The organism is Actinomadura livida, from assembly GCF_014648675.1.
Taxonomy (GTDB): domain Bacteria; phylum Actinomycetota; class Actinomycetes; order Streptosporangiales; family Streptosporangiaceae; genus Spirillospora; species Spirillospora livida.
Genome location: NZ_BMRO01000007.1, coordinates 123,287 through 207,173, shown reverse-complemented (window position 1 = coordinate 207,173; position 83,887 = coordinate 123,287). Strand labels below are relative to the sequence as shown.

At 71.7% G+C, this 83,887-nt stretch carries 71 protein-coding genes and 1 pseudogene (1 of these 72 only partly in view); 39 read left to right on the top strand and 33 right to left on the bottom strand.

Features of this window, described 5'->3' with window-relative positions; all coding sequences use genetic code 11:
• Positions 1–111: 111 nt before the first annotated feature.
• A complete protein-coding gene (locus IEZ03_RS18400; protein WP_184881785.1) occupies positions 112–837 on the bottom strand; it encodes a hypothetical protein in 726 nt (241 codons plus the stop codon).
• 230 nt (positions 838–1,067) lie between these two features.
• On the opposite strand from IEZ03_RS18400, the gene IEZ03_RS18395 reads away from it, so the two are divergent.
• The 4 genes from IEZ03_RS18395 (at position 1,068) to IEZ03_RS18380 (ending at position 4,972) form a co-directional block, all read left to right on the top strand.
• Positions 1,068–2,267 (top strand): glycoside hydrolase family 6 protein, encoded by a 1,200-nt coding sequence (locus IEZ03_RS18395; RefSeq protein WP_184881783.1) that lies wholly within the window; start codon positions 1,068–1,070, stop codon positions 2,265–2,267.
• 179 nt (positions 2,268–2,446) lie between these two features.
• Positions 2,447–3,577, top strand: a complete 1,131-nt coding sequence (locus tag IEZ03_RS18390) for an ABC transporter permease (protein ID WP_184881781.1) — start codon at positions 2,447–2,449, stop codon at positions 3,575–3,577.
• An 86-nt stretch (positions 3,578–3,663) separates the two neighbouring features.
• The gene (locus IEZ03_RS18385) at positions 3,664–4,323 is read left to right on the top strand and encodes an ABC transporter ATP-binding protein (RefSeq protein ID WP_229808410.1); all 660 of its coding nucleotides are present in this window, start codon (positions 3,664–3,666) and stop codon (positions 4,321–4,323) included.
• 52 nt (positions 4,324–4,375) lie between these two features.
• A complete protein-coding gene (locus IEZ03_RS18380) occupies positions 4,376–4,972 on the top strand; it encodes a TetR/AcrR family transcriptional regulator (protein ID WP_184881777.1) in 597 nt (198 codons plus the stop codon).
• A 14-nt stretch (positions 4,973–4,986) separates the two neighbouring features.
• Here the strand turns inward: IEZ03_RS18380 and IEZ03_RS18375 are convergent, their stop codons facing one another.
• Complete coding sequence (locus IEZ03_RS18375; RefSeq protein ID WP_373293651.1) at positions 4,987–5,736, bottom strand: NADPH-dependent F420 reductase; 750 nt, start codon at positions 5,734–5,736, stop codon at positions 4,987–4,989.
• Between the two features lie 365 nt (positions 5,737–6,101).
• Here IEZ03_RS18375 and IEZ03_RS38580 point away from each other — a divergent pair, with 365 nt between their 5' ends.
• The 3 genes from IEZ03_RS38580 to IEZ03_RS18365 all read left to right on the top strand — a co-directional run bounded on the left by IEZ03_RS38580 (position 6,102) and on the right by IEZ03_RS18365 (position 8,195).
• Positions 6,102–6,227, top strand: coding sequence for a hypothetical protein (locus tag IEZ03_RS38580; RefSeq protein WP_268248545.1), 126 nt, complete (start codon positions 6,102–6,104; stop codon positions 6,225–6,227).
• A 221-nt stretch (positions 6,228–6,448) separates the two neighbouring features.
• On the top strand, positions 6,449–7,072 hold the full coding sequence (locus IEZ03_RS18370) for a DUF4232 domain-containing protein (protein ID WP_184881773.1): 624 nt from the start codon (positions 6,449–6,451) through the stop codon (positions 7,070–7,072).
• A 106-nt stretch (positions 7,073–7,178) separates the two neighbouring features.
• The gene (locus IEZ03_RS18365; protein WP_184881771.1) at positions 7,179–8,195 is read left to right on the top strand and encodes a TIGR03617 family F420-dependent LLM class oxidoreductase; all 1,017 of its coding nucleotides are present in this window, start codon (positions 7,179–7,181) and stop codon (positions 8,193–8,195) included.
• 42 nt (positions 8,196–8,237) lie between these two features.
• Here the strand turns inward: IEZ03_RS18365 and IEZ03_RS18360 are convergent, their stop codons facing one another.
• Entirely contained in the window at positions 8,238–9,575 is a 1,338-nt protein-coding gene (locus IEZ03_RS18360; protein ID WP_229808381.1) for a cytochrome P450, read from the bottom strand.
• A gap of 119 nt (positions 9,576–9,694) precedes the next feature.
• Between IEZ03_RS18360 and IEZ03_RS18355 the strand changes: the two genes are divergently transcribed.
• A complete protein-coding gene (locus IEZ03_RS18355; protein WP_184881769.1) occupies positions 9,695–10,348 on the top strand; it encodes a TetR/AcrR family transcriptional regulator in 654 nt (217 codons plus the stop codon).
• 45 nt (positions 10,349–10,393) lie between these two features.
• Here IEZ03_RS18355 and IEZ03_RS18350 read toward each other — a convergent pair whose 3' ends face one another.
• Positions 10,394–11,320 (bottom strand): FAD binding domain-containing protein, encoded by a 927-nt coding sequence (locus IEZ03_RS18350; protein WP_229808380.1) that lies wholly within the window; start codon positions 11,318–11,320, stop codon positions 10,394–10,396.
• Entirely contained in the window at positions 11,317–13,851 is a 2,535-nt protein-coding gene (locus IEZ03_RS18345) for a molybdopterin-dependent oxidoreductase (protein WP_184881767.1), read from the bottom strand. The genes IEZ03_RS18350 and IEZ03_RS18345 overlap by 4 nt, the downstream gene beginning before the upstream one ends.
• 131 nt (positions 13,852–13,982) lie before the next feature.
• Here IEZ03_RS18345 and IEZ03_RS18340 point away from each other — a divergent pair, with 131 nt between their 5' ends.
• From IEZ03_RS18340 to IEZ03_RS18330, 3 genes are read left to right on the top strand one after another with little or no spacing between them, the layout of a single operon-like run.
• Positions 13,983–14,783 carry an SAM-dependent methyltransferase gene (locus IEZ03_RS18340; protein WP_184881764.1) on the top strand — a complete coding sequence of 267 codons (801 nt, stop codon included), beginning with the start codon at positions 13,983–13,985 and terminating at the stop codon, positions 14,781–14,783.
• Positions 14,780–15,175 carry a YidH family protein gene (locus IEZ03_RS18335; protein WP_184881762.1) on the top strand — a complete coding sequence of 132 codons (396 nt, stop codon included), beginning with the start codon at positions 14,780–14,782 and terminating at the stop codon, positions 15,173–15,175. Before IEZ03_RS18340 ends, IEZ03_RS18335 begins: the two co-directional genes overlap by 4 nt.
• Positions 15,172–15,489: a DUF202 domain-containing protein gene (locus IEZ03_RS18330; protein ID WP_184881760.1), complete on the top strand. Its 318-nt coding sequence runs from the start codon at positions 15,172–15,174 to the stop codon at positions 15,487–15,489. The genes IEZ03_RS18335 and IEZ03_RS18330 overlap by 4 nt, the downstream gene beginning before the upstream one ends.
• 208 nt (positions 15,490–15,697) lie before the next feature.
• Here the strand turns inward: IEZ03_RS18330 and IEZ03_RS18325 are convergent, their stop codons facing one another.
• Positions 15,698–16,531, bottom strand: coding sequence for an SAM-dependent methyltransferase (locus IEZ03_RS18325; protein WP_184881758.1), 834 nt, complete (start codon positions 16,529–16,531; stop codon positions 15,698–15,700).
• A gap of 222 nt (positions 16,532–16,753) precedes the next feature.
• On the opposite strand from IEZ03_RS18325, the gene IEZ03_RS18320 reads away from it, so the two are divergent.
• Positions 16,754–18,271, top strand: a complete 1,518-nt coding sequence (locus tag IEZ03_RS18320; protein WP_184881756.1) for an SDR family oxidoreductase — start codon at positions 16,754–16,756, stop codon at positions 18,269–18,271.
• A gap of 10 nt (positions 18,272–18,281) precedes the next feature.
• Here the strand turns inward: IEZ03_RS18320 and IEZ03_RS18315 are convergent, their stop codons facing one another.
• From IEZ03_RS18315 to IEZ03_RS18305, 3 genes are read right to left on the bottom strand one after another with little or no spacing between them, the layout of a single operon-like run.
• Complete coding sequence (locus tag IEZ03_RS18315; RefSeq protein ID WP_184881754.1) at positions 18,282–19,385, bottom strand: cobalamin B12-binding domain-containing protein; 1,104 nt, start codon at positions 19,383–19,385, stop codon at positions 18,282–18,284.
• Positions 19,382–20,776, bottom strand: coding sequence for a PP2C family protein-serine/threonine phosphatase (locus IEZ03_RS18310; protein WP_184881751.1), 1,395 nt, complete (start codon positions 20,774–20,776; stop codon positions 19,382–19,384). The genes IEZ03_RS18315 and IEZ03_RS18310 overlap by 4 nt, the downstream gene beginning before the upstream one ends.
• A gap of 51 nt (positions 20,777–20,827) precedes the next feature.
• The gene (locus IEZ03_RS18305; protein ID WP_184881749.1) at positions 20,828–22,897 is read right to left on the bottom strand and encodes a heavy metal translocating P-type ATPase; all 2,070 of its coding nucleotides are present in this window, start codon (positions 22,895–22,897) and stop codon (positions 20,828–20,830) included.
• A 273-nt stretch (positions 22,898–23,170) separates the two neighbouring features.
• Between IEZ03_RS18305 and IEZ03_RS18300 the strand changes: the two genes are divergently transcribed.
• The 3 genes from IEZ03_RS18300 to IEZ03_RS18290 all read left to right on the top strand — a co-directional run bounded on the left by IEZ03_RS18300 (position 23,171) and on the right by IEZ03_RS18290 (position 25,256).
• Positions 23,171–23,866, top strand: coding sequence for a 3-oxoacid CoA-transferase subunit A (locus IEZ03_RS18300; protein WP_184881747.1), 696 nt, complete (start codon positions 23,171–23,173; stop codon positions 23,864–23,866).
• A complete protein-coding gene (locus IEZ03_RS18295) occupies positions 23,866–24,504 on the top strand; it encodes a 3-oxoacid CoA-transferase subunit B (RefSeq protein WP_184881745.1) in 639 nt (212 codons plus the stop codon). Before IEZ03_RS18300 ends, IEZ03_RS18295 begins: the two co-directional genes overlap by 1 nt.
• A 158-nt stretch (positions 24,505–24,662) precedes the next feature.
• Complete coding sequence (locus IEZ03_RS18290) at positions 24,663–25,256, top strand: methyltransferase domain-containing protein (RefSeq protein ID WP_229808379.1); 594 nt, start codon at positions 24,663–24,665, stop codon at positions 25,254–25,256.
• A 48-nt stretch (positions 25,257–25,304) separates the two neighbouring features.
• Here the strand turns inward: IEZ03_RS18290 and IEZ03_RS18285 are convergent, their stop codons facing one another.
• The 4 genes from IEZ03_RS18285 to IEZ03_RS18270 form a co-directional block, all read right to left on the bottom strand.
• Positions 25,305–25,961: a hypothetical protein gene (locus tag IEZ03_RS18285; protein ID WP_184881743.1), complete on the bottom strand. Its 657-nt coding sequence runs from the start codon at positions 25,959–25,961 to the stop codon at positions 25,305–25,307.
• A gap of 18 nt (positions 25,962–25,979) precedes the next feature.
• On the bottom strand, positions 25,980–28,286 hold the full coding sequence (locus IEZ03_RS18280) for a hypothetical protein (protein WP_184881742.1): 2,307 nt from the start codon (positions 28,284–28,286) through the stop codon (positions 25,980–25,982).
• Positions 28,283–28,957, bottom strand: a complete 675-nt coding sequence (locus IEZ03_RS18275; protein ID WP_184881740.1) for a toll/interleukin-1 receptor domain-containing protein — start codon at positions 28,955–28,957, stop codon at positions 28,283–28,285. The genes IEZ03_RS18280 and IEZ03_RS18275 overlap by 4 nt, the downstream gene beginning before the upstream one ends.
• Positions 28,958–29,037: 80 nt before the next feature.
• On the bottom strand, positions 29,038–30,330 hold the full coding sequence (locus tag IEZ03_RS18270; protein ID WP_184881738.1) for a helix-turn-helix domain-containing protein: 1,293 nt from the start codon (positions 30,328–30,330) through the stop codon (positions 29,038–29,040).
• 218 nt (positions 30,331–30,548) lie between these two features.
• Here IEZ03_RS18270 and IEZ03_RS18265 point away from each other — a divergent pair, with 218 nt between their 5' ends.
• The 4 genes from IEZ03_RS18265 (at position 30,549) to IEZ03_RS18250 (ending at position 38,548) form a co-directional block, all read left to right on the top strand.
• Complete coding sequence (locus tag IEZ03_RS18265; RefSeq protein ID WP_184881736.1) at positions 30,549–30,755, top strand: hypothetical protein; 207 nt, start codon at positions 30,549–30,551, stop codon at positions 30,753–30,755.
• Positions 30,756–31,163: 408 nt separating this feature from the next.
• Entirely contained in the window at positions 31,164–31,997 is an 834-nt protein-coding gene (locus tag IEZ03_RS18260) for an ATP-binding cassette domain-containing protein (protein ID WP_229808377.1), read from the top strand.
• Between the two features lie 58 nt (positions 31,998–32,055).
• The gene (locus tag IEZ03_RS18255; protein WP_184881732.1) at positions 32,056–32,904 is read left to right on the top strand and encodes an ABC transporter permease; all 849 of its coding nucleotides are present in this window, start codon (positions 32,056–32,058) and stop codon (positions 32,902–32,904) included.
• Positions 32,905–33,064: 160 nt separating this feature from the next.
• Positions 33,065–38,548, top strand: coding sequence for an ATP-binding protein (locus IEZ03_RS18250; RefSeq protein ID WP_184881730.1), 5,484 nt, complete (start codon positions 33,065–33,067; stop codon positions 38,546–38,548).
• Positions 38,549–38,575: 27 nt separating this feature from the next.
• Here IEZ03_RS18250 and IEZ03_RS18245 read toward each other — a convergent pair whose 3' ends face one another.
• From IEZ03_RS18245 to IEZ03_RS18235, 3 genes are all read right to left on the bottom strand, one after another.
• A complete protein-coding gene (locus IEZ03_RS18245) occupies positions 38,576–40,507 on the bottom strand; it encodes a DUF6807 family protein (protein WP_184881728.1) in 1,932 nt (643 codons plus the stop codon).
• The gene (locus tag IEZ03_RS18240) at positions 40,504–41,550 is read right to left on the bottom strand and encodes a mandelate racemase/muconate lactonizing enzyme family protein (RefSeq protein ID WP_184881726.1); all 1,047 of its coding nucleotides are present in this window, start codon (positions 41,548–41,550) and stop codon (positions 40,504–40,506) included. The genes IEZ03_RS18245 and IEZ03_RS18240 overlap by 4 nt, the downstream gene beginning before the upstream one ends.
• Positions 41,551–41,633: 83 nt before the next feature.
• On the bottom strand, positions 41,634–42,521 hold the full coding sequence (locus tag IEZ03_RS18235) for an NAD-dependent epimerase/dehydratase family protein (RefSeq protein WP_184881724.1): 888 nt from the start codon (positions 42,519–42,521) through the stop codon (positions 41,634–41,636).
• Between the two features lie 145 nt (positions 42,522–42,666).
• On the opposite strand from IEZ03_RS18235, the gene IEZ03_RS18230 reads away from it, so the two are divergent.
• From IEZ03_RS18230 to IEZ03_RS18200, 7 genes are all read left to right on the top strand, one after another.
• Positions 42,667–43,635, top strand: coding sequence for a LacI family DNA-binding transcriptional regulator (locus tag IEZ03_RS18230; protein ID WP_184881722.1), 969 nt, complete (start codon positions 42,667–42,669; stop codon positions 43,633–43,635).
• A complete protein-coding gene (locus IEZ03_RS18225; protein ID WP_184881720.1) occupies positions 43,632–44,657 on the top strand; it encodes an aldose epimerase family protein in 1,026 nt (341 codons plus the stop codon). The genes IEZ03_RS18230 and IEZ03_RS18225 overlap by 4 nt, the downstream gene beginning before the upstream one ends.
• Before the next feature lie 208 nt (positions 44,658–44,865).
• Positions 44,866–45,864 (top strand): carbohydrate ABC transporter permease, encoded by a 999-nt coding sequence (locus tag IEZ03_RS18220; RefSeq protein ID WP_184881718.1) that lies wholly within the window; start codon positions 44,866–44,868, stop codon positions 45,862–45,864.
• Positions 45,848–46,738: a carbohydrate ABC transporter permease gene (locus tag IEZ03_RS18215; protein ID WP_184881716.1), complete on the top strand. Its 891-nt coding sequence runs from the start codon at positions 45,848–45,850 to the stop codon at positions 46,736–46,738. Before IEZ03_RS18220 ends, IEZ03_RS18215 begins: the two co-directional genes overlap by 17 nt.
• A 41-nt stretch (positions 46,739–46,779) precedes the next feature.
• On the top strand, positions 46,780–48,039 hold the full coding sequence (locus IEZ03_RS18210) for an ABC transporter substrate-binding protein (protein WP_184881714.1): 1,260 nt from the start codon (positions 46,780–46,782) through the stop codon (positions 48,037–48,039).
• A 124-nt stretch (positions 48,040–48,163) separates the two neighbouring features.
• Positions 48,164–49,447, top strand: coding sequence for a Gfo/Idh/MocA family protein (locus tag IEZ03_RS18205; RefSeq protein WP_184881712.1), 1,284 nt, complete (start codon positions 48,164–48,166; stop codon positions 49,445–49,447).
• A 346-nt stretch (positions 49,448–49,793) separates the two neighbouring features.
• The gene (locus IEZ03_RS18200; RefSeq protein ID WP_184881710.1) at positions 49,794–51,350 is read left to right on the top strand and encodes a pectate lyase family protein; all 1,557 of its coding nucleotides are present in this window, start codon (positions 49,794–49,796) and stop codon (positions 51,348–51,350) included.
• 125 nt (positions 51,351–51,475) lie between these two features.
• Here the strand turns inward: IEZ03_RS18200 and IEZ03_RS18195 are convergent, their stop codons facing one another.
• Positions 51,476–51,814, bottom strand: coding sequence for a HEAT repeat domain-containing protein (locus IEZ03_RS18195; protein WP_184881709.1), 339 nt, complete (start codon positions 51,812–51,814; stop codon positions 51,476–51,478).
• A gap of 138 nt (positions 51,815–51,952) precedes the next feature.
• On the opposite strand from IEZ03_RS18195, the gene IEZ03_RS18190 reads away from it, so the two are divergent.
• Together IEZ03_RS18190 and fmdA are read left to right on the top strand one after the other, a co-directional pair.
• Positions 51,953–52,231 (top strand): FmdB family zinc ribbon protein, encoded by a 279-nt coding sequence (locus IEZ03_RS18190; protein ID WP_184881707.1) that lies wholly within the window; start codon positions 51,953–51,955, stop codon positions 52,229–52,231.
• Between the two features lie 49 nt (positions 52,232–52,280).
• Positions 52,281–53,528 (top strand): formamidase, encoded by a 1,248-nt coding sequence (gene fmdA, locus IEZ03_RS18185; protein ID WP_184881705.1) that lies wholly within the window; start codon positions 52,281–52,283, stop codon positions 53,526–53,528.
• 81 nt (positions 53,529–53,609) lie between these two features.
• Here the strand turns inward: fmdA and IEZ03_RS18180 are convergent, their stop codons facing one another.
• Positions 53,610–55,634 (bottom strand): CocE/NonD family hydrolase, encoded by a 2,025-nt coding sequence (locus IEZ03_RS18180; protein ID WP_184881703.1) that lies wholly within the window; start codon positions 55,632–55,634, stop codon positions 53,610–53,612.
• Positions 55,635–55,670: 36 nt separating this feature from the next.
• Complete coding sequence (locus tag IEZ03_RS18175) at positions 55,671–56,945, bottom strand: ATP-binding protein (RefSeq protein ID WP_184881701.1); 1,275 nt, start codon at positions 56,943–56,945, stop codon at positions 55,671–55,673.
• Between the two features lie 204 nt (positions 56,946–57,149).
• On the opposite strand from IEZ03_RS18175, the gene IEZ03_RS18170 reads away from it, so the two are divergent.
• Entirely contained in the window at positions 57,150–58,709 is a 1,560-nt protein-coding gene (locus tag IEZ03_RS18170) for a cellulose binding domain-containing protein (RefSeq protein ID WP_184881699.1), read from the top strand.
• 215 nt (positions 58,710–58,924) lie between these two features.
• The gene (locus IEZ03_RS18165; RefSeq protein ID WP_184881696.1) at positions 58,925–59,407 is read left to right on the top strand and encodes a DinB family protein; all 483 of its coding nucleotides are present in this window, start codon (positions 58,925–58,927) and stop codon (positions 59,405–59,407) included.
• 49 nt (positions 59,408–59,456) lie between these two features.
• On the opposite strand, the gene IEZ03_RS18160 is transcribed toward IEZ03_RS18165, so the two are convergent.
• From IEZ03_RS18160 to IEZ03_RS18150, 3 genes are all read right to left on the bottom strand, one after another.
• Positions 59,457–61,592 (bottom strand): HNH endonuclease signature motif containing protein, encoded by a 2,136-nt coding sequence (locus IEZ03_RS18160; RefSeq protein ID WP_184881694.1) that lies wholly within the window; start codon positions 61,590–61,592, stop codon positions 59,457–59,459.
• Between the two features lie 697 nt (positions 61,593–62,289).
• Positions 62,290–62,472, bottom strand: coding sequence for a DUF397 domain-containing protein (locus tag IEZ03_RS18155; protein ID WP_184881692.1), 183 nt, complete (start codon positions 62,470–62,472; stop codon positions 62,290–62,292).
• Positions 62,459–63,280, bottom strand: a complete 822-nt coding sequence (locus IEZ03_RS18150) for a helix-turn-helix domain-containing protein (RefSeq protein ID WP_184881690.1) — start codon at positions 63,278–63,280, stop codon at positions 62,459–62,461. The genes IEZ03_RS18155 and IEZ03_RS18150 overlap by 14 nt, the downstream gene beginning before the upstream one ends.
• 162 nt (positions 63,281–63,442) lie before the next feature.
• Here IEZ03_RS18150 and IEZ03_RS18145 point away from each other — a divergent pair, with 162 nt between their 5' ends.
• The 5 genes and pseudogenes from IEZ03_RS18145 to IEZ03_RS18130 all read left to right on the top strand — a co-directional run bounded on the left by IEZ03_RS18145 (position 63,443) and on the right by IEZ03_RS18130 (position 69,358).
• A complete protein-coding gene (locus tag IEZ03_RS18145) occupies positions 63,443–63,835 on the top strand; it encodes an ATP-binding protein (RefSeq protein WP_184881688.1) in 393 nt (130 codons plus the stop codon).
• Positions 63,836–63,893: 58 nt separating this feature from the next.
• Positions 63,894–65,462, top strand: coding sequence for a hypothetical protein (locus tag IEZ03_RS18140; protein ID WP_184881686.1), 1,569 nt, complete (start codon positions 63,894–63,896; stop codon positions 65,460–65,462).
• 10 nt (positions 65,463–65,472) lie between these two features.
• Positions 65,473–65,663 (top strand): annotated as a pseudogene (locus IEZ03_RS38860) (phosphorothioated DNA-binding restriction endonuclease family protein); the annotation flags it as partial.
• Between the two features lie 346 nt (positions 65,664–66,009).
• Positions 66,010–67,581 (top strand): chitinase, encoded by a 1,572-nt coding sequence (locus tag IEZ03_RS18135; protein ID WP_229808376.1) that lies wholly within the window; start codon positions 66,010–66,012, stop codon positions 67,579–67,581.
• 10 nt (positions 67,582–67,591) lie between these two features.
• Entirely contained in the window at positions 67,592–69,358 is a 1,767-nt protein-coding gene (locus IEZ03_RS18130; protein ID WP_184881682.1) for a chitinase, read from the top strand.
• An 89-nt stretch (positions 69,359–69,447) separates the two neighbouring features.
• Here IEZ03_RS18130 and IEZ03_RS18125 read toward each other — a convergent pair whose 3' ends face one another.
• From IEZ03_RS18125 to IEZ03_RS18080, 10 genes are all read right to left on the bottom strand, one after another.
• Positions 69,448–70,164, bottom strand: coding sequence for a hypothetical protein (locus tag IEZ03_RS18125; RefSeq protein ID WP_184881680.1), 717 nt, complete (start codon positions 70,162–70,164; stop codon positions 69,448–69,450).
• Positions 70,165–70,178: 14 nt separating this feature from the next.
• Positions 70,179–71,456 (bottom strand): MlaD family protein, encoded by a 1,278-nt coding sequence (locus tag IEZ03_RS18120; protein WP_184881678.1) that lies wholly within the window; start codon positions 71,454–71,456, stop codon positions 70,179–70,181.
• Complete coding sequence (locus IEZ03_RS18115; RefSeq protein WP_184881676.1) at positions 71,453–72,466, bottom strand: MlaD family protein; 1,014 nt, start codon at positions 72,464–72,466, stop codon at positions 71,453–71,455. Before IEZ03_RS18115 ends, IEZ03_RS18120 begins: the two co-directional genes overlap by 4 nt.
• A complete protein-coding gene (locus tag IEZ03_RS18110) occupies positions 72,466–73,497 on the bottom strand; it encodes an MCE family protein (RefSeq protein WP_189241216.1) in 1,032 nt (343 codons plus the stop codon). The genes IEZ03_RS18115 and IEZ03_RS18110 overlap by 1 nt, the downstream gene beginning before the upstream one ends.
• A 23-nt stretch (positions 73,498–73,520) precedes the next feature.
• Complete coding sequence (locus tag IEZ03_RS18105; RefSeq protein WP_221480597.1) at positions 73,521–74,546, bottom strand: MlaD family protein; 1,026 nt, start codon at positions 74,544–74,546, stop codon at positions 73,521–73,523.
• Positions 74,543–75,622, bottom strand: coding sequence for an MCE family protein (locus tag IEZ03_RS18100; protein WP_184881670.1), 1,080 nt, complete (start codon positions 75,620–75,622; stop codon positions 74,543–74,545). Before IEZ03_RS18100 ends, IEZ03_RS18105 begins: the two co-directional genes overlap by 4 nt.
• Position 75,623: 1 nt before the next feature.
• Positions 75,624–76,658: an MlaD family protein gene (locus tag IEZ03_RS18095; RefSeq protein ID WP_184881668.1), complete on the bottom strand. Its 1,035-nt coding sequence runs from the start codon at positions 76,656–76,658 to the stop codon at positions 75,624–75,626.
• Positions 76,655–77,521 carry an ABC transporter permease gene (locus IEZ03_RS18090; protein WP_229808375.1) on the bottom strand — a complete coding sequence of 289 codons (867 nt, stop codon included), beginning with the start codon at positions 77,519–77,521 and terminating at the stop codon, positions 76,655–76,657. Before IEZ03_RS18090 ends, IEZ03_RS18095 begins: the two co-directional genes overlap by 4 nt.
• Positions 77,521–78,306, bottom strand: coding sequence for an MlaE family ABC transporter permease (locus tag IEZ03_RS18085; protein ID WP_229808374.1), 786 nt, complete (start codon positions 78,304–78,306; stop codon positions 77,521–77,523). The genes IEZ03_RS18090 and IEZ03_RS18085 overlap by 1 nt, the downstream gene beginning before the upstream one ends.
• A gap of 495 nt (positions 78,307–78,801) precedes the next feature.
• On the bottom strand, positions 78,802–79,452 hold the full coding sequence (locus IEZ03_RS18080) for a nitroreductase family protein (protein ID WP_229808373.1): 651 nt from the start codon (positions 79,450–79,452) through the stop codon (positions 78,802–78,804).
• 130 nt (positions 79,453–79,582) lie between these two features.
• Between IEZ03_RS18080 and IEZ03_RS18075 the strand changes: the two genes are divergently transcribed.
• The 4 genes from IEZ03_RS18075 to IEZ03_RS18060 all read left to right on the top strand — a co-directional run bounded on the left by IEZ03_RS18075 (position 79,583) and on the right by IEZ03_RS18060 (position 83,627).
• On the top strand, positions 79,583–80,836 hold the full coding sequence (locus IEZ03_RS18075) for an acyltransferase family protein (protein ID WP_184881664.1): 1,254 nt from the start codon (positions 79,583–79,585) through the stop codon (positions 80,834–80,836).
• An 81-nt stretch (positions 80,837–80,917) separates the two neighbouring features.
• The gene (locus IEZ03_RS18070) at positions 80,918–81,811 is read left to right on the top strand and encodes a hypothetical protein (protein ID WP_184881662.1); all 894 of its coding nucleotides are present in this window, start codon (positions 80,918–80,920) and stop codon (positions 81,809–81,811) included.
• 425 nt (positions 81,812–82,236) lie between these two features.
• Positions 82,237–82,983: a S1 family peptidase gene (locus IEZ03_RS18065; RefSeq protein WP_184881660.1), complete on the top strand. Its 747-nt coding sequence runs from the start codon at positions 82,237–82,239 to the stop codon at positions 82,981–82,983.
• A gap of 86 nt (positions 82,984–83,069) precedes the next feature.
• The gene (locus IEZ03_RS18060; protein ID WP_184881658.1) at positions 83,070–83,627 is read left to right on the top strand and encodes a snapalysin family zinc-dependent metalloprotease; all 558 of its coding nucleotides are present in this window, start codon (positions 83,070–83,072) and stop codon (positions 83,625–83,627) included.
• A gap of 113 nt (positions 83,628–83,740) precedes the next feature.
• On the opposite strand, the gene IEZ03_RS18055 is transcribed toward IEZ03_RS18060, so the two are convergent.
• On the bottom strand, positions 83,741–83,887 hold the final stretch of the coding sequence (locus IEZ03_RS18055) for a DHA2 family efflux MFS transporter permease subunit (RefSeq protein WP_184881656.1). The gene runs 1,242 nt beyond the window's last position; only the last 147 of its 1,389 coding nucleotides appear in the window; the start codon falls outside the window, past its right edge; its stop codon occupies positions 83,741–83,743.

Sequence of the window (83,887 nt, the reverse complement as noted above, 5' to 3'; positions counted from 1 at the left end):
CGCAGTACGGGCCGCCGGGATCGGTGATCCCGGCGGCCCGCTCCCTCTCCCCCTACCGGATGGAACCCGGCGCTTCCCGGATGGATCTCCTCGCCTCGCGGGCGGAGGGGGTCAACCGCTCGTATCGACGACGAGGCGGGCCGGGGGGCGCTTGACGGTCACCGGCTTGTCGTAGGAGAGGAAGTCGAAGTAGTCGGTGCCGTCGCTCATGCGGAGGACGTACGGCGGCCCCTCCGCGGCGAGGTGGATCTGTTCTCCGGCGCCGTTGAGGGGCACCGAGGGCGTGCCGGCCGTGTTGCCCGGTTTGCCGGTGGTCCAGCCCTCGAGGCCGCCCTCCTCCATCTCCTTCAGGAGCCCTTCGAGGTCACCGAGCCCTGAGAGGGCGCCGAAGCCGCTGCCGCCCTTCTGCGTGGTCTTCATCCACATGCCGCTGAAGGTCGACACCGCCTGGTTCCCGCCGGTCTCCTTGAGGAACGCCTTGTTGCCCTTCTGGTACTCCTCCTTGCCGATCCTGATCATCTCCACCTTCTGGTCGCCGATCTGCATGGTGCCCTTGGCCCGGTCGCGGCCGGCGTAGGTGAAGTCGAGGTTGATGGTGCCGGCCTCCGCGTCCTTGACCTTGGCGCGGACCCGCACCGAGCGGGCCGCCAGCGTGGCGTCGGTGGCGCGCTTGAAGGCGTCGGTCGGCTTCAGCTTGTCGATGCCGTTGGCGGCCGAGGGAGACGCCGCGGACCCGTCCGGGTCGGCGGCGTCTTCGGGCAGGCAGGCTGCGGTCAAGGTGAGTGCGACGGCCAGCGGCACGCCGATGGCCGCTCGGACCATCCTTCTCTCGGACATTTCCGACCCCCTATGTCGGTCTTGCTGGTGGTGACACCGAGGGTCCCGGGGGGCGATGCGGACGGACTTCCGTCCCGCTGCGGCCCAATGCGCTTTGACTGCCGCCCGACTGCGGTCACGCCGCCGCGCTGGGATGTTGGGTCTTGACGGATATTCGGCGGGTGATCAGACTCCCTGCATGGGAGCGCTCCCACAGCTTCCGCGCCACCCCGAGAACCTGGGAGTACCGGATGAGACGACGCATCGGGATCCTCGCCGTCGCCGCGGCGAGCACCGTCGCGGTCCTCGCGCCGCCCGCGCAGGCATTAGGGCATGACGATCCGCTGGCCGGCAAGGCCAGGTTCTACGTCGAACCCGACACCAACGCCGGGCGGCAGGCCGACATCTGGGCGGACGCGGGGCGCGAAGACGACGCGGCGCACATGCGGGCCCTGTCCAAGGTGTCGCAGGCGGTCTGGTTCACCAGCGGCACCCCCGCGGAGGTCAGGGCGGGAGTGCGGCAGACGATGGTCAAGGCCGCCAGGCAGCGCGCCGTCCCGGTGCTGGTGGCGTACTACGTGCCGGGCCGGGACTGCTCGCAGTACTCGGCGGGCGGCGCGCCGAGCGAGGCCGCGTACCGGGCGTGGATCGACGCCTTCGCCAAGGGGATCGGCGGCGGCCGGGCCGTGGTGATCGTCGAGCCCGACGGGCTGGCGCTGCTGTCCAGTGAGCCGTGGTGCAACGAGGGCGGCGGCGGCTCCACCGGCACGCCCGAGGACATGGCTCTGGTCGACCAGCGCTTCCGGGAGATCAACTACGCGATCCGGACCCTGCAGCGGCTGCCGCGCACCGGCGTCTACGTGGACTCCGGGCACTCGGACTGGCAGCAGCTCAACGACTACGACGCCGGGTACGGCGTACCGAGCGCCCAGCTCGGCATGGCCAGCCGCCTGCTCAAGGGCGGCATCGCCAGGGCGGACGGCTTCGCGCTGAACGTCTCCAACTACCGCAGCACCGACGAGCTGGTCGCGTACGGCACCCGGCTGTCCAAGTGCCTGCGCTTCCGCCAGAAGACGGGCGCGGCGAGCTGCTCCGAGGACGACCTGGCCACCGTCCGGGACCACGAGCGCAAGCTCCCGCACTTCGTCCTGGACACCAGCCGCAACGGCCAGGGGCCGTGGACGCCTCCGGCGGACAAGTACTCCGACCCGCAGGTCTGGTGCAACCCGCCAGGCCGGGGTCTTGGCGAGCGGCCCTCGACGCGCACCGGTGAGCCTCTCGTCGACGCCTTCCTGTGGATCAAGCGCCCCGGCGAATCCGACGGCCAGTGCACCCGCGGCACGGCCGGTCCGGAGGACCCCGAATACGGTGTGGTGGATCCGGCGGCCGGCGCCTGGTGGCCCGAGTACGCCCTGGGCCTCTCCCAGCGAGCCGTGCCTCCGCTCCGCTGACCGAGCGCGGACGCAACGCACGCGGACGTGACCCCGTGCTCTGATCCTTTGCCGGATCAGAGCACGGGGTCACGTCTCGTCTCGGGCACCCGGCGCCCATGCCGGGCCCCGGGAATCTTGTCGACACCGTGTTGATATGTTGGCGACGTGATGTCGATAAAAATGCGGATGTGGGGCTGATGTTCCTCGCACTCCGCGAGCTGCGGTTCGCCAAGGTCCGGTTCGGTCTGATGGGGGCGGTCGTAGCGTTGATCGCGGTCCTCATGGTCATGCTGTCCGGGCTGTCGGTGGGGCTGGTCAGGGACGGCGTGTCCGGGCTGCAGAACCTGCCGGTCACCTCGTTCGCGTTCGAGCGGGGCGTCCAGCACGACGCCGCCTTCTCCCGCAGCGTGGTGGACGTGTCCGCCGTGGACGCGTGGCGGAGCCGGCCGGGCGTGGCGGAGGCCGCCCCCTACGGCAACGCGCTCATCAACGCCAAGAGCGACCGAGGCGTGGACATCGACCTCGCGCTGTTCGGCGTCGCGCCGGACTCGTTCCTCTCCCCCGAGGTGAGCGAGGGCTCGCGGCTGAACGGCCCGGACGGCATCGTCGTCGCCGGCACTGCGCTCGACGCGGGCCTGCGCATCGGCGACACGATCACCGTCGACCGCCTCGGGACGAAACTCCGCGTCATCGGCGCCACCGGGGGACAGGACACGTTCGGCCATGTCGACGTGGCCTACGTGCCGCTGCCCGCCTGGCAGCTGATCAAGGCCGGGGTGCGGCAGGGCGGCACGGTACCCGAGCAGGCCACCCGGGACATCACGGCCGTGGCGGTGCGGGCGGAGCCCGGCGCCTCGGTCGACCTCGCCGCCGGGGACGCCGCCGCCGGCACCGAGAGCCTCACCTTGGAGGAGTCCTACGGCGCCTCGCCGGGCTACACCGCCGAGACGTCCACGCTGCAGCTCATCCAGGGGTTCCTGTACGCCATCTCCGCCCTGGTCGTCGGGGCGTTCTTCGCCGTCTGGGCGATCCAGCGCAGGCACGAGGTCGCCGTGCTGCGCGCCATGGGCGCGTCCAGGAGCTGGCTGCTGCGCGATGCACTCACCCAGGCGTTCCTGCTCCTCGTGGCCGCCGTCGCGATCGGCGCGGGGATCGGCGTCGGGCTCGGCTCGCTCATCACCGGCGGCGGTGTGCCGTTCGCCCTCAGCGCGCCGAGCGTCACGGCCGCCGCGGCCGGCATCGTCATGCTCGGGCTCGTCGGCGCCGGTGCCGCCGTCGCCCGCATCGCGTCCATCGACCCGGCCACCGCCCTCGGAGGGAACCGATGACCAGCCAGGCCGCGCCGGCCCCCGGGCCGCGGGAAGGCGACACGAGCACGCCCGATCGCCGCACCCCCGATCACGAGGGCTTGGTGATGACCGGCGTCTGCCTCCAGCACGGCGACGGGTCCGAGACCGTGCAGGCCCTCGACGACGTCGATCTCGCGGTGCGTCCCGGAGAGCTGGCCGCCATCGTCGGCCCGTCCGGCGCGGGCAAGTCGAGCCTGCTCGCGGTCGCGGGCGGACTCGCCACTCCGGACCGGGGCACGGTCACGGTCGCCGGGATCGACATCACGGCGGTCGGCGCGCGGGCCAGGGCGAAGCTGCGGCGCGAGCACATCGGGTTCGTGTTCCAGTCCGGCAACCTGATCCCCGCGCTCACCGCCCTCGACCAGCTCCGGCTTCCGCTGCGGTTCCGGCCGCGCCGCGCCCGCTCCGGCCGCGACCCCATGAAGCTGCTGGCGGACGTGGGCATGGCGGACAAGGCCGGCCGGCACCCGCACCGGCTGTCCGGCGGGGAGCGGCAGCGGGTCGGCATCGCGCGGGCGCTGGTGACCGAGCCGAGCGTGCTGCTCGTCGACGAGCCCACCGCCGCCCTGGACCGGGCGCGCAGCCACGAGATCGTCCGCCTGCTCGCCCGCGAGGCGGGGCAGCACGGCGTGGCGGCCGTCATGGTGACCCATGACCACGACGTCCTCGAACACTGTGACACGGTGTACGAGATGGTCGACGGGCGCCTGACCGCACTCACCTGACCGTCCCGGCCGGGCGGTCGGTGGGCGGGCGGGCCGGGGGGAAGGGGGCCGCGTGCCGAAGATCCAGGCGCCGACCGTGGCGGAGCACCGGGCCGCGCAGCGGGCCGCACTGCTCGACGCCGCCCGCTCCCTGCTGGCGGAGGAGTCCGAGCGGGCGCCCAGCATGGCGGAGGTCGCCCGCCGGGCCGGGCTCGCCCGCTCCAGCGTGTACGCCTACTTCAAGTCGCGGGACGATCTCCTCGACGCCCTCATCGTCGACACGTTCCCGCGCTGGTCCGCCTACGTCCGGGCGCGGATGGGACGGGCCAAGGGCCCGGGTGACCGGATCCTGGCCTACGTCTACGCCAACCTCCGCCTCGTCGCCCGCGGGGACCACGCGCTCGTCCGCGCCCTCGCCGCCTTCGGCCGCACCGACACGCTGGCCGAATCCAGCGGGCTGCTGCACAGGGAGCTCCAGGGGCCGCTCCGCGTGGCGCTGACCGAACACGGCGCCTCCGACCCCGACCGGACGGCCGAACTCGTCCAGTCGCTCGTCTACACCCTGAGCCGCATGATCGAGGAGGGCCTGTCCGAACGCGCCGCGCGGCGGCTCGCCCGCGAACTGCTCACGCCGTACATACGATCCGCGCCGCCGCAGCCGGAGCAGTAGTGCGCGGTGGGCGGTCAGGTGGTGGGGCCGACCAGCTTCCAGCCCGAGCGCCACTGCCAGCCGTGGCCGGCGTTGAGCGAGATGTTGAGGAAGGCCATGTGCTCCAGCGCCCGCGCCGCGGCCAGGCCGCCGACGTCGATGGGACGGTAGCCGACGGCGGTGAGGAGGTCGGCGACCTTCTCCTTGGCCGCCTCGTCGTCGCCCGCGTAGAACCCGTCCAGCCGGGTGCCGTCGACGACCGGATCCGCCTGGTTTGTGGCGAACACGGTGTTGAACGCCTTGACCACCGCCGCCTGCGGAAGCGACTCCTGCAGTACCTCGGCGGCGGAGCGGTCGGTGACCGCGAGCCCGGAGTAGTCGGGCTTCAGCGGGTTGGTGGCGTCGAGGACGACGCGGCCGGAGACGCCGCCGGCGATCTCTGACGCGACGGACTCGACGGCGGCGTACGGCACGGCGAGCACGACCATGTCGGCACCCTGGGCCGCCGCGGCGTTCGTGTCGGCGGCCTGAGCCCCGGTCTTGCTCGCGACGTCCTGGGCGTTGCCGGGGTCGGCGGCGGTGATGACGACGTCGTGTCCGGTCTGCACGCAGGCACGCGCGATCGCGCCCCCGACGTTGCCGGCACCGATGATGGCGATCCGCATGAATTGCCCCCTTAGATGAACCCTCAGGTCAGGCGGTACCCGTGGTCGTCCGTTCCTCACTCCGGCGCCCTCCCGGATGGCAGGACGCGGCCGTGGCCGACTTGGGCACGTTCGTGGCATTGCGTTGACCACAGAGTGGATGGTGTGTTTTGTCGTAACTATCTGCATTGCGGCAGCCGCGGGCAGGTATGGGGGCGCGATGAGCATCCGGGTGGCGACGTTCAACGCCGAGAACCTCTTCGCGCGGTTCAGGTTCGACGCGGGCGTCGATCCGAGCACGGTCAGCAAGGACGGCTGGACGGTCGAGAAGACCGCCTTCCACCCGCTGTCGCTGGCCGACAAGGAACTCACCGGCGCCGCGGTCAAGGAACTGGACGCCGACGTGCTGTGCCTGCAGGAGGTCGAGAACGTCGACACCCTCAAGCACTTCCGGTCCCGCGTGCTGGGCGGTCCCTGGCCGCCGCCAACCCGGCCCGCCCGAGATCATGCGCAAGGGCCTGCCGCTGCGCGCCGACCGGTACCCCGGCCCGCACTTCCCCGGGGTCGGCCGCGACCACCCCAAGTCCTCCGACCACTGCCCGGTCGCCATGACCCTCACCCGGCCGAACTGACCGGGTGGTCATCACGTTCGACGGCAAGTTCCTCGACTACAGATGGTGACCCGCCGGGCGTAGCCGACGGCCCGGCCGGTCCGGGCGGGAGCGAACGCGGCAACCGGACGACCTGGAATTTCTTCCGAACCTATCCGGCATACCGGCCATCTCATCCTTCGACTGACCAAAGAGGCGAGGGGGTCCCCACCATGACGCAGAGTGCCGACCGTCGTTCTTTCGTGGCGCTTGCCGGAGCCGGGCTCGCGCTGGCACTCTCCGTCACCGGATGCAGCTTCGACTTCAGCGTGGGCGACCCCAAGCCCGCCGCCGAGGAGCCCGGGACCGCCGTGGAGCCCGAGGAGGCGGGGCCGCTGGCGGGCTCCTCCCCCGGCGGTGACGAGCCGTCCACGTCCCCGCGGGCGGGCGGCTACGAGATCCCCGTATGCCTTCCGGGGCAGCTCATCGCCGAGCTGCACGAGCAGCCGTCCGACTCCGAGGAGAAGGTGCTGGCGGTCCTGACGCTGTCCAACAGGTCGACGGCGGACTGCGTCCTGCCCGGCGGCTGGGCGCCGCTCGGGCAGGGCGGCGGGGGCGGCCCGCACTACGCGGCCGTGGAAGGCGCTCGCGAACCGCACCCGAACCCCGGCATGCGGATCACCCTGCGTCCGGGAGCGACCGCCTACGCCGGGCTGAAGTGGGGCACGAGCCCGGAATGCCCGTCCGCCGGCGGCTGGGCGGTGTCGTGGCACGGCTCCTGGCTCCCCGCCGAGGTGTCCTGGCGGGGCGGGCAGCGCGACATCTGCCCCGGCACGCTCACCCAGGGCACTCTCCAGCCCAGCCCGAACACCGTCAACTACAACTGATCTCCGACACCGGTGCGGGCCCCGACTCCGGCATGCGAGGCTCGGTCCAGCAATCCCAGCCACTTGCCGGCGGACGCGGGGCGCCGTGCGGAACGGAGATCGGCCAGTGAAACTCGATGTCCAGCTGGACGGCAGGCCGGACGAGGCGGCGCGGCGCGCCCGCGAGCTGATCGCCGCGGGGGTGGACGGCCTGTTCACCTTCGAGGGCCCGCACGACGTCTTCCTGCCGCTGATCGTCGCGGCCGGCTCACCGGACGTGCCGCCGGCCGACCTGATGACGAACGTCGCGATCGCGATCCCCCGCAGCCCGATGAACCTGGCCAACATGGCCTACGACCTGCACCTGCTGAGCAAGGGCCGGTTCCGGCTCGGGCTGGGCTCGCAGATCAAGCCGCACATCGAGAACAGGTACGGCTCGGAGTGGAGCAGGCCGGCCGCCCGGATGCGCGAGGCGGTGCTCGCGGTGAAGGCGATCCTGAACTCCTGGCAGGACGGCACCCCGCTCGACTTCCGCGGCGAGTTCACCAGGCACACCTTGATGCCCGCGACGTTCGTCCCCGGACCGAACCCCTACGGCGTCCCGCCGGTCCTGCTCGGCGCGCTGGGACCGGTGATGACCCGGACCGCGGCCGAGGTCGCCGACGGGCTCCTGGTCATGCCGTTCCACAGCCACCGGCATTTCCGCGAGCGCACGCTCCCGGCCGTGGCGGAGGGCCTGGAGCGGGCGGGTCGCGACCGGGTCGAGGTGTACCCGCAGGCGATCGTCGCGATGGGCGACACGCCCGAGGAGATCGCCGCCGCGACCTTCGGCGTGAAGGCGCTGCTGGCGTTCTACGGTTCGACCCCGGCGTACCGGCCGGTCCTGGACATCGAGGGCTGGGGGGATCTGCAGCCCGAGCTGCGGGCGCTGTCCAAGACCGGCGACGTCATGACGATGGTCGGGCTGATCGACGACACGATGGCGCGGACCCTGGCGGTCGTCGGAACGCCGGCCGAGTGCGCCGCCGAGATCAAGGCCCGGTTCGGCGACGTGGCCGAACGGGTCTGCGCCTACTTCCCCGGAACGACCCATCCGGAGAAGACGATCGCCGCCCTCGCGGACGAACTTCACCGGACGCCGTGAACGCCCCCACCCGCCACGGATGATCGCCGCCTTGGCCTCCCGTCAGGGCGCGGCCGGCGCGGACGAGGTGGCCGGAGGAGTGAACGTGCAGGGCAGCCGCTTGTAGCCGTTGATGAAACCGGACATGAGCCGGTCGGGCTCCCCCGCGGTGATGTCGGGCAGGCGGGTGAAGAGCTCCCGGAACATCACGGTGATCTCCCGTCGCGCCAGGTTGGCGCCCAGGCAGAAGTGCGGGCCGGGTCCGCCGAACCCGACGTGCGGATTCGGCGAACGAGTGATGTCGAAGCGGTCGGGGTCGCTGAACATCGACTCGTCGCGGTTGGCGGACCAGTAGAACAGCGTCACCCGCTCGCCCTTGCGGTAGGTGTGGCCGTTCATCTCGTAGTCGCGGGTGAGGTTGCGGCGCATGAAGATGACCGGGCTGCTGTAGCGGACGATCTCCTCGACGGCCCCCGCGATGCGGCCGTCGAAGTCGGCCAGCAGCAGCTCGCGCTGCTCGGGGTGCTCGGTGAACAGCTTCAGGCCGTGCGCGATCGCGTTGCGGGTCGTCTCGTTCCCGGCCACCACCAGCAGCAGGAAGAACGTGGCGAACTCGCGCGGGCTCAGCCGCTCGCCGTCGACGTTGGCGTTCACCAGCGCCGAGGTCAGGTCGTCGGTGGGCGTGGCCCTGCGCTCCCGGCCGAGCTGGGCCGCCAGGCGGTGCAGCCGCCAGCCCGCCGACGCGATCGTGCCCAGCATGCGGACCGTGTCGACCCGGCCCAGCTTCGGCGTACCGCCGCTGTACTCGACGGTGGCGCCCACGTACTCGGGGTCGCTGTAGCCGACGATGATGTTGGTCAGGTCCACCACCCGCCGGTGGTGCCGGGCGGGGATGCCCAGCATGTCGCAGATGACCTCGACCGGCAGCCGCGCCGCGGCGCGGGACACGAAATCGCCGTCGCCGGTCGCGATCAGCTCGTCCACGATCCGGGCGGCCCGGTTGGCGATGTCGTCCTCGGCCTTGGCGAGCATCCTGGGGCTGAACGCCCGCGACACGATCCGGCGGATCTTCGCGTGCCGCGGGTCGTCCATGTCGATCATCGAGTTGAAGTACTTGTCCATCCAGCGCGGCATGTCGGCCGGGCTGGTGGCGCTGGGCTCGCTGCTGAACACCTCGGGGTTGCGGCTGGCCTCCGTCACGTCCTCATGACGGACCAGCGCCCACGATCCGGGGCTCTGCGGCAGGAAGGGAAGCTTCGGAAGGGTGGAGAACACCGGTTCCGGGTGGGCGCGCAGTATCGCGAAGGCCCGCGCCCGCTCGTCCAAGGGGCGAGCCCAGAACCGCAGGTCGCTCAGGTCGATGTCCGCCAGCGTCAGCTGCGGGGGGTTCTCCGTGGCCACCGGCCCTCACGCTCCCGTCTTACCGCGACCAATCTGGTGAAGCAGCACACCAGAAGTATCTGGTGTGTACGGTCTCCAGATTTGCGGCCGAAGTCAAGGGATGCGGCACAATCGGGGCTGTGCCACCCCAGCCTCCTCGCGCCCGCCCCTACCGCGGCGTCCCCGCCGACCAGCGGCGGGCCCGCCGCCGCGCCGCGCTGCTCGCGGCCGGGCTGGAACTGCTGGGCACCCGCGGCTGGGCGGCCACGACCGTGCGGAAGGTGTGCGCCGAGGCCGGGCTCAACGACCGCTACTTCTACGAGAGCTTCCCGGACCGGGAGGCCCTGCTCCTGGCGGTCATCGACGACCAGGTCGCCCAGGGCACCGCCGTGATCCTGTCCGCCGCCCGCGAGGCCCCCCGGGATCCGCAGGCCCGCACCCGCGCCGTGGTCACCGCCGTGTTCGACTTCCTGACCACGGACCCGCGGCGCGCGCACATCCTGACCCACGCCTTCCCCCTGTCGCCCCTGCTCCAGCAGCGGCGGGTCGAGATCATCCGGACGCTGGCCGGCATCTTCGCCGCCCAGGCCCACCAGACCCTCGACCACGTCTCGCTCACCGACACCGACCTGGAGCTGACGGGGCTGACCCTCACGGCCGGCCTCTGGGAGCTGTTCACCAACTGGTTCCGCGGCGACCTCGACATCGACCGCGACCACCTCGTCGACTACACCGTCGCCCTGATCCTGACGACCACCGAGCTGGCCGCGCCCCTCCACCACCGGCTCCGCTGACCACGCGGCCGGCACGCGGACGCGGGTCGTTCAGGGCCTCGGTGGTCAGCCCGGGGACGAGCAGGCGGTGAGTGTGTCGATCAGCGTGGCGCGGAGGAGGGCCACCTTGTAGGCGTTGTTCGGCAACGGGTTGCAGCGGGCGGCCGCCAGGTCGGCAGCTGCGGTCAGGGTCTCCTCCGTGGCGGGCTTGCCGACCAGGGCGCCGGCCACCTCGGGCAGGAGGAGGGGTGTGCGGGCGATTCCGCCGGCGGCCACGGCGGCGGACGTGACCGTGTCACCGTCGAGGGTCAGCCGCGCGACGGCCTCGACCAGGGGCCATTCCGCCATCTCCCGGGCCGTGGCGCGGCGGTAGGCGGCCCGTTCGCCCGGCGTGGGCGCGGGCATGAGCACGGCCTGGAGGATCTCGCCGGGGTCCAGGAGATGGTCGCGCGTCGGGTCGGCGCCGTCCCCGTACAGCTCGGCGATCCCCAGCGGTGACCGGCCGTGGACGTCGGCCGTCGCGGCATAGGCGAGCAGGGCGACGGCGAGCGAGGAGGGGTGCGGGGCGATGCAGGGGCCCTGGTCGACGACGGCCGAGTACAGGTGGGCGCCGTCGCGGGCGGGGCAGCTGTCGCCTCCCGTCTGGTGGCACGTGAAGGCCGGATGGCGCAGGTACCAGCAGCGGTTGCGCTGCAGCAGGTTGCCGCCGACGGTGGCGACGTTGCGGATCTGCGGGGTGGCGATGGCGGCGGCCGTCGCGGCGAGCGCGGGATAGGCGGCGGCCAGGCGGTCGTCGGCGAGCACGTCGGCGATGGGAGTGAGGGCGCCGATGCGGGCGGAGCCGTCCGGCCGCCACTCGGTGCCGCGCAGGCCCGGGATGCCGAGCAGGTCGACCGGGGTGCCCGCCGCCCGGCTCATCACGTCGGTGCCGCCGGCGCGGAGCTCGCCGCCCGTGTCGCGGACGGCCTGGGCGGCGGCCTCGATGGTGGTCACGCGCCGATCCCCTCCAGCAGCAGGTCGGGCCTGATGGGCAGGTCGTGCGGGCGCCGGCCGGTGGCGTGCCGGACGGCGTTGCCGATCGACGCGGCGACCGCCATGGTGCAGACCTCGCCGAGGCCGATGCCGCGGCCGGGCACGTGGTCCCAGCCCTCGGTGTGGAAGTACACGTCGATCTCCGGGGTGTCGGCGATGCCTGGGATGCGGTAGTCCTCCAGGTTCGCGGTGAGCACGGTGCCGGTGGCCGGGTCGTCGTGCCGCTGCTCGTACAGGGCGTAGCCGATGCCCTGGATGACCCCGCCCTCGCACTGGTTGCGGGCCAGCCGGGGGGCGTAGACGTGGCCGGCGGTCACGCCGCTCCAGACGCGGGTCGGCCTGATCCGGCCGAGCAGGGTGTCCACCTCGACCTCGGTGACGACGACCGCCCCCGAGAAGCCCCGGCCGATGGCGAAGTGGTCCAGTGGGAAGGGCGTGACGTATCCGCGGCGGTCCCGGGGGCGCCTGCCGACGACGTGGAGCCCCTCGGCGTCTTCGAGGGAGCGGGCGCCGAGGGCCTTGCGGAGCCGGTCCGCCGCGTCCTGGGCCGCGGGGGCGATGGACGGGGTGGAGCAGCTGCTGGCGGAGGTCGGCCCGTAGGCGTGGTCGCTGTTGCCGAGCTCGACGCGCACCTGACCGGACCGCAGGTCGAGCGCGGACCGCACGACCTCGGCGATCACCGAGCGGCTGCCGGTCCCGATGTCCTGGGTGGCGATGCGGGCGACGACGGCGCCCTGCTCGACGGTCAGCGAGACCTTGGTGCCCGGGTCGAGGAAGTACATGTAGTTGGCGGCCGCGACGCCCACGCCGCGGCGGATGCGGCCGTCGCCGGGATCGGTGCGGTCGCGCCACATGGGCAGGGCCGCGGCCCGGTCGTACAGCGCGTGGCGCTTGGCGTTGCCGTCCCAGCGGCGGCGCAGCTCGATGGGGTCCTCGCCGCGGCGCAGCGCCATCTCGTCCACGCCCTGCTCCAGCGCCCACAGCATCGGCGGCAGGCCGGGGCCGCGGAAGGGGATGCCGGGGGCGCGGTTGGTGACGTGGTCGTAGTCGCGGATCCGGCGGGGGGCGTTGCCGTAGAAGAACCGCGAGTGCCAGGCCGCGTTGGACCCGATGGAGACGCCGGAGTCGCCGTGCGCGTCCATCGTGAAGGCGGACAGCTTCCCGTCGGCGTCGGCGAGGAGGGCCAGCTCGATGCGCACCCCGGGGCGGGTGCCGCCGTCGACGAGCTCCTCCGGCCTGCTGAGGACGACCCGGACCGGCGCGCCGTGCAGGCGGGACAGCTCCACCGCCGCGACCACGTCGGACGTGACGTTGACCTTGGAGCCGAAGCCGCCGCCCACGTGCTCGGCCACGATGTGGACCTGCTCCGGACGGAGCTTCCAGCGCTTGACCGCCTGCGCGGCGACGCGGGTCACGGCCTGCGTGGACAGGTGGAGATGCAGCTCCTCGCCTTCCCAGCGGGCCACGCAGCCGTGCGGCTCCATGCACGTGTGGGCCTGGACGCCGGTGGTGTAGGTGGCCTCCACGAGGGTCTGGGCGTCGTCGTCCCGGGCCTTCTCGATGCGCTTCCCGGCCGTGCCGCCGCGCCAGCTCATCGCGGCGGGGCCGCGCACGTTGCCGTTCCACTTCGCGGAGGCGAGCGGGCCCTCGTTGGCGCGCGGAGCCCACTCGCGGGACTCCTTGGTCGGGTAGACGGGGGTCTCGTCGTCCGGCGACAGCACGGCGGGCAGCACCGTGTACTCCACCTCGACCCGCGCCGCGGCGGCGAGCGCCTCGGCCCTGGTGGGCGCGGCGACCGCGGCCACCGGCTGGCCCACGTACCGGACGACGCGGTCCGGCGGCAGCATCTCGGCCACCGGCCCGTCGAACCGGATCCCGCCCACCTTCGCGTGCGGGTGCGGAGACCGTACGATCACGCCTTCGAGCTGCCCCTCCAGGACGACGTCCGCGGTGTACTTCGCCGCGCCCGTGATCTTGCTGAGGGCCTCCACGCGCGGCGGCGTCACCGTCCCCCCGTCGTGCCCCTCGTCGTGCTCGCCCGCGCACGCGGCGGCGACCGCCGCGTAGATGCCGGCGTACGCGCCGCAGCGGCACAGGTGCCCCGCCAGGGCCTCGGCGATCTGCTCGCGGGACGGCTCGGCCGTGCCGTGCTCGGCCCGCCAGCGGTCCACGAACGCCGCCGCCTCCACCACGAAGCCCGGCGTGCAGTAGCCGCACTGCAGCGCGTCGTGCGCGGCGAAGGCCCGCTGCACCGGATGGTCGCCGCCGAGCCCCTCGACGGTCGTGATCTCGCGGTCCGCCGCCGCGCCGGCGGGCAGCAGGCAGCTCGCCGCCGAGCGCCCGTCCACCAGCACGGTGCAGGTGCCGCACACGCCCGTCCCGCAGGCGACCTTGGTCCCGGTCAGCCCCATCCGGTCCCGCAGCACGTCCGCCACGGTCTCCTCGGGCTCGACACCGACGTCCACGAGTTTGCCGTTGAGGCCGAATTCCATGCACGCTCCCCGCGCCGGGCAGTGATCAGCGTCATCGTGGCACAGCGAGCAGGGTAAATCATCACTTTCGCACGATCCCGGGGCTAAGATCATTCCTGACGCTCAACGCCCACGGCAGACGGGAATCACCGGTGTCGCAACAGCCAGGCGTGCCGCAGGGGATCGACCCGAGCACCCCGAACGTGGCCCGCATGTACGACTACGTCCTCGGCGGCAAGGACAACTACGCCGCCGACCGCGAACTCGCGGGCCACCTCATCACCTCCATCCCCGACGGCGTCGAGGCCCTGCGCGCGAACCGCCGCTTCCTCGGCCGCGCCATCGCCTACACCGCCGAACAGGGCATCGACCAGTTCATCGACCTCGGCGCGGGCCTGCCGAACCAGGGCAACGTCCACGAGGTCGCCCAGCGCGTCCACCCGCACGCCCACGTCGTCTACGTGGACATCGACCCGATCGTCATCGCGCACGCCCGCGCCCTGCTGGCCGCCGACGACCGCACCGCCGCGCTGCAGGCCGACATGCGCGCCCCCGAGACCGTCCTGGCCTCCGACGAGGTGGCGCGGCTGATCGACTTCGACCGCCCGGTCGGCGTCATCTTCAACGCCATGCTGCACTTCGTCACCGACGAGGAGGACCCCGCGGGCATCGTCGGCGCGTTCACCGACCGCATGGCGCCCGGCAGCCACCTCGTCATCTCGCACAGCACCCTCGACGACCGCCCCGCCGACCTGGTCGAGATCATCGAGGACGCCTACGAGAAGGCCTCGGCGCCCATGGTCTTCCGCGACCACGACCGGATCCTGCGCCTGTTCAACGGCCTCACCCTCGTGGAGCCGGGCCTGGTCAAGGTCAACCGGTGGTACGCCGACGAAGCGGAGGCGGCGGCGAGCGGCGGCGCCTGGGTCTACGGCGGCGTCGCCGTCAAATGACCTCCGGGCGGGGGCGCGGTCCGGAACCGCCCGGCCGCGGCTGGACCGGCCGCCTCCTGGCCGAGGGCAGCGACCCCGACCCGCGCTTCTCGCTCGCCAACGAGCGCACGTTCCTGGCCTGGATCCGGACGGCGCTGGCGCTGATCGCGGCCGGCATCGGCCTCGCGCTCGTCGACGACCTGGTCGAGGCGCCGGTGCGGCACGTCCTGTCGATCGGCTCCGCCGCCACCGGGGCGCTGGTCGCGGTGCTGGCGTTCCACCGCTGGCTCCGCACCGAGCGGGCGCTGCGCCGCGCCGAGACGCTGCCGCCGCCCGCGCTCGCCCCGGTCATGGCGTACGGGCTGGCCGTCGCGTCGGTCGTCCTGCTGGTCGCGGTCCTCCTCGCCCGGTGAGGTCCCGACGGCTCTGGGATCCGGGCGCGCAGCCGGAGCGGACGGCGCTCGCGTGGTCCCGCACCACCCTCGCCCTGATCGCCGCGGGCCTGCTGTGCGTCCGGCTCGCCCCTACGGCGGCGGGCGCGGCGCTGGCAGCGGCCGTCGTCTGCGGCGGCGCGGCCCTGCAACTGCGGCGCAGCAGCGCGAGCTTCCGCCACCGCCGGCGCAACCTCCCGGAGGGCGCCGGCGCAGCCGACCCCACCGCCGTCCTGACCACGACCCTCCTGACACTCCTCCTCGCCGCGGTCGTCACCCTGTTCACGCTCACCTAGCGCGGCTCCCGCGCGCCGTCCGCTCCCGGTTCCGGCTCCGGGCCGTCTCCGAACTCGCCGTGGAGGCCGCGCGCGTCCCCACGCTCGGCGACGCGCTGTCCGGCATCGCCGTCACCCCCGGCAGCGCACGGCTCCTAGCCGAATACATGGTCAACGGAGTCCTGGGCGAGCCCGGCACCCCGGGTAAGGCCGCCTTCTGGTTCTCAGCTCAGAGCTTCTTGCCGACGCCGCATACGGAGTCGACGTTCTGGGGGGTGTCGTCGACTTCGGGGAGGTCCGGGCGCCACATTGAGGTGGGGACCACGCCGGGCTCCACGAGTTCCAGACCCTCGAAGTACCGGGCGATCTGGTCGGGGCTCCGCAGGTGGTACGAGCTGGCGGAGTTGGCGTTGTAGGTCTCGATGGCGTGGTTCAGCGTCGGGTTGGTGTCGGTGCCGTCGGTGAGGGCCAGGTAGCTGCCGGTCGGAAGCGCGTCCAGCAGGCGCTTCGCGATTCCCCACGGATCGTCGGAGTCGGGGAGCTGGCCCATGATGCCGAGCAGCGTGAGCCCGATCGGCTGGGAGAAGTCCAGGGTCTTGGACGCCTTCTCCAGGATCAGGTCCGGGTCGCGCACGTCGGCGTCGATGTAATCGCAGGCTCCCTCTGGCGTGCTGGTCAGGAGGGCTTGGGCGTGCACCAGGACGAGGGGGTCGTTGTCCACGTAGACGATGCGTGAATCGGGTGCCGCACGCTGGGCCACCTCGTGGGTGTTGTCGACGGTGGGCAGCCCCGTCCCGATGTCGAGGAACTGCCGGATCCCGGCCTCGCCCGCGAGGAAGCGCACGGCGCGGGCGAGGAAGTAGCGCTGCAGTCTCGCCAGCAGCGCGATGTCGGGGAACGTCTGCTGGATCATCTCGCCGACCGCGCGGTCGGCCGGATAGTGATCCTTGCCGCCCAGCAGGAATCCCCAGACGCGGGCCGAGTGCGGCCGGTCCGACTGGATCCGGTCGGCCAGCTCGTCCCGGGGGCTGTCGCCGGCGTCCCCGGCGGGGTGATCGCTCATGGCCCTCAGTTTCACACGCCCGGGCGCGCCGGGCGGTCAAGTGGGCGAACCTGCCCGATACGGCCCCGTCCGGTACAAGCCGCGCGGTAGGAGCCGCCCGGACCGGGCCGAGCCGGAACGTCGTTGCTCACCCGCAGTTCACAGGCTTGTGCGCGGGGACGGCGGGTACGAGGTGTCCGATCGGGGGGTGGTCGGCATGGTCATGATCGACGGAGTCGGCTGATGGGCGCGGGCGGGCGGTTGTGCCTGGTGACCGGCGCGAGCGGCTACATCGGCGGGCGGCTGGTCCCGGAGTTGCTGGACGCCGGCTGCCGGGTGCGGTGCATGGCACGCTCGGCGCGGCGGCTGCGCGACCATCCGTGGTCCGGGCGGGTGGAGATCGTCGAGGCCGACGCCACCGATCCCGCCGCGACGCGGCGGGCCCTGGACGGGGTGGACGTCGCCTACTACCTGATCCACGCGATCGGCGCCGCGGGCGGCTTCGCCGAGGCGGACCGGCGGGCGGCGCGCACCTTCGCGGACGCGGCCGGGGAGGCGGGGGCCGGGCGGCTCGTCTACCTCGGCGGCATGGACCCCGAGGAGGAGCTGTCCCCGCATCTGCGGTCCCGCGCCGAGGTCGGCGAGATCCTGCTCGGCAGCGGGGTCCCGACGGCGTGGCTGCGCGCCGCGGTGATCATCGGCTCGGGGTCGGCGTCGTTCGAGATGCTGCGCTACCTGACCGAGCGGCTGCCGGTGATGGTCACGCCGCAGTGGGTGCGCACGCACATCCAGCCGATCGCCATCCGGGACGTCCTGTACTACCTGGTGGCAGCCGCCGACCTGCCCCCGGACGTGAACCGCGGGTTCGACATCGGCGGGCCCGACGTCCTCACCTATGCCGAGATGATGCGGCGCTACGCGGCCGTCGCCGGGCTCAGGCGCCGGATCATCATCCCGGTGCCGGTGCTGAGCCCCCGCTTGTCGAGCCTGTGGGTGGGGGCCATCACGCCCGTTCCCGGCGCTCTCGCGCGCCCGCTGGTGGAGTCGCTGCGCAACGAGGTCGTCCGCCGGGAGCACGACATCGACGAGTACGTGCCGCCGCCCGACGCGGCGATCGGTTTCGACCTGTCCGTGGCGCTGGCGCTGCGCCGCGTCCGGGAGGCGGACGTCGCCACCCGGTGGTCGTCGGCCAGCACGCCGGGGGCGCCCAGCGACCCGCTGCCGACCGATCCGGACTGGGCGGGCGGCAGCCTCTACACCGACGAGCGCACCTGCCCCGCGAACGCGTCGCCGGAGCGGGTGTGGGAGGTCATCGAGGGGGTCGGCGGGGAGCAGGGCTGGTACTCGTTCCCCCTCGCCTGGCGGGTCCGGGGCGCCCTGGACCGGCTGGTGGGCGGGGTCGGGCTGCGCCGCGGCCGCCGGGACCCGCGCCGGCTGCGGGTCGGGGAGACCGTGGACTTCTGGCGCGTCGAGGAGATCGAGCCGGGGCGGCTCCTGCGGCTGCGGGCCGAGATGCGGCTGCCGGGACTGGCGTGGCTGGAGTTCGGGGTCCGCCGGGACGGCTCCCGGACGTTCGTCGTGCAACGGGCGCTGTTCCACCCCCGGGGCCTCGCGGGCCACGCCTACTGGTGGGCCTTCAAGCCCTTCCACGACCGGGTCTTCGGCGGGATGTGCCGGGGCATCGGCCGGGCGGCCGAGCAGGACCGCGCGGCGTCCGGGGCGCGGTCCGGCGACCGGCGGGAACGGCAGCGGACGCCCTGATCGGAGCCGGTCAGGCGGTGTCCAGCGCGGGATCGTGCAGGCTGCCCGGCGGCGGTTCCCGCACCGCGTCGCGGGCGCGTTCCAGCATGAGGGCCGCTCGCGGATGCTCGGTGAGCTGCTCGGAGAGCAGGTCCAGCGCGGGCAGGAGGCTCACCGCCGGGACGCCGCGGACGGTGAGGATGCCGGCGGTCCAGCCGATGAACTCGGTGAGCAGGTCGGGGTCGTCCAGGTACAGGGCGGTCCCGAGGAACTCGACGATGTGCGCGACGTCCTCGGCCGTGCGGCTCCGCTGCTGGTCGGTGTACTCGGCCATCGCGGGGTACCGCGAGTCCAGCTCGCCCATCACGTGCCGGATGAGCTGCGGCGCCGCCCGGGTGACGTGGGCGTACGTCCGGTCGGCCAGGTGCGGCAGGTCGTCGATGACCCGGTGCACGGGCGGCGGCTTGGGCAGCGGGCCGCGCGCCAGCCGGTCGGCCGCGGCGCGGGCGTCGGGAGCCCACGCGTCCGCGCCGAGCAGGGCGGCGTAGCGGCCGTCGTGCCCGAAGGCGGCGCCGCCGACCAGGACCGGGGTGCCGGTCGACTGGCAGGCGGTGATGGCCGCGTGCGCGGCCGGCAGCCGGGTCGCGATCGACGACGACAGCGCCACCACGGCCGGTCCGGTGAGGTGCAGGTGGGAGATCAGGTGCGGGGTCGGCACCTGCGCGCCGAGGTAGTCGACCTGCCAGCCGCGCAGCCGCAGCACCTCGGCCACCAGCCGGGCCGGCAGCGCGTGCCACTCGCCGTCGATGCAGGCCACCGCGATGCGGCCGGGATGCTCCGGGGCCTGCTCCTGCTGCCGCCGCCGGACGGCCGGATGGTGGGCGACCGCACCGAGCACGCGCTCGTTGACGGCGGTGGCGGTGTGCTCCTGGGCGACGCTGATCCGGTTCGCCGCCCATTCGCGCCCAACGCGCGCCTGGAGCGGGGCGATGACGTCCAGCAGGACCTCTTCGGGCTCCATGCCGTCGTCCAGCGCCGCCATCACGATGTCGGTGGCCGTGTACTCGTCGCCGGTGCTGACGGCCTCCCAGAGGTCGTCCGGCAGGGTGCCGGCGCGCGTCTTCGCGGCTGTCATGCGGTGATCCTTTCCCGTCCCCCGGCGGCACCGGGCCGGCTGCGCCCGGGCGCGGTGATCGCGATCACCGCCATGTCGTCGTGGCCGCCGAGCCCCACCCATTCGGCGGCGAGCATGTGCACCCGCTCCACCAGCGCCTCGGGCGGCATGCCGCCGCACCGGGCCAGCTCGGCGCGCAGCCGCTCCTCGCCGAACTCCTCGCCGCCCAGCGGCCCGCCGACGGCCTCGGTGATGCCGTCGGTGTACAGCAGGCAGGCGTCCCCGGGGTCGAGGGTCTCCTCCGCGGTCGTCGTCTCGATCTCCTCCAGCACGCCGATCAGGGAGCCGCGGGTCGCGGCGGTCTCGACCGTCCCGTCCACCCGGATGATCAGCGGGGCGGCGTGGCCCGCGCTGGTCATCCGCAACCGGACCTGCGCGCCCTGCCTGCGGGCCGAGACCAGGACCAGCGTCACGAACCTGGTCGATTCGCCGTACAGCAGCGTCCCGTTGAGCAGTTCCAGGACGCGCCGGTGGTCGTCCGCCATCGGCAGCAGCGCCCGGAAGGTGTTGCGGATCTTGCCGGTCAGCACGGCGGCCTCCAGGCCCTTGCCGCACACGTCCCCCAGTACCACCAGCGACTCGGCCTCCGGATCCGCCCTGTCCGCGGGGTACACGTCGTAGAAGTCGCCTCCGACGAGGTCGTCGTCCCCGGACGGCCGGTAGCGCGCCGCCATCTCCACCCCGTCCAGCTCGTGGGTGCCGGGCGGCAGCAGCTCGCGCATGAGCGTCGCGGTGATGGCCGCCTGCTCGGCGTACAGGCGGGCCGCCGACAGCGCCGCGCCCGCCCGCCCCGCGAACAGGCGGATGGTCAGCTCCTCCCCCGCGGAGAACGCCTCGGGGCCGGACCGGCGCAGCAGCACCAGCGCCCCGGCCGGCACCCCGTGCCCGGGAAGCGCGATCACCAGCATCGCGGCGGGCGGCTCGGGCGTGATGCCGGTCATCCAGTCGGGCGCGTCGCGCGAATCGATCCAGCGCTGCGGCACCGGCGGGAAGCCCCGCATCGCCTCGGCCAGGCCCTCGACCTCGGCCGGATCGATCAGCAGGACCCGGTGCTCGACCCGGCCGCCGGGTCCGCAGACGGCGACGGGGTGGCCGCGCCCGGAGCGCGGGACGACCACCACGGCCGCCTCGGCCAGGTGCCGGGCGGCCAGCCGCGCGGTCACGTCCATGCACCGCTCCAGGTTGAGCGATGCCAGCAGTTCGTCGGACGCGTCGGCGAGCAGCGCCGTACGCTCCCGCTCGGCCACCAGTTCGGCGGCGAGCCGGTCGCGCTCCGCGGCCAGCTCGGCGGCCCGTGCGTCACTCCCGGTGATCGGCCGCTCGCGCCCACCTTCGCGTTGTGTCGATTCCATCCCCTCCCAGCTTGCCAGCACGACGGCAGTCGAATGTTCACGCCGAGGTGTTTATGTGATGGTCTGGGGGCGCAGATCCAGGTTTCGGAGGAGCTGGGCGTTCAGCGCCACCACGATCGTGGACAGCGACATCAGGATCGCGCCGACCGACATCGGGAGCACGAATCCGGCGAAGGCCAGGACGCCCGCGGCCAGCGGAACGGAGATCAGGTTGTAGCCCGCGGCCCACCAGAGGTTCTGCTTCATCTTGCGGTAGCCGGCCCGGGACAGGTCGATGACCGACAGGACCGAGCGCGGATCGTCGCTGGCCAGGATGACCCCGGCGGAGGCGATCGCGACGTCGGTGCCCGCGCCGATGGCGATGCCGACATCGGCCTGGGCGAGGGCGGGCGCGTCGTTGACGCCGTCGCCGACCATGGCCACGTGCTTGCCCTCGTCCTGCAGCGCCTTGACGGTCGCGGACTTGTCCTCGGGACGGACGCCGGCGAAGACGCGGTCGATGCCCAGCTCGGCGCCGACCGCCTCGGCGACCGCCCGCGCGTCACCCGTGATCATGATCACCTCGATGCCCCGCCGGTGCAGCGCGTCGACGGCCTCCCGGGACTCGGGACGGATCTCGTCGGCCAGCTTCAGCGCACCGATCACCCGGCCGTCCCGCAGGACGTGCAGGATGATCGCCCCCTCGGCCCGCCACCGCTCGGCCACCTCCAGCTCTTCGGCGCCCTCCTCGGTCAGCAGGTAGGGGCCGCCGACCCGGACCCGCCGGCCGGCGACGGCGGCGGTCACGCCCAGGGCCGGGGACGAGCTGAAGTCGTCCGCCTGCGGCACGTCGAGGTGCCGCTCACCGGCGGCGCGGACGATCGCCTTGGCGAGCGGGTGCTCGCTGGGGGTCTCGGCGGCGGCGGCCGTCGCCAAAACCTCTTCCTCGGTGAGCCCGTCCGCCGGTTCGACGGCGATGACGACGGGCTCGCCCCTGGTCAGGGTGCCGGTCTTGTCGAACAGCACGGCGTCCACGGTGCGCATGCTCTCCAGGGCCAGCCGGTCCTTGACCAGGACGCCGCCGCGCGCGGCGCGCTCGGTGGCGATGGACACCACCAGCGGGATGGCCAGGCCGAGGGCGTGCGGGCAGGCGATGACCAGGACGGTGACGGTGCGGGTGACCGCGTCGTCGGCGTAGCCCAGCAGCCCCCAGACCACGACGGTGAGCACGGCCGTGCCGAGCGCGAACCAGAACAGCCACCCGGCGGCCGTGTCGGCCAGCCGCTGCGCCCGCGAGGTCGAGTTCTGCGCCTCCGCCACCAGGCGCTGGATGCCGGCCAGCGCGGTGTCCTCACCGGTGGCGGTGACCTCGACGCGCAGCCCCGAGTCGGTCGCGACCGTCCCGGCCACGACCCGCTCCCCCGGGCCGCGGCGGACGGTGCGGGACTCGCCGGTGACCATCGACTCGTCCATCCCGGCCTCACCGCTGACGATCAGCCCGTCCGCCGGGATGCTTCCGCCCGGCCGCACCAGCACCACGTCGCCGACCCGCAGGACACTGGGATGGACGGTGACGAGCTCCTCGCCCTCGAAGCGTTCGGCCTCGTCGGGCAGCAGCGCTGCCAGCGAGTCCAGGGCGGAGCCGGCCCGCGCGAGCGACCGCATCTCGAGCCAGTGCCCGAGCAGCATGATCACGATCAGCAGCGCCAGCTCCCACCAGAAGTCCAGGTGCTCGGCGAGGAGGCCCAGCCGGGCGCCCCACGACGCGACGAAGGCGACGGTGATGGCCAGCGAGATGAGCAGCATCATCCCGGGCTTGCGGGAGCGCACCTCGTCGACGGCGCCGGTCAGGAACGGGCGGCCGCCCCAGACGTACATCACCGTGCCCAGGAGCGGGGAGACCCACATCACCCAGTCCGCGTCCGGCAGCCCGTAACCCACGATCGAGGCGAAGGCGCTGGAAAAACCCACCACCGGCACGGCCAGGACGAGCATCACCCAGAACAACCGCCGGAACTGCCCCACATGGTCACCGTGGCCCTCATGCCCCCCGTGCCCACCTGCATCGTGGACGTGCTCAGGGGCCGCCGCGGGCGGGGAATCGACCGTCCCCTGCTGGCGGTCGTGGCTATGGCCGGTCATGGACGCGCCTCCCTGTCCGTTATGGTCGGCCGACTCGCACGGGCCGTGCTCCAGCCGCTGGATACCGGCATACCCCCGCAGGGTGGCACAAGCGACCCACCGGCCCCTCTCCCACCCTCGCGCACCGCGCCCTGCCCCCCAAGACGCCTTCCACCTGCCGATAGGCCGTCCGGTTCGCCATAGGATCTACCGTGACGCCGCCCACCGGTCGCGGCTCGTGCTGCCGTTCACGAAGCCCACCGCGGCGGAGAACCCCTTCTCTGGAGGAGCAGCGTGAGCAAGGCCCAGATACTCGCGTCACCGGACGAGGCGGTGCGCGTCGTCAAGGACGGCGACACCGTCCTGGTCGGCGGCTTCGGCTTCGCCGGCATGCCGTTCGACCTGATCGACGCCCTGATCCGGCACGGCGCGGGCGACCTCACCATCGTCTCCAACAACGCCGGCAACGGTGAGGTGGGCCTGGCCGCCCTGCTGAAGGCCGGCCAGGTCCGCAAGGTCGTGTGCTCCTTCCCCCGGCAGGTCGACTCCTACGTCTTCGACGACCTCTACCGCCGGGGGGAGATCGAGCTCGACGTCGTCCCGCAGGGCAACCTCGCCGAGCGGATGCGGGCGGCCGGAGCGGGCATTGGAGCGTTCTACTGCCCGACGGGCGTCGGCACGCCGCTCGCCGAGGGCAAGGAGACCCGCACGATCGACGGGCGCGACTACGTCCTCGAATACCCCATCCGGGGGGACGTCGCCCTGATCACCGCGCACACCGCCGACACGATGGGCAACCTCGTGTACCGCAAGACGGCCCGGAACTTCGGCCCGGTGATGGCCACGGCCGCCGCGACGACCGTCGTCCAGGTCTCCTCGGTCGTGGACGCCGGGCAGCTCGACCCGGAGGCCGTCGTCACCCCCGGCATCTACGTCGACCGCGTCGTCAAGGTCGAACCACGCCACTACACCGTGCAGGGAGCCCGCTGATGCCACTCGACCGTGACCAGCTCGCGGCCCGCGTCGCGCAGGACATCGCACCGGGCAGCTTCGTCAACCTCGGCATCGGCCAGCCCACCAAGGTCGCCGACCACCTCCCGGCCGAGCTCGGCGTCGTCCTGCACACCGAGAACGGCATGCTGGGCATGGGCCCCGCCGCCACCGGCGACGAGGTCGACCCCGACCTCACCAACGCCGGCAAGGTGCCCGTCACCGAAATGCCCGGAGCCGCGTACTTCCACCACGCGGACTCCTTCGCCATGATGCGCGGCGGCCACCTCGACGTGTGCGTCATGGGCGCCTTCCAGGTCTCGGCGGGCGGCGACCTCGCCAACTGGGACACCGGCGCGCCCGGCTCGATCCCCGCCGTCGGCGGCGCGATGGACCTGGCGATCGGCGCCAAGCAGGTCTACGTGATGATGACGCTCTTCGCGAGGGACGGCAGCCCGAAGCTCGTGCCCGCCTGCACGTACCCCCTAACGGGCGTCGGCTGCGTCAGCCGCGTCTACACCGACCAGGCCGTCTTCGAGATCACCCCCGACGGCGTCCGCGTCCTGGAGTCGTTCGACCTGTCCCTCGACGACCTCCGCACCCGCCTGGACATCCCGCTCCTGCCCGCCCCCTCCTGACCGGCACCCCGGCGAGCGCGTCCCCACCCCGCCCGGAGACGCGCTCGCCAACCCGCCACCGCCCTACACCCCCGCACCACTGAATCCCAGAGAGGAACCACCGGCCTCCATGCCGCCCCGGCCACGGGCCTCGCACCGCCCATGCGATGATCAAGTGGATGACGAACTACGCCCGTATGTACCGGTTCGGGGTTGCGCCGTGGGAGCGCTATGGGAAGGCGGCCGCGGAGAGCATCGCCTCGCTTCTGGACCGTGAAGAGGCCGAGCGTTCCCGCCCCCTTGGCCGGGCTCTCGACCTCGGTTGCGGCCGTGGCCAGTTCACCCCGGAACTCGCGCGCAGGGGGTGGGACGCGGTGGGTGTCGACTACGTGCCCGCCGCGATCGAGGCGGCCAGTCGCAAGGGCGGCGAAGGAGTCGCCTACGTCGTCGGAGACGTGACCGATCTGTCCTCCGACCTGGGATCGTTCGACTTCTTCTTGGACATCGGCTGTTTCCAGGGGTTCGATGCGGAGGGCCAACGGGCCGAGGGGCGCGGCGCCACCGCTCTGGCCAACCCCGGAGCGACCCTTCTGATGCTTGCGTTCGGTCCTACCCGCCTGCGCTCGCGCATCGGCGGCGTCTCCCAGGCAGAGGTAGAAGCCGCCTTCCCCGACTGGGCCCTACTTGACGTCCAGCCTGCGGAAACCGCCGGCCTGGGCTGGCCCATGAACAGGACCGCCCCCCAGTGGTACCGCCTGCGCCACCACCCCTGAGCCCGTTGTCCCCGGTGCTCGCATCAGGGCGGTCAGGTGATGCCTGGGTCAGGGTGTGCAGGAGGGGAGAACGGGCACCGGTTCGGTGTTCCAGGCGGAGTCGACCCACCCGGCGGGGAAATAGCCCCAGCCCTCGCCGGTGTACTGGTCGTCCCCCTGGGTGTAGAGCCAGGTGGTGCCTCCGCCCTCTGGCTCGGCCGTCCCCTCGGTCTGGCAGGCGAACCAGCTCTCCTGCTCGCGCAGGTATCCGCTGACCGGCGTGGACGCGTCCGGTCCCTCGTAGAGGTCCCCAGGGCGCTCGATCGCGCAGTACCACCGGTCGAAGGTGGTGCCGGTCGCGTCGGTCACGGGCTCGCCGCTGCGTGCACAGCTCGCCGCGTCGGTGCTCGGGGCGGGCGAGCCGCCGGCCTGTTCCGGCCCGGTGGGCTCGTAGGTCGGCAGCGACCGCGGCCACATCGTCTCCGGCCACTGGGAATGGGCGGTCTTCGCGCCGCCGACCAGCATGAGCACGGCGACGGCCGACACCGCCAGGCTCTTGCCCACCATCGCCGCGGTGGAGCGCAGGCCGTCGAACGGCGGTTCCGCCGGCTCTTCGGGAGGGGCTTCCGGCGCGAACGCCTCTTCGAGCCTCCTGGTGTCCTCTCCGCAGTGCGGGCACATCCGGCGGCCCAGCACGTTGTCGTTGCCGCACCAGCGACAGGTCATGATCGGTTTCCTTCCGGGTCAGCGCACACCGTGCTCGCCGTTGGCGCCGTCGGGCCGCCGGCCGTCATCGGACGGGGGAGAGTGCCGGGCCGGGTACGGGCCGGCCAGTGGGTCGCCGGGCGGCTCCGGGCGCGGGCGCGGCGGGGGGACGGGGGGCCAGAGGGCGTCGGAGCCGGGTGCGGCGTTGCGCCGCCGACGGGCCCGGGCGCGCATGATCCACTCGCCGCCGTCCGCGGCGACCGCCTCCAGGATGCTGAGCGCGCCGGTGAGGTCGGAGGTGTCGGGCATCTCGGCCGGCGTCCCGTTCCGCATCTCGCCCGCCCGCCGCAGCAGCCACTCCTCCAGGTTCTCCACCGTGATCTCGATGTACTTGCCGTCGACGAGCGACAGCCGGAACACCTGGAAGAAGACGAGCGCGGACTTGTCGGGGGCCCTCACTTCACGCCGGTGCCCGTTCCCTTGGGCGCCGGGCAGAAGGCGCTCCCGGCGGCCGTCGTCGAACCGGATTCCGTACTCGGTGGTGCGGGCGGAGGCCAGCGAGTCGTAGCGGAAGGCCATGCGCTGCTGGTCCTTCACGATCCCGGTCGGGAAGTCCAGGTGCACCCGCACTTGGCGGACGCCGGAACCGGTGAGGAGGAAGACCCACACGGCATACGCGGAGAAGCGGGACGGGCCGTTGCTGACCCTCGCACGCCGGCAGTTAGGGGCGGCCTCGGTCAGGAACGCGTGCGCGATGACGTCCCGGCTGCTCAGGCCGTACTGGTTCATCGCCAGCGTCTTCAGGTAGATCTTGTCGAAGTCCAGCCAGCGGGCCATCTCGTCGTCGGCGGGCCGGTTCGACAGCAGCATCAGGCGCCTCCGGTACGCCTGCCCCTCCCGGACGAACCGCTTCTCGTACGCCGTCCGCCAGGCGCGGTGCGTGTAGTGGCGGACGAGATGGACGTCGGCCCGCCCGACCGCGAGCAGGACGACGCCCACCAGCAGCCACCCCATCGCGATGTTGGCGATCACCGGATGGGCCCACTGCATTTGAGGCATGGCCAGGTACCACGCGGCGACGACCCCGATGACGCCGGCGGCCAGGCCCGCGATCCGCAGGAGGCGCTTAGGGTCCCTGACCTTCCCGGCGGCCCACGCGCGCTCGTCCTCCTCGGCGTGCCAGGCGATCAGCCAGTCGATCCGCGTGGGCGCGATCCCCTTGTCGCCGTAGACCTCGATGATCTCGTTGGCGAGCGTTGTCCTGGTGCGCCGCGTGGCGGCCGTCCACAGCGGCCGCTGCAACGGCGAACTCGGCGCGCGCTTCGCGTACTGGCGCTGCACCGAGCCGTGGACGTGGTCGGCGAACCGCCGGCGCTCCGGGCTCTGGCTCCGCCGGCGGGACCCGCGCGGGTCGCGCGTCGGGGTCGGCGCGTAGCGGATCGGCAGCAGCCCCGGGGCGACGTACGCGGTGAGGGTGCCGAAGACGAGGAGGAGGACGCCCGAGACGACCGCGGTCCTCCAGCTCACCGAGGCCACCAGCACGGCCGCCAGGACCAGCCCGGCGACAGCCATGACCGCGCCCCAGATCGCCATCGTCCACTGGGCCAGTTCGAGCGCCGGCCAGTGGACGGGCACGCGCAGCGGCTCGGCCGGAACGGGTTCGAAGAATTTCCAGACCCGGCCCTCCCGGTCGTCGCCTATCCGTTCCGTGCGGACGGTCTCGGCGTCGTGCGCGGCGAGCCTGTCCTGGAAGACGCCGCTCAGGATCATGTCGAGATGGCGCCGGATCTCCTCCCGGTGAACCGGGTTCAGCCGCTGGAACTCGGCGAAGAAGGCGTCGAGGCGCTCCGGGGCCAGGGTCCCCCTCTCCTCCTGCGTCTCCAGGCAGTCGATGAGTTCGGTGAGGACTCGGTGGGCGTCGTTCCACTGGTCGCCCGGCCCCCGCCGCGCGAGGTCCCGGGCCTGCCTGATCTGGTCGAACTGCTCCTTGTCCAGCAGATCGAAGGACCGGTCGCCGAGCACGGTGAGCGTCCAGTAGTAGGCGACCTCGTTCGCGAGGGACGACGGGTCGTCGGCGGAGACGAACCCGTTCGCCACGGCCTCGCGGATCAGTTCCTCGGCGGAGCGCATGCGCCCGCCCGCGATGTAGTTCTTCGCCACCGCGAACTTCTCCGCGGGCGAGGCGTCCTGCCTGACCTCGTACCTGACGTCCCCGTAGATGTTCTCGGCCACGATGCCGGCCCTGAAGTCGCGGCCCGCGGTGTTCCGGGCGCCGCTGCCGGGGGCGGCGTTGCGGGCGGCGGGCGAGGGCGGCCGCCACCACGCCGGGCGCTGGGGCTCGCTCATCGCTCGTCCTCGTCACCGGAGCCGCCGCCGCGCGGCCCATGCCCCCGGCCGGCCGCTTCTCCTGGGCCGTAGTTCACGTCACCGTGGAAGTTGTCGGCCACGATGTTGGCTATGAAGTCGCGCCCAGCCGTATTGCGGGAGCCACCGGAGCCGGGCTGGGACGGGCCCGTCCCCCGCCCGCCCTTCGAACCGTCGCCCGGCCACTCCTCCAGCCCCGGGACGAGCTTCGCGAGCTGCTCGGCGAGAAGGTCGAGATCGGAGTCCTGGGTCCGGCGGTCCAGCCGGATGTACTGGCACATGGCGAGCCGGGCGAGGTCGTCCGGCAGGTCCTCGGCGCGCAGCGGCTGCACGGCGCCGACGAGGACCGGTATCACCCGGACGTCGTAGCGGAACGCCTCCATGATCTCTTGCCGGGTCCAGTCGCCCGCCCGGTCGATCTTGCGCCGGCCGGCCGCGTCGGTCTCCAGCCAGTGCGGTCCGATGAACGCGAGCAGGACGTCGCTCTGCCGGACGGCCCTCAGCAGCGCGTGCATCCAGTCGTCACCGGGCGGGATCGACTTGCTCGCGCGGAAGAACACCCGCGGGCCGAAGCGGCTGGACAGCTCGCGTTCCACCAGCGCGGCGACGCTGTCGGTGTCCCCCGAGCGGTAGTTGACGAAGATGCTGGGCATATGGTTCTCCTTCGTTGTTTCCGTGTGCTCCGCAGGTGGGCGGATCGCGGCGGTCTCGGATGAGGTGTCGGTCCCGCGGGTCAGACCTCCGGCGAGCGGAGGGACGCGGTGAGCGCCGGGTACAGGTCGCGCACCGACGGATTGGTGTGCCAGCGCGACAGGACGCGGGCCAGCCGGCGCAGGTCGGCAGTGATCGTGGCGGACGCGACCACGTCGGTGATGGCCAGGAGCCGCTCGGTCAGCGCGCAGGCGTGCTCGACCTGGCCGGCGGACGCGTGGGCCAGGGCCTGCCGAACCCCGTAGCGCGCCCGGGAGCGCAGCGCGTCCGGGTGGATCCGGGCGACCTCGGCGTCGAGGATCTCGCCGGCCTCCTTCGGGCGGCCCAGCTCGTAGAGGCACCAGCCGGTGACCATCGAGACCGGGTCGGTGAGGTTCATCGTGCCGAGGACCGACGGCTCCGGCCGCCCGGAGCCGTGGCCGAGAAGCTCGCGCGCCCGGTCGAGGCTGCGCATGCAGGCGTCGTAGTCACCGGCCAGCGCGTGGCCCTGCGCCTCCCGCTGGGCGGCCAGGCCGCGGATGCGCGGCGGGGTGTCCTTGCGGACCTGGGCCTGGCGGGCCAGCTCGATGGTCTGCGCGGCGTCCTCGCGGTACAGGGTGACCAGCGCCCGCCGCACCAGGGCGTAGACGGCCAGGTCGTGGTCGTTCCCGGCGGCGGCCATGTCGACGGCCTTCGCCGTCCACCACAGGGCGGCGCGGGAGTTCCCCGACTCCTGCGCCATCCAGCCCGCGTACTCGGCGAACCGGGCGCCCAGCATGAGGAACTCTTCCCTGATCCCGGCCGGTGCCTGCAGCGCCAGCCCTCGCAGCACGTGTGTCTGGGCGATGGCCGCGGGCAGCACCACCCCGGGGCTCGCCGTCTGGCCCAGGTTCCGGGCCTGCTCGAACATGGTCCGGAAGACCTCCACGGCAGCCGGCTGCCGGGCGGTCGCCGCCATGCCCTGGCTGCTCAGGCCGAAGCCGATCAGCGAGGACGTCGTCAGCGTCAGCGCCTCCCGCCGGTTCACGGGATGGAACCAGTTGACCCCGTCGGGGGACATGCTCATCAGCCACACCTCGTCTTCGTCCGATGCCGTTTCCGGCGGCTCGGTGTCGGACGGCCGTCCGGCGACGAGTGAGACGAGCGCCCCCTGCGCCCCGAGCGCGGCGTCGCTCTGGCGAGCCAGTTCGGGCGAGGGTGATTTGCTCCCGTTCTCAATCTTGCTCAGATGCCCCTTGCTGTAGTGCAGGAGTTCCCCGAGTTGTGCCAGTGACAGTCCGGCCTCCATCCGCATTCGCCGGAGCTCTGCACCGAAGGTTGTCACCCGTCCCGTCATGGCGACCCCGGTTTCCCGTTGCCGACACCAAAGGGCGCGGCGAAACGCCTACCTGCGAATTCGGCGCGTCCGGCACGTTGGACACCGACCGAAGGAAAGGCGAGTGCCGGGACGTTCCGGCGCCGGCTCGCATCGGCCGAGGGAGGGCGCATATGACCCGTCGGACGGGGAGTGCGGGGGATGTCAGGCCCGGTGTCGTGCGAGGTTCCCCCCGGTGGGTGTGGATCTTCGCCATGTTCCAGTTGTGGGCGGCCGTGCCTTCGCTGGTCGAGCTTTACAGCGAGGGCGTGTGGCGACTTCTGCTCACATTGCCCGTGGCTTTCGTCGCGCTCATGGACGCCTGGCATGAGCTTCGGACACCTCCATGCATCGGTCACGGCGGCAGTATCTCGCCAAATCATGACGAAGGAGAGGGCATCGCCTGAGCCTTCGGGCGGGGTTTCCCGTTTCCCATCGAGAAAAGGTTTCCAGCGATCCGGACGTTCCACCTAATTTCCGACAGTCGCCCTGATATCACTCTCTTGATCTTTTGACAGAAAGGATCTTCAACGAGTGTGCACTTCGCCCTTGAACGACTTTCTGGAAACGTCATAAGTGGCGTCACGCGACGTCTAAAAACCAATTCGGTTCTCGACGGAGGGCCGCGCGGCCACCCGGATGCCGGCGTGTACGCCGGGGGGCGTAGTGGCGGAGTCGTCGCCAGGGGGACGACCCCGGCGGCCACCACCGGTCACGATCGGTGCATGAGTGGGATTGTGGATGGCCAGGGTGCGGTGGCCGTGCGTACTGAGGGGTTGACCAAGAGGTACGGGGAGCAGGTCGCTGTTGATTCGGTGAGTCTGACCGTGCGCAAGGGGGAGGTCTACGGCTTCCTGGGGCCGAACGGGGCCGGGAAGACGACGACGCTCCGCATGATTCTCGGGCTGATCCGGCCGAGCGGCGGGTCGGCGACCGTGCTGGGGCGGCCGGCGGGTGGCGCGGGGGTGAACCGGCAGGTCGGTGCGTTGGTCGAGGGGCCGGGGTTCTACCCGTATCTCAGCGGGCGCGACAACCTGCGCGTGCTGGCGCGCTATCGCGGTATCGGCGACGGCGACGTCGGGCGGGTGCTGGCGCGGGTCGGGCTCGCCGAGCGGGCGTCCGACGCGTTCAAGGCGTACTCCCTCGGGATGAAGCAGCGGCTCGGGGTCGCCGCGGCGCTGCTCGGTGATCCCGGGCTGCTGGTCCTCGACGAGCCCACCAACGGGCTCGATCCCGCGGGCGTCGGGGACATGCGGCGGCTGCTGACCGAGCTTGCCGCCGCGGGGCACACGGTGCTGCTGTCCAGCCACATGCTGAGCGAGGTCCAGGAGACGTGCGACCGGGTCGGGGTGATCAACCGCGGGCGGCTCGTCGTGGAGGCCACGGTCGGGGAGCTGCGGGGTTCCGGCGGCCTGCGGGTGCGGGCTGATCCCTTGAGCACGGCGCTGGACGTGAGCAGGCGGCTCGCCGGGGACGACGTGACCGTCAACGACGGGGCGCTGCTGCTGCGCGTCGACCCCGGCCGGGCGGCCGAGGTGACGCGGGCGCTGGTGGCGGCCGACGTCGACGTCCACGAGATGCGCCCGGTCGAGCGCTCGCTGGAAGAGGTCTTCTTCGAGATGACCGCGGACGAGGAGGCGGCCCGATGAGCACCCTGCCTTCGGCTGCGCCTATGACGACACAGACCGCGGACGAGGAGGTGGCACGATGACCGCGCTGACCGCGAGTACGCGTGCGGAGGTCCTGCGGCTGCGGCGATGGCCTGCCCTGTGGACGCTGGGCGGCGTGTGGCTGCTGCTGAACATCACCTTCGGTTACGTGTTCCCGTATCTCTCGTACAGAAATGGCGGCGGGTTCGCCAACGAGGGGGCCGACCCCAGGCAGTTGCTCGCCGACGTCATGCCGGAGAGCGTTCCCGTAGCGGTGGTGCAGGGGATGCCCATGTTCGGTGGGGCGATCCTGTTCGCTTTGGGCGCGTTGACCGCGGGCAGCGGCTACGGGTGGGGGACGTGGAAGACCGCGTTCACCCAGGGCCCGGGACGTTCCGCCGTGCTCGGCGGCACCCTCGCCGCTCTCGGCGGCGTCGTCGTCGCCGTCGTGCTCGGGACGTTCGCCATAGACCTCGGCATCGCCGCGTCGCTCGCCTCTGTCGAGGGCCAGGGCATCGCTCTGCCGGCCGCAGGGGACGTGGCGCGCGGGCTGGGCGGCGGTGTCCTGATCCTGGCCCTGTGGACGGCCGCCGGTCTGGCCGTCGGCACGCTCACCCGCAATCCCGCGCTCGCCGTGGCGCTGGGGCTGGTGTGGACGCTCGCGGTGGAGAACCTGCTGCGCGCCGTGTCGTCCCTGCTCGACTGGCTGGGGCCGGTCACGGACGTCCTGCCCGGGACGGCCGCGGGGTCGATCGCCTCGGCGGTCGGAGGGAACCCGGTGTCGGAGGGCGGCTCCCCCGGCGTGGTCGACAACCTCGGCGGCGGCGCGGCGGTCACCGTGGCGCTCTGCTACCTCGCGGTCCTCGTCGTCGTCACCGGAGTGCTCGCGCGCCGCGACGTCGCGTGACCGCCCGCGGCGCTGCTTTTGAAGGTTCTCCACAATTCGAGCGGCGCAGCATGAGTCGTGTCCGGCATGGCGCCGCGGCCGGGTGGACGGAAAAGTGATACCTGCCGCGACGGTCATGCCGCGGTGCGCGCAGCGTCGGTCTGGAGAAGGGCTCGGTCGGGTGTTCAGTCGTGTCGCCATCGTCAACCGTGGTGAGGCCGCCATGCGGCTCATCCACGCCGTGCGGGACATCACCGCGGAGACCGGGACGCGGATCGAGACCGTCGCCCTGCACACCGACGTCGACCGCACCGCCACGTTCGTCCGCGAGGCGGACCTGGCCTACGATCTCGGTCCGGCGTCCGCGCGTCCCTACCTCGACATGCGGGTGCTGGAGCGCGCGCTGGTGGAGACCGGGGCCAACGCCGTGTGGGTGGGCTGGGGCTTCGTCGCGGAGGACCCGGCGTTCGCCGAGCTCTGCGAGAGGCTCGGCGTCACCTTCGTGGGCCCGAGCCCGGACGCGATGCGCAAGCTCGGCGACAAGATCGGCGCGAAGCTGATCGCCGAGGAGGTCGGGGTGCCGGTCGCGCCGTGGAGCCGCGGTCCGGTCGAGACGCTCGACGCCGCCCTCGCCGCGGCGGAGAAGATCGGCTACCCGCTGATGCTCAAGGCGACCGCGGGCGGCGGCGGGCGCGGCATCCGCGTGGTCGCGAACGCGGACGAGCTCACAGACGCCTACGAGCGCACCAGCCAGGAGGCCGCGCGGGCGTTCGGCAGCGGCGTCGTCTTCCTGGAGCGCCTCGTCACCGACGCCAGGCACGTCGAGGTCCAGGTGATCGCCGACGGGCAGGGCACGGCGTGGGCGCTCGGCGTCCGCGACTGCTCGGTGCAGCGGCGCAACCAGAAGGTCATCGAGGAGTCGGCGTCGCCGGTGCTCGACGCGGCGCAGGCGGCGGAGCTGAAGGCGTCGGCGGAGCGGCTCGCCCTCGCGGTCGGCTACCGCGGCGCGGCGACCGTCGAGTTCCTCTACCACCCCGGTGACCGGCTGTTCGCGTTCCTGGAGGTCAACACCCGCCTCCAGGTCGAGCACCCGATCACGGAGGCGACCACCGGGTTCGACCTCGTCAAGGCGCAACTGCACGTGGCGGCGGGCGGCCGGCTGGAGGGCGACCCGCCGGCGGAGCGGGGGCACGCGATCGAGGCCCGGCTGAACGCCGAGGACCCCGACCGCGACTTCGCGCCGTCCCCGGGCCGCATCGCGCGGCTGGACCTGCCCGCCGGGCCGGGCATCCGGGTCGACACCGGCGTCAGCGAGGGCGACACCATCCCCGCCGACTTCGACTCGATGATCGCGAAGATCATCGCCTACGGCGGCGACCGCGCCGAGGCGCTCGGCAGGCTGCGCCGGGCGATGGCGCAGACCACCGTGATCATCGAGGGCGGCGCGACGAACAAGAGCTTCGTGCTCGACCTGCTCGACCGGCCCGAGGTGATCGACGCCAGCGCCGACACCGGCTGGATCGACCGCGTCCGCGACGAGGGCGGGCTCGTCACGCACCGGCACTCCGCCGTCGCGCTGGCCGCCGCCGCCATCGAGGCGTACGAGGAGGAGGAGCGCGCCGAGCGGCAGCGGCTGCTGTCGACGGCGTTCGGCGGACGCCCCCAGGTCCAGCACGAGAGCGGGCGCCCCCTCGACCTCAAGCTCCGCGGCGCCGCCTACCGGGTGCGGGTCGCGCGGATCGGCGCCGACCGGTTCCGCGTCGGCGTCGAGACCGGGAGCGGCGGCGACGGCGCGGTCCGCACCGCCGACGTCGAGCTGGAGCGCTTCGACCGGCACACCGGGCAGATCATCGTCAACGGCACCCGGCACCGCCTGCTCACCGGCACGCACGGCCCGGTCCACCTGGTCGAGGTCGACGGCGTGACGCACCGCGTCAGCCGCGACGAGGGCGGCGTGATCCGCTCCCCCGCGCCCGCGCTGGTCGTGGACACGCCGCTGAAGGCGGGCGCCGAGGTCGAGGCGGGCGCGCCGATCCTGGTGCTGGAGAGCATGAAGATGGAGACGGTGCTGCGGGCGCCGTTCAAGGCGCGGCTGAAGGAGTGCGCCGTGTCCGTGGGCAGCCAGGTGGAGACCGGCGCGCCGCTGCTGCGGCTGGAGCCGCTCGCCGACGACGACGCCGAGGCCGAGGACGTCTCGTCCGCCGGGGCCGTCGAGCTGGACCTGCCCGCCGCGCCCGCGGAGGTCCCGGCCAGGGTGCGGCTCACCCGCGCCCAGGAGGACCTCCGCAGCCTGCTGCTGGGCTACGACGTCGACCCGCACGACGAAGGCCGGGTGCTGGACGAGTACATGGCCGCGCGCCGCGCCGCCGTAGCGGAGGGCCACCAGCCGCTGGCCGAGGAGCTCCGGCTCATCGACGTGTTCGCCGACCTCGCCGAGCTGAGCCGCAACCGCCCCGCGGGCCGCGACGCGGCCGCCGACGGGGAGGGCCACGTCCACAGCGCGCGGGAGCACTTCCACAGCTACCTGCAGAGCCTGGACGTCGAGCGGGCCGGGCTGCCGGAGGCGTTCCAGGCCGAGCTCGCCACGGCGCTCGGGCACTACGGCGTCACCGACCTCGAACGCTCCCCCGAGCTCGAGGCCGCGGTGTTCCGCATCTTCCTCGCGCAGCAGCGCGCGGCGGCCGACGCGGCGGTCATCGCGTCGCTGCTGCGCACCTGGCTGCAGGAGCCGCCGCCGGAGGAGGCGCTGCGCGAGCCCGCCGGCCTCGCGCTGGAGCGGCTGGTCGCCGCGACGCAGGTCCGCTTCCCGGTGGTGTACGACCTTGCGGCCGGCGTGGTGTTCGCGTGGTTCGCGCAGCCGCTGCTTCGCCGCAACCGCGCCCGCGTCTACGCCGACGTCCGCCGGCACCTGCGGCACCTGGACGCGCACCCCGACTCACCGGACCGCGCCGAGCGCATCGCCGAGATGGTGCGCAGCACCGAGCCGCTGGTGCGGCTGCTCGGCCAGCGCCTCGACCGCCACGACCGGGACAACTCGGTCATGCTGGAGGTGCTGACGCGGCGGTACTACGGCAACAAGGGCCTCACGGGCGTCCGCACGACCGAGGCCGCGGGCTGCACGTTCGTGGTCGCCGAACGCGACGGCAAGCACCTCGTCTCCGCCGCGGTCGGCTTCGGCGCGCTCGGCGGCGCGCTGCGCGGGCTCGCGGAGCTGGCGGGCGGCGTGGACGCCCTCGACGCCGACATCTACCTCTCCTGGGAGAACCAGCCGGAGGGCTACGACGCGATGGCGGCGGCGCTGCACGACGTCATCAGCGCGCACCCGCTGCCGGAGAGCGTCCGCCGCGTCACCGCCACCGTCGCGGGCAGCAGCGGCGCGGTGATGCACCACCACTTCACGTTCCGCCCGTCCGCCGCGGGGATGGCCGAGGAGCGGCTGATCCGCGGCCTGCACCCGTACATCGCGCAGCGGATGAAGATGGAGCGGCTGAGCAGGTTCGACCTGACCCGGCTGCCGTCGTCGGACGAGGAGGTCCACCTCTACCGGGCGGTGGCGCGGGAGAACCCGTCCGACGACCGCCTCGTCGCGTTCTCGCAGGTGCGCGACCTGACCGAGCTGCGCGACAACGACGGCAGGCTGCTCACGCTGCCGACCGCCGAGTACACGATCGCGTCCTGCGTCGACTCGATCCGCCGGGCCCAGTCGCGGCGGTCGTCGAAGAACCGGTTCCCCACCAACCGGATCGTGATCTACGTCTGGCCGCCGAGCGGGCTCACCCGCGCCGAGCTGGAGACGCTGGCCAGGCGCGTCGTGCCGACGACCGCGGGCGCCGGGCTGGAGGAGATCCTGCTCATCGGGCGGCAGCGCGACCCGGCGACCGGCGACCTCCGCAAGATCGCGGTGCGGGTCGCCTACGACGCCGCCGGCGGCACCAGGCTGCGGGTCGGCGAGCCGACGGACGACCCGGTCGAGCCGCTCGACGGCTACCGGCAGAAGGTGCTGCGCGCGAGCAGCCGCAACACGGTGTACCCGTACGAGCTGACCCGGCTGCTCGGCGACTTCACCGAGCACGACCTGGACGACGGCGGCGCGCTGGTCCCGGTCGACCGGCCGAAGGGGCGCAACACCGCGGCGATCGTCGCGGGCGTCGTCACCACGAAGACCCGGCTGCACCCGCGCGGCGTCACCAGGGTCGTGCTGCTCGGCGACCCGACGAAGGCGCTCGGCGCGCTGTCGGAGCCGGAGTGCCGCCGCGTGATCGCCGCGCTGGACCTGGCGGAGCGGATGCGGGTGCCGCTGGAGTGGTACGCGCTGTCCGCGGGCGCCAAGATCTCCATGGAGTCCGGCACGGAGAACATGGACTGGGTCGCCGCCGCGCTCAAGCGGATCGTGGAGTTCACCCAGGACGGCGGTGAGATCAACGTCGTGGTCGCGGGCATCAACGTCGGCGCGCAGCCGTACTGGAACGCCGAGGCGACGATGCTGATGCACACCAAGGGCGTCCTCGTGATGACGCCGGACTCGGCGATGGTGCTCACCGGCAAGCAGTCCCTCGACTTCTCCGGCGGCGTGTCCGCCGAGGACAACTTCGGCATCGGCGGCTACGACCGGGTGATGGGCCCGAACGGCCAGGCGCAGTACTGGGCGCCGAACCTCGCCGCCGCGCGGGACGTGCTGATGTCGCACTACGCCCACACCTACGTCGCGCCGGACGAGGACGCACCGCGCCGGGCCACCACCACCGACCCGGTCGACCGCGACATCTCCGACTTCCCGCACGTCGTGCCGGGCAGCGACTTCGGCACGGTCGGCGAGATCTTCTCCGCCGAGGCCAACCCGGACCGCAAGAAGCCGTTCGACATCCGGACCGTGATGCGGGCGCTGTCCGACCAGGACCACCCGGTCCTGGAGCGCTGGGCCGGGATGGCCGACGCGGAGACCGCGGCCGTCCAGGACGTGCACCTCGGCGGCATCCCGGTGTGCCTGCTCGGCATCGAGTCGCGGTCCGTGCCGCGGCGCGGCTTCCCGCCGACCGACGGCCCGGACGCCTACACCGCGGGCACGCTGTTCCCGCGGTCGTCGAAGAAGGCCGCGCGAGCGATCAACGCGGCCAGCGGCAACCGGCCGCTGGTGGTGCTGGCGAACCTGTCGGGCTTCGACGGCTCGCCCGAGTCGATGCGCAAGCTCCAGCTGGAGTACGGCGCCGAGATCGGCCGCGCGATCGTGAACTTCCGCGGGCCCATTGTGTTCTGCGTGATCTCGCGCTACCACGGCGGCGCGTTCGTGGTGTTCTCCAAGGCGCTGAACCCGAACATGACCGTGCTGGCGGTGGAGGGGTCGTTCGCGTCGGTGCTCGGCGGCGCGCCCGCCGCCGCGGTGGTGTTCTCCGGCGACGTCAACGCCCGCACCGCCGCCGACCGGCGGGTGCGGGACCTGGAGGCCCGCGTCGCCGTCGCCGGGGGTCCCGAGCGGGCCGTGCTGGCCGCCGAGCTTGAGGAGCTCCGCACGGTGGTCCGCGCGGAGAAGCTCGGCGAGGTGGCCGCGGAGTTCGACCGCGTCCACGACATCCACCGCGCGGTCCAGGTCGGTTCCGTCGACGCCGTCGTCCGCGCCGCCGAACTGCGTCCCCGCGTCATCGAGGCGATCGAGGCGCGCCTGAGCTGAGCACCCGTACCGGGAGGAGCCCTAGCGTCATCGAGGCGATCGAGGCGCGCCCGGTGACGGGGCGTGGGCGCTGACCGCTTCGCGGGCCTGCCCCGGGGTGAGCCGTCCGTCGGCGACGACGACGGTGAGCGCCCGGGTCAGGCCCTCCGCGACGGTCAGCGGCTTCTCCCAGGCCAGGGCGGGGCCGACGCCGGGATACTGGGCGACGCGCACGAACCAGGGGTCGAGCCCGGCGGTCTGCACGAACACCAGGCTCCACGCGTCCGAGACCAGTGCCAGCCAGGGCGTGACGCTGCCGTGCACGGCCTCCTCCCCGGCCGCCTCGCCGGTGAAGACGGCCAGCCCGGCGGAGTCCTTGGGCGCGCGCCAGAAGAACCCGCCGTAGCCCGCGCCGGCGCGGCCCTTGCACGCCGAGCTCTGCAGGACGAGGGGCTTCCCGGTCCGGCCGGTCAGCGTGAACGCGAAGTCCAGCGCCCACGCGTCTCCGGCGGGACGCGCGGTCAGCGTCCGTTCCTCGGCGGCCAGGACGGTGCCGTCCGGGCCGACCCAGTCGAGGGCGTCGGCGTAGCCGCCCGGGATCGGCCGGAGCGTGCGGCGCCGCTGCCGCCCGTGATTGGGAAGTATCTTCGGGCCCTCGTCGCGGACGTAGGTGGAGCCGCCCCAGAAGTTCGCCCCGTCCACGTCGGCGACCGCGACACCCGCACCGAAGTGATGGACGTGGTCATCCGGCTGGGTTTCGGTGACGACGGTCCCGCCGAGGGTCCGGACGGGGTGCAGGTGGGGTCGCGGGGCATCGGTGGCCTGCAGGTCCCCGCGCTGGACGTAGGAGGCGACCTCCCGCGCGCCCACCCGCAGCGCCGTCTCCGGCCACGGTTCCCGGACCGCGCCGAGGCTGCCGGGGAAGCCCAGCTCGGAGAGGGTCGCGAGGTCCCGCGCCGCGCGGACGGCCAGGCCCTCGATGCCGGGCAGCACCAGCCGGGACGGTTCCGTCCGGACGAACCGCTTCTCGACCGGACGCGGTGGCGGGGCGAGCCGGATGGCGTCGAGCAGCCGGGTGAAGCCGCCGGTGCGCGCGAGCGGCACCAGGAGCGGCGTGCCGTCCCGGATGTGCGCGAGGAGGTTGCCGAGCAGGTCGGTCCGGCCGAAACCGGTCCGGACACCGTCGGCCTCGATCTCGTCCAGGGTGTAGAAGAGCCGGGCCGACCGGGTCTCGCCGTGGAGGTGCAGGTAGGGCTCGGTGCGCCGGGCGGAGCAGAGCGAGACGGTGATCGCGATGTCCGTCCCGTCCGCGAGGCGCAGCCGGGCGCTGGAGGTGTCGTCGGACTCGATCTCGTTGGCCCGGAACAGCTCCAGCTCGATGCCGCCGACGGAATCGACGGTGTCCGCTCCGGCCACCGCCAGGGCGGAGGCGACGGCGTGGGCGAACGGGTTGGTGAGGGCGCCGTCCATGACGTCGACCCCGTCGAGCCGCCGCCGGCCCGCCCACGGCGAGCGGGTGAAGTACGAGAACGGCCGGGTCCACGCCCCCGCGACCCCGATGGCGCGGAGCGGCTCGCCCAGCAGCTCCCGCGCGGCCGGGATCGCGTGCGAGCCGAGCGCCTGGAAGCCGACCTGGCAGCCGAGCCCGGTCTCGGCCACCGCGGCGGAGATCGCGCGGAACTCCGCGACCGACGGCGCGGGCGGCTTCTCCAGCAGCACGTGCGCCCCGGCCCGCAGCGCGGCCGCGGCCAGCGGCGCGTGGGTGTGGATCGGGGTGGCGATCACCGCCGCCTCCGCCCCGGTTTCCCGGATCAGCGCGGGAAGATCCGGCCCGCTCGGCACGTCCAGCCCGGACGGCGGCGCGATGTCGCACACCCCGGCCAGCTCGGCCCGCCCGGCCGCCGCCAGCCGCCGGACGTTCTCCAGGTGGTTGCGCCCGTAGCCGTTGACCCCGGCGACGACGACCCGCACGGGCCTCACGGCGCGGCCCACCGGGTCGGCGCGCCCGTCGCCCGCAGCTCCGCGCCGGCGATCTCCACTGGGGGCGGGCCCGCGAGCAGCCCGAGGTCGGTGAGCGTCGCGTCCTCCGGTACCTCCACCATCGCGGGATGCTGCAGGGCGAGGGCGAGCTGGCCCGACAGCTCGGTGAGCAGGTGCGGGTACACCGGAACGCCGAAGACGCGGGCGAGCTCGGCGATGCGCAGGAACGGGGTGATCCCCCCGACCCGCACCACGTTCGGCTGGACGACGTCGCACGCACCGGCGGTCAGCAGGTCGCGGAAGCCGTAGGTGGTAGCGACATTCTCCCCGACCGCGACCGGCGTGCCGATGCCGCGGCGCAGCTCGACGTGCGCGGCGAGGTCGTCGGCGGGCAGCGGCTCCTCGATCCAGAAGACGTCGAACCGCTCCAGCGCCCGCAGCGCGGTCCGGGCCCGGTGCAGGTCCCAGCGCTGGTTGGCGTCGATCATCAGCGCGGTGCCGGGGCCGACGACCTCGCGGACGGCCGCGACCCGCGCGACGTCCTCGGCGAGCGAGGGCCGCCCCACCTTGACCTTGACGGCCGGGTACCCGGCGGCGGCCCAGCGCCCGGCCTGGGCGGTCAGCTCGTCCAGCGGGTAGTGCAGGTTGATCCCGCTGCCGTAGACCGGGACGGCGTCGCGCCGCGCCCCGAGGACGTCCACCAGCGAGCGGTCACCGCATTCCAGGTCCCACAGCGCGAGATCGACCCCCGCCATCGCGATCGGGACGATCCCGGCCCGTCCCGCCTCGGCGAGATGCGCCGAGAGCCTGTCCCAGACGACGCCGGGATGCGCCGGGAGCCCGATCACCGCGTCGCGGACATCGTGCTCCAGCAGCGCCTTCACCGCGTGCAGCCCGATCTGCGGCGTCCAGGAGATCCCGGTGCCCGACCGCCCGTCGTCCAGCGTGAGCGTGACGAACAGGACGTGGTTGCACGGCACGTCCGCGCCCCACGGCCGGGCCAGCGGCACCGACCGCGCCACGACCGACAGGTCCTTGATCATCCCTGCTCCCTGATCACAAGCGCCTTTTTCGTGAGTGCCTTGATCGTGAGCGCCTTGATCACACGTGTCATGAGCGCCGCCCCTCAGACGAGCTCGGTGCGCCAGCTGCGCTTGGCGGTCCAGCCGAGCAGCCGCTCGGCCTTGGCGGAGGAGAACGCCGGGGAGGTGCCGGTGAGCGCGCCGGCGGCCTCGGCGGTCGCGGGGAAGAACCGGGGCAGCAGCTCGGCCAGCGGCTCGCGGGCCAGCGCGTCCCCGGCGCCGGCGAAGAACACCTCGCCGTTGCGCTCCAGCCGGGGCAGCTGGGCGAGCAGCGCGCCGATGAACTCGCCGGCGTCCCGGGCGTCCAGGTAGTTGAACAGCGACACGCTGCCGATCTCCGGCCGGTCCAGCCGCTCGCGCAGGGTGTGCCCGGACTGGGTCGGGGCGCCCTCCCACTCCTCGGGCGCGATGACGAAGCAGGGGCGGAACGCGGCCATCCGCGTGCCGGTTGCGGAGCGGGCGAACGTCTGCATGGTCTGCTCGGCGACCAGCTTCGACAGGCTGTAGACGTTCCAGGGCCGCGCCGGGTGCTCCTCGTCCAGCGGCAGGTACGCGGGCGTCCAGCCGCCGGGCGCGCCGTAGCCCAGCACCGTGGGGCTGCTCGCGACGACCAGCTCCGGCACGCCCAGCGCCACCGCGGCCGCGCAGACGTTGAACGCCAGCTGGGTGTTGACGCGGAACGTCGTCGCGTCCGTCCGGCCGAACGGCACCGCGATGGCGGCGAGATGGACGACCGACTCCGGCCGGAAACGGGTGATCGCCGAATGGGCCTCGCCGAGATCGGTGAGGTCGGCGGGCAGGGTCTCGGCGGCCTCCCGCGGGGTGCCCGGGGCGCTGTCCACGCCGATCACCTCGTGTCCGGCGGCCGCCAGCGTGGTGACGACGCTCCGGCCCAGCCGGCCCGCGCTTCCGGTGACGAGCACTCTGCTCACCGCATGGACTCCTTCGCGTGCTGCAACCAGTTGCAGTAACGATCGCTCCCCAAGGCCCGGCCCGTCAAGGCATCAGCGCTCCACCAGTACAAACGGTCGCAGTGATCACTCCGAACTTGCAAACGGTTGCGTTAGGGTGGACGCCATGGCAGTGACTATCCGGGACGTCGCGCACGCGTCCGGCGTGCACGTGTCGACGGTGTCGCGGACCTTCTCCGCGCCGCACATGGTGAACGCCGAGACGCGGACCCGGGTGCTGGCGGTGGCGGAGCGGCTCGGCTACCGGCCCAACCGGGCGGCCCGGTCGCTCACCACCGGCCGGACGAACAACCTCGGGCTGATCGTCGCCGATCTCGCGAACCCGTTCTTCCCCCCGCTGATCAAGGCCGCCCAGGCCGCCGCCCGCGCCCGGGACTACCACCTGTTCGTCGCCGACACCGACGAGGATCCCGCCAAGGAGCAGGAACTCGTCCTGGCGTTCTCCAAGCAGGTCGACGGCATCGTGCTGTGCAGCCCAAGGTCGTCGAACAAGGCGCTGGAGAAGCTGGTCAAGACGATCCCGTTCGTCCTGGTCAACCGGCGGCTGCGCGGGGTGACGACCGTGGTCATGGACGTCGCCCGCGGTGCCCGCACGGCGATGGAGCACCTCGCCGGGCTGGGCCACCGGCGCGTCGCCCTCGTGTCGGGGCCGTCCGGCTCGTGGACGAGCGGCGAGATCCGCAAGGCCGTCACGGACATGCCCGGCGTCGAGACGGTCGTCATCGGCCCCAACGCGCCCACCGAGGAGGGCGGCGTCACCGTCGCCGGCCAGGTCGCGGCGTCGGGCGTGACCGCCGTGCTCGCCTACAACGACCTCGTCGCCATCGGGCTCATCGAGGGCCTGGAGGAACTGGGCGTCGGCGTCCCCGGCGACATCAGCGTCATCGGCATCGACGGCAGCATCACCGGGCGCCTGTACCGGCCCAAGCTCACCACGGTCGCCATGCCCACGGCCGACGCCGGGCGCATGGCCGTCGATCTGCTCATCACGTCGATGAGCGCGGCGGCCGTCCTGGAGACCCACCTGGTGGTCCGCGAGTCCACCGCTCCCCCGAAAGGATCCCCACCCCCATGACAGGTCACGATCTCTTCGGCGCCACGCCGGAAGGCGAGCAGGTCGACCGGTACGTGCTGGACAACGGACGGCTGCGCGTCGCGGTCCTCACCCTCGGTGCGACCGTCCAGCGGCTGGAGGTGGCCGACGGCACCAACGTGGTGCTCGGTCTCGACTCGGTGGACGACTACCTGAACCGCAGCCGGTACTTCGGCGCGGTCGTCGGACGGTACGGCAACCGCATCGGCCACGCCCGGTTCACCCTCGACGGCAAGGAGTACCGGCTCGCGGCGAACGACGGCGCGCACAGCCTGCACGGCGGCGTCCGCGGCTTCGACAAGCGGGTGTGGCGGGCCGAGCCGGCGGGCCCGGCGGACCTCCTGCTGAGCCTGGTGAGCCCGGACGGCGAGGAGGGCTACCCCGGCGAGCTGACGGCGAGCGTCCGGTACCTGCTGGACGGCGACACGCTCCGGCTGGAGTACCGCGCGACGACCGACGCCCCGACCGTGGTCAACCTGACCAACCACTCCTACTTCAACCTGGCGGGCGGCGGTGACGTGCGCGGTCACATGGTGATGCTGGAGGCCGGCCACTACCTGCCGGTGGACGAGGGGAAGATCCCCACGGGCGAGCTCGCCCCGGTTGCGGGGACGCCGTTCGACTTCACCGAACCGGCCCGCGTGGACGCGCGGCTCGGCGGCCGCTACGACCACTGCTACGTCTTCACCGCCCCCTCCGATGCGCGACCCGGCGCGGGATCCGGCGTCCAGGGCGACGGGAACCCCGTCCTCCGGGGCCGGGCGACGGTCACCGATCCTGGCAGCGGCCGTTCGCTGGAGGTCGCCACCTCCGAACCGGGCGTGCAGTTCTACACCGGGCACATGCTGGACGGTGCCGCCACCCCGTTCGGCCCGTTCGCGGGCCTGTGCCTGGAGACCCAGCGGTTCCCCGACGCGCCGAACCGGCCGGCGTTCCCGTCCGCGGTGCTGCGCCCCGGGGCGACGCACGTCTCGGCCACCGAGTACCGCTTCGGCGTCTCCTGAACCGACTGCAAACGGTTGTAGTAACAGGCGGCACGGCCAGGAGTCTTATCGCGACGTTCCGTCCGCGGAAACCACGCTGACCTGCCCTAACTACGAAACCGCTCATCGCGGACAGTGAGGAATCTCACTGCAAAGGGTTGACGACATCTCCGCCAGCGCGCTAAGAAAGCGCTATCTCAACACCCTCCGACCCACCGAAGGGCGAGTGATGACGCTTAGGCCCGCCGCGGCCGGCCCGGCGACGGAGACGGCCGAGCCGCCGGTCACGTCCTCCCGCGTGGAGACGGGCGACCGCCCGCCCGGACGCCGCAAGAAGAGTTCCCGCGCCCGCGCGCAGGCGTGGACCGCCTACCTGTTCCTGGCCCCCTGGTTCCTCGGCCTGTTCGCCATCACGCTCGGCCCGATGATCGCGTCGCTGTACCTGTCGTTCACCGACTACAGCCTGCTGAGCGAGGCGCAGTGGGTCGGCCTGGACAACTACGACACGATGTTCACGGCCGACGACCGCTACCTCAACTCGCTCAAGGTCACGACCGTCTACGTGGTGGTCTCGGTCCCGCTCCAGCTCGCGTTCGCCCTAGGGCTGGCGCTGGCGCTGGACAAGGGGCTGCGCGGGCTGTCGTTCTACCGCTCGATGTTCTACCTGCCCTCGCTGCTCGGCGGCAGCGTGGCGATCTCCATCCTGTGGCGCAAGATCTTCGGGACGGACGGGATCGTCAACACCTTCCTGGGCTGGTTCGGCTACGAAGGCCAGGGCTGGGTCACCAGCCCGGACACCGCGCTGTGGACGCTGATCATCCTGCACGTCTGGACGTTCGGCGCCCCGATGGTGATCTTCCTGGCCGGGCTCCGGCAGATCCCGCAGAACCTCTACGAGGCGGCGCGGGTCGACGGGGCCGGGCGGATCCGCCAGTTCCGCTCGATCACGCTGCCGCTGCTCACGCCGATCATCTTCTTCAACGCCGTGCTCGAAGTGATCAAGTCGTTCCAGTCGTTCACCCAGTCGTTCGTCGTCAGCGGCGGCACCGGCGGACCGGTCGACTCGACCCTCTTCTACACGCTCTACCTCTACCTCAAGGGCTTCAAGAACTACGAGATGGGATACGCGGCCGCCATGGCGTGGGTGCTCCTCCTCATCATCGGGGCCCTGACCGCCGTCAACTTCCTCATGTCTCGATTCTGGGTCTTCTATGGCGACGACAAGTAAGCGGGCGACGGGCGGAGCGGCGGCGGGCGGGCGCGTGCCGATCCTGTTCCGTCCCGCCTCGCGGCTGACCAAGCACGTCCTGCTGATCGTGTTCGGGCTGTTCATGCTCTACCCGCTGCTCTGGATGCTCTCCAGCTCGGTCAAGCCGGAGGAGCTGATCTTCCGGGAGCCCGGCCTGGTCCCGTCCGAGGTGACCGCGGAGAACTACTCCGGCGGCTGGGACGCGCTCAAGCACTCCTTCGGCTACTACATGTGGAACTCGGCGGTGATCACCGGGCTGGCGGTCGTCGGCAACCTGCTCGCCTGCTCGCTGGCGGCCTACGCGTTCGCGCGGCTGGACTTCCCGTTCAAGAAGCTCTGGTTCGCGATCATGCTGGTCTCGATCATGCTGCCGCACCACGTGACGGTCGTGCCGCAGTACATCGCCTTCAACAAGATCGACTGGATCAACACGATCTGGCCGATCGTCGTGCCGAAGTTCCTGGCCACCGACGCGTTCTTCATCTTCCTGATGGTGCAGTTCATCCGCACCCTCCCCCGGGAGCTGGACGAGGCGGCCGCGATCGACGGCGCGGGGCACTTCCGCACGTTCCTCCAGGTGGTGATGCCGCTGTGCGTCCCCGCGCTCGCCACCACGGCGATCTTCACGTTCATCTGGACGTGGAACGACTTCTTCACCCAGAACCTCTACCTCACCAATTCCGACAACCTCACGGCCCCGGTCGCGCTGCGCCATTTCATGGACACGAGCGGCGATTCCTCCTGGGGGCCGATGTTCGCGATGTCGATCGTCTCGATCGGCCCCATCTTCGGCTTCTTCCTGGCCGGCCAGAAATACCTCGTCCGAGGCATCTCGACCACCGGCCTCAAGTAACGGCCCTCCACAACCCCCCTGTCCCCCCGGAGGTACAACAGATGAAGCGCATTCTGGCGGCCGCGGCCGCCACCCTCCTCGCGGTGTCGGCCACCGCGTGCGGAGGCGGCGACGACGGGTCCGGCGGCAAGACGAAGGTCGTCTTCTCCTACTGGGGCAACGACTCGCGGCAGAAGCTGACCGAGGCGGCCATCGCCGAGTTCGAGAAGAAGAACCCCGAGATCGACGTCGAGGGCGACTTCTCCGACTGGGACAGCTACTACGAGAAGCTCGCCACCAAGACCGCGGCCGGGGAGGCCCCGGACGTCATGTCGATCGAGATCCGCGGCCTGGCGGAGTTCGCGAACCGCGGCATCCTCGCCGACACGGCCGGGAAGGTCGACACCGCCGGCCTCGACCAGGAGGTCCTCAAGGCCGGGCAGGTCGACGGCACGCAGTTCGCGATCCCCACCGGCGTCAACGCCTTCCCGATGATCGTCAACGAGAAGACGCTGGAGGAGCACGGCCAGAAGCTCCCGGACGACAAGACGTGGACCTGGGACGACTACATCGCCACGGCCCAGAAGGTGACCGAGGAGAGCGGCGGCGAGATCTGGGGCACCGAGTACAACGAGAACCCCGCGTTCCTGCAGATCTTCGCCGCGCAGCGCGGTGAGCAGTTCTACGCCGGCGGCAAGGTCGCGCTGACCGAGCAGACCATCAAGGACTGGTGGGCCCTGCTGCAGAAGATCATCGACAGCAAGGCCGGGCCGGGCGCCGCCGAGATGCTGGAGACCGGCACCAAGGTCGACCAGGCGCTGCTCGCCACCAACAAGAGCGCGTTCGGGAGCTGGTGGAGCAACCAGCTCGACGCGCTGACCAAGGGCTCCGGCCAGGAGCTGAGCCTGCTGCGGATGCCGAAGTCGCCGGGCGCCACCGGCTCGGGCATGTTCCTGCAGCCGGCGATGTACTACACGATCTCGGCGAAGAGCGAGGAGGCCGCCGCGGCGCAGAGGTTCGTCGACTTCCTGGTCAACGACCCGGCCGCCGGCGCGATCCTGCTCAGCGACCGCGGCCTGCCCACCAACTCCGCGGTCGTCACCGCGATCAAGGACAAGCTGTCGCCGGCCGACCAGAAGGTCCTGGCCTTCATGGACTCGATCAAGAGCGACCTCAGCCCGATCGTCGTCCCGCCGAAGGGCGCGATGGAGATGGAGGACATCCTGAAGCGCGCCACGGACTCGGTCCTGTTCGGCAAGGCGAAGCCCGACGAGGCCGCCAAGACCTTCCTGACCGAGGCCAACAACGCGCTGTCCCCGTGACACCCCCGGCGCTCCGGTAACCCCGACGAGCCGTGCGGCCCGTGAAACGGCCGGGCCGCACGGCTCCCCCACCCCCGCCCGCCCCTGTTCCGATGGGCGCCCCTGATCCTGGAGTTCCCGCATCATGCGATACGCCTTCGTCGGGCTCGGCCACCGGGCGCAGATGTACGTCGACGCGCTGCTCGGCGAGTGGCGCGACACCGGCGAGATCGTCGCGCTCTGCGACCCCAACCGGACCCGCCTGCGCTACTACCTCGACCTGATCGGCCGGGACGTCCCGTGCTTCGCTCCCGAGGAGTTCGGGAAGATGATCGAGACCGCCGACGCCGTCGTGGTCGCCACCGTCGACTCCGCCCACGCCCGCTACGTGGTCGCGGCCCTCGACGCGGGCAAGGACGTCGTGGTGGAGAAGCCGCTGTGCACCACCGCCGAGGACTGCGCGGCCATCGCCGCGGCGGCCGAGCGGAGCACCGGCAGGCTCGTCGTCACGTTCAACTACCGCTACGCGCCGCGCAACAGCGCCGTCCGCCGGGTGATCGCGGACGGTGCGATCGGCGAGGTCACCTCGGTGCACTTCGGGTGGTCGCTCGACACCATCCACGGCGCCGACTACTTCCGCCGCTGGCACCGGGACCGGGCGAACTCCGGCGGGCTGCTGGTGCACAAGGCCAGCCACCACTTCGACCTGGTCAACTGGTGGATCGCCGACGCCGCCGCGTCCGTCTACGCCCAGACCTCGCTGCGCTTCTACGGCGCCGGGAACGCGCGGGCTCGCGGGCTCGCCGGCCGGCCCGCGCGGGCCTTCGACGCCCCGGAACTCGGTACGGACCCGTTCCTGCTGGACCTTTCCGCCGATCCCCGGCTGAAGCGCCTCTACCTGGACGCCGAGCACGAGGACGGCTACCTCCGGGACCGGGACGTGTTCGGCGAGGGCGTGACCATCGACGACAACATGTCCGTGCTCGTCCGGTACGAGGGCGGCGCGCTGCTCACCTACTCCCTCAACGCCCACGCGCCCGCCGAGGGGTACCGGGTCGTCGTCGACGGCACCGCCGGCCGGCTGGAGCTGGACGTCACCGAGCGGGCGTGGACACCGCCGCACGCGGCGATCGACCCGACCGCGTCCGGGAAGGAGCACGCCGAGGGCGCGTCGGAGCGGCTCGTCCTGCACCGGCACTGGCGGCGGCCGGAGGAGATCGCGATCGAGGGGGGCGCGGGCGCGCACGGCGGCGGCGACGCCCTGCTGCTCGACGACGTGTTCCGCGGCCCGTCGGACGACCCGCTCGCCCGCCAGGCGGGGTACCGCGCGGGCGTCGCCGGCGTGCTGGTCGGCGTGGCCGCGAACCGCTCGGCGGCGACCGGCCTCCCCGTCCCGCTCACGGACGGCGGCACCCGGCTGGCCGGCTGACCCGGCCGGGGGGCACGGAAAGGCGCCGGCGACCATTACGCCGAGCGCTTCATTCAACGCTGCCCGCCAATTAGATCGCGCAGTTACTCGTGAAATAAATGGAAAGCCGTTGACGCGATAGAGGTCACAGTCTACCTTATGTGAAAGCGCTTTCTAAAGCACGCTCCCCGCCCTGTCCGCTGCCGCACCGCCGCAGCGGAATTCGCCGCACAAGGGGCTGATCCCATGCGCCCGTGCTCCCACCTCCAGATCCGTTCACCGCCCCGCGCGCCCTCAGGAACACCATTCGGGGATGAGACCGGGCCACCGGTCGGATGATCATCAGGAATCGAAAGGAGAGGCGAGGATGAGAAGAGCAGTCGCACTGCGGCTATCCGCGGCGTCGGCGTCGCTGGCCCTCGCGGCCACGGCCGGTGTCGTCCTGTCGATGCCCCAGGTCGCGGCGGCGGCCGGTACCGTCACCGGCTACGCGACCCAGAACGGCGGGACCACCGGCGGCGCGGGCGGGCAGACGGTCCGCGCCAGTACCGGGACCGCGATCCACGCGGCCCTGTGCGGCCGGGCAAGCAGCAGCACCCCGATCACCATCGAGGTGGAGGGGACCGTCAACCACGGCAACACGAGCAAGGTCTCGGGCGGCAGCTGCAACACCGCCGACGGCGTGATCGAGCTCAAGCAGATCAGCAATGTGACGCTCATCGGGGTCGGGAGCGGAGCCGTCTTCGACCAGGTCGGCATCCACATCCGCGAGGCCAGCAACATCATCATCCAGAACGTGACCGTCCGGAACGTCAAGAAGTCCGGCTCGCCCACGTCGAACGGCGGGGACGCCATCGGCATGGAGAGCGACGTCCGCAACGTCTGGGTGGACCACGCCACGCTGGAGGCGTCCGGTGGTGAGGACGAGGGCTTCGACGGCCTCTTCGACATGAAGAACAACACCCGCTACGTGACCCTGTCCTACAGCGTCCTGCGCAACTCCGGCCGCGGTGGCCTGGTCGGCAGCAGCGAGAGCGACCTGTCGAACGGGTTCATCACGTACCACCACAACCTGTACGAGAACATCGACTCCCGCACGCCGCTGCTGCGCGGCGGCACGGCCCACATCTACAACAGCCACTTCCGGAACATCAGGGAGTCCGGCATCAACTCCAGGGCCGGGGCGCAGGCGAGGGTCGACAACAACTACTTCGAGGACTCCAAGGACGTCCTCGGCACCTTCTACACCGACCAGGCCGGGTACTGGCAGGTCAACGGCAACATCTTCGACAACGTGACCTGGTCGAGCCCGGGCGACGACAACCAGCCCGCGGGCCCGAACCCGCGGTCCAACACCAGCGTCGGCATCCCCTACTCCTACAGCCTGGACAGGGCGGACTGCGTGCCGGACGTCGTGAGCCGGACGGCGGGCGCCGGCAAGGGCCTGCGCGTGTCGGACGGCAACTGCACGCCGCAGACGCCCACGCAGACACCGACGCCGACCCCGACCGACCCCGACCCCACCCCCACGCCGACGCCGACGCCGACGGTGCCGGGCGGCACCAACCTGAGCATCGGGGCGGGCTCCGACGGCTCCAGCAAGGCCTCCGGGACGAGCTACGGCAACGTCCGCGACGGCGACATGGGCACCTACTGGTCACCGGCCGGCTCCACCGGCGCCATCTCGATCAAGTGGGGCTCCGCCACCACGCTCTCCTCGATCAACATCCGGGAGGCGTCGGGCTCGGCGGGCAACATCGGCTCGTGGCGCGTCCTCGACCACGATTCGGGCACGGTGCTGGCCTCCGGCAGCGGGGCGGGCGCCATCGCCATCCCGCGGACCACCCTGCGCAAGATCACCTTCGAGATCACCGGCTCGTCCGGCACCCCGCGGGTCGCCGAGTTCGAGACCTACGCCGGCTGAGCTCCCACCCGATCACGCGAACCTTCCGCACGACCCGCTCGCCCGGCCGCTCCGGCCCGCCCCGGACCGGCCGGGCGAGCGACCGTACGCGGGCCCGCACGCCGGGCTGACGATGCCCTCGCGCGTCAGGCGATCCAGCCGTCCTCGCGCGCCCGCTCCAGCACCTGCTCCGCCTCGCGGCTGTCGAGCATCTCCAGGCCGCGGACCGCCCAGAAATGCAGGGCCTCGTCGGGGCTCTCCAGCTGGTCGCGGAACACGCCCAGCGCCTCCGGGGCGCGGGCCTCGGCGATGAGTTCCAGCAGCAGGCAGCGCAGCTCGTCGTCCGCCTCCGCCGCGAACTCCCCGATCAGCTCGCCCGCGTAGGCGTCGGCGTGCTCGCGCAGGAAGTCGAACGCGCCCTCCCGTGCCTGGGGGTCCGTCTTCCGCATGACCTGCATGGCCTGATCGAAACGCCGCCGCGACATGGGCACCACTGTACGGCCGGACACCGACACCGGCTGAACATGCCGCCCAAATGCGTGCATTCCGGGCCTGACCTGGCCCTTTCGTTTACCGGTGCCTCCCGGCGGAATAGTCCGCGGCAGATGGATTGGAGGCTGCCCATGGCCATCTACCAGTACCGCTGCGAGCAGTGCGGGGCGTTCGACGTCTCGCGCCCGATCGGCACCGCCGCCGCCGCGGAGGTCTGCGCGGGCTGCGGCGGTGCGGCGGCCCGCGTGTTCGGTTCGCCGCACCTCGCCCGCACGTCCCGCCCGCTCGCGAGGGCGCTCCAGGCCCAGGAGGCGAGCGCGGACGAGCCGCGGGTGGTCAGGCGGGCGCCTTCCCGCGAGTCCGCGGCACCGCCCGCCGATCCCCGGCACGCGCTGCTGCCACGTCCCTGAGCCTGCCGAGGCCGTCCACACGGCCCGATGACTCTCTTCGGAGGAAGCCATGCCCGAAGTCGTGTTCCGCGTCGACCAGTCGAAGTCGATGCGCGACCAGGATGTCCCCGGCCATAACCGGTGGCATCCCGACATACCGGCGGCGGTCACCGTCCGTCCCGGGTCGGAAGTCCGCATCGAGTCCCGGGAGTGGATGGACGGCCAGGTCGTCAACGACGACTCGGCCAACGACATCCGGGACCTGAACCTCAACGTCAACCACATGCTGAGCGGCCCGATCGCGGTGGAGGGCGCCGAGCCCGGCGACCTGATCATCGTGGACATCCTCGACATCGGCCCCGTCCCGCAGGAGACCGGCCCGATCGCCGGCCAGGGCTGGGGCTACACCGGGATCTTCGCCAGGGGCAACGGCGGCGGGTTCCTCACCGACTGGTATCCCGACGCGTGCAAGGCGATCTGGGACTTCCACGGTCAGATGGCCACGTCCCGCCATATCCCCGGCGTCCGCTTCACCGGCATCACGCACCCCGGCCTGTTCGGCACCGCGCCGTCCGCCGACATGCTCGCCCGCTGGAATCGCCGCGAGCAGGCGCTCATCGACACCGCCCCGGACAAGGTGCCGCCGCTCGCCCTGCCGCCCCAGCCGGCGGAGGTGCTCGCGGGCACGCTCACCGGCTCCGACCTGGAGCGCATCGGACGCGAGGGCGCCCGCACCGTCCCACCCCGCGAGAACGGCGGGAACCAGGACATCAAGAACTTCAGCCGGGGCGCGCGGGTGTTCATGCCCGTCTACGTGCCCGGCGGGCTGCTGTCCACCGGCGACCTGCACTTCAGCCAGGGCGACGGCGAGATCACGTTCTGCGGCGCGATCGAGATGGGCGGGTTCATCGACGTCCACCTCGACCTGATCAAGGGCGGGATGGAGAAGTACGGGGTGTCCACCAACCCCGTCTTCATGCCGGGCAACGTCGAGCCCCGCTACGACGAGTTCATCTCGTTCATCGGCATCTCCGTCGACCACGAGACCGACACCAACCACTACCTCGACGCCACGCTGGCCTACCGGAACGCGGTGCTGAACGGCATCGAGTACCTGAAGAAGTTCGGGTACACGGGCGAGCAGGCGTACCTGCTGCTGTGCGCGGCGCCGATCGAGGGGCGGCTCAGCAGCGTCGTCGACATCCCGAACGCCTGCTGCTCCCTCTACCTGCCCACGGCCATCTTCGACTTCGACGTCCGGCCCACGGCGGACGGGCCCGTCCGCGTGGACCGGGGCCAGTGCGCCACGGCCGACTGACACCGCGCCGGGCCCCGCGTGCCCGCCGGCCGTGCCACGGCTCCGCAGGCAACGGGCGGCGGGCACAACGGCGGTCTCGGCTCAGAGGTGGTCCCGCGGGATGACGATCGACCAGTTCCGGGAGTGGACGCGGTTGCCGCGCTCGTAGGCGTCCAGTTGGGCATGGAGGTGGAAGTCGGTCTCGGTGGAGGTCAGCTTGGTACGGGTCTCCGTGTGGACCTCCCAGTCGTCCCGGACGAAGCCCATGCGCCACTGGACGTCTCCGAAGACGGAGGTGAAGTCGTCGCCGGTCCAGCCGTAGGTCTCGGTCACCCGGCGCGCGATCTGCATGTCGATGTCGTCGATGCGCACGACGCCGAGGTCCTTCACCACGTGGAGCGCCGAGTTGTAGGTGACCAGGTCGCGGGACACCGTCCAGCCCTCCTCGCCCGACTTGAGCAGTGTCGTCGGGACGGGCGGCGTCCCCTCCGGCTCGCCGAAGGGGCTGACCTGCGGTTCGTCGGGCGCCTTGATCGGGCGCACCGGCAGTTCGAGGTGGCAGGCACCGGTGTAGAGCGCCAGGCGGACCGGCCGCGGCGGCGGCCAGGCCAGCGGCCAGTACGACGTCGACACGGACAGGCGGATCCGGTTCCCGGGCGGGAAGGCGTGCGCCATGCCGTTCAGCGTGACCCGGACCTCGTACCGCTGCCCGGGTTCGAGGCGCCGGGGCATCTCGTGGCCCGTCCGGTGGGTGAGGTTGAGGAGCCCGTAGGTGACGCGGGTGGCGCGGCCGTCCGGGGCCACGTCCGACAGGCGGACGGCGACCATCGCCTCCGGGTTCGTCACCGCGAGCACCAGCCGCACCACCGGGGAGCCGAGGACCTCGCACCGCCGGTCGAGGATGTCGCTGTCGAAGACAAGTGACCCGCCGTCCTCCTCGCGCTGGTCGTAGGGGAGGTCGGGCGGCGCGTTGTAGGAGCACCACTTGCCGGCGAACTGGCCCACCGACAGCGGGGACTCCACGGTCAGCTCCTCGCGCGGCACCTTCTCCCCCTCCGCCGCGATGCGGGTGCGTTCCAGCGGGAACCTGCGGATGGGGATGCGGGGCGACGGCCAGGACGACTCGCCCACCCAGCGTCCCGGCCGCTTCTGGTACGCGGTGGACGGCGGCACCGTGTCCTGCATGTAGATGCGCAGGCGCGGCTCGTCCATCACGCCGTTGTCGACGCCCTTGAGCCAGTGGTCCCACCAGCGCACCAGCTCCTGCAGGAAGCCGATCGCCGGGCCGGGTTCGCCGAGGTGGGGGTACTTGTGCGACCAGGGGCCGATGAGCCCCATGGTGGGCGCGCCGAGGTTGGCGAGGACGCGGAACACGGCGTTGGAGTAGCCGTCGGCCCAGCCGCTCACCGCGAGCACGGGGCACCGGACGTCGGAGTAGTTCTCGGAGATCGAGGCGTGCTGCCAGAACTCGTCGCGGCGCTGGTGCCGGAGCCAGTTCGCGAGCCACAGCCCGCTGTGCTCCAGGCGCTCGTGCCACATCTCGCGCCACCGGTCGCCGACGACCGCCGGGTCCGGCGGGCAGGACGTGTAGGCGAACATCGTGGACGCCCACGAGAGGTTGTCGCTCAGCAGGCAGCCGCCCATGTAGTGGACGTCGTCGGCGTACCGGTCGTCGCTGAAGCACAGGGCGGCGATCGCGCCGAGGCTGGGCGGGCGGCGCGCGGCGACCTGCAGCGCGTTGAACCCGCCCCAGGAGATGCCCATCATCCCCGCGCGTCCGTTCGACCAGGGCTGGGCGGCGAGCCACGCGAGGATCTCCTCGGCGTCGCGCAGTTCGCGTTCCAGGTACTCGTCGGTGAGAACGCCCTCGGAATCACCGGTACCGCGGATATCGACCCGCACGCACGCATAACCGTGACCCGCCATGTACGGGTGATGAATGGAATCCCGTACCGCCGTTAAATCCCTTTTACGGTAAGGGATGAATTCCAGGATGGCCGGGACCGGTTCGTCGTCCGAGCCGACCGGCCGCCAGATGCGCGCGGCGAGCCGTACGCCGTCCGAGACGGGAATCCATACGTTCTCGTCCTCCCGCACCGCATAGGGCAAAGACGTCACCGTGCGCATCCTGTCCCTCCCCTGGTGGCTCGCTCCCGGCCGGGCCTACTCGTCGATCTCGATCGGCAGCCGCGCAAGGCACCGCTCGTAGCGGGCCGTCAGTTCCGCCTCGTCCGCGGCGCCGGTGAAGATCTGGCCGATCTCGTAGCTGTAGCTGTCCTGCAGCGGCAGTTCGGACAGCCGGTCGCCGGGTCGCACGGACACGTTCACCATCGTGCCGGGGATCTCCCGCTCGACCGCCGCGATCTCCTCGGCCGTGGGCACGCGCCGGACGACGCCGTCGGTGAACCGCTTGACGAACCATTTCGCGGCCACGCCGTACTCGCCGCCACCGGGCCGCGCCAGTTCCGGGTCGAGCCCCAGCGCGAGGCGGACCATGTACTGGTGGTTGGGCACGCCGTCCACGTACCGGAACAGCGGGGCGTGGGACTGGGAGTGCCGGGGGTTGACCTCCAGCAGGCCGATCGCGTCCCGCTCCCGGTTCCAGAAGTACTCGACGTTGAAGGTCGTGGAGTCGAGCCCGATGCGCTCGATCACCCGCGTGGTGGTGCCGACCATCCGCTCGACGACGTCGCCGGGCAGGCAGGACGGGTACCGGTAGCGCAGGAACGTCGGCCGGCCCGGGTAGGCGATGGAGTCGACGACGCCGTAGACGTGCACCTCCCCGTTGAAGCGGCAGCCCTCGACGGTGACCTGGGCGCCCTCCATCGACTCCTCCGCGAGGCAGGCCATGCCGCCGACCCGGGCGATCTCCGGCGGGAGGTCGAGGCGGGCCAGGACGGACTCGAACGGCCTGCCGAGGTGGCCGATCCCCGCGCGGATCGCGGCGACCGCGCGGCCGAACTCGTCGTCGTCCGCGACCAGGTACGCCAGGACCGCCGCCGCCGACTTCACCGGCTTGAGCCACATCGGGTAGCGCACGCCCGGCGGCGGCCGCGCCCGGCCCGCCCGGATGTCCACCAGCCCGAACGCGGGCAACTCGTCGATCACCTCGCGCTGCTCGATTCGGCTCCAGTACTTGTGCTCGCACTTCACGACGGATTCGAGGCTCGACGAGCGCAGGCCGTACCGGGCGCACAGCACCGGGACCACCGTGGTCACGGGGAAGTCCCAGAACCCGATGATCGCGTCGATCGGGCCGTCGAAGGCGTCGAGCTGCTCCTGCGCCCGCGCCACCACCCGGTCGAAGTCGACCGTGCCCTGCCGCAGCTCCCGGCGCGTCATCACGCCGTGGAAGCGGTAGTCCGAGCAGTGCGGAAGCGCGTGGAGCATGCGGAGATTCGGCTCGTCCAGCCCCAGCACGAACACGTTGCGCGGCATGCTTCGTCCCCCTTCGGGGTGGGTTTCCGCTGGCGGCGCGTCCAAACGGCCGGGGGGCTTGCGGAGCGGGGCATTCGCGATTACCGTTCGGGTCACTTATAGGAAACTTTCCTATTGGTTCAAGGTCGAACCGCCCACCCGCCACCCATCGCGGCACCGCTCGGGGGACCCCGCTCACCCACCCCTCCTACCCCGGGAGCGATCTTGCGAAGAACCCTTCTTCCCGGCTTCCTGCTCACCGCGCTCTGCTCGCTCGTCCTCGCCCTGCTCGTCCCCGCCCCGGCGAACGCGGCCGCGGTGACGGCGACGTTCGCCAAGTCCGCCGACTGGGGCTCGGGCTACGAGGCCGGGTACACGGTCAAGAACGACACCGGCTCGGCGATCTCCTCGTGGACGGTGGAGTTCGACCTCCCGTCCGGCTCCAGCGTCGGGACGTACTGGGAGGCGCTGCTCACGCAGTCCGCCGGGCACGCCACGTTCACCAACCGGTCCTACAACGGGAACGTCGCGCCCGGCGCGTCGGTCTCGTTCGGCTTCATCGTCAACGGCTCGGGGACGCCCCTCAACTGCACGATCAACGGCGCCCCCTGCACCGGCGGCGACCCGGGAGAGCCGGGAGCACCATCCGCGCCCGGCGCCCCCACCGTGACCGCGCGGACGGACACGTCCCTCACACTCTCGTGGTCGCCCCCGTCCGGTTCGGTCACCGGTTACCGCGTATACGAGGGATCGACGGTCCGTGCCACCACATCCGCGACAAGCACCACCGTCACCGGCCTGGCCGCCTGCTCCAACCACACCTACACAGTGAAGGCGTACAACTCGGCCGGGGAGTCCGCCGCGAGCGCCCCGGTCACCGCAACCACGACCGGCTGCACGACACCGGACGTCACCAGGCACGCCGCGCCCTACCTGTACATGGGGTGGGGCGACCCGCCGAACCCGTCCACCGTCATGAACAGCACGGGCGTCAAGTGGTTCACGATGGCGTTCATCCTGTCGGGCGGCGGCTGCACCCCCGCATGGGACGGCAACCGGCCCCTACAAGGCGGCGCCGACGCACAGGCGATCGCGCAGATCCGCGCGGCCGGCGGTGACGTCCTGCCCTCGATCGGCGGCTGGTCCGGCAACAAGCTGGGCCCGAACTGCGCCACCCCCGAAGCCCTGGCCGGCGCCTACCAGCAGGTCATCGACGCCTACGACCTCAAGGCCATCGACGTCGACATCGAGAACAGCGACGAGTTCGAGAACGAGGCCGTCCAGGACCGCATCCTCAACGCCCTCAAGATCGTCAAGCGGAACAACCCCGGAATCCAGACGATCCTGACGTTCGGCACCGGCACCGGCGGCCCGAACTACTGGGGCACCCGCCTGATCAACCGCGCCGCCGAACTCCAGGCGAACGTGGACATCTTCACGATCATGCCGTTCAACTTCGCCGGCGGCTCCGACATGTACGGCAGCACGGTCAGCGCGTCCGAGGGCTTGAAGAACGCGCTGAAGTCCGCGTTCGGCTGGTCCGACGCCACCGCCTACTCCCACATGGGCATCTCCGGCATGAACGGCCTGTCCGACCAGCGAGAGGTCACCACTCCGGCGACCTGGACGCAGATCCGCGACTGGGCCGACTCCCGCGGCCTGGCGAGGCTGGCGTTCTGGTCGGTCAACCGCGACCGCCCCTGCCCCACCGGCGGCGTGGCCCCCAACTGCAGCGGCATAGACCAGCAGAACTGGGAGTTCACCCGCATCACCGCGGGCTTCTGACCCGCCCTGCTCCGCGGCCCGCGTCCCCGCCCGGCGACGCGGGCCGCACGCATGCGCGGACCCCGCGTCGAGCGCGCCGTCCCCGTGGCGAGCTTGCTAGAACCGCAAGGTCTCGTGCCAGATCTCGGCGCCCTGGGCAAAACTGAGCGCGACCAGGCCGAAAGGCATTCACGTCCCTGCACGCTTCATGACCGTCCCGTCGAAGGAGACCAGCCATGCCCACCACCCGCCGCCGCGACGCCCCTCCGCCCAGAACCGGAAACAGCGAAGCCGAGGTTTTGCGCGGCTTCCTCGACTACCTACGGACGTCGATCGCGGCGAAAGTCGAGGACGCCCCCGAACCGCAGGTCAGGACGGCCGGGGTGGCGTCCGGTACGAACCTGCTCGGCCTGCTCGAACACCTCACGTTCGTAGAGCGCGCGACGTTCCTCGGAGACAAGGTCACCAACTGGCAGGCGACGTTCCAGGCCGCGCCCGGCGACACCGTGGCCGACGTAGTGGCCCGCTACCGCGAGGCGGTCGGGCGCGCGAACGAGGTCCTCGACGGCTGCACCGACCTCGGCGCACCAGTCCCCCGACCAGGGCGGCCCGCCCCGAGCGTCCGATGGGCCCTGACCCACATGATCGAGGAGACCGGCCGCCATGCCGGCCACGCGGACATCCTCCGCGAACTGATCGACGGCGCAACCGGCCGCTGACTCCCCATTCCGCGATACCGAACAGCGGCACACAGATTCAAACGCGCGTTCACGGGCGGTCGGGGCGGACGATGTACCAGGCGCCCGCCGGGGTCGTCCACACGAGGACCCCGGGCCATACATGATGCAGATTCCAGCCGGGACTCTGCTTCAGTCGGTGGTGCCTTCGGCAGAGCGGCGCGAGGTTGCAGCGGCAGGTGATGCCGGGACGCCAAGGCACGGTGTGGTCGAGATCGCAGCGATGAGAGGCCCGATTGCAGGTTGGGAACACGCACGTCGCGTGCCGCTCTTCGATCTCACGACGCAGACCGGCAGGTGGCCGGTAGCCAGGCCGCCCGTGCCGCTCGTCATCTCCCTGGCAGAGCGCATCCCGCTGCGGGGCGAGCCGCCGGACCACCTGCCGCACCGCAAGATCGACCGCGCCGGACAACTCAGCACTGCCGATACGTGCACGCAGATGCCCAAGCCGCCGCTCAAGCATCGCGACCACACCCGCCACACCAGGACTGAACACGTTGTCCACGGAGCGCGCACCCGCACCGGGGGTGGCCCCAAGCGACATGGCCGCTGCCGCACTCCCAGTCGCCCCGCCCACGATGTCACCCACCCGCTCAACCCGACCGTCACACTCGGCGGTTTGCGGATCGGCAGCAAGGCGATCGGCTTGCTCGGCCAGACCCCGAACCACGGACAGGAGAGGGCCACCCGCCTGGGACGACGGGTGACTAGCAACGGCGGTCGGCAAACGTGCCGCTGAAGTGCCCTCTGCATCGCCGTTTCCCGTGCCCGTTGCACCAGGGTTCAGACTGCTTGGTGAGGTGCTGTACTGGGCCGCTCCGCTGACCTCCGCAGCCTGCTGACCTCGGACCCCTGAGTGATCACGGCCCCCTGCTGCATAAACCGGCAACTCAAGGAGGCGGGCCGCAGCAAAACGTCCGACCACCGGAGCTCCGTTGCCCGCAAGGGACGCCGCCTGAATGACCCCCGCGGACGGCACCTGGGCTGGGCCCCGCCGCGCAGTCAGCTCAAGCGGATGCGACACGTCAGGGCGCCCAGGCACCGGAACGCACACTGGCACCCGTGGCGTCATGAGGTGAGCGATCTGCTCGGGCGGGTGGGGCGCGGCAGGTGGTCCAGGCGTCGGGGCGTGGGGTGACACCTGCGGCGTCATGGGATGCGTTGTCTGCTCGGGAGCGTGGGGAGCGGCCGGATGTCCAGGCATCGGGACGTCGGATGGCAGTTGGGGAGGCGTGGGGTGCGTGGTCTGCTCAGTTGGGCAGGCGGCGGAGTCCTGGGAGGCCGGGGGGTGAAGTGACGCGGAGGGGGCGGCGTCGACGGCTGCGCTGAGGACGGTGGCGATGGCTTCGGGTAGTGGGGCACCGTTGAGGAGGTTCGTGGCTATGTCGGCGCGGATCAGGTGTAGCGGGCGCGTGTCTCCGTCGGCCTTGAGGCCATGGGCGGCGGCGGTGATCTTGTTGAAGATGCCGTGGGCGTCTTCGACGGCGAGGTCACATAGAGCCAGGTCGGCGGTGCCGGACGGGGTGTCCCATAGCTCCAGTCGCCGCTGCCGTGTCGCCTCCCGCCTGCGCTCTTCCAAGATCTCCGGAGCCAGGCGCTGGGCGATGCGCCTGATTCGGCGGCGAAGCTGCCCCGTGGTCTGGGTGGACGCCTTCTCCAGCGCCGCGGCCTCTACGCGCTGGGTCACCTGGTCGGGAAGGTTCTCGGTGGCGTCGCAGATTACTCGGGCCTTGGCCATGTCGATCCGACCGGCTTCCAGAGCGTCACCAGTGCTGGCGAGCGGGCCGGTCAGACGTTCGGCGAGGTGGACGAGGGTGGCGGCGGTGTTGCCGGTAACGGTGAGCGCTGCAGCGATCTCTTCGGTGACCGCCTCGTGCGCGGACAGGGTGCGGTAGTCGGAATCGCCCGCATCGTCGGCGGCGGCGGTCCGGCGCCGGGTGAGTTCGGCTATCGCGGCCAATTCCCGTGCTTGTGCCCAGGAGGTCTGCCGACGCGCGGCGGCGGCGACCTGCAGCAGCTCGTCGTCGTCGAGGTCGGCAAGGTGCTCTTGTTCGCCGGACAGGCAGATGGCCAGTTGCGGGCCGGGCGGGAACCACTCCCGGTCTTCCCATTCACGCGCACCACCAACGATTTCGACACCGTCAAAGACATCGAGTTGCGTTGCCACCTAGGTTCACCTCCCAACGCGAATTGACCATTGACCACTCTACAAGGAGATCACGACATTAAGCGTAGACATTTTGGACACGCCACATTATTGTCACCGCGTTTCTTTCCGCCTGCGACGCCGATAAGGACGTTCCTTGCGGTAGGCGATCATCCAACGGTGGTCGCGGGCTGAGGACGGCTTTATCGGGATGGGGTGGTTCGTGCAGGTGGACGGCTGAGGTGCCTTCCGAAGGTGGACAGCGACCGTTTCCCGTTGCTGCCGACCGCTATCACGTTGGTTGCGATTGTTGGGCTTGGGTTATGTGCTCGGTGACAGGCAGGTGCGGGATACGGCCTTAGGAGCGCGCTACGCGCGCCATCAGCGACCCCGACCACCCGCCTCCTCGCCGACCGCTTTTGCCGCGCGAAGCGCGGCGCCCACAGCACCACGCGCTCAACCTGTAGATGAACACCCGAACCGAACCGACTGCCGCAACCAACGTGCCAGCAACCGTCGACAAGAGAGAACGGGCGTCGCCACCTACGGGAGGCACCTCAGCCGCCCACCCACGGTCACCGCACTAAACCGATAAAAGGCGACCTCAGCCACCCACACGGACGAGAGGAAATCGGCAAGGCGTCATTTGTCCGCCGCCAGAAGCACGCAGAGCCCCGATCCCTCACAGGGTCGGGGCTCCGGAAGCTCTTTCGGGGGGTCAGCGCTTCAGGTTGGCCACGAGCGCGGCGAACGCATCGCGGGAAACGACCAGCTTGGGTCCGTCCGGGTTCTTGGAATCACGGAGACCGATACCGGAGGCCAGGTCGGCGACTTCGACGCAGGCTCCGCCGTTTCCGGAGCTGCGAGATGACTTTCGCCATGCCGCCCTACTCAGATCCATGATGCTCCTCTTTCAGAATGCGGCGGAGTAGGTCCGCCGACTGCTTCACCGGCAAGGCCACCGATTTGACCGACTCGTAGCACAGGAGCCAATGGTCTACGTCCTCCGGGCGCTCGATGAACCGGCCGCCGGTCAGATCTTCACTGTAGGCCACGGTCGTCCCGCCCGGGAGAGTGAGGAGAATGAAGCAACACGTCTGACCCGCGTGTGCTCCAGTGTCGAAAGGGATCACCTGCAGGGAGATCTTCGGGTGGTGGGCGGCCTCCAGGAGATGGCCTATCTGGTCTTGCATGATCTTGGGCGAGCCGACCGGACGCCGGAGGACGGGTTCGTCCACCAGGACCCACAGGGTCGGCCCGGCCGTCCCGGTCAGCAGCGACTTGCGCTCCATGCGGGTCGTGACGAGGGCCTCGATCTCTTCTTCGGTGTCGCCCGGACGGCCGGCCCGGTGGAGTTCGCGCGCGTAGTCCGGCGTCTGGAGGAGGCCGGGAATGCAGAGCCCCTCGTACCAGCGGATCATGGACGTCTTCTTCTCGACCTCCAGATACTCCGCGAATCCGGTCGGGTACCGGTGGGCCTTCTTGAAGTCGAGCGTCCGCAGGAGCGCCCCTTCGGTGTCGAGTTCGCGGTCGCACGCCTCCGCGAACGCGATGGAAGCGGCGAGCTGACCGGTCTCGGCCCCAGAGATCAGCGACTCCGAGAAGTTGATCCGTTCGGCGAGCTGGGCTTGGGTCTGCCCGGCGCGTCTGCGGTAATGGCGCAGCTCACGGCCCCAGATGGCCTGCGGGCTGTAGGGGTCGACCGTCACTTGTGCCTCCTGTGTCCGGTTTCAAGGACCTTCAGGGAACTTCGGCGCCGACGCTGGAAGGTTCACACCCTTCCCATATCGTCACCGATTGCCTACACAAAGTAGTCGCCTCGGTCATGCTGTGAAGCCGAACCCGGACAACGCCCCGAAGAGGTCACATCCATGCCGACTACCGCCACCGCATCCCAGGTCCCGACACTCGTTCTCGACGCCACCGACCAGGCCCCTCGCCTCGCACGTCGCTTCCTTGCGCAGCGGTTCCGCGAGTGGGGTATCGCCGACGACTACCTGGGACGGCTGGTGGTCTGCGAGCTCGTCACCAATGCCTACCTGCACGGGGAAGCACCGATCGTCGTCCGTGTCTTCGCAGACGAGCACGACGGCGGGGTGGTCGTCGAGGTCTGGGACTCAGGTGAGGGGCAACCGGTGATCGGACGAGAGGACCACGCGGCGCTGTCTGGGCGGGGGCTCTTGTTGATGTCCGAGCTCGTCGCCGGCTGGGGCGTTCGTCCGCTGAACGAAGGCGGCAAGGTCACTTGGGCCAAGCTTCGCTGAGGGCAATCTGCGTTGCGACGGTGGCCGATTGGCACCGACCTGCGGGAACATGATCGGCATGTCGCGCTTCAAGCACCATGCCGAGCTTGCCCCCGTCCCCCGTCCCTTGGTGGACGAGGTGGTCCGCGCCCTCCTGGACTGGATGGAGGGCTTGCCGTTCACCGATGGCAAGCTCGACATCGGTGAAGACTTCGACGGCGACGCCGACGTGCGATTGACCGAGGGTGAACATCTCACCACCGGTGCCCGCTATCGAATCGAGTTGCTTGGTGGAGACGACGAGCAGCTGACTCTCGACGTAAAACTCGTGTCCTGGGACAGGGCGGGAGAATCTCGGATCGAGATAACGTCCGATCTGGAAGGGCACGTCGTGAACGCGCAGATAGAACTGCGCATGGCCGGGCAACGAGCGCATACCTTCCGCGTCGAAGGCGACTACCAGGGACCGGGGCCGGGGCTGCTTCGCAGGCTTCAGCGCGCGAAGTGGGAGGGCGAGGTGCGGTTCGAGGAATGGTGGTCCGTGCTGGGCCAGCGAACCTCGCCCATCTCCCTGCGCGTCCAGCACCCCTTGGCTTTCGCGTCCTTCCGGGGCGATCGCGGAAAGGACGTGGACGAGCGCTGGAGCGTCGAGAGCATCCTGCGGTTCCGCGGACGCTGGGTCGCGCGCCCGGTGGCCGCGCTCGGTCTTCTCATCATGCGGGGCCGCGTCCGCCGCCTTCTGCGCATGAGTTTCGAGAAAGCGGAGACCGCGTGGAACGACGCCGTGCCCGGCATGGCGGAACGCGGGTGGCAGGAGCGGGTCACCGTGCGGCATCAGGTTGAGGTCAGGTCCGTCTCACGCAAATGGGTCGAGGATTACGTGGCCGCCCTCCACCGCCACATCGGAGAACTGCGCGTCGAAAACGGACGACTCACGGATACGACCGCCGACATCCGACTCCTCGAAGGCGAGCACATCCGGCCCGGCGCGCGCTACCGCATCGCCCTCGAAGAGAACAGCGAGACACAGCACAACGAGACCAAGGAGCACAGCGAAACGCAGCGCAACGAGATCGGAAAGCACAGGCGAACCGAGTCGCTGGACATCAGCGTGACCGCCTGGGAGCCGGACGGCCCCAGCCGGATCGAGATGAACGGCCCGGAGAACGCGCAGACCGGATGGGCCGAACTCGACAGCGCGGCGAAGCCGACCCGCGTCCGGGCCGCGTTCGACGGCGCGTTCGAAGAGATCACGCGGCTCAAGGTGACGGCCGAGGGAGACCTTGAACGCTGGTGGGCAGGCGTCGACGGTTCAGGCGACGACAGCCCGGCCTTCACCGCCAAGGTCGAGCAGCCCCTCGGGGAGGGGATCTTTTCCATCGCGGGCTCGCCCGGGGAGGACGGCCGCTGGAAGTTGGACGTCTCCTTCACCGCCGAGGGACGCGGCTGGGCACGCCCGCTGATCGCCCTGGCCGGGCTGCTGTCCGGCAACGCCGTTCAGGAAACGTTCGCGTCCACGACCGACGAAGCGGCCACCGACTGGGACGACACCATCTCCAAGGCGATCGAGGCCGGCCCCGACCTGGCCGCCAAGACCACGCTTCACCGACTCCTGAACGAGCCAGCGACCACCACCAAGCCGGATTAGGGTGTCGGAGGTGGACTGGGTGGAGCGGGTTCTCGGCGTCAGACGCTACTCGCGCCATGGTGAACGCGCTCCGCACAAGCCCCTACTCCTGCTTTACGCACTGGGACGATTCCGCAACGAAGGACCCGACCCGATCGAGTTCTCGGCGGCGGAAAGGATTTCGACCGGCTGCTCCGGGAGTTCGGGCCGCCCGGGCCGACCAAATGGTCGGGCGCGACCTGTCCGGTCTGACCCTGGTCGAGCGCGCGCACATCGAGTGGCACGCGAAGCAGGTCTTCCGAGGGGCCGCACGCGCCGCCTGACTGTCGCAATCTGCCGGTCGGCAGCTGCCGATTCGGCTACTCCTGCCTAATTTCCCGGCCGGTCGCGCTGGTTCGGCGTACGAGCTGGGCTGGTTTCCCAGGCCCGTCCCAACGCGCCGCGAAGGGGGTTGATCCAGGTCATGGCCAATGGTTACCGTGCAAAGAACTTATAGGAAACCTTCCTAACGATTAGCGACTCGGGGTTTCGGGGGAACCGGCCGGCCGTCCTACCGATGGAGTCAGACGTGCGTCCCCGCTCCGTACTCACCGCCCTCACCGTCCTCCTGATCGCCCTCCTGGCACCGCTCGGCGCGAGCGCGCACGCGACGGCGGCCCCGTCCGCGACGTTCGGCAAATCCTCCGACTGGGGCTCCGGCTGGGAGGGACGGTTCACGCTCACCAACGGCTCCAGCACCACGATCAACGGATGGCGGGTCGAGTTCGACCTGCCCGCCGGGACGTCCATCGGCACCTACTGGGACAGCCTCCTCACCAAGGACGGGCAGCACCACACGTTCCAGCACCGCGAATACAACGCCACGATCCCGCCGGGCGGTTCGGTCACGTTCGGCTTTCTAGGGAACGGTCCCGGCGCCCCGGAGAACTGCACCTTCAACGGCCAGCCCTGCACAGGCGACCCGCAGGAGCCCGGCGAGCTGGGCAAACCGGGCACACCGACCATCACCGCCCGCACCGACTCGTCCCTGACCCTGTCCTGGCAGGCCGCCACCGGCACGCCCACCGGATACCGCGTCTACGAGGGCTCCGACCTGCGGACGACCGTGACCGGAACCACCGCCACCATCTCCGGCCTGACGCCCTGCTCGACGCACAGCTACACGGTCCGGGCATACGACGCCGACGGCGAGTCGCCCGCCAGCACGGCCGTGACCGGCACGACGACCGGATGCACGACCGGCCCGCTCCCCCGCCACTTCCTCACCGGCTACTGGCACGACTTCGTCAACCCCGCCGAGGAGCTGCGGCTCTCGCAGGTCCCGGACGAGTACGACCTCATCGCGGTCGCGTTCGGCGAGGCGACGACCCGTCCCGGCGAGGTCACCTTCCGGGTCGACCCCGAACTGTCGGCCGCACTGGGCGGATACACCGACGCGCAGTTCAAGGCGGACCTCGCCGCGCTCCAGAACGCCGGCAAGAAGGTCATCCTGTCGGTCGGCGGCGAGAGGGGCGCCATCCGCGTCGCCGACGCCGCCTCCGCGCAGCTCTTCGCCGACTCCGTGCGCGGGCTCATGACCGAGTACGGCTTCGACGGCGTCGACATCGACCTGGAGAACGGACTCGACCCGACCTACATGGAGCAGGCGCTCCGGACCCTGCACGCCGCGACGGGCAGCGGCCTGATCATCACGATGGCGCCGCAGACCATCGACATGCAGTCCACCGCCGGGTCGTACTTCCGGCTCGCGCTGAACATCAAGGACATCCTCACCGTCGTCCACATGCAGTACTACAACTCGGGCACCATGCTCGGCTGCGACCAGAAGGTGTACGGGCAGGGGACGGTCGACTTCATGACCGCGCTGGCGTGCATCCAGCTAGAGAACGGGCTCCGCCCCGACCAGATCGCACTGGGGCTCCCCGCCGGGCCGGGCGCGGCGGGCGGCGGGGTGGTCGCACCGGCGATGGTCAACGACGCCCTCGACTGCCTCGCGAAGGGCACCAACTGCGGATCGTTCACCCCGTCCCGGACGTATCCCGGCATCCGCGGCGCGATGACGTGGTCGATCAACTGGGACGTGACGAACGGCGGCGCCTTCTCCAGGACCGTCGGCCCGCACCTGGACACACTTCCGTAGAGGGGCCGTGATGAAGAGAATCTGGGTCTTGGCGGCCGTGGTCGCCGGGCTGCTGGTCGGCGTCACCGGCCCCGCGCAGGCGGCGAACGTGCTGGCCAACGCCGGTTTCGAGAGCGGGTCGCTCGCGAATTGGACATGCTCCGGCGGATCGGTGGTGACCGCCCCGGTGCGGACGGGGTCGTACGCGCTCGCGGGCGGAGTGACCGCGGGTGACACCGGCCGGTGCACGCAGACCGTCAACGTTCAGCCGAACACCGCATACGAACTGTCGGCGTGGGTGCGCGGCAACTACGTCTACCTCGGTGTGGCCGGCGGGACGTCCACGTGGACGCCCTCGGCCGCCGACTTCACCAAGCTGGCGGTCTCCTTCACCACGGGCGCGGACCAGACGTCCGCGGAGATCTTCCTCCACGGCTGGTACGGCAACGGGACGTACCACGCCGACGACGTCGTCCTGGACGGCCCAGGTGGCGAACCCCAGCCAGGAGTACCCGGCACCCCCGGAACACCCAGGGTCGATACCGTCACCGACACCTCCATCTCCCTGTCATGGACCCCGGCCACAGGGGACGTGACCGGTTACCGCATCTACGAGGGCTCCACCCTGCGCGCCACCGTGCCCGGGACGAGCACCACCATCTCGAACCTCGCGGTATGCAGCTCGCACAGCTACACGGTCGCCGCCTACAACGACGCCGGAGAGTCCGCCAGGTCCGCGACCGTAAGCGCCCGGACGAGCGGCTGCGCCGACACCGGCCTCCCGAAGCACGCGCTCATCGGCTACCTGCACGCGAGCTTCGCCAACGGTTCCGGGTACGTGCGGCTGGCGGACGTCCCGGACGCCTGGGACATCATCAACCTCGCATTCGGTGAGCCGACGTCGCCCACGTCCGGCGACATCCGGTTCACCCGCTGCCCGGTGAGCGAGTGCCCGAACGTGGAGAGCGAGGCCGAGTTCGCCGCCGCCGTCCGCGCCAAGCAGGCGCAGGGCAAGAAGGTGCTGATCTCGATCGGCGGCCAGAACGGCCAGGTGCAGCTCACGACGGCCGCCGCGCGGGACGCGTTCGTCCGGTCGGTCTCCGAGATCATCGACCGGTACGGGCTGGACGGTCTGGACATCGACTTCGAGGGCCACTCCCTCTACCTCGACGCGGGCGACACCGACTTCCGCGCCCCCACCACACCGGTGATCGTCAACCTGATCTCGGCGCTGCGGTCGCTGAAGGCCCGGTACGGGGACGACTTCGTCCTGACGATGGCGCCCGAGACGTTCTTCGTGCAGGTCGGCCACCAGTTCTACGGCCCCGGCAGCGCGGGCGGCGACAACCGGAGGGGCGCGTACCTGCCGGTGATCCACGCCGTGCGCGACGACCTGACCGTCCTGCACGTCCAGGACTACAACTCCGGCCCGGTCATGGGGCTGGACGGCCAGTACCACACGATGGGCGGCGCCGATTTCCACATCGCGATGACCGACATGGTGAAGGCCGGGTTCACGGTCGGGAACACCGGCCGCACGTTCCCCGGCCTGCGCCCCGACCAGATCGCCTTCGGCCTGCCCGCCGCCGTCAGCGCGGGCAACGGCCACACCCCGCCCGTACAGGTGCACCAGGCGCTGAACTGCCTGGTCGAGGGCCAGGACTGCGGCTCGTACACCCTCCGCGGCGGGACGTCACCTGCCTTGCGCGGGCTGATGACCTGGTCGATCAACTGGGACCGCTACCACGGATGGGAGTTCATGAACAGCCACGAACCGTTCCTCAACGCCCTCCCATGAGGCCCCGGCCCGCGGCCGCCGGGGTCAGCTGAGCTCAGGGCCGGTGCCATTCCCCGCACCTGCGTGGCACCGGCCCTGTCCCGTTCCGCTCACGGGCTCGGGTCGGGGGACGGGACGCCCGCGTCCGGCTTCTGCTGCTCGCCGTCGGGGTCGGTCATGGTCTCGTTCGCCGCGCCGACCGAGGTGACCTCGGTGACCTTCCACTCGTCGCCGCGGCGCGTCAGCCGCATGTCGAGGTAGGAGCCGAGGACGCGGCGGGTTCCCGCCGTGCTGGTCACCTCGGAGTCCATGACGACGACGGCCTTCGCGGTGCCCGCCTCGATCTCTTCCAGGTAGACGGTGCGGACCGTCGCGGTCGCGCTCGCCTTCAGCTTCGTGATGACGCCTTCGAGGCCGCCGGTGAACGCCTCGTCGTAGGTCTTGGCGAAGTCGTCCGACGCCAGCCCGAGGACCCGGTCGCGCGCCGCCTGGAGCTTGGTGTGGTCGTAGCTGAGCAGCGCCTCGCCGAACTCGGCCGCGCTGGACCGGACCTCCCGGCGCTCCGCGTCCCGCTGCGCCGCCTGGTCGGCCTGGTACCACTGCAGCCCGGCCGTGACCACCGACCCGACGAGCGCCACCGCGACCGTCGCCCTGACCAGCGCCGCCTTGCCCGGCATCCGCGCCCACGCCCGCTTGCCGGCGACCGCCTCACCGGACTCCTTCTCGACGCCCTTCACCTTGAGGGGCTCCTCCATGGCGGTCTCCTCCTCGCCGGAGGTCTCGGTCTCCTCCGGCTTGGTGGGCTTGGTGGTGTCGGTCCTGGTCACGGGTCCTCCGGGGCTCAGTCGGTACGGCGCCGGACGAGGGCGCGCAGTGCGTTGCAGGCGGTGGCGAGGACGATCACGCCGCCGAGCACGGGCGGCAGCAGCGGCAGCCAGCGCGCGGACGGGTGTTCCTCGGTGCCGCTCACCGGCCGGAGGTCGGCGTTCGGCGAGGTGCCGGCGGCACCGGTGCCGGGCCGCATCCCCGGCGTGGGCTTGATCTTCGCGGCGGCCGCCGCGACCTCCGGGTCCTTGACGTTCGCGTCGCAGTAGGTGAGGCGCGGCGCGGTGGGCTTGGCGACCGGGGTCGTGTACTCGGTCGCCGCCTTGGAGCCGGTGAGGGTGATGACGGGCGAGACGCGGATGTACCGCCCGGTGGGTTCGACGTCGGTGACGTCCGCCACGAGGGCCCGGAGGGTCGGCACGAGCCGCAGCACGTGGGTGATCTTCTGCTGGTTCTCGGCCGTCATCAGCGGGGCGGTGGGCGTCGCCGCCGCGCTGAGCAGGCAGTCGAGGCCGGGACGGGCCTCCTGGAGGAGGGCGTGCATGTTCCGCATGGCGCCGGGACCCTCGTCGAGGACGCTGTTCAGGTCGCGGGTCGACTGCCGCAGGGCCGTGCTGAACAGCGCCAGGTCGTTGACGCCGGACGCGATGTCGCCGCGGTGGGCCGTGAGCGTGGCGGTGAGGCGGGTCAGCTCGCGGGACATGGCGTCCAGCGTTCCGGCCTCGGCGGCGAGCGTCCCGGTGAGGCGGTGGGTGTCGGAGATCATGTCGTGCAGGTCGGTGCCGCGCCCTTCGAGACCGGTGGCCAGTTCGTGGACGAGGGTGCGGGTGTCGCGCGGGTCGACGGCGTCGAGGGTGCCGCTGAGCCCCTCGAACAGCTGCTTGTAGTCGGTGGTCCCGGCGGTGCGGGAGATCGGGATGTGGTCGCCGTTCTTCAGCGTCCGGGACTCGTCCGTCTTGGCCGGGGTCAGCTCGATGTACGGCTCGCCGATCGCGGACTTGCGCAGGACGCGGGCGCCGACGCCGGCGGGGATCCGGGCCTCGCGGCGGATGTCGAGGGTGACGGCGACGTGGTCGCCCTCCAGCCTGATGTCCCCGACCTCGCCGACGGCGACGCCGAGGTGGGTGACCTCCAGGTCGCCGTGCAGGCCGGGCGAGGTCTCGAAGTCGGCCGTGACGGTGAAGGGCCGTTCGAGCGCGTCGATGTGGATGAGGCTGCGCACCGCCCACACCGTGAGGGCGATGCCCAGCAGGACGAAGAAGACCAGGTTGACGGCGACGCGGGGATACCTCATGAGCGCGGCCTCAGCAGTCCGTTGAGGTCCTGCCGCCCGCCGGACGCCGCGGTGGCGGCGGCGCCGGGGTGCGGCAGGAAACCCTTGATCCACAGGAAGAGGAGGGCCTGGCCGCTGTGCGACACGGAGGGGCCGCGCAGGAAGTCCAGGACCGACCCGGTGAGGGCCTTCAGCTCGTCGCGTCCGCGCAGGGCGGCGGTGAGCAGTTCGTCGGCACGGGCCAGGAGGGCGGCGAGCCGCGCGGCGTGCCGCTGCTGCACGTTGCCGTTGACCGAGGTGGCCAGTTCCAAGAGCGCCTCGATGGTGCGTTTGAGGTTGTCGCGGTCGTCCTGCAGCCGGCGGGTGGCGAGTTCGACGTTGCCCGGCAGCCGGTCGAGCTCTTTGGAGCCCTCGCGGAGCGAGGTGCCGAGCTGCGCGAGCGAGTCGAGCGCGCGGCCCAGGTCGTTGCTGGCCGCGGCGTACTGGTCGCCGACCTCGGTGGCGCGGGCGATGAGCGTGTTGAGCTTGCGTCCCCGGCCGCCGAGCGCGGTGGCGGACTCGCCGCTGATGGTGGCGATGTCCTGGCCGCCGAGCGCCGCGAGGAGCGGCCCGACCTTCGCGCTGATCTGCTCCAGGTCGGGCTGGACGGCGGTGCGGTCGATGGCCTGCCCGGACGCGAGGTACGGGCCGGTGTCGAGGCGGCGGCCCGGCGCGAGGTCGAGCCGCACGTAGTTCTCGCCGAGCAGGGACGACTTGGCGATCGTGGCGGTGGTCCCCGTGGGGATGCGCCGGTCGTCGCGCAGCGACATGGTGACGCGGGCGCGGTAGCCGTCCAGCCGGACGGCGGTGACGGTGCCGACGCGGATGTCGGCGACCTGGACGCTGTGCCCCGGGACGAGGCTCTGCACGTCGTCGAAGGTGGCGTGCAGGGTCATGTCGCCCTTCGGCGCGCCGGCCGTCCGCAGGGAGCATCCCCCGAGGCCGACGATCAGCGCGGCGACGAGCGCGCAGGTCACGAGTCTCCGTGTCATCACGGCCCTCCCGGCGGCGGAGCGCAGTCGCCGAGGTCCCGGTTGCCCTCGGCGCAGGGGACGGCGCCCCAGCCCAGCGCGGTGAAGAGCGGCTGGAGCCACGCCCGGACGGTGCCGTGCACGACGACGCGGATGGTGGCGACGTGGTTGCGGCGGTCCCACGCGTCGATGGCGACGTCGGCGAACCGGCCGAGGCTGTCGATGGCCTGCGTGAGGCCGGCGACGTTGCCCTTCAGCGTCAGGATGATGTTGGACAGGTCGGCGACGGTGCTCGGCAGCGTCTCCCGGTAGGCGGTGACGAGCACCTCGCTCTTGCGGATCGCGGCGGCGAGGCCCGCGATGAAGTCGCGCAGCGCCCGGCGTTCCTGGGCGAGGGTGCTGCCGGTGGTGGAGAAGGACCTGAGCAGGTCCGACAGCTTCTTGTCGCGTGCGTTGAGGTCGGCGGCGAGGTGGTGCAGGCCGTCGGCGAGGGAGACGATCCGCTTGTCCTGCGCGGCGAGGTCGCGGGTCAGCTCGGACGTGTTCTGCAGCGCGTCGTTGATGCCGTCGCCCCGGCCGCGCAGGGATTCGGCGGCGCGGTGCACGGCGGGCCCGAGGGCGCTCCCGTCGATCGACTCGTTGAGCTTGGCGAACGCGGCGAGCGCGTCGTCGATCTCGATGGGCAGCTCGGTGCGTTCCTGCGGGATGACGGTGCCCGGCTTGGCCTTCGGCATGCCGGGCTTCCAGACGGGGTGCAGGGTGACGAACCGCTCGCCGAGCGCGTCGGCGGACTCGATCACGGCGTGCGCGTCGGCCGGGACGGGCACGGAGCGCCTGACCTTCATGTCGACGCGGACGCGGTGGCGTTCGCTCCTGATGGCCGTGATGGTCCCGGCGTCGGCGCCCATCACCTTCACCTGGGACTCCTTGTAGAGCGACGGAGCCGAGGCGAAGTACACGGTCATCGGGTAGGTGGGCTCGGACACCACCCCGCAGCCGCCGAGCGCGGCGGTCAGCACGAGGGCGGTGGCGGCCGCGACGGGACGTCTCATCGCCCGGCCCCGCTGCTCTTCTCTCATCGCCTGGCCTCCGGGGGTGCGAGTTCGGCGAGGCCCGCGAGGTCCTGCGGGGACAGCGGGCCGAGGCCGGTGGCGAGGACCTCCAGCCAGGGGCCCTGCCCGCCGGTGCCGGCCAGCCCGGACAGCGTCGGCCCGGCCCAGGCGAGCAGCGTGTTGAAGTCGCCGGTCGCGGGGCGGAGGGTGCCGAGCGTGCCGCGCAGGTCGGCGACGAGCGACAGCAGCTTCGCCTGCTGCCGGTCGATGACCCGGGTGAGGCTCTCGACGGTGCGGCTGCCGCTGCCGAGGAACGCGGACAGCTCGGCGCGGCGCTTGCGCAGCTCGTCCAGCATGATCTGGACGTTGGTGAGCAGCCGGGACAGCTCGGCGTCCTTGGCCTTGGCGAGCTTGAGGACACGGTCGCCGTTGTCGAGCAGCGCCTTGATCTGCGGCTCTGACTCGTTCACCGTCTCGGCGAGGTCCGCGAGGTTGGACAGGGCGTTGCCGAGCCTGCCGCGGTCCTCGTCGCCGATGCCGTTCAGCTCGGCCACGATCTTGTTGATCGCCCGCGTGTCGAGCTTGGACACGGTGCGGGCGGAGTCGTCCAGCACGCTGTTGATCGTCGTGGGCACCTGGGTGCGTTCGAGGGGGATGCGGCGCTTGTCCTCCGGCATGTCGGCCAGGTGCGGCTCGGCGACCGGGCCGGACAGCCGCAGGTACCGCCCGCCGAGCACGTTGGCGACCTTGATCTCCGCGCGGGTGGCGGGGCCGAGGTCGATCTCGCCGTCCACCTTCCAGCCGACCACGACCTGGCCGCGGCGGTGGTCGGGCTCCACGGAGGTGATCTCACCGACCCGGACGCCGGCGACCCGCACCTCGTCCCCGGCGCGCAGGTTGCCGGTCTCGGCGAAGACGCCGGTGATGGTGTAGCGGTCCTGGAGCAGCCCGCGGGTGCCGACGAGGTAGACCGAGACGACGAGCGCGATCAGCGTGCCCGCCGAGACCAGCCCGACCGTGATCCGGTTCCGGTCCCGGAACGATTTCATCCCCACCGGGTACCCCCCACGATCAGGTTCTCCAGCGCCTCCGGCGTGTTGACGCTGTGCGCGCCCTCGCGCGGGCCCGGCAGCCGCGTCGGGTACGGGCAGGGCGGCGCCGCGAGCGACAGGCACGGCATGGCGGCCTCCACGAACTGGCCGTTGTCGACGGCGGCGAAGATGTTGCGGAGCTTGGGCGTCACCGACTGGAGGAGCTGGAGGACGGCGGCGCGGTTGCGGCCCACGCCGGCGCTGAACGCCGAGAGCCGCTCGATGACCTGGCCGAGCTCGCGTTCGTTGCGCGCGAGGACGGTGTCCGACGTCCGGGTGAGGGCGGCGAGCTGGACGAGGCTGCCGTCGATGAGCTTGCGGTTGCCGGCGAACGCGTCGCTGAGGCTGACGAGGTCGTCGACGGCGGACCCGATCTGCTTGTCGCGGCGGGCGATGATGCCGGTGACGGTGGCGTAGTCGTCCAGCATCCGCTTCAGCATCGCGCGGCGCCGCGCGATCGACGCCGACAGCACGTCGATGTCGGCGATGAGGCGGTCGATGTTCTCCGCGTTGCCGTCGAGCGCCTGCGACAGCGACACCAGGACCGTGTTGACCTCCTTGACGTCCAGGCTGCGGACGAGGGGGCCGAGCTGCTCGATCAGCGCGCTGCCGTCCACGACGGAGCGGGTGCGGGTGATGTGCGCGCCGGGCCGCATCTTCTCGGGGCTCTTGCCCGGCAGCAGGTACACGACGCGCCGGCCCATGGCGTCGCGCCAGCGGATCGCGGCCTCGGTGTCGGCGGGGACCTTCACCGTGTCGCGGACGGTGAGGGCGACGCGGGCCTTGCCGTCCACCACCTTCACCTCGTCCACCCGGCCGACCGGCGCTCCGGCGATCTTGACCTCGTCGCCCTTCAGCAGGCCGCTGGCGTCGTCGAACGTGGCGCTCACCTGCCAGCCGCCCTCGGTGTCGACGCGGGCGATCTGCATCCCGATGAACGCGGTGAGGACGCCGGTGACCGTCACGAACGTCGCCAGGCGGACGACGAGGCCGGCGCGGGCGCGGGCCTGCGCGCTGCCGAGGAACCTCGCCATGTCACCCGCCTCCCGGGGCCGGGACGGAGCCGCTGGGGCCGCACAGCCCGAGGAGCAGCCCGCACGGGTCGGACGGCAGGAGCCCCTGCGAGCGGATGTAGTTCTTGCCTTCGATCCCTTGCAGCGACGTCAGCTCGCCGTAGAGGGGCAGCAGCTGGTTGCCGGTGCGGACGGCGTTCCCGACGAGGCCGAGCTGGGCGTAGATGATGCGGGCGGTGCGCTCGGAGGACCGGAACGCCTGGCCGAGCTGCCCGCCGCGCTTGTCGAAACCGTGCGCGGCCAGCAGCGACACGTCCGAGAGGCCGTCGGCGAACCCGGCGAGCCTGCCGTTGCCCTGCGCGGCCGCGTCGATCACGGTGTTGGTGTTTCCGGAGATGCCGGTCAGCTCGTCGCCCTTGTCGGACAGGGCGCCGGCGAGGGCGGCGCCGTCGCCGATGAACCGGCGGGCGTTGCCGCGGTTGCGGTGCGCGACGTTCAGCAGGACCCCCGTCTGGTCGATGGTCTCCCCGAGCCGGACGCCCTGCCCGTCGAGGCCCGCGGCGATCGTCCGCACGATCGTCTGGACCTCCCGCGCGTCGACGGAGCCGAGGGCGGTGTCGGCGCGGGCGAGCAGGTCCGACAGGTCGCGCGGGTCGGAGGTGCGGGCGATCCGCGCGCCGGACGCCAGGTAGGGGCCGGTGCGGGAGTGCGCGCCCGGGAGCAGGTCGACGTACTTGGGGCCGAACGCCGACGCGGGCACGATGGACGCGGTGACGGTGTCGGGGACCCGCGTGCCCTTGTCCAGCCGGAGGGTGAGGCGCGCCCGCCCACCGCCGGTCAGCCCCACCTCCTCCACCGTCCCGACGGTCACGCCGCGGATCTTCACGGGGGCGCCGGTGCCGAGGCCCTGCCCGGCGCGGCCGAACTCGGCGGTGAGCACCGTCCCGGGGTCGCGGCCCGGGCGGGCGATCAGCACGTACAGCGCCGTCGCCAGCACCGCGAGCGTGAGCGCGCTGATCAGCAGGCGGCGGGGCAGCGGGATCTCGTCGTTGATCATCCGGTGAGCCTCACGGTCGCGCCGCTGCCCCAGAACACGTAGGACAGCAGCAGGTTCAGCACGACGATGACGATGATGGACAGCCGGATCGCGCGGCCCGCGGCGCGGCCCACGCCCGCCGGGCCGCCGGTCGCGTAGTAGCCGTAGTAGCAGTGGATGGTGATCACCGCGAAGGCGAACACCCCGACCTTGATCGCGCTGTAGACCAGGTCGATCGTCGGCAGGTAGAGCCGGAAGTAGTAGTCGTACACGCCGGGCGCCAGGTCGAAGAAGCCCGTGCTGATCAGCCGGGTCGCGAAGAAGCTGGCGAACAGCGCGATCAGGTACAGCGGGACGAGCGCGATCAGCGCCGCCACGACGCGGGTGCACACGAGGTAGGCGAACGACCCGATGCCCATGACCTCCAGGGCGTCGATCTCCTCGGAGATGCGCATCGCGCCGAGTTCCGCGGTGAACGCCGACCCGCACTGCGCGGCGAGCGCCACCGCCGCGATCACCGGGGTGATCTCGCGGACGTTCGCGAACGACCCGACCAGGCCCATGAACGACTGCGCGCCGATCGACTGGAGCCCGGTGTAGCCCTGCAGCCCGACCTCGGTGCCGACGAAGAACGCCATCGTGAAGATGACGAAGATCATGCCGCCGCCGACGACGCTGGCGCCGACGCCCACGACGACGTCGCTGACGTGCCGGGCGATGGTCTTGGTGTACTTGCGGCGCAGGATCAGGTCCCGCACCGAGTACAGCAGGATGCGGTAGACGAACACCGGCCACTGGGCCAGGTCGCCGGAGCGCTCGAGCGCCGTCGACCCGGCGCGGACGGCGCGCGGGGCGACCTTCTCCATCACGGGCAGTCCGGCCATCAGATCCTCGGCGGGAACGCGACGAAGTACACCGTCGTGATCACGTAGTTCAGGGCGAACACCAGCAGGAACGCGACGACGATCGCGCGGTTCACGGCGCGGCCGACGCCGACGGGGCTCGCGGCGCAGGTCATCCCCATGTAGCAGGCCACCACGGCGGCGACGACCCCGAACAGCCACGCCTTCAGCAGCGTCACCAGCAGGTCGGACGTCTGGAGCAGCGACACCGCGCCGTCGAAGTAGGCGCCGGGCGTGACGTCCTGCAGCAGGACGTTGAACACGAAGCCGCCGGCCGCGCCCGACACGATGACCAGGGACGCCAGCAGCGTCGAGACGAGGCTGGCCGCCCAGAGCCGGGGGGTGACGAGCCGGTGGACGGGGTTGACCGCCATCGCCTCCATCGCCGACAGCTCGTCGCGGATCCGGCGGGCGCCCATGTCGGCGGTCATCGCCGAGCCGCCCGCCCCCGCGATGATCAGTGCGGCGGCGATCGGCGCGACCTCGCGCACCAGGCCGACCACGACGGCGCCGCCGGTCGCGGACTGGGCGCCGAGCTGGGCCGCGAGCTGCCCGACCTGGAGGGCGACCGTGGCGCCGAGCGGCAGCGACACCAGGATCACCGGCAGGCTCGTCACGCGGGCGAGGAACCATGCCTGCTCGATGAACTCCCAGACCCAGTTCCGCACGTCCCACGTCCGGCGGACGGCCTCAAGGGCGATGACGAACAGCTCGCCGACCTCGTCCAGCAGGCCGTGGACCCGCCGCGGGATGTCGATGGCGGACAAGGGACCTATCACTTCCTTTGCGGTGGCGGCGTCCTGTGCAAGTACGCACTTACCTTCAAGGTAAGCACATACTTACAGGTGTCCGGGCGGCGGTGTAAAGCGGTATGGCCGAAAGGGAACCGGCGGACCCCGCGTGCGTCTGGCGCGAAGACGTTGGTCACGCGGGGCCGCCGGCGGTCTGCGGATTCGGCGGCGGTCCCGGAGCCGGGAGCTCCCGGAGTCAGTCGTCGAAGATGTGCTGCCGCCCCTTCCGGTAGCGCTCGCGGCCGAGCGGGCCGGCGTCGCCGCAGCCGGGGGCGGCCGGCGGCGCGGACCACTCGACCGGGCGGCCGCGGCCGTCGGCCCGCCACCCGATGATGCATGACCTTAGAGGCTTATTGGCGCTACGGCAATAGCTTATTGGCGGTGCGCCAATAAGAGATCGGCCGTGTACGGTCCGGGACGCGTCCGACGTCCGGGGCCCGGCGGATCACCGGGCCCCGGACGGGTGGCCGCCTACCAGCGGTCGACGTGCAGGACCTCGTCGAGGGGGACGCGCGGGGCCGGGCGGAAGGTGTCGCCGGTGTAGTAGGCGGTGGGGATGAGCGCGCCCTGCCGCACGTCCTCGGGCAGGCCGAGCACTTCCGCCACCTCGGCCTCGTAGGTGAGGTGCAGCGACGTCCACGCGGTACCGAGCCCGCGCGCCCGCGCCGCGAGGGCGTAGCTCCAGACGGCGGGCAGCAGCGAGCCCCACAGGCCGGCCTGGTTGCCGGCCGGGAGCTTCCCGCCGTGCAGCCGCAGGCACGGGATGACCAGCACGGGCACGTCGCCCATGCGCTCCGCGAGGTGGGCGGCGCTGTCGCCGACGCGGCGCTGCACCTCGGCGCGGCCCGGGTCGTCCTTGTACAGCGTGGCGGCCGAGGCGCCGGAGGACGCGTAGGCGCTGAACGCGCGCCGGTAGTGCTCCCCGATCGCGGCGCGGGTCTCCGGGTCGGTGACGACGATCCAGTGCCAGCCCTGCCGGTTGCTCCCGCTCGGCGCCTGCAGCGCGACCTCCAGGCACTCGCGGACGAGGTCGAGGGGCACGGGGCGGTCCAGGTCGAGGCGCTTGCGCACCGTACGGGTGGTGGTGAGCAGTTCGTCCGGGTTCAGCGGTAGCGTCGTCATGATTGTCATGGTGCCCCAGTGCCGCCCGGGAACCGCCGTCAGGACCTGGCGATCTTGGAGTTCGGCCGCGTGGTCAAGCCACTCCACCTAGTCTGTCGGGATGGGTGCTGCTTCGGGCGTTTCTTCCTCTATGTCCAGACTAGGGTGGCTCGACGCGCTGCGCGGCGGAGCCGCCCTGGCGGTGGCGCTGCACCACGCGAGCTACGTGTACCTGCCCTCGGTCCGGACGTGGCTGACCGACTGGTTCGATCCCGGCAGATGCGGCGTCCTGGTGTTCTTCCTGGTCAGCGGCTACATCATCCCCGTGTCGCTGGAGCGGCGCGGAAGCGTGCGCAACTTCTGGATCGGCCGGTTCTTCCGGATCTACCCGCTGCTGGCGGTGACGTGCCTCCTCGCGGTGCTCCCCTTCCTGCTGGGCGTCCTCGGGCTCCGGGCGGGCCTGGAGCAGTACTCCCCCGCCACCGCCGTACTGGCGCACGTGACCATGCTGCAGGACCTCCTCGACGTCCCCAACGCGATGAACGTGCTGTGGACGCTCTCGTACGAGATGGCCTTCTACCTCCTGATCGTCGCGCTGTTCGTGGTGGGCGGGCACCGGCGGTCCGCGTCGGTCTCCCTCGTGCTCACGGTCGTCGCGCTGGTCGCCGTCTCGCTCACCGCGACCGGGCTGCTGACGGGCGCGTACGCGCCGAGCGCCCTGCTGTCGCGGACGGCGGGCGCCGGCCCGGTCGTCGCGGTGACCACGGCGGCGCTCGTGGTCGCGATCGCGGCGGCGGTGTCGAAGCGTCCCGCGCCGCGGGTGGCCGGCGGGCTGCTCGGCGGCCTCATCGCCCTCGTGCTGGTGACGGTGAACGGCCGCATCGGCGCCTGGGAGGGCCTGATCATGCTGGCGGTGATGTTCCTGGGCACGGTCGTCCACCGCGCCGAGCACGGCCAGATCACCCGGCGCACCGGTGCCCTGACGGCCGCCGCCGTCCTGGCCGGGGCGGTCGCCGCCGGGACGTGGCACAACGCCCAGGGCGGGCCGCACGCGCAGCTCGTCTGGTCCGGGGCCGTCCTGCTGGCGGCGGCCACGTTCGCGCTGGCGTGGCGGTTCCGGGACCGGCGCTTCCCCCGCTGGGCGACCGGCCTCGGCACGATCAGCTTCTCGGTGTACCTGCTGCATCCGCTGCTGCTGATGGTGGTGGTGCAGTTCCTGGAGATCCCCGCGCGGCAGGACCTGCTCGGCCTGACGCTCTTCCTCGTGGTGCTGGTCGCGCTGAGCTGGGCGTCCCACCGCTGGATCGAGGCCCCCGCCCAGCGCCTCGGCCGCCGCCTCACCCGCCCCGCCCGCCCGCAGGAGGTGCGGACGCAGCCCCGCGTCCTCACCTCGGACCTGAGCTGAAGCTGAACCGCCCTTGCTCAACCGACAAGTGCGTCAATTAACCATGTGCGTGGTTTTGCGGGCTCCTGCGACCATGACGCGGTGAACATCTGGCTCGCGGAACTGATCGTCCGGCACACGCACCGCGTTCCCGCGCCCGAGGGGCCCCGCGGGGACGGGGCGGCCGCGGCGCGGCGCTTCGACGCGGCCCTCATGTCGGCCGGGTTCAAGCTGTCCCGGGACCTCATGGCCGCGCTGTCCGGCCTGGCGGAGCCGGCCGTCCTCGGCGTCGCCGCGCGCACGCTGCCCGTCGTCCGGGAGATGGCGGGCGACCACGTCCGCCACAACGTGTACTTCCGGGACTTCCCGAACAACGTGCCCGACACGCTGGAGTTCTGGACGGACCTCCTGCGCGAGACGCTCCTCGACCCGGTGGCGGCGTCCGCCGCGATGGAGTCCCTCAGCGAGGGCGTCCTGAACCTGCTCACCCTCTCCGGCTACGGCGTCTACCGGCACGGCTACGAGGACATGCTCGCCGCCCACGACGAGCTGATCGCCGCCGCCGGCGACCGCCTCGCGGTCCTGCACCTGGGCCGCGGCCTCGCCGACGAGGGCGAGCGGCTCTACCTGCGGCTCGCGGGCAGCGCGACCCCGCTCGGCGAGGACGGCCTCGCGGCGCTGGGCGGACTCGCCGGGCTCTACGCCGACGGCGCGCAGCCTGAGCACATCCCCGTGAACTACCTCGACCCGGAATGGCTGTCGTACACCAACCTCACCACCGCCGGCGGAAGGCATTCCGGCGACATCACCGACGCGGCCGAGGGCGCCTCGGAGTTCATCGACCTGTCGCTGCGGCGCCTCGGGCGGCGGTTCGTCATCCCGCCCTCTGGGACGGCACCGCCCCGGACGGCCCCGTCACCTACATCGGCCTCGACCGCCCCGAGGGCCTGCACCCGGACTCGCGGGTGTTCACGCCGGAAAACCTGGGGGACCTGATCCCCGCCTGACTGCTAGCGTCGTCCCCGCGAGGCCATGAGGGGGCTTCCTTCTCAACTTCCTTGATCCAGCCCCTTCGCTTTCCTCGCACTCCACGTGACGGGCGCCCCCATCCCGGGCGGCGCCCGCTTCACGTTCCAGGCGGCCGGGCCTTTCCAGCATGTGAACGGGCGAGTTGAAAAAATGGCCGTTCGTTCAGTGCGGGCGGGGTGCGCGTAGAAAGTTCGCAGGTGGCGCCCGCTCTTTCCATGGAGAGCGTTCTATTGCGGCCGCGGCCGCCCGAATCGGCATTGGCGGTCCGCGCATTCTTGGTCAATAGTCAATGCACCGGTCCGGCGCCGCGGCGGTTCCGTGTCGCCGGCCGGTGACCGTCAGGGCCCTGCGGTCCGCACGTTCCCCCGCTCGTGTGAAAGGACCCCCCGCTCATGAAGAAGCGCAGCCTGCTGGCCGCGGTTCCGGCGGCGTTCATGGCGCTGTCCGGGATGTCGGTGGCCAACGCGGAGCCCGCCCCGCCGCCCACCGAGCAGCCCACGACCAAGATCGTGGGCGGTGTGCCCGCGTCCGAGACGTACTCGTTCATGGCGTCGCTGCAGAGCTCGGCCGGCCGGCACAGCTGCGGCGGCTCGCTCGTCGCGCCGAGCTGGGTCGTGACCGCGGCGCACTGCGGCACGCCGTACCAGGTCAGGATCGGCACCACCACCTACAACTCCGGCGGCGAGGTCCGCCGGGTCGCCTCCCGGCAGACGCTCGGCGGCGACGTCGCGCTGCTCCGCCTCGCCAGCCCCGCCGCGTCCGCGCCGGTGACCATCGCGACCAGCGCGCCGGTCGGCTCCGCGACCCGCCTGCTCGGCTGGGGGCAGACCTGCGCGGTGCGCGGCTGCGGGCCCGCGCCCGTCGGGCTGCGCCAGCTCGACACCCGGATCCTCGCGGACTCGCAGTGCCGCGGCATCAGCGGCAACGAGCTGTGCATCGAGGGCGGCGGCGGGCGCGGCGCCTGCTACGGCGACTCCGGCGGGCCCGCGCTCACCGGCTCGTCGGGCCGCTGGCAGCTCGTCGGCGCGACCAGCCGCGGCACCGCCTCCACCTGCGCGACGTCCCCCGCCATCTACGGCGACGTCACCGCCTACCGCACCCGCATCCTGCAGATCGTCGGCAGCGCCCTCAACGGCTGACCGGCCCGCGTGAACGCGCCCTCCGCCGGAGCGCGGTGCCCGGCGGAGGGTGCCCCCACCCCGCTCCCACCGCACGAGGAATCCCCATGGTGATCAGAAATCTGCTGAGGATCTGCGCGGCGCTGCTGCTCGGCCTGGCCTTCCTGGCCGGCACGGGCACCGCCGCCTCGGCCGCGCCCGCCGCCGACGCCGCCGACGCCGTCCGCACGATCAGGTACGACGCGAGCCGCTCCGCCGAGTTCCGGTCGGCGGTCGACGAGGGCGCCCGGATCTGGAACGCGCGCGTCGGCAACGTGCAGTTCGTCGCCGGGTCCCCCGCCGACGTGGTCATCGTCGCCGACAACGGCTGGCCCCGCGCCCGCGTCACCAGCCTCGGACGCGGCACGATCTGGATGGGCCGCCAGGCCGTCCAGGAAGGCCACTACACGGTACGGATCGCGTCCCACGAGCTGGGCCACATCCTCGGCCTGCCGGACCGGCGCACGGGCCGCTGCACGGACCTGATGTCCGGGGCCAGCGCCGGGACGTCCTGCCGCAACCCCTACCCGAACTCCGCCGAGATCGCCGAGGTCGAGCGGAACTTCCAGAACGGCCTCATCGGCGTCGCGACCGGCGTCACCCTCACCGAGGCCGCCGCCCGCTGACCCCCGCACACGCCGGGCGCCCGTTCTCTCCGGCGGGCGCCCGGCCCTTGTTCTTCGCGGATGTGTGAACGCCCCCGGTCACGTGCGGCGGCTGGTCACGCATGGCGGCCGGGTCATCGGCGGCTGGGCAGGAAGGCCACGAGCGCCGTCCCGGCGGCGGTGATGAGGGCGGCGGCGAGGAAGGCCGCCGCGTAGCCGTCCACCGGCTCCGGGCCGGACGCGGCCGCCGCCGCGCCGAGGACCGTGAGGCCGATCGCGCC

Bases quoted from the DNA above. Each gene is read 5' to 3' on its own strand.
- IEZ03_RS18400 (WP_184881785.1), bottom strand. From the start codon at position 837: ATGTCCGAGAGAAGGATGGTCCGAGCGGCCATCGGCGTGCCGCTGGCC.
- IEZ03_RS18395 (WP_184881783.1), top strand. From the start codon at position 1,068: ATGAGACGACGCATCGGGATCCTCGCCGTCGCCGCGGCGAGCACCGTC.
- IEZ03_RS18390 (WP_184881781.1), top strand. From the start codon at position 2,447: ATGTTCCTCGCACTCCGCGAGCTGCGGTTCGCCAAGGTCCGGTTCGGT.
- IEZ03_RS18385 (WP_229808410.1), top strand. From the start codon at position 3,664: ATGACCGGCGTCTGCCTCCAGCACGGCGACGGGTCCGAGACCGTGCAG.
- IEZ03_RS18375 (WP_373293651.1), bottom strand. From the start codon at position 5,736: ATGCCACGAACGTGCCCAAGTCGGCCACGGCCGCGTCCTGCCATCCGG.
- IEZ03_RS38580 (WP_268248545.1), top strand. From the start codon at position 6,102: ATGCGCAAGGGCCTGCCGCTGCGCGCCGACCGGTACCCCGGCCCGCAC.
- IEZ03_RS18345 (WP_184881767.1), bottom strand. From the start codon at position 13,851: ATGGAATTCGGCCTCAACGGCAAACTCGTGGACGTCGGTGTCGAGCCC.
- IEZ03_RS18335 (WP_184881762.1), top strand. From the start codon at position 14,780: ATGACCTCCGGGCGGGGGCGCGGTCCGGAACCGCCCGGCCGCGGCTGG.
- IEZ03_RS18325 (WP_184881758.1), bottom strand. From the start codon at position 16,531: ATGAGCGATCACCCCGCCGGGGACGCCGGCGACAGCCCCCGGGACGAG.
- IEZ03_RS18320 (WP_184881756.1), top strand. From the start codon at position 16,754: ATGGGCGCGGGCGGGCGGTTGTGCCTGGTGACCGGCGCGAGCGGCTAC.
- IEZ03_RS18315 (WP_184881754.1), bottom strand. From the start codon at position 19,385: ATGACAGCCGCGAAGACGCGCGCCGGCACCCTGCCGGACGACCTCTGG.
- IEZ03_RS18310 (WP_184881751.1), bottom strand. From the start codon at position 20,776: ATGGAATCGACACAACGCGAAGGTGGGCGCGAGCGGCCGATCACCGGG.
- IEZ03_RS18305 (WP_184881749.1), bottom strand. From the start codon at position 22,897: ATGACCGGCCATAGCCACGACCGCCAGCAGGGGACGGTCGATTCCCCG.
- IEZ03_RS18295 (WP_184881745.1), top strand. From the start codon at position 23,866: ATGCCACTCGACCGTGACCAGCTCGCGGCCCGCGTCGCGCAGGACATC.
- IEZ03_RS18290 (WP_229808379.1), top strand. From the start codon at position 24,663: ATGACGAACTACGCCCGTATGTACCGGTTCGGGGTTGCGCCGTGGGAG.
- IEZ03_RS18285 (WP_184881743.1), bottom strand. From the start codon at position 25,961: ATGACCTGTCGCTGGTGCGGCAACGACAACGTGCTGGGCCGCCGGATG.
- IEZ03_RS18280 (WP_184881742.1), bottom strand. From the start codon at position 28,286: ATGAGCGAGCCCCAGCGCCCGGCGTGGTGGCGGCCGCCCTCGCCCGCC.
- IEZ03_RS18275 (WP_184881740.1), bottom strand. From the start codon at position 28,957: ATGCCCAGCATCTTCGTCAACTACCGCTCGGGGGACACCGACAGCGTC.
- IEZ03_RS18270 (WP_184881738.1), bottom strand. From the start codon at position 30,330: ATGACGGGACGGGTGACAACCTTCGGTGCAGAGCTCCGGCGAATGCGG.
- IEZ03_RS18255 (WP_184881732.1), top strand. From the start codon at position 32,056: ATGACCGCGCTGACCGCGAGTACGCGTGCGGAGGTCCTGCGGCTGCGG.
- IEZ03_RS18240 (WP_184881726.1), bottom strand. From the start codon at position 41,550: ATGATCAAGGACCTGTCGGTCGTGGCGCGGTCGGTGCCGCTGGCCCGG.
- IEZ03_RS18230 (WP_184881722.1), top strand. From the start codon at position 42,667: ATGGCAGTGACTATCCGGGACGTCGCGCACGCGTCCGGCGTGCACGTG.
- IEZ03_RS18225 (WP_184881720.1), top strand. From the start codon at position 43,632: ATGACAGGTCACGATCTCTTCGGCGCCACGCCGGAAGGCGAGCAGGTC.
- IEZ03_RS18220 (WP_184881718.1), top strand. From the start codon at position 44,866: ATGACGCTTAGGCCCGCCGCGGCCGGCCCGGCGACGGAGACGGCCGAG.
- IEZ03_RS18215 (WP_184881716.1), top strand. From the start codon at position 45,848: ATGGCGACGACAAGTAAGCGGGCGACGGGCGGAGCGGCGGCGGGCGGG.
- IEZ03_RS18210 (WP_184881714.1), top strand. From the start codon at position 46,780: ATGAAGCGCATTCTGGCGGCCGCGGCCGCCACCCTCCTCGCGGTGTCG.
- IEZ03_RS18205 (WP_184881712.1), top strand. From the start codon at position 48,164: ATGCGATACGCCTTCGTCGGGCTCGGCCACCGGGCGCAGATGTACGTC.
- IEZ03_RS18200 (WP_184881710.1), top strand. From the start codon at position 49,794: ATGAGAAGAGCAGTCGCACTGCGGCTATCCGCGGCGTCGGCGTCGCTG.
- IEZ03_RS18195 (WP_184881709.1), bottom strand. From the start codon at position 51,814: ATGTCGCGGCGGCGTTTCGATCAGGCCATGCAGGTCATGCGGAAGACG.
- IEZ03_RS18190 (WP_184881707.1), top strand. From the start codon at position 51,953: ATGGCCATCTACCAGTACCGCTGCGAGCAGTGCGGGGCGTTCGACGTC.
- fmdA (WP_184881705.1), top strand. From the start codon at position 52,281: ATGCCCGAAGTCGTGTTCCGCGTCGACCAGTCGAAGTCGATGCGCGAC.
- IEZ03_RS18180 (WP_184881703.1), bottom strand. From the start codon at position 55,634: ATGCGCACGGTGACGTCTTTGCCCTATGCGGTGCGGGAGGACGAGAAC.
- IEZ03_RS18175 (WP_184881701.1), bottom strand. From the start codon at position 56,945: ATGCCGCGCAACGTGTTCGTGCTGGGGCTGGACGAGCCGAATCTCCGC.
- IEZ03_RS18165 (WP_184881696.1), top strand. From the start codon at position 58,925: ATGCCCACCACCCGCCGCCGCGACGCCCCTCCGCCCAGAACCGGAAAC.
- IEZ03_RS18155 (WP_184881692.1), bottom strand. From the start codon at position 62,472: ATGGATCTGAGTAGGGCGGCATGGCGAAAGTCATCTCGCAGCTCCGGA.
- IEZ03_RS18145 (WP_184881688.1), top strand. From the start codon at position 63,443: ATGCCGACTACCGCCACCGCATCCCAGGTCCCGACACTCGTTCTCGAC.
- IEZ03_RS18140 (WP_184881686.1), top strand. From the start codon at position 63,894: ATGTCGCGCTTCAAGCACCATGCCGAGCTTGCCCCCGTCCCCCGTCCC.
- IEZ03_RS18130 (WP_184881682.1), top strand. From the start codon at position 67,592: ATGAAGAGAATCTGGGTCTTGGCGGCCGTGGTCGCCGGGCTGCTGGTC.
- IEZ03_RS18120 (WP_184881678.1), bottom strand. From the start codon at position 71,456: ATGAGGTATCCCCGCGTCGCCGTCAACCTGGTCTTCTTCGTCCTGCTG.
- IEZ03_RS18115 (WP_184881676.1), bottom strand. From the start codon at position 72,466: ATGACACGGAGACTCGTGACCTGCGCGCTCGTCGCCGCGCTGATCGTC.
- IEZ03_RS18110 (WP_189241216.1), bottom strand. From the start codon at position 73,497: ATGAGACGTCCCGTCGCGGCCGCCACCGCCCTCGTGCTGACCGCCGCG.
- IEZ03_RS18105 (WP_221480597.1), bottom strand. From the start codon at position 74,546: ATGAAATCGTTCCGGGACCGGAACCGGATCACGGTCGGGCTGGTCTCG.
- IEZ03_RS18100 (WP_184881670.1), bottom strand. From the start codon at position 75,622: ATGGCGAGGTTCCTCGGCAGCGCGCAGGCCCGCGCCCGCGCCGGCCTC.
- IEZ03_RS18095 (WP_184881668.1), bottom strand. From the start codon at position 76,658: ATGATCAACGACGAGATCCCGCTGCCCCGCCGCCTGCTGATCAGCGCG.
- IEZ03_RS18090 (WP_229808375.1), bottom strand. From the start codon at position 77,521: ATGGCCGGACTGCCCGTGATGGAGAAGGTCGCCCCGCGCGCCGTCCGC.
- IEZ03_RS18080 (WP_229808373.1), bottom strand. From the start codon at position 79,452: ATGACGACGCTACCGCTGAACCCGGACGAACTGCTCACCACCACCCGT.
- IEZ03_RS18075 (WP_184881664.1), top strand. From the start codon at position 79,583: ATGTCCAGACTAGGGTGGCTCGACGCGCTGCGCGGCGGAGCCGCCCTG.
- IEZ03_RS18065 (WP_184881660.1), top strand. From the start codon at position 82,237: ATGAAGAAGCGCAGCCTGCTGGCCGCGGTTCCGGCGGCGTTCATGGCG.
- IEZ03_RS18060 (WP_184881658.1), top strand. From the start codon at position 83,070: ATGGTGATCAGAAATCTGCTGAGGATCTGCGCGGCGCTGCTGCTCGGC.